This window comes from Lacibacter sp. (assembly GCF_035299325.1).
Lineage (GTDB): Bacteria > Bacteroidota > Bacteroidia > Chitinophagales > Chitinophagaceae > Lacibacter.
In genome coordinates this window covers 1-110505 of record NZ_DATGWT010000014.1, presented here as the reverse complement: position 1 = coordinate 110505, position 110505 = coordinate 1, and the positions used below count along the sequence as shown (strand labels likewise).

Here is a 110505-nt window from a genome sequence, read left to right as displayed (position 1 = left end):
TTGGTTCCTTTACCGGAGGTATACAGCCGTAGAATCTGGCGTATTGTAAACATCTCAATTGTTTTGTTAGACATGAAAAGTGGTACTTGATGAACCAAGAACCTCTTGTTTTTATGCTACAAAAACAACTAATCTTTTTATCAACTTCAGGGGGTCAGTTTGCAATGGCCGAAAGGGGTCACATTACTATGGTCAGTGGGGGTCAGTTTAAGCCGGTAGCAGGGGGCAATTTGAGTGGATTTTCCACTTTATACATAGGAAACCCCTGTTAGTGGCTGGTGTTTATTTTTTCGGTTTAATTGGTATCCAAATTTCTTCTTCTGAATTTGGGTCGTTGTTTTTGTATTTGTCGCCCAATACTTCAAAATGAGGTCTGTTGTCTAAAACGTACTCCGAATTTGGTAACCAAGTCCCAAAAATGTATTGAAAAATACTTGGGTCGTTACTTGAACCTTTATAGTCAAATACTGCATAAAGACCGCCTGCCAATGAAAATGTTTCCATTTCAGTCGGCACATTTTCAAAATCTGTCACTTCAACGGTTGCCCATTTTTCAAATTCATTGGTTGGTTTGAAGTCCGCAAAATGTGTCGGTTTATACACTTGCATTGAAATCCAATTATTAGAAACATTATTTGTTATTTCTCTGCGTTTGGGCATAAAATTTTGCCACAGTTCGCCAGTCTTGTTGTTGGCTAAACTCATAGTTAGTCGTTTGCCAACTAGTTTTTTATCGGATAAGTTTTCAATTCTTGGTGTCATATTTTTTTAATTAGAATGTTCAATTTCAATGTCATATTTGTCTAAAAGACCTGCAACGCCCGAAATTGAAAACTTTGCTTTCTTAATTCGGTTTATTTCTGGGTCAATAGAATAATTGTAAGAAGTCCGCAAGTCCGATTTTTCAAGTATTGTTTGGCCAAAAGTTGCTCGTTCCAAATTACAGTTGTCAAACATAGTACTTGTCAAGTCGGCTTCTGAAAAATCTGTTTCTTGTAATTGTGAATTTTTGAAAATCGTCTTTTTTATTTTCGTTTTGTAAAAAGAAGAATGATTGAGTTGGCAACCGTCAAACGAAAATGAAAGTCCAAATTCATTGCAGGTGTCAAACCGAAGCCCCAACATTTTACAGTCCTTGAATTTTATGTCCCGAAACGCTGTCTTGTTGAGTTTTGCCAAACTGAAATTGCAGCCGTTGAATATGCTGTCAATAAATTTAAATTCTGAAAGGTCACTGTCCCCCATTTCGAGGGTGATTTTGTTGGAAAAACTATTTAACTCTATTTTTTTGATTACTTCATCGTTTGTCTTATTCTGTGCCATTGTCGAAATGCTTATTAAAAAGGTTGTTAGTAAAAGTAGTAATTTGCTGATCTTTCTATTTATAATTTCTGTCAGTTGTGTCTCGATTAAAAATTACCGCCAACATGCCCATATTTTTATGCTGCCATAAAAAAACTATTCCCGATTAACGTATTCCATACTTACTTACCAAACTTATTGTGTAATACTATCCTTTGCAATTGCTTTCAGTTTGTAATCAGAATCAGAAATACCGGGCACTCCTTTTGGTTTTTTTATTACCGTATCTTTTTTTGAAGATGGTATTTCAAGAGTTACCATTTTAACTCTAGAGTCTGCAACTGGAGGATTTACAACAGGGGTGATTTCTCTAACTGATGTATCAAAACTATTATTTGCTTGTTGTATAGTATCAACCAGAACAAGTCTTGATTTTTGTATATCAGGCAATACAGGTTTTACCAGAACAGATTCCTTTTGTTTGATATTTACCGGCTGTTGCGGAACTATATTTATAATTTCAGACTGCCGTGGTTGAAGTTGTTTATTCTTTTGCTTTTTTACAAGAATGAGACTTATGATTACTGCTATGATAATAAGCAGAGCAATCGTCTTCTTATTAATTTTTCTTACGTTCCCTGCAACTTCATTTATTACTTCCTCTTCTTCAATTTCATTACCCTCCAAAGCATCATCTGCATCGAGCATGTTTTCTATCCTTGACCAAATAGCATCCTGCAGGTTGGGTAGTGGTAATTCTGCCAGCTTTCCTGCAATTTGTTCTTCGTATGGTAATAAATTGTTCAACTTAAATTTTTACTGATAATTTTTTTTGCATTTTTTTCCGTGCTTCACTCAAGTGCCATTTACTGGTACCTTCACTTATTTGAAGTTGTGCTGCTATTTCACGGTGATTATAGCCATCGATAACATACAAAACGAACACCGCATGCGTAGCGGGTGGTAATTGCTTTAATAACAGCATTATTTCCTTTGCACTAATATGTTCCACTGTATTATTTGTTACAGAAGGCAGTTCCGCATCTTCAATCTCTATTTCTTCAAATTGATTTCTGCCTTTTATATGTTCCAGCCCTTCACGAATAATTATTTTTTTGATCCATGCGTAAAAACTTCCCTTACTACTGTCATAGTTGCTGATACTTTTAAATATTTTTACAAATGCATGGCTCATAATATCAGCCGCATCCGCTTCATCTCTTGCATAACGCACTGCCACATTCATTGCAAACCCATACATAGTACGGTACAGCAGTTCCTGGGCTTTACGCTCCCGTTTTTTGCACCCGTCAATTAATGAAAGTATTTCTGCTGCGTTTTCCTGCATTGGTTATTTATTGTAAAGCATTACCATCAGCCCAGTTTATTCTGAATTCTTCTTGTTAATAAAGCAGATGTTACAGCAGCAACAGCCAGTTTCATATCCTCGTCCAATTCACGATAGAGCCAGAGAATTCTGCCCATCGGGTCAATAATCGCACATACATTATTTTCAACACGCATTTCGTAAGCCATGGGCAGTGCAAAAGGCAGAGAATGTTCGATTCCCTTTGGTGAAACTGTTTTGTTTATTTTCACAGTTTTGATGATGACTGTATCACTTCCTCTTGTGAGCATACCGCCTTCTTTAATATCATTCACTTCAAAAAGATTTTTGCGTTGTGTCCAGTCAAAGCTGCTATACATAACAAAATTCCATGGTTCCTGTTGATTTAATGCTTGCGGAATAATGAATGCTGAAAATGAGTACTGCATATTTTTATCCTGATAAATATCGCTCAACCATCTGCTGTTTCTTGATATCTGTGTTCCTTCCCTTACTTCACGCTCCAGGGCATATACCTGTGCGATACGGTTGCCATCCCGGATTGTAAACTGAAAACGATGTTTTTGAGATGTTGTCATCGCTGTTTTTTGAATATTAAATGCACGAAGTAATCGCTCTTCAGAAGTAACTGTCGTATTTCTATCGGAACTTCCTGTTTTAAAATTCCAACCTCTTTTAATGCGTGAGGTGGTAAATTTTCCAAATTTCACCGGTTTTCTTGTTTGACCCACACCTGCTACTTTAATTGGCAACATTTGAGCTTGTTCTCTAAATTTTTCAGGTATAGCAATTTGAAGTCTCATTGTTGAGCAGGCTGCTGAACAAATAATTACAGTAAACAGCATTAACGTTTTTGTGCAATCAATCATAACAATAAAAATTTATCAGCGGTATAAATTCCGCCTTATGGTTAAGATAGCAGCAGTTGCAGCAATAGCATCCTGCAGGTTTATATTCAAATCTTTCTGTATCCAGAACTTTCGGTTATTTACATTAACAGATACAGCAGCTACAATCTTTCCATTGTAAGTAAATGCATATACTCTATTTGCAGTAGTGAAGTTCTTTTCCTGTTGATTTGGGATATTTGCATCTTTCAGCAGCAGATTGCAGAGCTCAAAACATACTTCCTCATTTTCAGAAATAATTTTTCCTTTTTGCGCTTCTTCGTTTGTGGCATTTAGATTTGAGGCAATCACACTCCATTTGTTTGCTTTATCATGTTGAGATACGATAGATGCAATTAAAAAGTCTGTGTTTTTTTTACCAAAAAAAGAGGCGTCCTGTTTGCGAAGCAAAGTAAATTTTTCTCTTACTTTCAGCAATGCCCTGCATTCTACTTCAAGAAATGTATTATCCTGTTTACTTATACGGAAACTAAATACATCTTTATTACGATATTTTTCTTTATGTAGTAAAGGAATCCCTTCAATACGGAGAATTGAATTTAAAGGATTAATTGTTCCCGGCATCAGGAAAGAACCAACGGTTCGTTTCAGCTTGGATGTACTGTATGCTGCAAAAGATAGATTTCGTTTAAAAGGATGCCGCCTGCCGTATATATTGTTCGGCTCCAAATCTGTATTGAGAACTTTAGAGTCCATTTGGCCCGTACTATAAAGACAGGCGGTTTGAAATAAAATAATGAGTAATACATTAATTTTAATCATGTCATCCTTATTTAACTGTTGAATTAATGAATATAAGTAGCTCTGGTTTCAGTTTTAAAGCCGCCTGAAGTTTCAATGGTTAATACAACAAGTTTGTTTGCATCTAATTGCAGTATTTTATTCTCTACTCCCGCTGTTATCAAAATTGTTTCATCCGCATTAAATCTCCATGTCTGCGTTTCAATTATCTGATTGGCTGTATTGGGAGCGCAAGCTACAGGGCCTTCGTTGTATTCCACTTTGTAATCTGTTGTAAACTTATATCGGTTGTCTTTTAGGCAAGGCTCAAATAAAGGAAAAATGTCTTCCCATGGATCTTGATTTTCTCTTTCTTCAAGCTTCTCCACCACCCATTCCTTTGCAGTTAAAAGTTCCTTTTTACTTTTAGCAAGTACCTCTTCTGAATTTTCTTTTTTACAAGACGATAAGGCTGCCAATAGCAGTACAGGAAATAAGTTTTTTTTGTTCATCATTCATTTTTTTAAGTTATTAATAGTGTTCCGTATCGGAATCACTATTAATACCCCCTAAAAGGGCAAAAGGGTTGGGTAGAGAGAAAGATTTTTTTTAAATCGCTTAGATGCCGCCAGATTTTTTGAAAAAATGTACTTTTTTCAATTCTATAACACAATAGTTCAACCTAAAGAACGTGTAATCCATTTGCATTTAATAAGGGAGGAATAATATTCAAAAGAAAGCTATTTTTTAAAGGTTGCATCCAGACGTTTTGCATTATAAACGTGCGCCCTGCCACTCTAGTTTGCTGTAAACATTTTATCAGTCATGTGCACTTTAATTTGTGCCCGACTGATAATGACATTGATTTAAAGTAACAGCAGCAACAAAGAGATTGTAGGAATTGATTTCCGATTCATGATGATAAGTTTATAGTCTATACAGAAATTGGTTGCTGTTGATTCGCTTGACTGAGACAGCCGTAACAGAGAAAGCCCTGTTACAGATAACAACCTAGTTAGCATTTAGGCATTCTTGTCATTTCCGGTCAAAGTAGTTTTCAATATAAAATCGATCTGTCAGATATTTTTTCTGCCAATCCGGATTTAATTTGTCGAGCAGAATTCCTTCTGCAAATCCGATATCGTAAAAACAAATGCGCTTTTCTATTTCAAGTTTTGATTGCGTGATTGAATTTAACGCAGCATGATAAAATCTGGTTTTTAAGTCTTTAAAATTGATAAAATCCTTTAACTGTGTGATTTCACCGGTCGGAATATAGTTGTCTAATTCATGTATGAATTTATATTCTGTATATCTCGCAATGCCTTCCTGCCATATCTGAAATGAAAAATAACGATAATCAGCAGGCGTGAGTGACTTTCTGAATCTTGTTCTTTCTCTCAAATAGTTTCTGAAATCATTCTTAAAACTTCTCCTTTCAACATTTGAAACTGCTTTGTGTAATGCGGAAGTGTATTTATTAAATTGTTGGATCGTCTTTACATTGTCATAAGGGAATGCATAATTTAATTGCCACATTCCGGTTTCGTCAGCACCGGATAAATCCAGTTTATTTACTTCGTCATAATAGTTCATTGAGGTAAATTGGTATTGGTGGAAATGTTCATGCAGTAAAGTAATGATCCAATTGGTTGAGTTTTTGTTTGTTTTTTCAGGTGTCCCAACTACAATACAGTTGACTCCATTCACGGCCGGAAAGGTTGCCAGATACCAATCAGGGAAACGTTTTTGTCTGTATAGGATTTTTGTGTTCAAAATCTTATCATCTTCTGATAGCACAAAATCATTGGATGGATAAGGATGATTTATCAGAAACTCTACACTGTCCGTAACAAGTAAAACCACAAACGGAACTTCATTTATTCCTTTCCATAATTTATCACCTACTAGTTTGGAAATATGAATGGCTTCCCGGATTCGAATTTTATCCTCATATCTCATTGCAGGAACATCCTGTCCGTACGAAAAATAAAAACCAAAAATCAGCACTGATAAAAGTATCAACTTTTTCATATTGTCAGTTTTAAGCTTTTGAGCTGCATTTGTTACCCTTACTGCAAACATTTTCCCGGCTGTAACACATTTTGAATCCGTTCACTTCACCGGTCTGCTGTAAGTAAATCAACATCCCAAACATTACAGAACCATTCACCGCAGTATATGATACAAAAACAGGAACAGGATTTCTCCTCATATCCCTGTCGACAAAAGATTGATCAAACCAAATGCCTGTTCCTGCCAGGTTTTCCATTAGCTCTTTTAACAAAAACGTCCTTAAACCAAACATAAAATTAAATTAAAGAAGACTGGCGCTAGTTAACATAGGTTAAGAAATGAAATGTATCACAGAAAATGCGATAACAAATCAATCCATCGCATCACTTATTCATCCAACCTTTGATTAGTAATATTCAAATCAGCGGCTTATCCTGATAAAAACATCAACTTAATTCATCGATATCACTGTCAGAGAAATACTGTATAAAAAGGATCCCGCAGAAGCGGGATCAGAAAGAACGAAAGAAGGCTCAAACTTGCAATGGCTGTGTACAATTAATAAACAGCTTTATAAGTAATACGCATATCTACATTCTTGATACCGGAACCAACAGTAAACGGATTAATGCCACCCTGTCCATCTCCGGAATTTGCATACAACTTTCCATTTTCAACAACAACCATTGTATAGGTACCAGGTTGCAGTGTAACCTGAAAAAAACCATTTGCATCAGATTCTGTTTCTGCAATGAGTGTAGTATTCAGGCTCTCAAAAAAAACAGAAGAGTTTGAAGAACGTACTGCATCAGAAATCAGGCTGTAATTGTAAATGCGGACCTTTCGTTTTACCGGACAGGTTCTGCAATCCGTTAAAACCGAACTTCCGGCAGGCATACAATTTCCTTGTGTAAAATGAACAGTACCATATACACCCTGCGAAACAGAAATTTTTGTTTCTACCGGAGCATAGCCGGCTGACTTGCTGCATTCATCAGCAGAGGCATGTTTTTCATTATCCTGTTTTTGGCAGGAAAATAAACTAAGACTGAGTAGTGCTAATAAACAAAGATGTTTCATATATATATTTTTTGATCTGACATTCTGCTTAAAAAAAACGTTGCACAATCATACCATATAATTTATAAAAATAGTTCTGACTCAACTGAACGTCTCATTTCATCCTGCAGTCGTTTCGTTGGTATTACTTACGTTGACAGGTAAACAAATAATAACAGGAATCAACAGTAATGAAAAGAAGATAGAAAAAAAAGAACACAGACGCTTCTGGTCACATCTACAAACATGTTGAGCTTGCTGCATGTAACAACACAAATCCTGCGGTTTATAACCGCAGTCATTTCATAAAAACGGACACAGTTCAGCAAATCTGTTCTCTGCCAACAAAAAAACTGATTCAATCTTCCTTCTTAAAATCAATGATTCAATTTATTAAACCGATCATTATAACCGCCATGCTTTAACATAGTCAACCACAAATGTCTTTGGATAAACTGTATCTTTTGCATCTTTCAGTTCCACCGGAACTTCATAAATCCCTAACATGAATTGCATCGGATAATTGGGCGACTGTTCAATACGCCGGATGTGGTTATGATCAATAAAAAAATCCACATACCCCGGACGCCACGCTGCCGCATACACATGAAATTCAGCTACATCAATTTTGAATTCATCTTCAAAGAAAATATCCCTCAAATCGGGATCCTTAAACTGACGGATACCGTAACCAATTTTTGCACTTCCGGTTTGCACATTCTCTCCTTTGATTTCAACGATACATATCTCAGCTGACTGTGCAGGCATCTCTTCGAAACCAATCAACCAGAGTGCTACAACATTGGAATTGGTGATGAGTGCTTTGGCTCTTATTTCAAAGTATCCATAAAACGGAACAAACTTTTTTTCAGTTGCCTGAAATTCTCGTACATACAGGTTAGATGTAAAATGATGTTGACCATATACTGAACCCGTCTCTCCGGAAAACACACCTGTCTGGATGGAGGAACATTTCACCGCCCCATTAAATTCAGGACACCAAGGTTGCTGGTCTTCGGTAATGTGCAGACACAGGCATTCATTCTCAAATGAATAAACCGGTGCTGATTGCAAACGACTGCTCCATTGAGGCAGATAGAAAGGTATCCAGTTATCCGTATTTAACTGCAGCGTTGTAAATTCATCTATAAACACCTGTTCAGAAATATTGCGTTCGATCGGTTGCGTTTTTAAATCCATACCATATCAGTTTGAACATAAATCCAATTAATTCATCAGCGAAACAAGTTCCGGCGAAAATGAAACTGCACGGATTTCATGTTTGATGCAAAATATAACAGAAGTTCTTAAAAAAAATGAACCTATGTTAAATAACGGAATCTTTCAGCAACATACAGACGCCGAGCATCTGATCGTGCAGTATAAGATTTTTACAGGCACTATACGTTAAAAAGGAAACTGGTCATTCTCCAACAATTCGTGTTTAATTGAAAAATCCAACACGTCCATTGTAGTTATACCGTTTCACGAAACAAGTTCTTTTTATAATTTTCTATTAAAAGCTCGTCCTTTGGAATAGAATGAAGCTTCGGGACTAGTAAATACATATGAGTTGATGTAACTTTAAAATGACAAGGACTCTTCACTTATCGCCTGTAATGCTATTGAGTAGACACTAGTTTTAAAAGTTATTAGTCAATCTTAAAATAAGGCGATTAAATACTACATACCTCCTTAAGGCAGATATAAGAACCCTGGCATAGCAGTTCTATCTTTTGGGTTTCAAACGTACTACTTCCTCTTCTACTAAACAGTTATCGTGTGTAAATAACTTATTTAGAATTATAAATTCTTTTTCTCAGAGAAATAAATGTTTGAAATGGCATTTCATGAATTCTTGGATTAATCAGCCAAGACGGGATGTTCTGTGACGGCTCGGAATGGAAATAGTAGGTGATTTTTGTATTTACGCCATCCGCCTCAAGTAGAATATAACCATTTGCTTTTTTTAACGAATACTTACAACCTGTTTTAATCTCGCTTCCGGTAATGGTGATTTCCTGTTTACCATCTTGCTTTTTTGTAAACATCATTGTGTAATTTTTGCATTCATTCGAATATGGCCAGGGATAATCCGTTTCAAGAATAAATTGATGACTATTCCCATTTTGATAAATTAACTTTACGGATGAAGTAAATGCAAACCATTCGGGATAATTACCGACGTCTTTCAGAATTTTAAGAATTTCAATTTCAGTGGACTTTAATGACATAACTGCTTTAAATGCATAATAGTCGCTTGCAGACACCGGACCTGTAAATACCTTGATTCCATCTTTATCTTTTGCAAGTTTTAAATTATCCTGTGCATAATTTTTTCTAACCCCGATAAACAAACAAGCCAACAGCAACAGCACTTTCCCCATATTATACAGATACTTTATAGTTATAGACTTTAACAAAATACCAAACGAATAACCCACAAAAAAGAAAATCACCAACTACGATAAGCAGTATTTTCGAATTGGCCAATCCAGCCAGGTACAACTGTAATTCCGAAATAGCAAACGACAATTTGCCTATCCCGCCAATTACAGCAATCCCCCAATGTTTTGATGGATTGTAAGCAACCATCAAATACCCGATAAAAAACATTAAAGTAGTACCCCATGCTCCCTTATAAATCTCGTAGAAAAGAGGATCAGTTAACGGCTTATCAAATACGCCTTGAAAAGTATACGCAGTATTAAAATATCCAAAGCAGGCACCTATCAAATTCCATAAAGCAGCAAGCAGGAAAATTCCGGAGAATAAAATAAAATCTTTGTTTCGCATTACAGTTTACTTTTTTTGTAATGGAACAAAAGTAAAATTTCATTTAGCTGGATTTTTTTACATAGGTTAAGAAATAAACTTGGTCATTTCTTTTTCGCAACCTGACTTCGAATTCGGCTTAGTTGAATGGCTGAGATACCTAAATAGGAGGCGATGTGATACTGTGGAATTAGTTGTTCCAATGTTGGGAATTCGTTTTGAAAAATAGAATATCGTTGCTTCGCATTGAGAAGTACAATTTCTAATTCTTTTTTTTCTTTTTCAAGAAAATAATATTCAGCAATTTTCCTGGCTAGTCTTTCAAGATCTTGATGTTCATCGAAAAGGCGAACCAGATCAGTATAATTACATGTATATACCACACAGTCTGTCAGCGCCTGTTGCGATATCAAATTTGGCCTTCCTGTAAGCAATGATGAATAAGCCCCGATGATGCTTTGTGCTACAAAAAACTGCTTGTTGTATTCCTTTCCTTCTGAATTAATAAAAAATGCTCTTACTACACCTGTCTCCAGAAACCCTATTTTATCTGCAACTTGATTTACTTTTACAAAATATTGATCTTTTTCTAATTCCTCCTGTGTAAAAAGTTTTAACAAACTCTGCCATGTAGAGCTTTTAAGAGGTGAAATTGTATTGAAATAAGTTATTAGTTTTTCCAATTTTCTATTTTTTTCTGAATAAAATGCATCATGAAAATACTCAGCTAGAAATAATTAAGTATAACAGCTTTAGATACCAATACTTAAATCACCTAACACTGATTGTGCAAAATAAAGATACGATTCTGTACCTTAATTGAATATAGCCAATATCTTAACTAGCCCCCCTGTCCCTGCATTGTCATCAAATTATAAAAGATCGACGTGTAGTTTTTGACCAGCTTTTCTAAGCTGTACTGAATTTTATGATATGCTTTTTCATGTACCTTTTTTATTTGTTGCTGCACTTCTTCTAGGTTGCATTTGCATAAAACAGCAAACGCTTTACTATCTAATGGAATATGTATAAATGAATGTACTGTGCATCCTTGCTTCCTCACTTCAAAGCAGGGACGATAGTGATTAGATGACCAATAAAAAAATTAAACACCTTAGTTGCATGGCCCACTTTAAACCATCGAGGTGACTGGCATATTTTTATCGGTTGTGAATTAACAGGGCTTTGAAAATTATTCAAGAATTAATTGTGAAAGCTTAAACAAATACATGAAATTTTAAACCCTAAGCTCCATTTATGAAACTAAAAATATCGCATCATAAACCTGTACATGTTACCATGAAAAATTTTTCTTGTTATTTCTTCTGGAGATAAATTAAAAAGCAAGCTCTCTTTTCGATTAATTTCCGCATAAAGAGGAATCAGCCGAATCATTTGTCTATAAAAGTGAGGCATATATTGGGCAGTTGGACTAATATCTATTGGATCCATACCACTATCAAAGTCACTTCCAACACAAATATGATTCCATGCCGTCGAATCACTTCTTCCGGACTTTTCAACTATATAAAACATATTTCGTAAAAAAGACTCCATTTTATAAAAGTCTTTGACATCAGCTTCACTTAAACCTGCTCGCTTCGCATAGTTCGTATGCAGCAATTCTTGTGTATATTCCTTTTTATTTCGCTTTTTGTAGTTAATCATCGTAGTGCCCAAAGTCAAATCAAAAAAGATCAAGCCAATTAAACCATTTGATCTGTATATAACCGGTATTTCCTCGTTTGCAAGATTTACACTCCAGGGATTAAACCAGCCTGTTATATTTTTGTCATGTATAAAACCTGATTTCAAGAAGCAAGAATCTTTCCTTGCATGACGTTTGTAAAATTTAAAAGGATTTTTAACTTCAGGGTATCGATCATACCAAGGACCATTACCAGTAAGCAATGCATAGCTTAAATTTTCTCCACTTACTGCCGCATGTGACATTATAATAGGAATCGTTTCACCACCTTTCCTGTTTTGCAGATACGTATAATAATCAACTCTTGCCTGAACATCCATATGTCTAATATCAATATAAATAGGAGAACGGTGTTTTCCTGTTGAATCGAGTAACTGATCCAATACCCGACTTGCGAATGCATTCGTTTTAAAATATTCATCACTTTTAAAAGTGCATGTTTCAGGATCAATGTGACGATTACCAATAATGACGCTATCAATTAAACCAGATGCCCATTTATTATGCAGGGCTTTATGTGTTAACCCTTGCGATGACAATAACTGAGACAAGCCTCGTATGAATGGAGCCTCGTGATCAATTGCCTTTCCCTGTCCAGCAATTCGAGTCCAGCCAAAGTGAGTAAGAGATGTATAAAAAACTTTATGCTCAAAATTTTTCACAACATTGATGTTTGCAAGTATTTCCGTTTGCCAACTATCTGTATCAAAATGATTTCCTGCTGTTTTTACATTGCTACTATTTATTGGTCCATAAAAAGAATTTCCTCCTTCCAAAGTTAAAACTACAGCAGTAAGCCCCTGATTTCTGGCTTGCAATAAATCTGACTTATTTTTTACTAATTGAAAACCAGTGGTACTATTTAAATTAAATGGATTGCGAACGGACTGCATTTCTAAGAAACGGTACTGTGTCATCATTTCATTGAAACTTGTATTGGCTTCCTCATTAACTTTTTTAAGCCGTCTAAACCTAATTTTAGTACCCATATTATTCAGTACTCGTTTATACGATCTATTCACTGTATTTTTTTCGAGCGGCATTAAGGATTCGCATACAATATCATAATTAAGACCATCGAGGTGAGCATAATCAGCTTCGATGTAATTTTTGAAAGTCGATCTTTTTCCTTTAAGAATAGGTTTTACCTTATCATTGTATGCTTTCCAATTTAAAGTAGAATCATATTCCAGCTTCTGATAGAATTTCTTTAAGGACAAGTGCATATGAAGATCACTAAATACCGGCGTTGTATCCGAAATTTGTGTTGTTAATGACTGGCCAATAGATACCAAGCAGAATGAAAAAAAAAGAATAAATAGTAAGAGACGCATAACGGTGCTTTGTGTTTAGATTATTCAAAAATATGCTGTAAAAAATGTGTTGCCTGAGGTCTTAACAAATAATAATAAAGTCCATGCTCCTCCGGTTGTTGCTTATATCTGAATTCACTAAAATCAACCGTACAAAAAATACCTGGAAATTTAGGTTCCAGCATTTGGCTCACTCTTTCAGTCTCCGAAACTCCATCCACTATCAAATTACAACCCAAAGATGTAGCCCCCATCCTTGATGCAAGAAAATCAGAACGTCCAACTCGTTTAGCAACAGCATAATCATTTACATTAAACCCAACGACAATCCGGCTAATATTATTCTCAAATGGAACAGCCCATGTTCGTTGTTCAAAATCTACAAATGTACTTTCACCGGGTATTGCAGCTGCCAGCATCCCAATGCGGATATCTTTCTGCCTGGGGGCAGGAATGCTTCTGGTCAGTTCGAAGTAATCCCAACTTCCCGATAATGCATTAATGTCTTTCTTCTTGGCATACTTTGATGACCATTTTGATGTTGTATTAAATAGAGCAGCAGTTCCTACACTGGCACCGAGGCTATGCGTAATGATTCTTATTTTGGTTTCTTCAGGTAAAGGGGAAAGAATACTGCGAAGTGTTAATCCGGCATATACAGAGTTTCGCTGTGCTCGCCCCCAAATTCCAGCCAATCCCGGATTACCCTGATTTGACGTAAGCCCATCCCAAAATAATTCCAAATAAACAGTACTGCTATCTGCATAACCATGGGCCTTAATAGAATCTCTTAATTGCTGATAATCACCTGTAGGATCCGGATCATTAAATCCATGAATAAATACAATCAAAACTTTACTTCTGGAATTTTCTATATAACCGGAAAGCCTTTCCACATAACCGGAAATTAATTTCGTTTGAACTGCATAAAATGAATCTTTGGATGTATTATAATTAGCTTCTATTTCATATTCCTTGAAAAGCTTTTGGAGTTCAGCAGATTGATATTGATAATAGTATTCCAGATTCCCATTTAGAATGCTATTACGATAAGTATTCTTTTTTTTAACAGGGTCAAAGAAAGCTTTGTAAGGAATATGATATTTATTCCCAGGATATAAATTACCCCACTTATCAATATATAAACGAACAACATTTGCTTGCTCAGCGCTATGAGTCCGTTGTATTGCACCAAACCAAACCTGCTTCTGCCGTTTACATCCATAGTTAAAACAGATTGAGCAAACAGCAAGAATGCAACAGAATTTTTGAAATATTTTATTCATAAGTAATTAGAAAAGATAAAAAAGGTAACAGCCGAATACTAACTATACTTCTTAAAATTTTCCGCCTGTTCAAATATCTCTTTAAACACTTCATCCTTTGGCACAGGAGGATAACCATGTTCAGCCAATACTAAAATCAAATCCACTTTCAACTCCGCTTTAATATCATCACGCTGGGCCCAGTCGGTGTATTTGGCTTTATCATCCACAATTTTCTTTACAGCCTGCGATAAAGCAATCAGTCGATCTTCGGCATAATCAAAGTTGTACTTAACTGCAATGGCTTTTAAAATATCGTAGAAGGCTTTCTCTTCAAAATCAATTCCAAGCTCCATGAACGAGTTGCGTTCTTTCTGCAACTCTTTAAACAGGTTGGCAAACTGCTCCGCCACATCATCCAGCACATCGCTTTGTAATACCTGGAAATCTTTTCGTTCATTGTACAACTCTACCAGCTTCTTCATCTTCTTGCTGAAGTCTACACCTTTGATCCGGTTGGTGCGTTTAAACTCTTCAATGGCTTTTGCAAGCAATTGTTGCAGTAACTTGATTTTAGTATTGGGCAATTTGATCTTATCAATCTTGGCCATGTATTCATCACTAAAGATGTCTACATTATTTTTCGGATCGTTTTTATCCAACTTAAACACTTCCTCTACCCCATCGCTGATCAATGCCTCCTCAATCATTTTCCTTACCCGGTCGTTCATTTGTGCGGTATCGGGAGCTTCACCTTTGGTGAGTTTATGAATAATGGCTTTAATGGCGAAATAGAAATGAATGTGATCCCGTTCATCTTCATCAATCTCTTCGCTGGAACAACAGAGATCGTACGCCGACTTTAATTTCTTTGCCATGCTCACAAACCGCTTTTCCATCTCCTCCGTCAACTGTGCATATTCGGCCGCTCTGTTTAAACATTCCAGCTTTTGCAAAGGCGTTCCATTAAAATAAGCTGTCGCATCAAACGAATGGAAAAAAGCAGCCAGCAATGCCAGTTGATCTTTTACCAGCATCACGGCCTTTTCACTATCTTCAAAATCATCATTGTGTACTTTGCTGTATTTGGCAAGGGCAAGATTCATGTTGCTCTTAATGCCAATATAGTCTACCACCAAACCTGTTTCTTTTCCTTCGTACACACGGTTTACACGGGAAATGGTTTGTATCAATGAATGTTGCTGCAACGGTTTATCAATGTAAATACTGTCTAAGAACGGCACATCAAAACCGGTGAGCCACATATCAACCACAATCGCAATTTTAAAATTCGATTTCACTTCTTTAAACTGGCGGTCGAGTTCTTTGCGGGCGTCTTTTGTTCCCAGCAGCTTGTATAATTTTTCATCGTCATCTTTACTGCGGGTCATCACCATTTTTAGTTTCTCAATCGGCTTCAGTTTCTTTTGTTCCTCTTCCGATAATTCAGCACCTTCTTCACAAGGTTTTATCTCTGCCCATTGCGGACGTAAAGCAATGATCTCTTTATACAAATTATAAGCAATGGGTCTGCTGCTGGCAACAAACATTGCTTTGCCTTTCACAGTAGCCCCTTCTTCAATCCGCTTTTCGTAATGCTCAATAAAATCCTTTGCCAGTAATTTCAAACGTTTCGGATCACCGAGAATCACTTCCATTTGCGCTACGGCTTTTTTACTTTCTTCCACCTGGTATTCGTTGGCACCTTCTTCTGCACATTGCTGATAATACGTTTCAATCTCTTTCAGCTTCTCTTCGTCCAGCAACACTTTGGCGGCACGGCCTTCGTACACAATACGCACCGTAATTTCATCTTCTACCGATTCCTTCATGGTGTATGCATCTACTACTTCACCAAACACATCCAGCGTACCATCAACCGGCGTACCTGTAAAGCCAACATAGGTGGCATTGGGTAAACTGTCGTGCAGGTATTTGGCAAAACCAAAACGGCGCTCCACCCCTTTATCGGTAATCTTTAGTTTCTGATCCAGATTTATTTGCGAACGGTGTGCTTCATCCGAAATACAAATCACATTGTTTCGTTCGGTTAACAGCTCGGTGCTTTCGGTAAACTTGTGTATGGTGGTTAAAAACACGCCACCACTGCTGCGTCCCTGCAACCGTTCTTTTAGTTCCGCTCTTGTTTCTACACTAATCACATGCTCATCCCCTAAAAAGGTTTTGGCATTGGTAAACTGTGCACTCAACTGATCATCCAGATCAGTACGGTCGGTAATTAATACAATAGTGGGACTTGCAAAATGCGGACTCTTCATCAGCAATCTTGCCAGGTACAGCATGGTATAACTTTTACCGCAACCCGTTGCACCAAAGTAAGTACCACCTTTACCGTTTCCGTAAGGCCGCATGTTTTGCTTTACACTCAGGAATAATTTTGTAGCTGCATAGTATTGCGGATAACGGCAAAAAATCTTTTCGTCTTTCTTTGTGGTATCAGGAAAATAAATAAAGTTGCGGATCACATTCAGCAAACGTTGTTTGTTGAACAAGCCTCTCGTCATAGTAAAAAGGGAAGAAATACCATCTGCCGCCTCATCTTCTTCCTCTACTTTGCGCCAGGCATAAAAGAAATCGTAGGGCGAAAACAACGAGCCCGTTTTATTATTTACGCCATCACTGATAACGCAAAAGGCATTGTATTTAAATAATTCCGGAATATCACGGCGGTAACGCACTGTTAACTGTGTGTACGCATCTTTAATGGTGCAGTTTTCTTTCACCGCTGTTTTAAATTCAAATACTACCAGGGGCAAACCGTTGATGTATAAAATACCATCGGGTATCCGCTTTTCGTAACCCTGTATTTCTAATTGCGTAACAAAGCGGTAAATATTTTCATCAGCAGCACTATAAACCACCGCCTCATCGGCAGCCATATTGAGTTGTTGCATGCCAGCTTCCTGCACGGCCTCAATACTGCGGTAATCGAGCAATTGAATAAAGAGATCTTTTTGTGTACGGTCGTCACGTTTTAATACAAAACCATCGGCTAAGCGTTGCAGAATGGCTTTGTTACTTTCGTATAAGGCCGAAGCGGAATACACTTCCAGCTCACGAATGATGCGGTTTATTTCGGCGAGTGTAATATCAGCCAAAGCATAACGGTTCAACAGGTATTGTTTTAGGTCGTCTTTCAGCAATACCTCGCTCATTTCTTTGTGCAGAAACAAACCACTTACATGCGGTATCTGTTCGGCTTCAATGAGCTCGGTAACGGCTTGCTCTAAAGTTTCTTCGGTAAATTTCATTCAGCTTTTTTTTTCAGCTTTTTAATGTCTTCCTCCAGCTCTTTCAGGCTTGCTTCTTTTTCCTGCGCCGCTTTTGCCTGTCTGTATTTTTCAAATTCTTCTTCCGATTTTTTAAGCGCCATTTCATGACTTATTTTACCGGCATGCGTTAATAATTCCCGTCCGTTCAATTGTAAAATAGCATCCAGCCGGTTAATCCAGTCTTGCATATACATGGGCGTTTGTTGCTGTGCCATGGTTTCTGCAAAAGCAAGATATTGTTCCACTAACAAACCCAGCAGTTTCAATTCATCTTCCTGCAGGTAATTCTTGGCAATGCTTACATCTGTTTTTTTAATGCCTGTTTCCTTTTTTTTATCGAACGATTGCATACCCATTAACGGCAGCGATGCATCCACTCTTCGATACACCAACTCAGCAGCCGTTTGTTCGCTGATGGCCCAGAGCAATTTATTCTGCACGGTTTTAAAGAAGGCCGTTGTTTTCTCGTCTTTGGGGTTATAGTCGATGCTGGTGGTATAAATATCTTTGATCTTCTGGTAAAAGAACCGTTCCGATAAGCGGATATCCCGGATGCGCTCCTGCAGTTCGGTAAAATAGTTCATGGAACTACCCTGTTTGAAACGATCATCATTAAGGGCGAAACCTTTAATGATGTATTCCTTTAACCGCTGTGTGGCCCAGATACGGAACTGTGTGCCCTGTGGCGATTTTACACGGTAGCCGACTGAGATCACCACATCCAGGTTATAATGTTCGGTTTCCCGTTCTACCGCTCTTGCACCTTCTGTTTGAACTGTTCGGAATTTCCGAACAGTTGCCCCCGGCTCTAACTCACCCTCTTCAAATACATTTTTGATATGCTCACTAATGGTGGCTTTCGATTTTTGAAACAACTGGCAAAGCTGTGCCTGAGTAAGCCACACGGTTTCCTCCTCCAGGCGCACATCAATTTTAATATCGCCAGTTTTGCTTTCGTATAGCAGTAATTCGCTGTTGCTCATAATTTCAAAATTAACGACTACAAAATAACACACTCATTTCGTTATGCAGAAACAAACCACTTACATCTGGTATCTGTTCGGCTTCGATAAGCTCGGTAATGGCCGCTCTAAAGTTTCATCTGTGAATTTCATTTTCTATTGACTTGAATATACTTTTAACTCAATGTTTCCTACTGTTGCCAGATAGTGATATACATTTCCAAGGAGCAACAAAATATCGTTTGAAGCTTTGGATTTACTCAATGAGGGTTGCACTATATAAATATGGAAAGTCATCGGCTTGGTATACTTAGCCTGATTAAGTAAATTTTCAAGTTCGTCTTCGGTACCTTTTAATAATCTTGAACATGAAACACCATTAAGAGTTTTTGTTTTTCTTCTAAACAAATGATTGAAGAATTCTCGGCCATCCCTATGTTTCCACTTCAGCGATTTTTGAGCCTGCCCACAAACTTGATAGAAATTTTCGATCTCATTATTTACTTTCCCGTTTTTAGCGTATTTCAAATGATATAGATGTATGTCAATCACTTCAGCAGTATCATTAATTGCTACTATATCAGCAATTTCTCCCGGACCATCATCATCAAAAACTATCTGGAAATCAGCTTCGATTTTTTGGATAAAGTAATACTGAATCGAATCTTGCACATATGGTAGAATATCCTGCGATTCCTTAGATATATCTACTCCGACCCAATCATCAGTAATAATATTCTCTATAGGCAACTTATCAGGTGCAGATTTTAAACGCACATACAAATTTTGAAAAAGCTGTGAGCCATCTGCAAACCAAATCGTGGGAGAATATTTTTGAAAAAAATCGACTAAATCTTCTTCTTTATTGGAATAATGAATTTTACATTTCGCATCATTCTTTTGAAATATTCTAAAATAGCTCTCCCCACTTGAAGCATTCAAACCAATTTCAAGTTCAAACATGACAGATGTTTCAGGCGTATCGAGGCTAAACCGTAAGTTTTTATCTAATGATGTATCAACAATATTTAATTCAACACTTGACAGATCGTTTAAGATTCCGTCAATATTAATTTGGTAACGATTCTCTGCGAATTCATACATCTCAGGAAACCAGTCAATTAATATAGGTATCACTTCTGGCCTTTTATCAACTTTCTCAATTGCCAATGTATGCTGTAGCACCACATTTGGATCTATTGATTCGTTTTCCACTATCTCTCCAATTTGTCTGCACCACTTTGTCAATTCATCAAGATTACCACGTTGATAAGACCAGATTTTCCCTTTTACGGAACAACCTAATGAAAGCTTTTCCCCTTCCTTATAACCAACGCCAAAAATATTATTCTTGATTAGAGTACCTTGTTCTATGCCTTTAATTCCATCCTGTACTCCTTTGCCAAAATAAGACTGAAACGTCACGTCTTGCCCAAGTCCTCTTCGTGCGCCTACATTATAAAGGGAAAGTCGATTGACTTCATGAAAAATCCTGAAGACGTTCATACCTGTTATCAAGCTCGTATTATTTTTCCCAAAAATCGCATCAATTAATGATTGACCTAAAAATCCTTTTATTGAGGTATTCAAAAAAACTCTGTTTATTCCAACTTCAAGATGCCAATGTAGCACAACAATATCCCAATGGAGATTCTGAACAGTCTCAAATTTTCCCCACTCAACTTTCTCTATCTTTCCTAATACAATAACAAGGGTGTCTTTATGATTTGTATCCGTGAAGACATGTTCATAGTTTTGAATTCCAGGAAATTCCGACTCCCAATGAGTCCTATTGGGGTTCCAGGTATTAGTGGCATTACGATATATTATGGTGCTTAAGGCCGGATAAATCTCGCCAAAAGGAATTATCGAATCAGTAAGATTTGTAAATCCTTCAAGAAACTCTTTAATATTAATTTCCTTTTGTGTTGCGTTTGCACTCATCCTTGGCAGAATCAAATTCCAGTCAGCATTCTTTGCATATAATTGATCCAACTCCTCATGTATCGGAGGATATGCAATATTCGTTATAAAACTTGCTTCCCCTAATTGATCGTACGAAGTCCTTGTGAATCTACCGATGAATTGAAGTGTAATTGGTAAGCTTTGTCTCTCATCATGAACTGCTGCTATTTTTAAGTTGGGTAAGTCAAAACCCTCACCAAGCATATTTACACATACAATTATTGAATGCTCACCTCTCTTAATCTGTTCGATCTTTTTTTCTAAACCAGCAATACCTGTGTAAATAATTATAGGATTATGCTCTTGATAGACTTTATAATGTTCAAAGACTTCTCTTGCCCTAACTTTATTAGCGCATCTTGCCATTATAATATGATTAAATCCTTGAGCAATATCTTGCTTTAACTGCTCAACTGCTTTATCGGCAATCTTTTTGTCTGCCAACTTTTGATTGTACTCTCTAATTGGCAAGTAATTAATCTTCTTATAATATTTTTGCTCTTGCGCCTTTCTCAACGAGAAATTAAAAATGACTTTACCCTGTAAGCTTTTACCATCATTTCTAAATGGAGTAGCTGTAAAAAGAAACACTTTCTCCTTGTTGAATTTTGTAATCAAATCTTTCCACGTATTTGCCTCGGAGTGATGTGCTTCATCTACAAAAAAATGACTGAAAGATTTATTCAGAAGAGTCTTGAATGGCAATGGCATATCTGTTAGCAAAACCATTGTGGATACCACAACATTACAATTCTCAATAAACTCGTTAAGATCATCAATACTGTCAAACCCACTATTAACAATACCTACAAGTGGGAAAAGGCAAGATGTATCTACAATTGAATATTCTTTCAATAATCCAAGTGTGATGAATTTATTTGCTATTTGAGTTCTTAACGAATCAGAAGGCACAGAGACAAGCAATTTATTGCAACAATTGGCTACTAAAGTCGCTAACATTGTTTCCGTTTTGCCTGTACCAGTAGGCATAACTACAAGCGCTCTTTCTTCTGGATTTTGAAGGTGAGACATGATTGAATACAAAGCGCCCATTTGGGGTTTTCGTAATCCTTTCTTTCCTGTATGCTCATCTTCAGCAAGAAAAGTAAATTTCCCATTCCATGATTCAACAACTTCAGCTGGATTTCTTTTTTCAAAGAGAGGATGTTTCAACCATCTTTTGCATTTAATATTTCCTTCATCAAAATCCTTTTTTGATGGCTTTTTTGAAGTAAGAATTATGTACTGATTTTCTTGATCCGTATAATTTTTATCGTTCGTAAATAAATAATTTATGTCATCTGACTTAACTAAGAATGGATCAATAGAAATAAGCTCGGTACTTAATAAAGAAATTTCATTTGAAATGTGGCGCCAAACTTCATTGCCCTTTTTCTCATAAACAAGCTGTGTTACTTTCGGTAGGTTAATTGACATATGAGTATTTTAATTTTCCACTGTTGCAAGTTTAGATAGAAGGAGTCGCTGCATTCTTATCAAGGACCAATTCTCTTGGCAACATAAACTTCTATTGATAAAAAGAATATCAAACTTTTCAGCTAAGGCATGAGTAATTAACTCAAAGTCTTCATCTGGAAGCGTAAGAGTCAACTCTTTAATGTCTTGCAAGCTTAGTGTACTATATGCTGAACCGACAGCCTTTGCCTCAATCTGATTTCGAATATCTGAAGTTGTAAGTGCAGTATACAGTAGTTTACTGTCTAAAATTGTTGGTATGATAACAGCTGTATTTTGACCTAAACAAAACTTTTCATCTGTATGAGCATAGGAAAACTCACCAAATGTTGCACCGACTCTAGACACCACAATATCTCCCTTTTTTGATTTGTGATTTTTTGAAAATTTCTCAAAAGTTTCATTGTCAACAAGCATAGTATTTGCTAAATCTAGGAATCCTGAATTTACGTCTGTTACTCTAACCATTGGGAGGCCCTGAGAAGCATAATCTGGAGTTGTGTGTAATGAATCTACGACTTTGGCAATTTCCTGCACTTGCTTTTGCGTCCACTTCTTCGGCACTTCCTTCTCCAACTCCTTTTTAAACACCATCTCCCCTCCACTACTCTTATACGGCTGTCCATTTTCATCGGGAAATTCAAAATCAACAAACCACTGTTTGTAAACAGCCTGTGCAGTTTCTTCCAGTTTTTGTATAAGCTGGTTATTGAGGTTGATGCGGTTTACAATGGCGTTGTATTCTTTTACAATTTCTTTTTGTTTATCAGGATGCGGAACCGGTAATGTTACTTTACACATTTCATCCCATTCAAAAATTTCCCTTGCACTTCCATGCGACATAAACCTGGCATAACGGTCGAACTCAGGCCGTCGAAACCACATCATTAAATATTCGGGCAGTAAGGCTTTAGTATCAATAATTTCAAACGGAGTATATGCCTGCGATACAATTACCTCATTGTATTGATCTTGTAAAGCAATCGATATTTTATCGCCATTTCTTGAAGTAACAGGGCCATAAGCAAATTGGTTCCGCTTTACAATCTTATAAGTAGACATATCGGTACCGATTGTATTTGCAATGGAAGGCATAAATACTTTCTCAATACTTACACCAAGTAAGGTATCTACAGCAAGCTTCGTGTTCCGTTCATCAACCTGTTTAATATAGTTGCCCAACTGCTTATAATGCGATCTCATATCCCAATTCTTTAAACACCGTGAGCAAATCATTTTTCGATTGTTCTTCGGCCTTCAGCAGATCGGCAAATTCCTTTTGCAGGCTTTGCATCTTCTCATCAAAATCAATATTCTCATCCCGGTTAATAAACTCAATGTATTTGCTGGGCACCAGGGAGAAATCTTTTTTCACCACATCTTCCAGCGAAGCACTGTAACAAAATTCTGCTTCGTTTTTGTAAGTTGTTGCAACAGCTGTTTGCTGCCAGTTATGGTAGGTGTCGGTTATCTTTTTAATATCCTCTACAGAAAACTGTGTGTATTTCTTTTCAAACGGTACACCCATTTGCCGCAAATCCATAAACAGGATTTCTTTTTCACGGTCACGGTATTTTTTAATTACACCGTTGTGCTCAATGGTTCTTGCCTTCTTGTTTTTATTGAGTATCCAAAGCGTAACACTGATATCGGTGGTATAAAACAAATTACGTGGCATCACCAGTATGGCTTCCACTAAATTATTTTCAATGAGCTTGCGGCGAATTTTGTATTCATCGCCTCCGCCACTCAATGCGCCATTGGCCAAAATAAAACCGGCTACTCCGTTTTCGGAGAGTTTGCTTACCATGTGCAGTATCCATGCATAGTTGGCATTGCCGGTGGGCGGTACTTCGTAACCTTTCCAGCGTGCATCGTCGGTTAATTCATCATCGGCCCGCCATTGCTTTTGGTTAAAGGGCGGGTTGGCCATAATAAAATCGGCCTTGAGGTCTTTGTGCTGGTCTCGGATAAAGGTATTCTCCGGCACATCGCCCAGGTTGGCGGTAATACCACGGATGGCGAGGTTCATTTTCGCCAGCTTGTAGGTGGTAGCGGTGTACTCCTGCCCGTAAATAGAAATATCCCGTTTGTTGCCGTGGTGGCTTTCGATAAACTTAATGGATTGCACAAACATACCACCGGAGCCACAGGCAGGATCGTAAATTTTTCCTTTGTAGGGTTCCAGCATTTCGGCAATGAGGTGTACAATACTCTTGGGTGTATAAAACTCTCCCTTGCCCTTTCCTTCGGCCAATGCAAACTTGCTGAGGAAGTATTCGTACACACGGCCCACAATATCCTGCTGTTTATCCTGCAGGGTATTGATGTTGTTAATGGTATCGAGCAGGCTGGCGAGTTTACTTACATCGAGGTTTAAACGGCTGTAATAATTATCGGGCAAGGCACCTTTTAGTGCAGGGTTGTTTTTTTCAACGGTGTAAAGGGCTGTATCAATTTTTAATGCCAGGTCGTTTTGTTTGGCCTGTTCAATTAAATAGCTCCAGCGTGCTTCGGCCGGCAGGTAAAACACATTTTTCATGGTGTAGAATTCCACCATGTCGGTATATTTTTCTTTGCCTTCGGCAATGAGTTCCTGTTTGCGTTCTTCAAACTTATCGCTGGCAAATTTTAAAAAGATAAGACCGAGTACCACGTGTTTGTATTCGGCACTTTCTACACTGCCACGGAGTTTGTTGGCACTGTCCCACAGGGTTTCTTCGATGCTGCTTTGTTTTTTGGGTTTGGTTGCTTTGGCCATTTGTCTAAATCTGATCGAATTTTATTATTTGAAATAATGAGGTTGTTCATTTCTTCGAAACCGCCCTGTTTGTGGGTACCGAAAAGCGGTAGAAACAGTGCTTAAACTTTCAGTTTACGGGGAAAGCGGACATGTAATGGTTGAAATTGTTACCGAATTATACTGTTGGATGTTTCCATGAAAATGTGCAGGAATATTTGTTGACAAGGTTATTTGCATCAGGTTTTGGTTCAATGGTTAATCGGGTTATTGTGCAATATAAAAAGAAGTAAGGAAAAATTAAACCAATGGGAAATATCGGCTTCTGGCAATTTTCATTTTACCTATCTATTGAAAACCAGAGGATCACACAAAGCAACCGTGGCATAGATGATTTGCTGATTGAGAAAAATACTTTGAAATCGGTAATTTCCTTTCAATGAAGGTTCAATAAATGTTTTTTTACCTCATAACTGCTTTCAAATTCAGTTTCACAATTGTATATTTAAGAGACCAGAAAACTTTCGTGTGAAAAACAACCCGACTTTTGAGGATATTTCTGCATTAAATAGCATACCTGGTATTCCTAAAACTTATTCAGGGCCTGTATTAACAGGTGCAAATCAGTTTCAGTTGAGTACCGGTAATCTCGAACTGTTTATACAGGAGTTAAGAAGAGAGCAATACAGCATCCGGCTTGTAATAGGTAATGTCTTACAAAAGATACTGGCCAGCAAGTGGATACAAAAAGAAGGACTCTATGTCAATTTCATGTTGCAAAACGGTGTAAGGAAACATATTGACAATATCGGGAAACTACATACCCGTCATGGCTTTCATTCCTTATTTTATTCAACTCCTGCTAACTGCAGTGCAGTATTTGACAATACAGATGAACTGAAGTTACTGGACATCTATTATTCCCCTGAACTTCTTGAGGAACTTAAGCCTTATTTCCCCGATTTTGGCAAAGCCATTAAAAATAAGACTTCAACCTTTCATATTAATCCAACAATCTGGACAATTCCTTCTCTAAAAAAAGCAATCAACGAACTCATTGAATGCCCATATAGTGAGCAGTCAAAACAATACTTCTTTGATTTAAAAGTCAGGGAAATCCTCTTTCAATTACTCGAACTGACTTACCGGAAAACAAACAAGCAATATAATTACACCTCGTTTGAAGTTGGTAAAATTCATAAAGTAAAATCAATTCTTGAAAACTCAATCGATCAAAAGCCACCAACAATCAAATCGCTTGCGAAGCAGGTTGCGTTAAACGAGTTTAAGCTAAAAACTGGTTTTCGACAGTTATTTCATAGCAGCCTGTTTCAATTTATTACTGATCAAAAAATGCATGTCGCTCATCATCTTCTATTGAACAGCGATAAACCGATTAAAGAAATTGCAGGACTTGTTGGTTACCCCTTAACGACAAACTTTATTACTGCATTCAGAAAGAAATTCGGATATACTCCAGGCTCATTACGAAGATCTTAATCCCGCTTACAAAACTTCTGCACAAAGCTGCAAATCTATTTGACGAAAAAATCAAAAATCAAATTTTGATCTTTACAGTACAATGAAAAACAGCACCATGAAAAAGAACTCCGGCAGAATACTATACGTTGAATTCGCTATCGCCATATTTATTTTTCTTTTTGTCTATACAGGAATCAACAAACTGTTTGCGGTTGAAGAATTTCGGGCTGTGCTGTCAAAATCACCACTTTTATCATTCGCAGCGTCTTACATAGCCTGGATTTTGCCGGTTATTGAATTGTTTGTTTCTCTTCTCTTATTACTGCCGCATACAAAAGCTTATGGATTATTGCTGTCAACCTTATTAATGACATTTTTTACAGCTTACATTGGGTATATGCTTTTATTTACACCGAAACTACCCTGTTCCTGTGGTGGAATACTAAAAGAGTTGAATTGGTCACAACATCTGCTATTAAATTCTGCTTTGCTTCTTCTGAGTATATCTGCATGGTTGCTCTCGAAAAAGGATAAACGCTTTATTGCAATAAACAGGAATAGCCGAATACCTGTATAAAAAAGTAGGCAGTAATTTTTCAACAAAAACAGAATACAAATGAAAAAGTATCTCTTAGGAATCATTGCTGTTATTGCTGCAATCACCTTCAGTTCTTTTACACAAGAAGAGAAAAAGCCGGCTGATGACATCTATTATTTTTATATGGTAGATGAAAACGGCGTTATTCCGGCAGGTGCATCTGTACAATTTGGTGGCCAGGTAACTTTAAGCTACGCCAATGCAAACGATGGTTGTACGGGTTCAACCAACCATTGCTTACGTGGCTTTATTACACAACCATCATTGCCAACTGCTCAGAGTGGCGATGTTCAAACCCTTAAAAACTGATGTAAAAGCAACAGGCAGCCGCTATATAGCGGTTGCCTGTTTTGTTACTTATCGCTAACAACCAATACTGGAATAGTTCTGTTTTCTTTTGCTAGATAAAAACCAGCAGCATAAAGATCCTGTTGCAGATTCGAAATATTTAAAGGAGACAACGATTTGTACCGAATGTTGCAGGAAATAGTTTCCATCTTTCCTGTTTCAATAAAAAAAGGGAATTCTTTTTCAATCTGCACACGTAGCTCCTGTACAAATTGATCAAAGGGCATTTGATGAAATCTGATAATTGAATCTCCAGCTGTAGGATTGACTGACTGCATGTAATTTTCCGGTTGCACTCTCTTACGTAAAACAAGGCTCTCTGTTAATTTGAATTGTACTTCTGCTTTCAAATGAAAATACCTGTCAAGATCCTCCTGCATAATCCGATATGCTTTTTCGCTATTGGCAACAGGTAACATTAGTTCATAACTGTATGCATAACTTTGCAGCCATTGATCCAATGAATCCTTTTTTGCGGGATACTCATATCTAAATCGTTCGCTTACATCTAATAAAAAATTGTAGGTATAGTTAAAATTATATTTTCCATTTTCGTTATATGCCTTCCGATACAAATTAGCAATCGAATAACAATTACTTGCAATAGAAATCGCTTTCCCTTGTTTTATTTTTATGGCTTCCGTACTACCTATGTTTACTGAATCCGAACAACGTGCAATCGACGAAAAATAGTCGTGTTTATTATAATCAATCGAAGAAGCAAACCGTATAACCGTCGGATCACGAAAACCAAGTGTACGACCTGCTACAAACTCATGTATTGCTTCTTTCGTTACAGCATGTACGCCCGAATAACTTCTTACAATTCCATTTTGAACCCATACTGTGTAAGGGTATCCATCAACCGGAAACAAATCAGAAAGTTTCGTTCCGTCAGTAATCATCGGAAGTCCCGGCTTATAAAGCAATGGTCGTTTTTTAAAAAAATCCTGTGTAAAGGCTTTGCTTTCATTATTCACAAGCAATATTTCAATCCTGCTTCCGAAATATTTCTTTAACGAGTCTAGTTTGGGAAATGCTTTAAAACAGGCCACACATCTTGTATTCCAAAAATCAATGATCAACAACTTTTCTTTAAAGTCAATCAAGCGTATTGAATCATCCCGATTATTCAGAACATTCCGGAAAACCAAATCTGGTAACCGATCTCCTGGCAGAAGGTGCTGTGAATGTAACGGGGGTACAGCAATAGCAGCCCACAGCATTAGTATAACTAATCGCTTCATGTAATTTAATTAAGCTGGTTAATTTGAAGGCGTTACCAAATCAATACCCCGCATTTTGGGTTAAGAATGTATTCAACAGTATCTGATCAAACGGTATTGGATAAAGCGTATCTGTAGCTTGCCAGTTTGAAGTTTTGATACCTTGTAAAACACTGTTCGCCCTGTCTGTTCTCTTCAGATCAAGCCAACGGTGGCCCCATTCTGCAAACAGTTCCATCTGTCGCTCCTTTTCAATTGCAAGCAGCAATTCATTTTTACTTGTTGCCATTGTAACTGGCAAGCCGGCCCGTTGACGGATAACGTTAATATCAGCCTGACAGGCTGCATTGTTGCCTAAATGTACGTTTGCTTCTGCACGTATCAGATACTGTTCTGCGAGGCGGAAGACAACATAATACTCTGTTGGAGCCGGGGGTGTACTGGAAAAGTCAGCTCCTTTTTTATACTTCAATGGATAATAAACCGGCAATCCATTAATCGTTGTAGATGCCAGCCACTTGCTTTTACGTAAATCATTTAATTCAAAGGAGCGATACAATGTATCTGTCAGAATAAACGGAGGTTTCAGGAACGAAAATGCCGGAATAAACATTTGACCTTCTGAAGTATTACTTCTGTCTTGTAGTAACGACCAGATAGTTTCCGTTGAACCGGAAAGAAAACAATTACTGAGTTCAGCAGGTAGTGCATAAACTCCTGAGTTGATGATTTCAGACGCTTGCTTTTCGGCGTTTATCCAGTCTTTCTGATACAGATATACTCTGGCCAATAGTGCTGTAGCAGTAAACTTATTGGGTCTTACTCTTCCGGCACTTGGATATGATGTCAATAATAAACTTTTTGCTTTGAGCAAATCCGTTGTTAGTTGCGCATATACATCACTAATCGTTGAACGGGGCATTGATTGATTTAAGCGGTAATCAGTAGTAAGCACTAGTGGAACATCGCCAAACAGTTGAATAAGATAAAAGTAATTGAGTGACCTCACTACCAATGCTTCGCCCTGTAATTGTTTTTTTAATGCCTGTGTAATACCGGCATTTTCCAACCCTTCCAGTACGGCATTTGCATGATAGATGTTTTTGTAAGCCATTTGCCACAAGGAGCCGGAAATACTTCCATTTCGAACCTGAATATTATTGTTACGAAATTCATCATCAGCATCCGGGCTTGTAGTATTAATTAACTCATCAGCCGATAAACCGCAAAAACGGGTAATACCTCCATTTGTAATTATTGAACCCGTCAATAACATCTGCCTGTACAATCCTGAAACTGCAGCAACGGCAGACTGGTCATTCTGAAAAATCTGTTTGGTTTCCAGCTGTGTAACGGGTGGTTCAACCTCTATCAGCTTTTTGCAGGAAGATATACAAACAAGCAACAACAAGAAGATGAAACGAACAGGAAGAATATGTTTAGTGATTTGCTTTGTACACATCGGTTAAAATTTAGAATGTGAAATGAATACCTGCAACAATTGTCTTTAACGGCGGAAGTACCGATATATCCTGCGTTTCAGGATCAGAGCCCCTATACCTGGTTAACAGAAATAAATTCTGGGCATTGATATAAACACGGCTGCTTTCAATGTGCAGCTTGCGAAGTACTTCAGCAGAAAATGAATACGATAAGGCTACATTTTTCAACCGAACAAAAGAGGCATCGCTGAGAATCCCGTCAGAATTTGCTAAATAATTGGCGCCCGTTGCAGTAGCTACACCAGAAAACCGGCTTGTAAATTTTTGTACCAATGCATGATCACCTGGCTTCTGCCAACGGTCAAAAATGATTGCCGGTTGATTCAACGCAATACCCGGCGGATTTCTGTCAATGTAAGCAAGAAAGTTTCTTCCTGTTTGTTTACGGTATTCAAAAAAGAAAGAAAAACTGAATCGCTTATATTCAAAGTTATTTTGTAACCCACCATAAAATACCGGATCAGTTGAACCTAAAAACTGGTAGTCAGCCGGGAAACGGATTAATCCGTCACGGTTATAATCTTCAACTATATAATTACCTGTGAGCGGATCTATACCAAGGTATTTCGCTTTGTAAATAGTATTAAGGGGAAGTCCTTCTTTAAACTGTGTCCGATAACTGGAACTGCTCAAACCAGGAAAAGAAATCAATTTATTTTTTGGTAAGGTTATATTGAAAGAACTTGTCCATGAAAAACTTTTAGAAGTAATATTCTTACTGCTTAATACAATTTCTATACCGCTGTTTTGCACCAAGGCCGGAAGATTTCGTATCACTCCTGTAAATCCTGTTTGATCAGGTAATTGATAATTGATCAATTGATTGCTTGAACGGTTTCGGTAGCCTGCAATTGAAAATACTAAGCGCTCCTTCCATAAGCCCAATTCAAGTGCAGTTTCCAGCTTATTTGTTTTTTCCCATTCGTAATTCGGGTTAAACAAACTGCCTGGCTGCAACCCCGGAATACCCTGATAGGGAATAGTTGTTGAATTCCATAAATCGAGGTATTTATAATTACCGATCTGATCGTTTCCGGTAATACCTGCACTTGCTCGTATTTTTCCAAAACTGATGAACTGAATCTTTTCTTTGAAAAACGATTCGTTTGAGAAAATCCATGCAGCACCAATCGCTCCGAAATTAGCGAACCTGTTTTCAGTTCCAAACCGGCTTGAACCATCACGTCGTGCAGACATATTAATGATATACCTGCTTAACAAATTATAATTCAGCCTGCCGAATATTGCTGTGTATCTGTATTGTGCCGAATTATTTGTTCCTGTAAGTATACCTGCCGCTCCCATTGAGTTTAATAATAAATCGCTGGTATAGTTCTGTGCATTCACAAAAGAACTTTTCGTAGTCCGGTCTTGTAAAGTTGTTCCAAACAACAGATTAAATTTCCCTTTACCCAAACTTGTTCCATACTCCAGTAGCGGATCAATGTTCCAGCTTTGCGAAGTGCCATAACCAAATTTTGATGAGGCGAGTTGACTTGTTGAAGGATCAAGCGATGCTCTTGGTGTAGTAGCCACTTCATCTGTTATAAACTTATTAAACCCTGCATTTATCCGCAATGTGAGCTCCGGAGCGATCCTGTATACCAGTTGCAGGCTGGCAAGTGCATTATCATTTTTTGTAAGATAGGTCTTTAGTAATTCTGCTGAAGGAATGCCGGGCAACCCAAGATTGATATAATTAAACGGAATACCTTTCTGCAGCCACGCAGGTTTTCCGACAGAATCATACAACGTAAAATTTGGAGGAAGATTGATAAACTGCGTTAGATCTTTCTGAATCAGTTGATTTTTTTCCGCAGAGTAAAAGCCTGAGAAATTTGTCTCAAACTTTTTATCCGCAGATTTATGATTGATATTGAAATGTAACGAAGCACGTTGATCAGTTAACGCTTTTGAAAACACATTTGTCTCTTTATGGTATGCACCACCAATGGAGAAAAACGTTTTGCCTGAACCTCCCGAAAAGTTTACTTCTGCGTTTGTAGCTTGTGCTGTATTTCCAATCAGTAGTTTTTTAAAATCAGTATAAATAGTTGTGTCGAGTATGAGCAAATCCGGTGCATACCCATTTGCAAACGGTACTGTAACCTGTGGTGTGTAACCGTCATTTGCAAAGGCTTCCCTACGCATTTGCAAATACTCAGTCGTATTCAGCATGCGCATGGTACGTGCAACTTTGCTCCACCCAGTGTTTACATTCACACTAAGTCTTGATTTACCGGACTTTCCCTTTTTGGTGGTAATGAGTATTACACCATTAGCGCCACGGCTTCCATAAATAGCTGTTGCATCAGCATCTTTTAACACCTCAATACTTTCAATATCCAATGGATTAATTGTATTAAAAGGACTGATGCCTCCGAGATTTGTAGAGAACGGTTTATTTACTGCCGATACAATCTGATTGGAAGCAAGATTTCCCGGCTCAAAGGGTACGCCATCGATGATAAACAGAGGGTCATTCCTTGAAAGTGCAGCATCCAGAGAACTCCTTCCCCTGATCTCTATATTAAACGCTGAACCCGGCACACCACTTGTTTGTGTAACAACTAAACCCGGCACCCTGCCTGCCAGAGCAGCCAAGGGATTAGATACCGGTTGTTTGGCGATCTCCTCTCCTTTTATTTTTGATACACTGCCTGTGTTGTAGCGTTGTGTTGTTGAGCCGTAAGCAATAACTATTGTTTCATCTAATACTTCAACAGCAATAGCCAGTTTTACAACATAATACAACCCTTTTCCTACAGGTATTTCTTTTTTTACATAGCCTATACTGGAGAAAATAAGTAGATCGTTTTCTTGCACACCGCTTAACGAAAATTCGCCTTTGTCATTAGTAGAAGTTGCAATGCCCGATTTTTTTGCCGTAACTGTTGCACCAACCAATGCCTCACCTGTTTCATTTATTACTTTGCCGGAAACTGTAATTGCCGTACTCGTTGGTAATACCGGAGCAGTTACAACAGGTTTTGTTTGTACAACAATATATTTATCAACGATGGTAAATGTAAGCGGCTGCTTTTCGAAACATTTGCGAAGCACCTGCTCCAGTTGTTCATTCTTAACAGTAAGCGTAACAGGAATAGTTTGCTCTAACTGGTTACGCTGGTAAATAAACGAATAGCCTGTTTGGCGGGTAATTTCCTTAAAGACCTTTTCAATAGGTGAATGGTTAAACGAAACTGATACAGTTTGCGCAAAACTGCCTGCCGAAACCTGCATACAGGCCGCTATCGTCAGCACGCATATGAGTTTCATGGTTAGAAATTTTTTACAGCAGTATCCTGCAATAGTTAATTGCATAGTTTTGTAATGTTTGGGTTTCTGAAATTCGGTTGACAGCCTCAATTGATTACAGGGTTAACCCAAACGCCCGCCGGAGGTGCTCGTAACACTTCCGGTTTTTTGTTTGCATTAACCGTTGGTTGGTTTAATCGTCAGGGTAATACATAAATGGTTTTGTTTTCAATTTTAAAATGGACATACCCGTTTAATTCAAGCAAGTTGAGGAGCTTGGTTAAAGGTTCACTTCTTAATATTTCTGCATTCAGTAATTGCTTTGTTTTCGATTGATAAATCACTTTTGCTCCATACCATCTTTCAATTTGTGTCATCACCTTTTCAATCGAAGCATCGTGAAAAACAAACAAGCCATTCTTCCACCCTGTAATTGACTCTATATCCACAGTACTGTTTTTTGACAATCCATCGCCATTAACAACAGCCTGTGTACCCGGTTCAAGATTTTGTATGCTGCCCTTATGATAAACAGATACATGACCTTCAACCAGCGTTACTTCGTTTTGTGCTGTATTACTATAACAGGTTACATTAAACTGCGTACCCGTAACAGTAACAACTGAGCTATCGGGTAACACTACACGAAAAGGCTGTTTATTATTTTTTGCTATTTCAAAGTATGCTTCGCCGTTTATTTCCACCCTTCGTTCATTGCCCGTAAAAGCAACGGGGTATTTTACTGTTGTAGAAGCGTTGAGCCAAACTTTGCTGCCATCGGCCAGCACTATTTTATACTGACCACCTACCGGTGTGGAGAGTGCATGAAGGGCTGAAACTTGTCCGTTGTTTTTTGCTTCATACACTAACTCTCCATCAGCCGGTTTGTTGGCATGAGAAACTAAGTTGCTATCGATTAACCCATTCTTAGCAGTTGAAAGATCAATGACCGAACCATCGGCGAGCGTAAGCGTCGCATTATTACCGCCCGGTAACAGTTGCGGGGTATCAGCATTGGCTATATTGGTTTGTTCTGGTTTGTTTTTCATGAGTTGTATTAACATAAAGGCTCCACTTACAACTACTACTATTGCGGCTGCCATCGACCCTATTACTCTTCGCTGCTTTCGTTGATATTCTTTTTCTGTCTGTGCAAGATTATCATTCACTTCCTTCCAGCGTTGGTCTACCAGTACCAGGTCCATACGTGCAAGGTTTGTCTTGATGTTCTCTTCATCGGTAAGGTCTTCAAACAACTGCATGTTATGGTCGCTTTCATTTACCCAGTCATCCAGTTCAAGATGTTCCTGCTTGGTAAGCGTGTTGCGTATATAACCGGCAATAAGGTAAGCAATGCGATAGGCCAGCTGTTCCATATCGCTGTATGGGTTTTCTTTCATGCTATTAAGTTACTCCGTCTTTTTAAAAGAACGAAGCTTAACAGGAAAAGGACTACAAAAACTGTAAAAAAATATTGGGGAGATAACCTATGGTGCTATTCTGAAGCTTTTTTCCGATGTTTAAAACTATTACAACAGCTACACAGAGATCTGTTAACTTACAAACACAATTCTCCTACTTGCGATTACATGACGAAAATTTATCGAATCATTATATTTGTTTCATGTCAAAACTCATACCTCACAAAACACTTATCAGCGGCATCAAAAAACTGATTGATGAAGCAAGGAAACAGGTAGTAAGGAATGTAAATACCACTATGCTTGTTACAAATTTCGAAATCGGCAGAATGATTGTAGAGTATGAGCAAAAGGGACGCCAGCGTGCTGAATATGCAAAAGAAACATTAAAAACACTCAGCCAGTCGTTAACTGCCGAATTTGGAAAAGGCTATTCAGTAGATAATCTGGAGTACTGCAGAAAATTCTACCTTACCTATAACATTTCCGATACAGCGTCTCGGAAATCAACACAACAGAAATCCGGCACAGCGTCTCGGAATTCTGACAAAAACTCCGGTATCTCAACTTACGAAACGCTGTCTCGTAATTCAAACCTGTCGTTTGAGTTAACATGGTCACATTATGTTCAGTTATTAAAAATTCAGGATGAAAAAGAAAGAAGCTTTTACCAGATAGAAGCTATTGAAAACAACTGGTCGGTAAGGGAATTTGCAAGACAACATAGCTCCGGCCTCTATGAACGTCTGGCATTAAGCAGAAATAAGAAAGGCATAAAAGAATTGGCAAAAAAAGGGCAGGTTATTCAACAACCGGTTGATGCGTTAAAAAGTCACTATGTTCTGGAGTTTTTAAATTTAAAAGAAGATCACCGTTATTCAGAAACAGAACTTGAAACTGCCATCATTGATAAGTTGGAACATTTTATGCTGGAACTGGGTAAAGGTTTTTTATTTGAGGGAAGACAAAGACGATTTACGTTTGAAGGTGATAGCTTTTTTGTTGACCTGGTATTTTATAACCGCCTCCTAAAATGTTTTGTCATTATCGATCTTAAAATTGGCAAGCTCACCCACCAAGATATTGGCCAAATGCAAATGTATGTGAACTACTACGACAGGATGATGAAGACAACAGATGAAAACCCAACAATTGGTATTATACTCTGTAGAGAAGAAAATAAAACAGTTGTTGAATTTACCCTGCCTAAAACAAACAACCAGATTTTTACAAAAGAATACAAACACTACCTGCCAAGCAAGGCTGAATTGCAAAAGCAACTACAGTAACAAACACAAAAAGCATAAGATTAAGCAATAAGCTCTATGCAGCCCGAAGCTTTGTCAATTAAAAAACTGTAAGAAATAATAAGCCGTAAAGTAAACAGTGAATATGATTGGCCGAAGTATCTTTTTCCGTAACAAATCCAACCCTCTTTGTTTCTGGGTTTTCACCGTACTTGGATGCAGATTTAATTCTCTTGCGATTTCACCCGTCGATTTTCCATCGAGATAATACATACTGATAATTTGCTGGCTGCCCGGGCTGAGTTCTTTTAATGCAGCATGAACGATACGATAAGCCTCCGCCCGTATTAAATTTTCATAAGGGCTGTTAAACGAAATATCGGGAACGGTAGCAGCATCTTCTACCCTGCTAAAGCTTTTTTCCTTACGCAAATAATCCATACTGTCGTTATAAACTATTTTATACAGGTAAGCACGTATCGCATTATAGCTGTCAAGTTTTTCATGCATTTTCCAGGCCTTTAAGAAAGCGCTGGAGGCTATTTCTTCTGCAATAGAAAAATCCTCTACCCATTTATTAGCATATAACGAAAGGGCTGGAAGAAACTCCTGGTAGAAATAAGATAAAGCAAGTTCATCTCCCTGTTGAAACAAAGAGGCGTATTGAGGTGCAGTATAAACAGGCCCAGCCTTCAACTATTTGCAGCATAAAAGGTGAATTGGAGCCACCAATGGTTACTGCAAAAAAACGGCGCAGGTCTCCACTTACCGTCTTGAGGCCCTCGGAGAGCCCGACCACGAATAAGGGAGCCCACGCCTAAACGTGAGCTCTTGCTTATCATCCCGTGGTCTTAAAATTTCCGAGGTTTCAAGACGAGACTCCAAGCGAAAGCTTCAATTAGTTATGAAGTAATTCGCAAAAATATGTTTTGACTTTATAGGTTGACTATAAAAAATCAAATAACACATTAAAAATAAGAAAAAAAACAACATAACATCCACATGTGGATGTGTTTAGGGTTTGACAATTGGATTCCTTGCTGTTATGAAAAGTAAGGAAGAAATTATTGAGATTGAGATAGCAGAAATCGACCTGTATATCATTAATAAAGCGAGAGAACTGCGAGTTGCAAGAAAAATGTCACAATTGAAACTATCGATTGCGTTAAACCTTGCTGAGGGTGCAGTAAGTAAAATTGAGAATCCAAAGCAAAGAGCTAAATACAATATAAGGCATATAAATTTACTTGCAAAAGCACTTAAGTGTAACCCTGCCGATTTAGTTCCACCGAAACCACTTAAAAACGATGTCATTCGTGCTAAACTAAAAATAACACGAAATCCGAAAGACAGAAAGGGTGAGCCTAATTATGTAGTAATTAGTAAAGTCCCGGTAAAGAATCATGATTAGGTTGTGGTTATATAGTTTAGTCCCAGAAGAAAATAAACATTCGCATTAGCTTAATACTGCAAATGGATTCAAAGTAAAAACAAGAAGCTAAATTCAAACTTGGTATTCGTATAAACAAAATCATCGCCAAAAACAAAACCAAGAACAACCCTGACCTGGTAACAAGTTTAAGGAAGTTAGCTGCCGCATGTGATGTAGAGTATTCAATCATACAGAAAATAACTTCTGGCAAAAAAGATCCGCAACACACTACTATTGTAGCAATAATTGAAGGCTTCAAATTGTCTACTGCTGAATTCTTTTCTATTTATGATAACATCACAAATGCTGAAGTGGCGGAAATATCAACTACTGTCAAAAAAGCAAAAAAAGCCAAACCGAAATCGAAGTAGTTCAAATAGCTTCGCTCTTTTCGAAATTTCCGGTATTTTGCATTATACTCAATCTCTCAATAATACAACTACTTTCCTATGACACTTTATCAATTCAATAATCTTGATGAAATGGAACAACTGGAAGCTATTTGGGATAATGGTGTGCAGGTTGCCGAAAGGGAAGACGATGTTAACCGCTACAAACTTTACCAGATTGATGCTTTTTATGTAGAAGAAGAATGGCATAAAGAATATAAAGTACGGCGAGCTTTTAGAAGCTTTGCTTCTACAGATGCAGAAATGCTGCAGCCATATTTAGATAGGATTGATATAAGGATCTAAAATGAATTTAATTGCTGTAATTGTTGGAAATAATGAAGCATTTGACAACATCCCAATGGAAAAACTATAGAGATGTTTGAGAGACGGTTGCAGGGGAAACAGAACACTATCTGAAAGTGAAGAAGGAAGAGAAATAAAGTTTTACACTCTAACCTATTCTAAACCATTACACGTGAACAATCTCCCAAGTCTCTGTATCAATATCTGACAAATGCTCATCAAACCGATCCTTACGAACAGCAAAACCTAAAAGATGTGTTGGCCTCGAAAACCCAACATAAGCCATCTTCATCGATTGCTGAACGAATTTATGCGGATTGGCCGGAAGACTTCCGCCTTTTAGAATTGCAGCTAATCTTTCCGACTCATAATTTCCGCCACCAGCTTTTTTTTCATAAAAACTTTCCATGTAAAGCGTAGCAGTGTGCGTTTGTCCTTTTGCAGAATGAACGGTAGCTACCTCGATGGGAATACCTTCATGATTGGTCATATTGGAAACTTCTGTCACCGGGTTGACCGCACCACCATCCAATGGTGCCGCATCATTAATAAAAGCTTTGGAATGGGTGATACTCTTACCAAATAATTTCAACAATTCCGGAACATACGCCTGCAACTCGCTTAACACATTTGAATTCTCTTTCGTGAGTATTCCTTTGCACCATTTCAACAACTGTTCCTGCAGTTTTACTACCGCAGTAGGATAACGCAAAGACAGGTAACTAATAAAACTTCGCTTGGTAAAAGGTCGTTTTTCGTCGTCGGTTATATCTTCGATGCGCAGTATCCGTAAAAGCCCGTTAAGTATACTTTTTCTGATGGATTCAAATCCATTACTTGATTTGTCGTAATTCAATAAGTAACTTTCCATGCACGAATAATTGATTTTCGGTCGCTGTACCTCCTTCGAATAAGGCGGGTGATAATCATTGATTCTTGTCTTATCTGTGTCTGGTACCGTGGTCCAACACAAAGCCTTAAATGGATGCGCAGGCGTCGATGGAATTTTGCCGTTTTCCTGAAGTTTCTTAATAGTTTTAGCAAATGCAGGAATCACCTTGGTCGCATCCTCGTACACATAAAGCCGGGGTAACACATCTATAGACGTTCCGTCTTTGTCTAATGCAAGACCTGTTACAGTTATTGGTTGTAGTGCCAGCAATTGTACAAGTGCTGCGTTCTTTAGACTAAGACGATGACTACCGTTCAATTTTTGTACAACCGGGCGATCTGTCCACACTTCATCCATATCAGATTTGTCCGTAAAGATCCCTTGATTTTTGTCACCTATTCTTTGATAAATAGTACTTGCAGTTCCATTATTCCAAAACAATTCCTCCAGAATTTCGTATTGCTTCTTATCCATATCCTGCATTTCGTCTACAAACGCAAATTGGAATTTCCTGCTTAGTATATCTTTGATTTTAGGATACTTAAATAAATATTCACTGGCAAGAAAATAAGCATCATCAAAACAAAGAAACCCATCTGCCATCAACTTTTTCTTGTACGCATATAACCATTCATAAACCCTTTTCTTTTCAGCAACTGTCCAGTCAGAATAAAATTTACTTCTCCCCTTTGGCTTACTAGGCTCTATCTTTTTGCCCATGTACTTTTTGGTTAAAATATAATCCCCCCCCAATGCGAGACAACCGTAGCAAAGGAGCAAGAGGATCATTTGGATTCGACTGCAAATACCACTTAGCATTCTTCGCTTCCTGATTAAACCCTGCCAAATTTATAAAGCTAAAGTTATTGGCTCTCTCAACGTACAATTCATCATCTATCCTAATCGGCTGATTATTATATAGATTAGTATAGTAGGGAATCGCCAAAAACCGGTCAACAAAAGATTGAATTGTTCCCACGAAATTGGGTTCGCTGAATAATTTCGGGCAGTGTGCAGCAATCTTATTTTTAATTTCATCGACAGCATTGTTTGTATGCGATAATACGACAACAGCAAGGCCATTATCGAGTGGCAAGTATCTTTCAAGTATCAACAGTTTGGCCAGCAGCACAGTTGTTTTACCACTTCCTGGCACAGCTTGGAGATCACAGGTACCCAACTCTTCAATGAATTCAATTCGCTCTTTGTCAAAAACACCTTGCTTCTTAAACAAGATCTGTTCTGCATATTGAATGTCTTCATCAGTTACCTGAAACATACTTAATAGCATTTAAAAGATATTCAATACTTTTTTCTGTCTTAATATCTGTAATCACAGTGTCAGCTTCCAGGTTAGCAGCAAAACGTTGTGCAATAATAGCTTTCGAAATTTCATCTTTAGCAACCGCCAGGTCTGTTTCTCCACAAAGAATATGACGGTAAATTTTGTAGGCAATTATATCGCTATCCTCTGTCCAGTTATTAAAATGCTTATCAATATCGGTGATAACATTTTCATAATTATCCAACTTAGCCACTCCCTCATCCCTTTTCTGTTCTAACAATGCCTCGAGTACTGATTTATAAAAAAGCTTTCTCAGTTTAGCTGATTGCGCAATGCAGTATTCCAGTGTCCAGGCGGGGGATATAAAACTCTTTACCACTTGGCCATCATATTTCTTTTGCTTCCCTGCTATTGCATCTTTTATTTTTGCGTCGATCTCTGCCTGAGTGTAAGGAACCTTTATTTTACCTAAACCTGTCGGATCACCGGCATCAGGTACTTCGTGCAGTTCTCCTGCTTCGAGTGGCTTTACATCCACATCGGTCACTACAGCAACTTTTGTCTGCATTTGCCCTCCAATCTTTCGTTGAAATATTTTAGCATAGCGTAAAAAAGCAGTGTTGCCTATATTGACAACTGATATACCATGTGCAGTTAAATTGATACCAATTTTCCTGGCAAGAACTGGAACAAGCAATTCTTCACCCCAACCCTCTACCAACAGTACTCCCCTTGCAAAAAAAAGATTTGCCTTTGTTACATCAAGAAACCGTTCAAGGTATTTGTAGTCAGTTGATTCGAGAAGAGTAAACTCTTCTCCCATTGGGAAAGCCCTATCAGCTTGACAAAAAATAAGATGACTTAAATGAATCTTAGATCCGATGTTCGGGCTGTGCGTTGTAAAAATCAACTGCACATCCTTTGCTTCTTTTTGCAGTGTTTCCATCACTTGTAACTGCGACTGGGGATGTAGATGAGCTTCAATTTCTTCAACAAGTCCCAAGCGAAGCCCGTCCCAACTTTTCTTTTGCAAGTGCAATAACTCGGAAGCGATACACAATAAGTTATGGCTGCCTAATCCCAAGTTGTAACCATCTTCAAATAAAAGATTGAGAGCCTCCAGGATATTTTTCATCGAAGCGGCACTCATTTTAAAGGAAGTTTCCTTCCCTGAAAATTCACTGAGATATTTATCTATAATCTCTTTAAGTTCTTTCCCTTTTAAAAGATCACCCGTCAGTGCAGCCCCACTTGCATCCAATCCTTTAAAATAGGCAGCGACACCGCTGTTCAATTGTTTTGCAAGCTCAATGAATAAATGATCTTTTTTATCTCTGAAAGCATCATGAGACAACAAGATTTGTGACAAACGGGAATTTCTGCGTGACGATAATTCATTCACTGCATCACGCAGGGGTCTTAAATAAGTAATACGTAGACGTTCTTTGGCATCAGCAGTAAGTATTTTTCCATCACTGTCAACTCCAGCCCTGACATCAAATGGCAAAATGCGGCCATTTTTCTGCACTACATCAACGAATACCCTTAAATAATCTACGGCTGGCGTAACACTGGCATCCCATCCCAGCCATTCCGTAAAATGGCAAGCTTCCGCAACAGCTAGTTCGTCGAACCGGCATTCAATTCTAAATCTTTCAGCAACAAATCCTCCTGGTTTACTATAGAAATCTTCTGGTTCAATTTTCACCCATTCATTTCCATGAGCCTTCAAAACTAATTTAATTGCATCCACAATTGCAGTTTTACCTGAGTCATTTTCGCCAATAAGAACGTTAACGCCTTTTTTTAATGCCAGGTCCAAATGAGGATGGTCTAAATCAATTGCATTGGAACTACCAAATTTTCGAAAGTTCCAAACTTTTAAATTGGAGAGGTACATGTGGTGTTCTGGTTAATAGTAAACGTTAATCAGGATTAATCTTTTAAAATTCACAAGCTTAAATTTAATAGTTTTTCAGCTTCGGTTCTAGAAAATTTACTGCATTTGTAGTAGCTAAAATAACTCCATTTAGTTACCACCCAACTACTATAACAAACATCACTAAATCAGGTTTTGCTTGAAGGGATGTTATTCGGTCGCACAAATCAAAATCGTATATTATCGTATCAAATCGAATATACTTTTTTTGAAAACCATCTTTTTTATTCCTTTTCCAATATGTATTTTTCTAAAATTACTGATCTACGACTCACATTCAATTTCATGAACTTTAATGTAAGTTATAATTCTAAAACTCCAAACCACAATGAAATGCTTACTCGAATCAATTAATAACAGGGAATTGGCATTACTGATATGGATGTTCCCTCTCTTCTTGTGGATTGCCTTTACAAGCAATTTCCTAAAAGCCGCAGGTAAAATACTGCAATCCTTTTTCTGGAGCAAACTGACTCCCTATTTTCTTGCAGTTGTAACTTATGTAACAGGAATAGTGTATTTATTATTTAAAATACATCTTTGGGATCTGAGTCAACTAAAAAATACAGTCCTTTGGTATTTCACCGTAGGTGTCGCCTCACTATTTCATATAACCGACAAAAACAAAAGCAACTATCTGAATGCAACCATCAAAGATGTTTTGAGTTTAACAGCGATAATCCAGTTCATCATTGGCGTTTATTCATTTAGTCTCTTTGTTGAACTTATATTGATACCATTCGTAGTTATAATAACAGGAATGGTGGTTGTTGCAGAAAGTAATAAAGAGCATCATCGGCTTATTCCGGTACTCCGCAAACTGACAGCTTTAATAGGATTGATACTGATCTTCTATAGTTTATTTAAAATCATTTCAGACTTTAAAAGCTTAAGCAACGAAAGTACGCTTACAGACTTCCTGGTGCCTGCTGTATTATCCTTCCTGTTTTTACCGATGTTATACATTATCTCCATAGTTGTAACACTTGATGATGTGTTTACAGGAATTGACAAAAGAATAAAATATCCAGAGTTACAGAGATATGCAAGATGGAAGACCTTACTTTACTTTCATGTAAATAAGAATGACTTATATCGCTGGCGAAAGTTGTTGCCTTTACAGCATATTAAATCACGCAATGACATAGACAACAGTATTCAGTTAATCAAAGAAATGAAAAGGAATGAAAGTAATCCTGTTTCTGTGAATTGGAGCAAAGGATGGTCACCATACTCTGCATTACTGTTTCTGAAGGAAAATGGCGTCACTACAGGTTATTACCAACCAGCTACTACTGTACACAAATGGATGGCCTGCTCAAAATATCTGGACATAGATGACAACACGCCTGCCAGCAACATCTCTTACTACGTAGAGGGTGATGCCACTGTTGCAACTAAACTTACTTTAAGTCTCTCAGTTTACAACAATCAGCAAGATGGGTTGGCTGTAGCAAAGTTTTTAGACAATGCCGTTCTCCTTTTTAAAAAGTCATTATATACACCGATCCCTATTCAAATCGAAGACTCAATTATTAATGGAATCAGCTATCAACAAAAAATCGAAAACAGGAACATCATAGTTGAAAAGCAGTTATGGGAAAATAAAGCAGGAGGTTATACCCTGAATTTAATAATACAAATTTGCAATTGAACATTATCATCATTACATATCTTTCCATGAATAACCTCTAAAATTCTCTACGGATAAAATCCTGATTACAAAACCTTAAATCCCGATCGCAAAACAAATTCTCACGAAAAGGCATTATACTTGTTCTTCGCTCCTTTAAGTAATAAATGATTGAATTCTGTCAATCAAAATCTCAGTTACTCTTTGCGAACTGTCAACCTGTAAATTTTTTTAGTATGACAACCAGCAGAAAAAAAATTACAATGCCTCCATTTTTAAACAAACTGTACAGCACATTGCAGGATCAATTGGATGTAATTGAGCAGGAAGAAGAAAACATTCTCTATCGTGCAGAAAAAAGTATACATGCCACCAAAACTGCAATGGAACAGCTTCGCACTTATATCAGCAGCTACAAATTTGAATCAACTACTGAAGAAATCCATTTCTTTAAAGAAATCAAACCACGTTTCTACAGTAAACTTATTTACTATTTGAAAGTATTCAACATTGAGACACGAAGACCCAATGGCGGACAAAAGGCTGAAGAAAAATTCTTGCGAAAAGAGATGCAACGGCTGACACATTTTTTTGATAACAATCTTGAGTTTTATCAATACTACCGCACAGGTGCAAATTACCTTGATGAAAAATACTTCCTCCGTGGCAGCCAGGATCTTTATCTTACACTCGATCCGCAGTATTTTAATACCGATCCTTCTTTCAGCACAAGCCATGATTACAAAGTGGCAAAGCTTATTGCTAACGAACTATTACGTATCTATCTGAATAAAGCATTAGATCAAACGGATCAGCACAACGAAACTGCCAATCGCTTCACAGCAAAACCTGTACTTACATGGACAGGCTCAAAAACATCACTCATTGAACTACTCTACGCTTTGCAAAGTACAGGTGTTTTTAATAATGGTGCGGCCGATGTAAAACTGATTGCAACCTACCTGCAGGAAGTCTTTAATGTAGAGTTGGGAAATTACTACCGAACATTCCAGGAAATACGCATCCGTAAAGGAAGCCGAACACAGTTTATGGAACAGTTGACCGAACGTTTAGTTAAACGTATGGACGAAACGGATGAACAGATCCGGCATTAAAAAAATCTTTCCCAACTTGGGTATGCAGTGTGAGTAAATGCTTTTTTATGATCGCATCTTTGTTGAGCTAATCATTCTTTAAAAACATAATGCTATGTTCACCTCAATTACCTGGAACGAATATTTTTTCTTTATTGTAGCAACCCTGTTTCTGTATTATACATTTATTGCTATTCGTTATTACAAATGGGAACTGTTAGCGCTGTCAGGTATTCAACGGGAATTACCAGCTTCAAATCAATTGCAGCATGCTGACCTCAAACAGCAATTTATTACAGCTAGCAGTTACACCGATGAGCAAATAACTTCAGCAGTTACAGACAGTGATGTAATCAACGGTATGGTAAAAGCAGAAATCACTGCTCTTTTTGCCAACAGTCCCGAAACAATTTCTTCAAATAAACTAAGCGACTCATTGAATGCCATCCTCAGCAAGTATTCCTCCCGATTACTCCAGCAAAGGCAGGATTTGAGTCGCTTTATACTGGAAGAATCCGGCAACTATTTTCCCGGTCTACTCTCACAGAACGATGTTGAGCAGTTGTGGTTTGGATAGTCATGTAATGCTTCGCTGCACTGTGCAGGAGAACCAAGTGCGTAGAGACATGTAGCAGCGAAGCATTTTTTTAACCTTGAAAAAATTGCTACTATGAAGAATAATCATTTTATCAACAATCATTTCCTCAAACAGTTATTATTTACTGTTGCTACTATTCTGTTGTGCATTGCTGTTGCTTTTGCGCAGGATGGCAATGCAGGTATTAATGAAGCCAACACCAAAGTACGCAGCTATTTTGCTTCTGGCGTTAACCTGATGTATGCAGTGGGGGCTATCGTTGGCTTAATCGGCGCCATTAAAGTTTACCAAAAATGGAACAGCGGCGATCACGATACCGGCAAGGTTGCCTCTGCCTGGTTTGGCAGCTGTGTGTTCCTGGTAATCGTTGCTACTGTACTGCGCTCCTTCTTTGCTGTTTAACACTTTTGTCATGCTGCAGCATCTCTCTATACACTATCTGAATTATTTAAACAATCATCATCCCGACCTCTTATTGGAATGGCGACAGGCAGGAGCATTGCATGAAACAATTGAAAGGCAACTTGATCAGGCTAAGCCATTACTTGAAAAACTATCAACGGCTGAGTTACATGTGGATGATATACTGGAGCAATGTTTAAACGAACTCATTAGTGTATTACCAGCCTCCCGTTTTGATTATATCACGCAACTACTCAGCACTGAATTTGAACAGCAGCATGAACAGTTGCTCTCCTCCGGTCTGCTCCCCTATGAATGCATGAACCTACTCCAACATTGTAAACCTGTTTTCGACAACCTGAATTTTTCACTGGCAAATGAAGATGATTCCTTCATCCGCTATGCTATGATCGCAGCCATCAGTGATTATTTCGAACGTGGACAAGAACAAGTGAGCAATGCAGTACAACAGTCAACAACAATTAACGCATAACCTTGCAGCCATCCGGATTGCACTCAACCTGCAGCCAGGTACAAAACTTTCCGAACAGGAAAGGCAAGCCCTGGAAATGTACAACGGTTTTGGTGGCATAAAGGCTATTCTTTTTCCGGAAGGATCACTGAAGCAATGGGAAGAACTACATGCATCCAAAGAAGACCAGCGACTCTATCCGCAGATCATGGAATTGCACCAGCTCTTTAAAGATAAATTATCTGAAGAAAAGTATCATGCAGCAATTGAATCCCTGCGCAACAGTATCCTCACTGCTTTTTATACACCGGATTTTGTACCGGACACGTTGTTTCAAGCCGTAAAAAACACAGGGATACGCATTGACAGTTTTTATGAGCCCAGCAGCGGTCATGGAATTTTTATCAGAAGCGTATTGCATGCATTCCCTTCTATTAAGACGGTCACTGCCATCGAAAAAGATTTACTGACCGCTAAAATATTGGCAGCACTGCAGCAGGATGCAAACAAAACTGTGGATGTGCAGACCAAAGGATTTGAAGAAACAGCGGAAGCAGAAAACAACCGCTATGATCTGATCAGCAGTAATATTCCCTTTGGCAATTTCAAGGTGCATGATCCTTCTATTAAAGACCCTGCAACTAAAAGCAGAATTCATACTTACTTTTTTGCAAAGGGATTAACCAAACTGCGGGATGGCGGACTGCTGGCTTATCTCTCTACGGATGCATTTTTGAACAGCCCATCTAACAAAGACGCAAGAGAACATCTTTTTCTGCACGCTGATTTTATCAGTGTTTGCAGAATGCCCGATAACCTGATGAAGGAAACTGCAAATACAGAAGCACCTACCCATTTATTGATTGTACAGAAAAACAACAGCAAAAATAATCTCTCAGAAGAGGAGCAATTACTCTGTAACACAATTGAACAACAAAATCAGTTCGGAAAATACTCAACCAATCAGTATCTCAGCCTTCATCCTGAATTACTGATCGGCAATCTGCAACGTGCAGGAAAAAATCAATACGGCCAGGCGCATGAAGAACTACTACAAACAGGTGAAGTAAGTGCGATTACAGAAAAAATTGCAGCAATTCTTTCAACTGATTTCGAAAAACGGTTCCGGAAAGATCTGTATGAACAAAAAAATGAACAAAGCGCAGAGGTAAAGCCGAAACTTACGCTGCTACCTCCTCCCGAAAATAAATCAGATACGGGATCGTTTCAGCTGGGTTTATTTGATGCGCCCGGCAAAACAATTGGCAACAATGCCTCTGCCTATATTAACAATTTGGATAAAACCGTTGTGGACAGTAAGACGGCGTCCATCATCAATATCATTCGTACTGAAGAAGAGCCTTCGCATGATACCATTGTACTGCTGACAGCAAGGTCTCATTCGTTCAAACAATATGTCTACAAACTGTATTCCAATACAAAAGAATTACAGTTTCCTGCAAACTGGATGAGTGCGGCAGCAATGCAACACGAATTAAAAAATCTGCCGGATACACTTGCAGCATACGACCATGCCTATCGTAATCATGGAGAGCAGGCGTTTCATGTTTCCTTTGCAAACGAAGATGCGCTAATTCCATTAACGGATATAAATCCATGGTATAAAGAAGGAACGCTGTTAGTCCACAACGGTATGGTGGGCTACGCCAGCTTTGCTGCCTCCGATAATCAACGGGCAGTCTTTATTCCGGCAGTGAACAGTACAATAGAACTTGCCTTCTTTCAACAATACACAACGTTGCGTGACAGCTATCTCAGCCTGATGCATCATGATGCAACATCACTTACAGAAAAAGAACAACTGCGTATCGGATTAAGTGAGCAATACGACCGGCTTATACGCAGTTGGGGCTTATTGAATTCTTCTGCTAATCGTCAGCGCATTTTAAGAGATGATGCATTTGGACTGACAATACTTTCATCACTTGAGCGCAAAGAGGGTGACCGCTTTGTAAAATCAGATGTGCTGACGCTATCACTCATCGTTACGCAGGAAGTATATCGTACAGAGAATCCGAATGAAGCGCTTGCCAAATGTTTAAGCGAACAGGGGCGGGTTGATCTTGAATTTATTGCGGCTGCTACCGACAGCACAGAGGAAGAAAGCATTACAGCACTTGCGCAGAAAATTTATTTCAACCCAATAGTACAACAGTGGGAAACGGCAGATGCTTTTCTCAGTGGTAATGTGGTTGACAAACTGAAACAATTAAAGACAATTGCTGAGCAGCATCCTGATAATACTTATATCAGTGCAAGTTTAACAGCGCTGCAAAAAGTACAACCTGAGCGTATTCCATTTGCATTACTTGATTTTAATTTAGGTGAACGCTGGATAGATACAGCATTATACGAACGCTATGCTTCCTCGATGGTAGAACTGCCTGTAAGCGTACATTATTTTCCTTCTACTGATACCTTTAAAGTCAGCATTACAGGTGGCAATGCCAAAACGAACCAGGAGTATGCAGTCACCACCAGAAGTGGCAAAACAACGTATGCTTCTACGTTGATGGAACATGCACTGGAAAACACGACACCGTTTTATACCTATCCTGTTGAACTGGGAGACAGAACGATCCGTGTACCTGACAATGAAGCCATTCAACTGGCACATCAGAAAATCGAATCGATCCGTAATGGTTTTACAGGCTGGTTACAAAATCTATCAGCAGAAGAAAAACAGGCATTGGAAGAACGGTATAATCATCTCTTTAATTGTTATCAATTACGGGAGTATGATGGCGGTCATCTGCAATTCCCTTTACTCAACAAAGCAAAGCTTGGGATTGATGACCTCTACTCTTCTCAAAAGAATTCTGTTTGGCGGATCATACAAAACCGTGGTGCACTCATTGATCATGAAGTAGGACTTGGTAAAACTTTGACCATGGTGGTTGCTTCGCATGAATTAAAGCGTTTACAGATTGCCAATAAACCAATGATCCTGGCACTCAAAGCCAACGTGCGGCAGATTTCTGAAATCTATAAAAAAGCATATCCCAAGGCAAGGATACTTGCACCGGGTGAACAGGACTTCACTCCTTCCAGACGGCTCCGCCTCTTTCATGAAATCAAAAACAATCAATGGGACTGCATCATTCTTACCCATGATCAGTTTGCAAAAATTCCACAAAGCCCGGAGATCATGCGACAGATCTTTCAATCAGAACTGGACAATATTCAAAAAGACCTGGCAACCTTAAAAGACATGGGTGGAGAAATTTCCAGAAGTATGTTGAAAGGCTTGGAAATACGCAAAACCAATCTCACAGTAAAACTAAAGGCCGTTGTGCAGGCCATCGAAGAAAAAAAAGATACAGGCATCAGCTTTGCAGAGCTAGGTGTTGATCATTTGTTCGTAGATGAATCCCATAAATTCAAGAACCTTACGTTTACCTCCCGACATGACCGTGTTGCAGGATTAGGAAATAAAGAAGGCAGTCAGAAAGCACTCAATATGCTCTTTGCAGTACGTACGCTGCAGGAAAAGCAACAGCGTGATCTCTGTGTCACATTTTTATCGGGAACGCCTATCTCCAACAGCCTGACAGAAATGTACCTGCTGTTTAAATACCTGCGGCCAAATGAAATGAAGCGGCAGCATATTGAAAACTTTGATGCATGGGCAGCTGTGTTTGCACGCAAAACTGTTGACTTTGAATTTTCTGTTACAAACGAAATCATCGCCAAAGAACGCTTCCGTCATTTTATAAAAGTACCTGAACTGGCGTTATTCTATAATGAAATTACTGATTACAAAACGGCCAAACATATTCAGCTTGATAAACCGGAACTGGATGAGCAACTGGTGAATATCGCTCCTACTCCTGAGCAACGGGTCTTTATTCAACAATTAATGCAGTTTGCCAAAACCGGTGATGGCTCATTGATTGGAAGACCAAAACTGACAGACGAAGAAGACAAAGGACGTATGTTACTTGCCACCAACTATGCAAAGAAAATGGCGGTGGACATGCGACTTATCAACGAGAACCGTTACAGCGATCATCCTGATAACAAAGTCAATGTCTGTGCACGGAAGCTGGCAGCGATTTATCATGAAACGACTTCCATTAAAGCAACGCAGATTGTCTTCAGTGATATCGGCACACCCAAACCGGATGCCTTCAATGTGTACGATGCCTTAAAAGAAAAACTGGTTCGTGATCATCAGGTAGCCAGCGATCATATCAGCTTTATTCATGACTGGAGCGATAGCCGAAGACCGGAACTGTTTCGCAAAATGAACAATGGTGATATCCGTATTCTGATTGGTAGTACCGAGAAAGCTGGTACCGGATTAAACGTACAGCAACGTGTGGTGGCGATGCATCACCTGGACATACCCTGGAAGCCATCTGAACTGGAACAACGCAACGGTAGAGGTGCCAGACAAGGCAACCAAATAGCCAAAGCGTATAATGGAAACAAAGTACAGAGCTATATCTATGCGGTGGAACAGTCGCTTGATAATTACAAGTTCAACCTGCTGAAAAACAAGCAGACGTTTATCAGCCAGATGAAAAATGCTGAGTTGAATGTGCGTACGATTGACGAAGGAGCAATGGATGAAAAAAGCGGAATGAACTTCTCAGAATACATCGCTATACTTTCAGGCGATACCACGCTACTCGAAAAATCAAAACTCGAAAAGAAAATTGCAGTATTGGAAAGCCTCCGGCATGCACACCATAAAGAACAACTGCATGCTGGATTTAAACTGGATCAGTTAAAAGAAGAAAAAAAGAAAGTGCTGCATATTGCTGAACATCTGGCAAGTGATGCTGCGCATTATCATAAGGTTTTACAATTTGAAAAGGATGGCAGCAAATCCAATCCCCTGCTACTTGAAGGAAAAAGCAGCAGTGTTCCGGAAGTGACGGGTCGTCAGCTTATCCAACTCTACACTGCATGGAAACCAACTGACCCGTCAACTGATGAACAGCATATTGGCTCGCTTTATGAATTTGATCTGTATATCCGCAGACAAAAAGAGGCATTTGAAGATAACGGATTGTTTCAATACAGTTATTCCAATGTCTTTTATGCCATGCGTCATGAAACAGGTATTAAATACAACTGGAACCAGGGACATCTGAATATTGACAATCCTAAACTGGCAGCCCGTTATTTTCTCAACGCCATTGACCGGGTAGATGCGTTAGCTGAGAAGTACAACAAGCAATTAAAAGAATTAGATAACAACATCCCACAGTTCGAGCGTCTCCAATCAAAGCCCTTTGAACAGGAGCAGGAACTTGCAAACCTGAAGCTCGATGTACAACGACTTGAACGGGAGATCACCATTAAGATTCAAAAAAACATGACAGCAGCCGGTCAGGAATTACCAACGGATAAAAAGCAGGAAGAAGCAAAAATCATTAACATCAAAGAAAAACAGGAAACCAAATTACCGCTGCTGAAAAAAGAAAGTGACAAAAAGAAATCAAGAAAAATCAATCTTTAAAAATTGAATGATGATAAACAGTGTTTACAGCATTAATAAAAATATCAATAAGTCCATTGAGTTTAAGGGACTGAAGGCACAGTACATCTGGTATCTCGGCGGCGGACTGGTTTGTCTGTTAATCTTATTTGCCATTCTTTATCTCTGTGGCTTTGGCTTACTGGTTTGCCTACCGGTTACTGTTATACTCGGTTCTGTACTGTTCATGCATATTTATAAACTCAGCAGAACTTATGGAGAATATGGAATGATGAAAAAAATTGCCAAACGATCCATCCCTCCTGTGATTAAAAACAATTCATTGGTTCAACTCAAACAGCAATTACTCCATGCGCAAACTATCTGACATATTACCGGTATATGCAATCGAGCACGATGCCATCCTTTCCAAGTATGGTGATGTTACCATCGCTTATCAAATCTCATTGCCAGAACTGTTCACGTTGAGCAATGATGAATACGAGGCTTTTCATCATGCATGGATCAAGGCTATTAAGATATTACCGGTGAACAGTATTCTTTGCAAACAGGATTGGTTTACCGAAGCAGGTTTTCAGGCGGATTATAAAACCGATCAGGAAAGTTTTCTATCCCGCAGCAGCAACCGCTTTTTCGATGAACGACCTTATCTCGATCACAAGGCATTTATCCTACTGACACGAAAAGCCAGTAAACGAAAGCCTGCCTCTTCCCTGTTTTCTACTCTACTGCGGAAACACATTGTACCCGAAGAAACACTGGACACAAAATTCCTGCATGAATTCCTCAACCTCACCGGCCAGTTCCAAAAAATATTGACTGACAGTGGATTTGTACAATTAGAACGTTTACGTAATGGAGCGCTTGCTGATCTCGTATTGCAGTATGTAAACCTCGGACAAAACGATGGTGTTATCCGTGATATTGAATTTAAACCGGAATGGAAGATTGGTGAATTTCATTGCCAGCTGTTTACCATGGCAGATGCAGAATTTGTACCGGCCATGTGTGGCTCCCGCATCAACTATGATAAATACTCAACCGACAAAACAAAATTCAGTGTGGGTTTTGCTTCACCAGTTGGCCAGTTGCTCTCCTGTAATCATCTCTACAGCCAATATGTATTTATCAACGATACCCAAAAACTTTTTCAGCAACTGGAAAGTAAAAAACTGCGTTTACAATCACTTGCTGCCTATAGTCGTGAGAATACCATTGCCAAAGAAGCGACCGATGCATTCCTTAATGAAGCCATCAGTGAACAACGCTTACCGGTAAAAGCGCATTTTAATTTACTCAGCTGGACAACAGAAGCTTCGTTGATCAAACACTTGCGGAATTTATGTTCATCAGCTCTTACACAAATGGATGCCAAACCAAAACTGGAAACTGAAGGTGCGGCGCAGATCTTTTGGGCCGGTATACCGGGCAATGCAGCTGATTTCCCGATGAATGAAACCTTTGATACATTCTCACCACAGGCCTGTTGCTTTTTAAACTTGGAAACCAATTACCGCTCTTCGCTAAGTCCCATTGGCATCCGTTTAGGCGACCGATTAACAGGTAAACCAATACATGTTGATCTTTCGGATGAACCAATGAATAAAGGCATCTGTACCAACCGGAATAAATTTATTCTCGGCCCATCGGGAAGTGGCAAATCATTTTTCACCAATCATATGCTGCGCTCTTATTACGAGCAGGGTACACATATTGTGCTTGTTGATGTAGGTCATTCGTATAAAGGATTATGCGACCTGGTAAAGGGCTACTACTTCACTTACTCCGAAAAGGAGCCGATCCGCTTCAATCCGTTTTATATTACTGATGAAGATGTACTGGATACCGAGAAGAAAGAAAGTATTAAAACGCTGTTGCTGGCACTATGGAAAAAAGACACCGAAAGCTTCAAGCGGAGTGAATACGTAGCCCTTTCCAACGCATTGCAGTTGTACTTTGACCGGTTAAAAGCAGACACTACCATCTTTCCCTGCTTCAATAGTTTTTATGAGTTCTTAAAAGATGAATTTGTTGCTGTTTTAAAAAGCGATAATGTACAGGATAAAGATTTTGATGTGTCCAATTTCCTTTATGTACTTCGCCCCTATTATGCCGGTGGAGAATTTGATTACCTGTTGAATGCCACAGAAAATCTGGATTTACTGCAACAACGCTTTATTGTCTTTGAACTGGATAATATCAAAGACCACCCGATCCTTTTTCCCGTTGTAACGATTATCATCATGGAAGTATTTATTTCCAAAATGCGCAAGCTCAAAGGTATCCGTAAAATCATTTTGATTGAAGAAGCATGGAAAGCCATTGCCAAGGAAGGCATGGCCGAATACATCAAGTACCTGTTTAAAACAGTGCGGAAGTTTTATGGCGAAGCCATAGTTGTAACACAGGAAGTGGAAGACATTATTTCTTCTCCTGTCGTTAAACAGGCAATCATCAATAACAGCGATTGCAAAATATTACTTGATCAGAGTAAGTACCAGAACAAGTTCGACCAGATACAGGAATTATTGGGCCTGACAGAAAAAGAAAAGGCATTGATACTTTCGATCAACAAAGCGAATGATCCCAACAGAAAATACAAAGAGGTTTTTATCTCTCTTGGTGGCGTAGTGAGCAAGGTCTATCGAACAGAAGTTTCTCCTGAAGAATACCTCGCTTATACTACTGAAGAAAAAGAAAAAATCAAGGTGCAGGCCTATGCTCGCAAACATGGGGGTAATCTCGAACGGGCCATCCAGGAACTGTCCGATGAATTGAATCCAATCTAAACATCAATATCATGAAAAAGGCATTCACAATATCATTGATTATCCCAGTGTTGTTAAGCTGTTCCAATCTGAAAACAGACAGCACCCTTGCATTTATTCCAGGCACCTATGTACGCAGTGAGTTAAGAGAGTTTGGACGAATTGAAGATACGATCATCATCAAACTTCAAAATCCTACTGCCAATAGTTTTTTGATCGAACAACGGTGGCGATATGAGCGGGTGCTGGATGGTATTGCACAGGAACCTGAATACAAGAACATCGCCGATCAGGGAATCTATGACACAGAAAAAAAGCTATTGCAGAACCAACGAAACCTGCGTGTCTATTCCTTTGACGAAGTAAAACAAGTCTTGTATAATGGAACCATGATCTTTCAAAAAATTAAATAGACTTAACATGAAATATCCATAAAAATTATCAAGCTAATTTATAACAGCAGCGATGATCATTTTTATGGATATACTATTTGGCCAAAATGCAATAAAAAACAAACAAATGAAAAACATCTTTCTTACACTCTCACTCATTTTAGTCTGTCTTTTTGTACCTGTGCAACAAACAAAGGCTGCTGATCCAATTTTGCAGATCATTAAAGAAGCTGTGATCAAAGTAATTAAAGAAATCGACCTCCAGATACAGCGCTTACAAAACAAAACCATCTGGTTACAAAATGCACAGAAAACCGTCGAAAATAAAATGTCGGAGCTCAAATTAAATGAGATCAAAGACTGGGTGGAAAAACAGCGTAAACAATACGAAGACTATTTTGAAGAATTGTGGAAAGTAAAAACGGCGATTACCTATCTCAAAACGGTGAAAGAAATCATTGAACGGCAGTCCTCACTGGTAAAGGAGTACAAACAGGCCTGGGCCGTATTTCAAAAGGATAAACATTTTTCTAAAGAAGAGCTGCAATATATGTATGCGGTATATGAAGGGATTCTTGAACAGAGTATTAAAAATATCGACCAGTTAACCCTTGTTATTACTTCGTTTGAAACACAGATGAGTGATGGTAAACGCCTGGAGATCATCCAGACTATTGCCGGGACACTGGATGAACAATACACAGATCTGAAAAACTTCAATGAACAAAATAAACTTATCGCTATACAACGTGGAATTGAAAAAGGCGAGATCGATCATGTACGCAAGCTTTATGCTTTACCATTGAATTAGCTTTCGATTCATCTTCAAAATATACAACCATGAAACAACTCCTGATAATGCTATTTGCATTTACGCTATTATTTCAACACGTAACAGCGCAGACGAGCAAGCCACCTAAAGAAATGATTCAACAGATCGCTGCTCTGAAAATATTTCTTAAATACGCCCGGCAAGGCTATTCCATTGTCAGCGGTGGGTTACGCACTGTCAACAGCATTAAAAACGGCGATTTCAATTTGCACGATCTGCAGTTTGATCATTTGCGACAGGTATCTCCTGCTGTCACCAGATATACTGCATTATCAGGACTTGTTCTGTCACACATCAACTTGTTACTTACCTGCAACAAATTACTACGTGAGATCGGCCAACAACATATCCTCACGAAAGAAGAAAGGAATTTCAGCAGAGGCGCTATTACAATGATGATGAATGAATGCAAACAGTATGTTGATGAATTGACACTTTTGCTTACAGCCAATGAACTCGAATTGAAAGACGATGAACGGATCAACCGTATTGGTTTCTTAAAGCAGAAAACAATCCGACTGGAGGCTTCTGTTCGCTCGCTGAGTGAAGAGCTGCAACTGCTGACACAGAACCGAACCAACGAACAACGTTCTGTACAACATTCCAAACAATTAAATAACCTGAAATGAAAAGGATTATCCTGTTCATTGTTTTGTGCAGCCTGAGTTTTCAAGGCAAAGCACAGGCAGAAGAAATTCAGCAACTGTTACTGAACCTTGAAAAACTGGCACAGTTTAAAAAGATACTGCAAAACATGTATGATGGTTTTAAACTGATCAGCAACGGGTATAATGCAGTAAAAGATATTTCCGAAGGGAATTTCAAATTACATAAAGTATTTCTTGATGGACTTTCAGACGTAAGCCCTGCAGTAAAAAAATACAAACGGATCTCTGACATCATCGATTACCAACTGCGTATCGTCAACGATAGTAAAAAAGTCCTTCAGCAGTTTAAATCCGATAAACAGTTCAGTACGGTTGAGCTCAATTACATGGGAACAGTTTACGATAACCTCATCCGTCAAACACTCAAGCATGTAGAAGAACTGTTGCTTGTTGTAACAGCAGGTAAACTTCGCATGAGTGATGATGAACGCTTAGCAGCTATTGACCGCATTTTTGTTTCCGTTGAATCACAATACAGCTTTGTCCGTGAATTCAGTAACAGTACGAGGCTTCTTTCGTTGCAGCGAAGATCAGAACAGGATCAGATTGATCGCATGCGGTTACTTCATCGTTAACAACGATATCGACTACTTCATTTCTAAAAATTGTGTGTATGCATTTGTGTGTAAGGATTCTGATATTGACGCTGTCAATTACGCTTCCAATGACAAGTATGGCACAAAACTCTATGGCAGGGAGTATCCGTAGCCTGCAATCGGTACTTGAACAGTTGTACGAAGAGATGATCCCACTTTGCAGCCAACTGATTGGTGTCGGACGAGGCATCGCAGGCTTTGCGGCTACCTGGTATATTGCTTCAAGAGTATGGGGACATATTGCCAGAGCTGAACCGGTGGACTTCTATCCCCTATTCCGGCCGTTTGTACTTGGTTTTGCCATCCTAATTTTTCCTTCTGTGATTGCAATGATCAACGGGGTAATGAAACCTACTGTTACTGCATCCGCTGCGATGGTAAAAAACTCCGATCGGGCGATTGCACAATTGCTGATCATGAAGGAACAAGCCATCAAACAAACGGCCTACTGGCAGATGTATGTAGGCCCCTCCGGTCTTGGTGACCGTGAACGCTGGTATAAATATTACTATAAAGACCAATCAGAAGATTGGTTTGAATCCATCGGTAACGATGTAAAATTTGCTGCTGCAAAATTCTCTTATCAATTCCGCAACTCTGTGAAGCAATGGATGGCGGAAGTATTGCAGATCCTTTTTGAAGCAGCCGCACTTTGCATCAATACCATCCGCACCTTCTACCTGATTGTACTTGCCATACTCGGACCATTGGTATTCGGCATTGCAGTATTTGATGGCTTTCAACACACACTAACGGTGTGGATTGCCCGCTATCTGAATATTTTTCTGTGGTTACCTGTAGCGAATGTATTTGGCGGCATCATCGGTAAGATCCAGGAGAATATGCTGAAAGTGGATCTGCAACAGATTAGTAATTCCGGTGATACTTTTTTCAGTTCTACGGACACAGCTTACCTGATCTTTCTCATTATCGGTATCGTTGGTTATTTCACCGTTCCTTCTGTTGCGAATTATATCATCAATGCTGGCGGCGGCAATACACTGATGCAGAAAGTTACTTCGATGATGAGCAGTTCCACCATGGCAGTTGCAAGCGGTGGCGCTTCGATGGCAAAAGATGCGATCAGTGGCGGTTATAATAAACTAACCAGCTCAATGGCTGATGCAGGACTTTCCGGCGGTTATTTTAAAGATACTGCAGGTGGAGGTGGCAACGGGTACCAGCATGACAATTTAAGCGGCAAGACATAGGAAGCTTGGTTCGAACCGTTGAGATGTAGTGAAACAATTTGTGTGAATGAAAACGAGTGTAAGATGTTTCAGAAAATGAAAAATATTGATACAGCATTCCGTTATATACGGCTTGTATCTGTCGTGTTTATTACAGGCACCCTCCTGCTTTGTGTTTTTGTGGTTGCCAAAAGCTACCAGGCAAGTCAGCAATCACAGCAACGGGTATTTATTCTTGCCAACGGCAAAGCCATTGAAGCATTTGCTGCAGAACGCAAAGAAAATATTCCTGTGGAAGCAAAGGATCATGTAAAAATGTTTCATCATTATTTTTTCTCGCTTGATCCGGATGACAAAGTAATCCAGGAGCATATTTCCAAAGCACTTTACCTGGCCGACCGTTCAGCAAAAGAACAATATGACAACCTGAAAGAAAACGGCTATTTCGCCAGCGTTATCTCCGGCAACATCAGCCAGGAAATCGAAGCAGACAGTATTGCTGTTAATATCGATCAATACCCCTTTTATTTTCGTTACACCGGCAAGCAACGGATCATCCGGCCGGCCAGTATTGTGACAAGGCTATTGATCACGGAAGGCTACCTGCGCAGTGTTGCACGCTCTGATCATAACCCCCATGGATTTCTGATCGAGAAATGGCGAACAGTTTCTAACCAGGATTTACAATCGCAAAACCGCTAACCATGTTTCGAATAAAACGATCAAATAAATTAAAACAAATCGAGACTACTCCTACTGATCGTATGGCTTCGGTGATTGCAGGTACCATCAAACGAATGCAGGAGCAATTCGTGAAACTATTGACTGCACTGTTTCAAAAGCTCGGAACACGCATGTCAAAGATTGTATTTGTTGTTGTATTGACAGCAACTGGTTTATACAGTTTGTATCTCACCGGAATTGCGTTCCTGCAACCCACTAAAAGTATTCAATTATTCAGGCCGGCTTCCATTCAACAACCGGAAAATATTCAACAAGATTATTCAAAAACAGTCATGGCGTTGATAGCACTTGATACAATCACAACAGAAAAGCTTCGGTCATTTCTCACCTACTTCGACAGTATCAAAACAAATCAACCAACACAATACGACAGCATCCTGCAATCCCGGCCGGGTTTGATAGACAGTGTCCGGATGCTTACTCAACTATATTATTCACAACAAAAACATGAAGCGTATGAAAAGTGATGAAACAACAGCAGTACCGCAAGCGCCTGCTGAAAAAAACAAACCGATACAGCATTCCGTGGCGTTTAAGCGCAAACGAAAGATGCTGCTGATGCTGCCACTTATTTGCCTGCCCTTTATCAGCCTTGCGTTCTGGGCATTGGGTGGAGGACAGGGAATTCCCAGTGAAACAGAACCGACAACAGCCGGTCTGCTGCTGAATCTTCCGGATTCAAAACTGAAAGAAGCAGACCCGACCGACAAGCTGCGCTTTTATGAGCAGGCAGATAAGGATTCTCTTGCATTAGAAGATTGGATGCGGACCGATCCTTATTACCGCCAACGACTTGATAGTAATCACAGTTCAACCAATGAGCTGCAACTGCTGACGCAACAAACGGCATCCAAGTACAACTACGGACTGAACAGTTCGCCATATAGTAACAAAGGAACCAGTAGCGAAGATGAACTAATGCGCAAACTTGCCTTATTGCAGGAACAATTAGGAAATTCTCCTGCACTGGAAAAGAATACATCTTCTATTGCCAACAATGAAAAGGAGTCCTCATTCAATGCTGAAGTTGACCGTTTAAATCTCATCATGCAACAAATGCAAAACAGTGGCCAGGATAATCCTGAACTGAAAGCAATACAGGGAACACTGGAAAAAATTATTGACATCCAGCACCCCGAACGGGTAAAAGAAAAGCTCAAAGAGCAATCCGCAAAACAGCGCAATGTTGTATTTCCGATTACAGCGAATAAAAAAACAACAGTTACAAGTTTACTGGATAGCAATACAAATAACCAGCAATTCCAGGTAGGTTTCTTTGGCATTGATGAAACGTATAAAGCAGAAGAAGAATCAACCGCCATCGAAGCTGTTGTACATGCGACGCAAACTTTGGTGAACGGTTCGATTATCCAGATACGGATTGCGACTGATATTTTTATCAATGGCACCCTGATACCAAAAGGAACAAAACTAAACGGCAAAGTCACCCTCAACGACGAGCGACTTGAGATCAGCATCAGCAGCCTTCGTTATGGCAAACACATTTTTCCTGTAGAGTTGGAGGTCTTCGATATGGATGGGATGGCCGGCATCTACATTCCGGGAGCGATCAGCCGTGATGTGGCAAAGGAATCCGGGCAGAGCAGTCTGCAACAAATGGATATTCTGACACTTGATCCTTCCTTTCGTGCACAGGCCGCTACAGCTGGTGTAAATACCCTGAAGCAATTGCTTGGCAGAAAAGTAAAACAGGTAAAAGTAGTGGTGAAAGAAGGGCACCGGCTTTTACTCCGGGATAAAAAAAGAGAACAACAATTATCATCTAATAACAATTGAAATGAAACAGCTCATCTTCTTTTTCATTCTGTGCATTGCCTATTTTCAGGTAGCAGCACAAACGACGATTTGTATTACAACTGATAAAACCAGCAGTCTTGTTTTTCCAAGTCCCATCCTGCATGTGGATCGTGGAGCAAAAGCCATAGTGGTGCAAGGAATCAAAGATGCCCCGCATGTACTTCTTGTCAAAGCAGCAGCAAAAAACTTTTCAGAGACCAACCTGAGTGTGGTGACCGTTGACGGAACTGTATATTCCTTTGCTGTTCGCTATTTATCGCAACCTGAAGAACAGGTGTATCATGTAGCGGCAAAAAAAAGTTCACCGCTGCAAAACTACGCAACCGGTATACTGGATAATCCACGAACGATCAAAGGTATTCGTGACAACAAATGGGATATGGTTGTAGAAGTAACCGGTATCTACATACAAAGTGATGTTCTTTATTTTCAGTTACACTTAACCAATAACAGCCCGATTGATTTTGAACCGGAACTGATGCGACTGTTTATACGTGACAGAAAAAAAGCGAAACGCACAGCTGTTCAGGAACAGGAACTCGCTCCTCTGCTGGTCACAGCAAATCCCGAAGTCATCAAAGCAATGACATCACATACACTGGTAATTGCTGTTCAGAAATTTACTATCCCAGACGCTAAACAAATGCTGATTCAGTTGATGGAAAAAAACGGCGGTCGTCATCTGCAATTAAAGATCACCAATAAAAAGCTGATGCAATCGATTCTGTTACCGAAATATGCTGCTAAAGGAACCAGTATTCCATAAACTGTTTGAATTAAAACAATCGATCTCCTGCATTTGCGGATCTACAGAAGAAAATGATTTAACATGCAGAACGAACATCCACTTTCCGACGAAGTACTGTCACTGGCTGAACTTGCGCTTCGGGCAGGTAAACAATACATGGTGTACAACAACAGTATCTATTATCTGGACCAAACAGATGTGTACTTTTTTGAAACCCGTATTGAAGCCAACAGTTTTGCTGCCGATAACATCAGCGATCATGATCGTTTTCATGTACTTCCGTTCAAATCCATTGCTGATCTGCTTGCAAAGATTCCCTATGGTGAACAATTCAATCAATCATCCATCAATGATCCGGATCAAAACGGGCTATACAACAGGGATGGCAACGCATTTACTGATGCCTTAATCGAGCATTTTGAATCAACACAAATTTCAAAACATCAAAACTTAAACAACATGAATCAGGAAAATCTTCAGTACCTGAGCGATAATCTCAAGTACATGGGCTTTGGCGATGCACTCAAAGCCGATCTCGAAAAAAATCTACAGGAAGGTAAGCCAGAATTTAAGCTGGAATTCTTCAATGAAATCGGCAACAAAGGATTTGAAGCCTCACTGAATTTCCGCAAGTCTGACTCCACCGACATGTATTTCTTCAACAATTACCAGGCTACGCTTCATCGTAGTAATGGAGACGAGGTCAATCAAACCTTTTATTTAACCAAAGGCAAAGGAGTTACTGCCAAAGAGGCCTTTAATCTGCTGGATGGAAGAGCGGTACACAAAGAACTCTTAAACAAAGAAGGACAACCATACAAAGCATGGTTGCAGCTTGACTTCGAAAACAAAGACAAAAACAACAATTTCGAGGTAAAGCAATACCATGAAAATTATGGTTACAACTTAAAGGATGCAGTGGCTAAATACGCTGTTTCAGAATTGAACGACCCCGATAAGTCAAAGTCGCTTCTCCAGTCGCTGGAAAAAGGTAATGTGCAAGCCATTACAATCGAAAAGGATGGCAACAGCCAGCGTATGTTTATAGAAGCTGATCCGCAGTTTAAAAAAGTAACGCTCTACGATGGTAATATGAAAATGATGACCAAAGAAACACTTGAACAATACAAATCCTTACCGGCAGGAAAAGCAGCAGAAAAAGCTGTTGCTGATGACGATAAAAAAAAAGAGTTGAAGACGGAGCAGACGGTGAAGCCTGAGAAAGAAAAGAAAACAGAAAAAACATTACTTCCAAAAAAAAGAGAAAGTAAAGGCAAAGGATTGGGGGTCGCTTAAGCCCCCCACCTTTCTAAATATGATTAAAAAAACTAATCTATGAATATTGAAAACATTCGTGCACTGGCAGAACAATTGAGAGAAATTGGTTTTGAGCAGATGGAAGTTCTAATTCTCAGGCACACCTGCTTTAAAATTTCATTTTTCCAACTGTTACGATCTGTGGAGAAGGGCTCTGATCAACTTTGTTTTTGGTTTAATTTTGAAAAGGACAAAAACTCAGATCAATATTCGCTTTTGTATTACGATGTGAGTTTACAGAAACGGGATATTGTAGATACAGGGGTTGTAGACAGGAATGATAGTTTTTCAATTGATGATGAAATGGCTTCTATTGATTGGAAAACTTTTCTGCAGGAAGCAGAGAAAGGTACAATCCCACTCAAACAGACTTGGGAAATTGAACGTAAGGTGGAACAGATTACAGAGAAACTCGTTGCTATGTCTGCCAATGAAAATGGAAGAAGTATTACAGAAAGACTACTACTAAAATACTGGGTTGGTACTTTACCTGTTGAAATTGTGAACAGTATTGTAACTGTTAAAGTTAGACCGGATATTACCCAACGGTTTTATCCCAGTGGAGACAGTCTTATCACGATTGATGAAGCATACCGATATCTGCAGAATAGATGGATCGAAAGACAGTTTCAACAAAAGCAAAAAAACTCTAAAATTTCTGATTCTACAATTAATTCTACAGAAAAAAATAGCGGAGTCTTAAAAGTAAAAGTTTCCAAAAGGAAAATCGGTAAATAATGCAGTTGGCTGATAACATATCCAATCAACTTCAGTCTGCGGTTTGCAGTTTTTTTGACGACATTCAGGAAGATGCCAGAATCAGTACAGTTCATATCAGTCTTTTCATGGCGTTGCTGCATATCAGTTTGACCGATGGTGGGACAAACCCGGTAAAAAGCAACCGCCAACGCTTAATGAAAACTGCCAAGATCAGCGCCAGGCAAACATTTAATCAACGTATCAATGAACTTCACAAGTATGGCTACATCATTTATCATCCAGGCCCCAATCAGTTTCGTCCAAGTCTTATCTATTTAAAATATCTGGAAGACGCATCTAATTTACCGTTTGGCAATACCCGCCTACCTCTACAGTAAAAATATTAATTAATGCCGGTAGATATTGTTACACAAGAAGATCTTGAACGCTTTCGTTTCAGACTGATTAACGACTTTAAACAGTTGCTTCAGAGTGTTGTTCCGTTGCACAATGAATTGGATAAGGGCTATAAGACTGCAGATGCAAGGAGAATACTGGGCTGCTGTGCGAACAAGCTCACTTCATTACGTATTTCCAGAAAGCTTCGCACAAAAAAGATCGGTGGTACTATCTATTATAACAAGGATGATATCAGACGACTGCTTGAAGAAGGATTTTAAAAAAAGCCGCTTAATTAGCGGCTTTTCATTTAAGCATTTTGGAAGTTAATGGGATTGTTTTGGAGTTGTAATCTTTTGCGATTCAATTTTTCTTCAAGTCCACTCATATCATCTTTGATTTTTTCTTCATCCACATCAGCATAAATCTGTGTTGTGGTAATTTTTGAATGTCCCATCATCATCTGCACAGTTTCCAGTGGTATGCCGTTTTTCAATGCTACTGTTTTTGCGAATGTATGCCGTGCCACGTGAAATGTTAGCGGTGTATTTATGCCGCATACTTCCTGAATTATTTTTAATGACCGGTTCACCTGCTGGTTGGTGATTTTGGAAAAAATCGTTCTTCTGCTCTCTTGTTTGGCCTGTAGTCGATAGTGTTGTAATATTTTGGCTGCAGACTCCAGTAAGAGTACCGAACATAATTCGTCAGATTTAGTTCTGTATCGGTTGCACCAAACAGTACCGTTTTCTTCCCATTCAAAATCAGTTTCTGCAAGCTCCATGCTGTCTATGAATGCCAATCCGGTATAACAGCTATTCAAAAATAATTGTTGCACATAATGAAGATCAGGATCAAGAAAAACCCTCGATTCAAGCAACACCAATTCACGCATGTCGAGTTTTTTTCGCTTGCTTTTTTTCAGCGGGCATTTATAACTACTGCAAGGATCTTCTTTTAACCATTTCAGGTCATTGGTTGCCCAGGTAATGATACGTTTGAAGCGTTGAATATGTTTGCCTAATCCATTTCCTTTACAAGGGTCATGTACTTTTGCCGGATTCATCCTTATATAGTATTCGAGATCAGTGACAAATTTAGTGTCGACCTGAGAAAGATAGATGTCCTTTGACGGAAAGCTTTCTTCAATAAAACGTTCTATATAATCAAGGGTGGTTTTATAGTTTTTATAGCCCCCTGGTTTTAATTTAGGTTGCCAGATCTTTCTGTAATAAGCTAACAGTTCTTTTAAACGGTGACCTTTCTTTATAGACGATGCGCCTAAATAGGCTTCTTTTATTGATTGAGCTGTAACCAATTCTTCCCTGTCTGTAAGCTTTCGGTATTTATCCTTTATTGAAATGCGGATACTATCCAGGTGTTCATTAATTGATTTTGCTTCAATGCTATTTCCTTTTACAATACTTTTTTGGACATTCCACTGATTGATATTGATTTGCTCTTTGCAGGAAAATTCTGCTTCTTCTCCGTCTACAGTGATACGTACATAAATATCTGCCCGCTGTTTATCTGCCTTGCATTTTCGCAAAAGAAAGCAGATGCCGAATGTTTGTCTTCCCATAACTCTGTCGTTTTAAAATTTGAAATGATTTGAAAATTCACTCTTCACAAAACATCAGTCCGCAGTTTCGAATCCATTTCGAATCCTCTTATTTATCTCCTGTAAAATTGAGACGACAGTTTGGATCACAATGAATTGAGTGGCGTAAGGTGAGTACAATTCATATGCCCGAACATGCTCACCGAATTACACCTGTTTTTTTTGAGCTTTTTTGAGTTGATTTAAGAGGGATAAAATAAAAAATCCCTGTAAATCAGAAGATTTTACAGGGATTGATTCAATTTGAATCATCGATTGTCGGGACGACTAGATTCGAACTAGCGACCCCTTGCACCCCATGCAAGTGCGCTACCGGGCTGCGCTACGTCCCGAACAAAAAACAGAAATCCACCCCTGGATTTCAACGGGCAGCAAATGTAAGATTTATATCTATTTGGCACAAAATCAATCAAAAAAAACGATCTTAGCGCCGCAATAATCTGAACTTCTTTACATGACCATTCTCATCAGGCAGGCGCACATTATCGATCCACAGTCTCCTTTCCATCAAACTGTACAAGATGTATTTATTGATAACGGACAAATTAAACTGATTGGCTTGCTGCCAAAGCAACAGGCTGACAAGGTGATCGAGGAAAAAAATCTTCATCTTTCGCCAGGCTGGGTTGATCTGTTTGCGCACTTCTGCGATCCGGGTTTTGAATTCAAAGAAACATTGGAAACAGGTATTGAAGCTGCAGCTGCGGGTGGTTACACCGATGTAATGGTGTTGCCAAATACCAACCCCGTTGTAAGCGGTAAATCGCAGGTGGAATATATTGTGCAGAAAGCAAAACAATCGCCTGTAAATATTCATCCGCTGGGTGCTGTTACCAAACAAACCGAAGGTAAAGAACTGGCAGAGATGTATGATATGCGTGCTGCCGGTGCTGCTGCATTTACTGATGGATTGCATCCAGTACAATCAGCCGGCTTATTATTGAAAGCCTTGCAATATGTGAAAGCATTCAATGGCACCATCATTCAGATACCCGATGATAAAACGATCGGCACCTATGGTTTAATGAATGAAGGCATCATCAGCACACGTCTTGGCTTGCCGGGAAAACCTGTACTTGCTGAAGAAATTCAGGTGGCGAGAGATATTAAACTCACCCGCTATGCAGAATCGAAACTGCATTTCACAGGTGTTACTTCGCCAAAGAGTATTGAATATATTAACCGCTCAAAAGAAAGTGGTGCAGCCATCAGCTGTTCTGTAACACCTGCTCATCTTTATTTTACAGATGAAGACATGCAGAGTTACGACACCAACCTCAAACTATATCCCCCACTCCGCACAGCTGTTGAGCGTGATGCTTTACGGCAAGCGGTGCTGAATGGTTCGGTCGATTGTATTGCCACGCATCATGAACCACACGAATACGATAGTAAGATATGTGAGTTTGAATATGCCAAACCCGGTATGATCGGTCTTGAAAGTTGTTATGGTGTAATGGGTGCCATCTTTGGAAATACGTTAAGTGCCGAACGTTGGGTGGAACTTGTGAGTATCAATCCACGCAAGGTTTTGGATATTGAAATGCCTTCAATAAAAGAAGGTGCCATGGCCAATGTAACATTATTTAACCCCGAGGCGACATATGTGTTTGAAACCGGTGCCATCCGCTCCAAATCAAAGAACTCTGCCTTTATTGGGAAAGAGCTGAGAGGAAAAGTGATTGGCATCATCAATAACAATCAACTTAAACTAAACTAAATTTTTGTTTATGGAAAAGAAAGTAACCTCTCACTTTGTTAAAGGTCTCATCATTGGTATTGCTGTTGTTCTCATTGGCATACTGTTCCAGGTGTTCGATATTTATGAGCGTTGGGTGCAGTGGGTTACAATAGTTTGTTATTTGGCAGCTATAGTTTGGGCCTGTTATTCTTTTTCGGTTGATATGGATGGCGAAGTAACATTTGGTTCTGTATTTGGTCATGGATTTAAAACCGCAGCAATTGTTACTCTCATAGCAATAGCTGGGTTCATTCTATCTACATTTTTAATGCCCGAAGTAAAAGAAAAGGCTATGGAGATGGCACGTAAAGGAATGGAAGAGAATCCGCAGATGAATGAAGAAACAATTGACAAAGCAATTGAATTTACCAGTAAATATTTTTTCCTTTTTGGTGTTGTGGGTTCTTTATTCAGCTATGCTTTCATTGGTGGTATTGCATCGCTGATTGGAGCAGGTATTGCAAAAAAGAATCCTAACTCGAATATGCCGAAATCTATTTAATATCGCCTATGAGCCTGAGTATTGTTATTCCATTAAAAGATGAAGCTGAATCGTTGCCCGAACTCTGTGCATGGATCGAACGGGTGGTAAACGAACAGAAATTATCGTACGAAATTATTTTGGTGGATGATGGCAGCACCGATGGTTCATGGGATGTGATCAAACAATTGCGTGCGGCTAACAGTAATATCAAGGGCATTTCTTTTCAACGTAACTATGGTAAGTCAGCTGCGTTGAATGAGGGTTTTAAAGCAACACAAGGCGAAGTCGTGATTACCATGGATGCAGATCTTCAGGACAGTCCGGATGAAATTCCGGAGCTGTATAGGATGATCACTGCTGATGGATTTGATATTGTGAGTGGTTGGAAAAAGAAACGTTACGATAATACATTAACAAAAAATATTCCATCGAAACTTTTTAATGCAGCCACCCGCAAGATGAGTGGCATTTACCTGCACGATTTTAACTGCGGGTTAAAAGCTTACAATGGGAAGGTGGTGAAAAGTATTGAAGTGTATGGTGAAATGCATCGCTATATTCCGGTGCTGGCTAAATGGGCAGGCTTCCGCAAAATTGGTGAGAAAGTAGTTGAACATCGAAAACGCAAATATGGTGTTACCAAGTTTGGCTGGGACAGGTTTGTAAATGGTTTTCTTGATCTTGCCACCATTTCTTTTGTTGGCAAGTTTGGTAAACGTCCCATGCATTTCTTTGGGCTTTGGGGCACCTTGTTTTTTATGATTGGTTTTATCATCAGCGGCTACTTGGTTATTTCAAAGCTGGTTGATTTTAATTTTTCGATCACCAATCGTCCAACCTTTTTTATAGCACTTGTTTCTATGGTCATTGGTTCGCAATTATTTCTTGCAGGTTTTATTGGTGAATTGATTGCACGCAATGCACCTGAGAGGAATGTTTATTTGATTGGGGATAAAGCAGGGTTATAGAGTCATTGATGACACGGATTGAGGCGGATAAGAACAGATTTTTCTGCTCATTTATTATCTTGTCAGGACTTAAACCTGTTGCTATGCTGATACATGAAGAACTTACCAGTAAAATCATCCGCTGTTTCTATACTGTTTACAATAAATTAGGATATGGCTTTCTGGAAAAAGTGTATGAAAATACACTGATGTTTGAATTGCAGAATAATGGATTGAACTCTGTCCAACAAGCTCCCATTAAAGTGTTTTATAATGACAGGCAGGTCGGCAGTTATTTTGCTGACATACTGGTTGAAAACATTTGTGTACTCGAATTAAAGGCTGGCGAAGGTGGAATTATTCTTGAACACGAATTACAACTAACCAATTATTTAAAAGCAACTGAATATGAGATTGGGTTACTTTTGTTTTTTGGAGAAAAGCCTTCATTTAAGCGAAAGGTTTTTACCAACGAGCATAAACAAATCCGTTAACATCAGCTTATATCAGTGTCATCCGTGAATCTATCTAAAATAATCATCCTCGGCCCAGCCCATCCCCTGCGTGGTGGAATCGCCATTTTTAATGAGCGGTTGGCGAGGCAGTTTCAAAACGAAGGACATGATGTAACGATCTATTCATTCAGCTTACAGTACCCCGATTTTCTATTTCCCGGCACCACTCAATATTCATCTGAACCTGCACCAGCAGATCTCAACATCAACATAAAAGTCAACTCCATTAATCCAATCAACTGGTTAGCGGTTGGCAATGAAATAAAGAATCTGAAACCTGATCTCGTTGTTGTTCGTTATTGGTTACCGTTGATGGGGCCGGCATTAGGAACTATTCTGCGCCGCATCAAATCAAATAAGCATACAAAAATTGTTTGCATTGCCGATAACGTGGTGCCGCATGAAAAGCGTTTCGGCGATCATGCATTCACGAAGTATTTTATAAAACCGGTTGATGCATTCATCACCATGAGTGATAAAGTACTCAGCGATCTGCGTACGTTCACCCAAACAAAACCAGCAATATTGCAACCACATCCGTTGTATGATGTGTTTGGCAACGCAGTTTCAAAACAGGAAGCACGCACTCATCTTGGTATAAGTCAGGATTCATTTGTATTTCTTTTCTTCGGCTTTATACGCAAATACAAAGGACTTGATATGTTACTGGAGGCTTTCAAGAAATCCAAAATCCAAAATCCAAATTCCAAATTACTGATAGCTGGTGAGTTTTACGAAGACCGTAAACACTACGATGATCTCATCGAACAACTTCAACTAAAAGATGATCTGATTCTCAAAACAGAATTCATTGCCGATAGTGAAGTAAAATATTATCTCTGTGCGGCTGATGCTGTGGTGCAGCCTTACCGCAATGCCACGCAAAGCGGAGTTACTCCCCTTGCTTATCATTTTGAAATCCCCATGATTGTTACCAATGTTGGCGGATTACCTGCTTTTGTGCCGCATGGTAAAGTCGGTTTGGTTTGTGAACCTACCGTTGATTCAATTGCAGCAGCCATGCAGGAATATATGCAGACAGGCGCTGAAAAATTTCTCCCCCATCTTCGTGAAGAAAAAAAGAAATATGGCTGGGATAAAATGACGGCTACAGTTTTGCAATTGGCCGCATCGGTATAGCTTTTCGATAACCCACGCAGAGTTGCTGAGTTCGCAGAGATTTGTATTGGCTGGCGGCTAATAGCTAAGAACTTGCAGCTTTTCTTTTTCATTTACATTTGCAGCATGAGCGAACAGATCAAACAGGTTATTCTTGATTCCATTGCTGTAAAACAGCAACTCCTCAATGATGAAACAGTCATTGCAAAATTGGATGCCATCAGCGATCTGATAGTTGATGCATTTCGAAAAGGCAAGAAAGTTCTTTTCTGTGGTAATGGTGGCAGCGCTGCTGATGCACAACATCTGGCAGCAGAATTCAGCGGTCGTTTTTATCTCGATCGTGAAGCATTACCTGCCGAAGCGTTGCATGTTAACACTTCTTATCTCACAGCCATTGCCAATGATTATAGTTTTGAAGTGGCCTATGCACGTTTGGTGAAAGGTATTGGTCATGCAGGCGATGTACTGGTTGGTTTATCTACTTCAGGTAATTCACCCAACATCATTGAAGCATTTAAAGCTGCAAAAGAAAAAGGAATGATCACAATAGGTTTTACCGGTGAAACAGGTGGCAAACTAAAACCATTGAGCGATCATTTGTTTAATGTGCCATCGAAGATAACACCTCGCATACAGGAAAGCCATATCATGCTGGGGCATATCATTTGTCAATTAGTTGAAGAGCGTTATTTCACTGCAAAAAGCTGATCATGATCCATACAACACTCCCAACAAATCATCCTGCAAACACAGCTTACTTTATGCCATTGCCACATAAGGAATTACCATTGGTTGATAAAGACTGGACTTTGTTTCTCGATCGTGATGGTGTTATTAACCAGGATGTGGTTGGCGATTATATCAAAAACTGGAATGAGTTTCATTTCATGCCCGGAGTGCTGGAAGCCATCAAGCAATTGGCTGATCTGTTTCCACGAATCTTTGTGGTGACGAACCAGGCGGGTGTTGGCAAGAAATTAATGTCGCTGGATGATCTGCAGGAAATTCATACGAACATGTTGCGGGAAATCACGGCGAATGATGGTCGTGTCGATAAAATTTATTTCTGTCCTGAAACAGATAATAAACACATCAACCGCAAACCTAATCCGGGCATGGCGTACCAGGCCAAAGAAGATTTTCCGGCTGTTGATTTCAGTAAGTCGATCATGGTGGGGAATATGCCCAACGATATGTGGTTTGGACGAAAGATCGGTGCCTTTACTGTTTACCTTCCAACACGGCCCGAAGAGAATCCTGACCCGTCAACAGTGGATGCACAGTATAAAGATTTGTTAGCATTTGCCACAGCGCTCGTGAGTAAGGCTTAAAACACAATAACTTTGCCCGGAATCAGTTAATAGTCTGCATGCAAAAACTCTTTACCCTTTTCTGCGTTTCGTTTGTGTTGGTTGCTTCAGCACAGCAACTCACTCCTGCTGAATTAAAGCAATTCAAACTCCGTGAAGATTCTCTCAAACGTTTTGGTTACGAGATCGTACGTGGGACAGATGCAGCGGTTCGTTTTCGCAGCGACAGTAATTTCACCCGCATACTCGTGCGGGCACTCATCCAGGATAAATCATACCAGTTTCCGTTTGATTCGTTAAAAACAATTTCAAAAGTTTACAGTCCGGATAGTTCCTTCCGCATTTTCACCTGGCAGGTCGTAAGAGATGATGATTATTGCAGACAGAAAGGATTTATTCAACTCCGCAATCCAAAGGGAAGAGAAAAGTTTATTCCACTTCGTGATGCCGATCAGTTTATCGCAAATGATGTTGACACAGTTGCCAACAATATGTGGTGGATTGGTGCTGTGTATTACCGTATTCTTGAAAAAGAGCATAATGGTCGAAAATTCTATACACTTTTTGGTTACGATGAAAATGATGCACGCACCACAAAGAAGTGGCTGGATGTAATGTGGTTTGATGATAATGGTACGCCTATGTTCGGAATACCTGCTGCATTCTCTTATGCAAAAGATTCTGTACCTAAACCTGCATTGAACCGTTTCTTATTAGAATATAAAAAAGATGGACGTGCAAGAGTGCAGTACGATGAAGAAATGGATATGATCATCTTCGATCACCTGATATCTGAAACAAATGAACCCGGCAAAAAATACACGTTAATTCCTGATGGTGATTATGAAGGTTTTAAATGGACGAATGGCCAATGGCTGCACATTGATAAAGTATTCGACTTTAAATTGAAGGATGGAGAAGCGCCGATACCGGAAGCAATTGATTTTAATAACCGGTTAAAAATGGGTGAAGGAATGGATGTGGCGCCAGCTACTACAAAACCGGCTCCGAAAAAACCGGCTACAACAAAGCCTGCAGCAAAACCTCCTGTTAAGAAAAAAACAGGCGGCTAATTCTTTCTTTTCTTTTTGGGAGTTTTAGGTCGGTCGTTGATCTGTTGAAGCAATGAATCATTCAAAGGTGCGTTCAATTGTTCATCTTTCTTTTTGATCCAGATGGTGATTGATTTGCGAACTGAAACATCTTTTTTCAGCGATACTTCCACAACAACAGAATCGTCAGTAAATTCCCAATCGATCCAAACGCTGTTGCCCTGCAGTTTGCCGTTGCTTACTTTAAAATTTAATTGCTCGCTGGTTAATGGCATATAACTGCCGTTGCTGAGTTTCGCATCAACATTAATATAATTCCAGGAACCTTTCTTTAAACTATCGGTGTAAAGATTAAAGAACAGGCTATCGATCTTTTGCGCACGCACAAGACCAACTGAGAATATAAACAGTATGAGGAAGTAAACTTGTTTCAACTTGTTGATTTAACTGCAAAGATTGTAATTCTTTACCAGAGGTTGGCTGCATATTAAATTTAACATTCTCAATGGCCTTTTGTAATTTGTAAGTATAAAGAGAAACAGCATGCAAATAATTGTATTTGGCGCCACAGGTCAGGTCGGTACTCAACTCGTTAAGCAGGCTTTATGGCGTGGTCATTCGGTAAAAGCTTACGGCCGGAATGTGTATGAAATGGATATTGAGAACGACAAGCTGGAGAAAATAAAAGCTGGTTTATTTGATGCAGCAGACATATTGCACGCTATTAAAGGTTGTGATGCAGTTTTGAGTGCAATTGGCGGAGCCTTTGACGGATCTGACAAAGCACGTTCGCTTGGTATGAAGACGATTGTTACCCAAATGCAGAAAGCAGCTGTCAAACGAATTGTGGCATTGGGCGGTTTAGGTATTTTAAACTTTGATGAGCACTCGCTCATTATCGATCAGAAAGATTATCCCGAGGAATACCTTCCGGTTGGAAATGAACATCGCAAAGCATATGAATCTTTAAAAGACTCCCCTCTTGACTGGACTTTTGTTTGCAGTCCTGATATCATCAACGATGGCCCCACCGGTAATTATATCACCGCCAAAGACTATCCTCCGCAGCCAAATTTAAACAGTATTAATGCTGGTGACCTTGCACAGTTTATGTTGAATGAACTAGAGCGGAATGAATTTGTGAAAAGCAGGGTTGGTATTTCCGCCATTTGATAGAAACATGGATTGAACTGATCAAGCGGATATACACTGATTGAATCTATCCGTGCAAATCCTTCAAATCAGTGTCATCAGCGACTCTATCATCCCCGCTTCAACTCCCATAAAAAAATGCTGGTGGCAATTGCCGCATTCAGCGATTCTGCTTCGCCAAAACGTGGGATCATGAGTTTATCGCTCAGTAAAGGAATCACGTCTTCACGAATTCCGTTCGATTCATTTCCTATAACCAGGATACCTGCTTTTGGAAATTCAAAGGAAGAAAGTTCTTTGCCTCCAAGCACTGCGCCAACAACAGGCAAGTCCTGATCAGCAAGAAAAACAGCCAGTTCTTTTTCAACGGCAGTTACCCGCATGATGCTGCCCATTGTTGCCTGCACTACTTTTGGATTATAGATGTCTGCACAATCTGGAGAACAAATAATGGTGCGGATGCCAAACCAATCTGCCAGTCGAATAATGGTGCCCATGTTGCCGGGGTCACGGATGCCATCCAATGCCAACGTCCACTCAGTTGACGAGAGTTCAACTGCTGCTTCAGCAAAATAATGTACAAGCGCAAGTGCCTGGTTAGGTGTTTGTAATTGGGAAATACGGGCCAGTTCATCTTCCGAAACGACTTGATGCAGTTGAATTTGCCTGGCTGCGGAATTTTGTTCAAAGAAAGTTTCGGTGGCGTATAACCGCACAATCTGTGAGGGATAATGCGCTAAAAGCTCGGCTACCATCTTGTTTCCTTCCATTAAAAAGAGCCGTTCTTCATCCCTTCTTTTTTTATGGCCTAAACTTTGGATATATTTGATTTCATTTTTACTGAGCATCGATCATCTTTTTATGAGCTTCACCCGGTTAACCATTACCATATTTACCTGTTTGGCAGTACTGTCGGTGCTTAGTTCCTGCAATTCAAAATTATTTCTCAAAGTAAAGAAATTTCCAAAAGACAAGCCTTTTGTTTATTCTAACCAGATAAATGTAGTTAATAACAAGCTTAGCAAAGATTCACTCACTTTACTTAAAGGAGGTTTGGAAACTCAACTCGATGACAGTATGCGTGTGATCGTACGACAACGCTGGCTTATATTCAAACGCATTGAAAATCCTCCTGTGTTTGACACAACCTATGCTAATCAAAGCGCCCGCAACATGCAGATCTATCTGCAAACGCTGGGCTATTATAATGGAAAAGTGACGATTGATACTGTTTATATCGACTCCGTGCACAAAGAAGATCCGGAGCGATTACAAATACGGGCTTCCACCAAATTCAGAGTAAATACAGGTCCTGTTTTTCGCATTGATTCTATTGCAATTATTCCCAACGACTCAAACCGGGCACAGATTGCGCCAATTGCAGAGCTCACGCAACAAAACAGTTCGCAAACATTACTACGCAAAGGGATGCCTTTTAGTGAAGAGTTGATATCGAGAGAAATGAACAGGCTTATTGAACTTTATCGCAACAACGGTTATTACAACATGAACCGTGACGCGATCTATGCAGATGTTGATACAACTTTCCTTGCATTGCTTGATCCAAGCCTTGCACTTGATCCTATTCGCCAGTTTGAAGTGTTCCAGGAGGCGCAGGAACGCAGAAAGAACCCATTGATCAACGTTTATATACGCACCAAACCAAGACTGAAAGATTCCATCTTCCGGCAATTCTACAACCGCAACATTGTTGTTTATCCTGAATTTAAAGGAGGCGATAATGTTGATTCAGTTCAATACATTGATAGTGTAAGAAATAATATCACTGTTCGTTTCCAGGAAGGGAAATATAAACCTGCATTTATTCGTCGTAATCTTCGTTTACGAACCGATAGTTTATTCAGTTCATTAAAATTGAATCAAACAGCAGATGAATTAAATAAGTTGAATGTGTGGCAGGTGATCAGGATACAACCAAAACTTGTTCCCGAGGATTCAAATGCTATCGACTATGATGTGTTCATGATCCCTTATAAGCGTTTTACATTTAGTGCAAACGTTGAAAGTGTGTTTAACCAGGTTCAGTCCGGACTAACAACTGCGGGTAATCTTATTGGTTTTGGTGTTACAGTTGGTTTGCAGGACAGGAATATTGCCAAGCAAGGTATTCAAATGAATAACACGTTGCGTGGTGGTATTGAATTAGGTCTGCCTCCTATCAATTCAGGTTTGCAGGCAACAGAGTTGTCATTCAGCAATTCAATCAGTACACCACGTATTCCATCATGGTTGTTTACACGTAAAAGCAGAAGATGGTTGAACCGTAAAACATTCCTCACCTCTTCTATTTCGTTTATTGACAGGAATATTAATCAGAATGGTTTGTTTGCGCTCACCACAGCAAGTTCAACTTTCGGTTGGCAGTTTCAAACTCCAAGGAATGAAATTTGGCGTATCAGTCCTGTGAATGTTGAGTATGTAAAACTTTATGATCTGTCTCAATCGTTCAAAGATCAGTTAGCAAATAACGTATTCCTTCGCAACTCTTTCAATCAAGGGTTCGTATTAGGTTTAGGCGCTGCAAGCATTAACTATACCAAACGTTTTCAGAATAAGAAAAGACAAAATCATCTTTCAGCATTGCGCCTCAATTTCGAAGAATCAGGTGCATTGGCAGGCCGTTTAAAAAATGCTATTAATTTGTTTGATGAAGAATTGTTTGAGTATGTAAAAGGCGATGCTGAATTTAAATACCAGATCATAAGTCCCGCAACAAAACAGGAACGCTGGGTGTTTCGTGCGGCAGCGGGTGCCGGCTTTTTGTATGACAACGATACATCGAGCATGCCTTTCTTTAAGCAGTATGCAGGTGGTGGTCCCAACAGTATGCGTGCATGGCCACTACGTAGTATTGGTCCCGGTGCAAGCATTGCTGATGTAAGAACAGGAAGAAACCAGTTCTTCAGCAGATCAGGCGATATGATCCTTGAGGCAAATGTTGAATACCGTTATAATATTTTAAGCATCTGGCCCAACACATTAATTCTTCGTGGTGCGTTGTTTACTGACATTGGTAACGTGTGGAACTTCCGCAACCAAAGTAATATCGGTAACGATACAGTGGTATTTAAATTAAAAAATCTTTACCGTGATTTAAGTGTGAGTGTGGGCACAGGTTTCCGTTTGGATTTTGTGGGTTTATTCCTGATACGTGTTGATATTGGGTATCGCTTAAAGAATCCTGCTTATCCATTTGCGGCAACAAATGCGGGATGGAGTATTCCAAGTTTTAATGATGTTGGAAATCTGTTTGGCCGTTCTGCTGAAGCCCGCACCTGGCGCTATGAAAATATTAATATCTCACTTGGTATTGGCTATCCGTTCCAGTGGTAGCGTTCTATTCAGTTGGAGGCATTGCAGCTTTTACTTCTTTTATCCATTCCAATGTTTCGGGTAATGTTCTTGCTTCTTCTGTTGTGAATTCGCCAATCCGTGTACGTCGTAAACTGCTGAGGTGAGCGCCGCAACCTAATGCCTTCCCATAATCATGTGCAAGACTGCGGATATATGTTCCGGTTGAACATACGACACGGAAATGCAAAACCGGCAGTTCAATTTTTGTGATCTCAAATTCTTTAATGTGCAATGGTCTTGGTTCCAGCACTACATCCACTCCTTTTCTTGCTAATAAATACACAGGCTTGCCATCACGCTTAATAGCCGAATGCGTAGGCGGCACCTGCATAATATCGCCAATGAATTGTTTTGTTGTTTCGTGAATGAGTTCAGGAGTTACAAATGAATAATCATTGAATTGCTCAGGTTCACTTTCGAGATCATAGGTTGGAGTAACAGCACCAATGGTAAATGTGCCGGTATATTCTTTTTCACGTGCCTGGTATTCGTTGATGCGTTTGGTAAACTTGCCGGTGCAAAGAATGAGTAATCCTGTTGCTAACGGATCAAGCGTACCTGCATGACCAACTTTTTTTATTTTGATTGCATTACGCACTTTTGCCACCACATCGTGTGATGTCCATTCCAATGGCTTATCTACCAATATTACCTGTCCTTCTGTAAAAATGGTTTGTACTTCCTGTTTCATGTAGTGGGCAAAGGTAATGGACTTAGTTGAAGTGATGATATTGCTGTTTCAGCTACTATTATTGTGTTTTAAAACTGTCAAATCATATTTTTACAAATCAACCAAAATCATACTTGCTTTATGGCTTTTACAATTGCAATATCAAACAGCAGAACACCACTGAGAAAAAATTACTGGTTATGGCTTTTTGTTTCTGTTTTTACCGCTGTGTGGGTTAATACCTATCTCGGAACAACAGACATGAGTAACTGGTTATTGGAAAATACATTGACTTTTCTTTTCCTTATTTTTTTTGTGCTGACATTTAAGCGTTTTCAATTCAGCGATCTCACTTACCTGTTGATCTGTATTTATATGTGCCTGCATGTGTATGGATCTAAATACACGTATGCCGAAAATCCGCTCGGCTATTATTTGCAGGATGTGTTTGATGCGAAGCGCAATAACTATGATCGTATCGTTCACTTCAGCTTTGGTTTTTTGCTTGCTTATCCTATGCGTGAAATGTTTTTGAAATGGTTGAAATATCCAAAGCTTGTTTCCTGGATATTGCCGATTGAGATCACATTATCTATCAGTGCTTTTTATGAATTGATCGAATGGGCGGTTGCTGATATTTTCTTTAAAGCACAAGGCGATGCATATTTAGGAACACAAGGTGATATATGGGATGCACAGAAAGATATTTTTCTTGCTTTTTCAGGAGCCATTCTTGCCACAACAATTGTATCCGCTGTGAAACGGATCTTTAATATTTATGAAAAGGAGTAAGCGGTTGTGCGTCTGACGGTCTGCGACCGTGCCGACGAGTTTGCGTATTACGCACATCTTACTTTACTATATCGCTTGTCTTGTCTTTATTTCAATGTATTTGTTGATGGTGTTCACCGTTACATGTTCAGGTGCGGAGAGAATGCTGAGAATACCTGCATTCTGCAATTCTTTTACGATGAGTTGTTTTTCGTGCATGTATTTACCGGCAATGGTTTTTACATACAGGTCTTCAATATCTTCCACGTCCTGGCCTGCCACTTGTTTCAACTCTGTATTCTCAAAGAAAACGATCAGCAGCAAATGATATTTGGCAATGCGTTTCAGGTATTGCATTTGCCTTTGCATACCTGCCAGTGATTCAAAATTGGTGAAGAGAATAATTAAGCTGCGTTGCTTTATTGTTGCACGCACACGAGTATATAATAATTCAAAATCCGATTCGAGGAAGGCTGTCTGTTGGTTATAAAGCAGCTGCAATACTTTTTCCAATTGTACAGGTTTACGATCTGCAGCTAATACCGATCCCATTTTGTTGCTGAAGGTCATCAGTCCAAATTTATCCTGCCGGTGTAATGCTACATTACACATTACCAAGCTTGCATTCACAGCATGATCCAGCAATGTGAGATCATTGAATGGCATTTTCATCAACCTTCCTTTATCAATCACACAATACACCTGTTGACTTTTTTCATCGGTGTATGAATTCACCATCAGTGAACCTTTACGTGCCGTTGCTTTCCAGTTGAGGGTACGTACATCATCTCCCTGCACATACTCTTTTACCTGTTCAAATTCCATACTATGGCCGATCTTTCGCAAACGCCGGTTACCACTTTCTTTTGTTTGTGCCGCTTCTGCATGCAACTGGTATTGCCGCATACGTATGAATGATGGATACACAGGCACCATCACATCTTCTGCACCAATAAATCTCCGTTCAACAAAACCAAGTAAGGAGCTTACGAACAGCTGCACTTTTCCAAAATGATATTCTCCCCTTTCAGTTGGTCTGAGATGATAGATCAGTTCACGACTTTCACCAGCTTTTAATTTCAGCTTCATGGAGAAATCCCGTTGCTGAAACTGCATGGGTAATTCATCGATCACTTCTGCCTTTACAGGAAATGGATAAAGATTCTGCAACTGAATATGAACAGGATTACTATCGCCATTACTCAAACGTTCAGGCAAATCACGTTCAATAATTGGTTTGCGATTGATGGCAAACAGAAAAAATAGATCGGCTGCAAATGCGATCGACAGCAAAAGACAAAACAATTTTGCCGGCGTTTCCAGTTCAGGAAAAAAATAGGCAAGCAGGAACAACGCAATATTCACTGCCAGCAATTGAAAGAATCGTGTACTGAAATACAGCGACTTCAACACAAAGTGTGCAAGCAGATAAATAATTGCGCCTGAAAGTAAAAACAGCCAGAACATCTTAGCGTGGTACCTCCAATGATTTAATGATACGGTCAACTAATTCATCAGCCGTAATACCTTCCATTTCCTTTTCAGGTGTAAGGATAATACGATGACGGAGTACATGTGGTGTTACTTCAATGATATCTTCCGGTGTAATGAAATCACGCCCACGCATAGCCGCAAATGCTTTCGATGCTTTAACAATGGCTAAAGAGGCACGTGGTGATGCACCAAGAAATAACGAAGGATTGTTGCGTGTTTCATGCACAATGCGTGCAATAAACTCCAGCAGTTTTTGTTCCACTACAATACTGCGGATGGTTTCCCTGTATTGAGCAATGTCTGATGCTGATAATATTTTTGTGATCTCGTTCAACAGGAAACGGTTATCGGCCTGGTGCTGGTTTTGCAAAATGATCACTTCCTCTTCAAGCGAGGGATAACCCACTTCAATTTTAAACAGGAAACGATCGAGCTGTGCTTCAGGTAAACGATAAGTACCTTCCTGGTCAACCGGGTTTTGTGTAGCCAGTACCATAAACGGCACACTCATTTGGTAAGTGGTTCCATCAACTGTTACCTGTCGTTCTTCCATTACTTCAAACAAAGCCGATTGTGTTTTTGCAGGAGCACGGTTAATTTCATCGATCAACACAATATTGCTGAACAAAGGGCCAGCTTTGAATTGAAAGCTTGCTTCTTTCGGATTAAAAACAGAAGTACCTAATACATCACTCGGCATCAGATCGGGTGTAAACTGGATGCGTGAAAAATCAGCATCGATCAGTTTTGCCATCAGCTTTGCCGATAATGTTTTTGCTACACCGGGCACACCTTCGATGAGGATATGTCCATCTGCAAGTATACCGGCGATCATCAACTCCAGCATTTGCTCCTGCCCTACAATTACTTTTCCCACTGCTTCACGAATAGTAGTGATAGCATTGTTGAGTTGCGAAAGATCGGTGCGTTGTTCGAAAAATTGATTTTCCATGAATCCGTTTATTTGTTTTTATAACTGTTCAAACTGTTTTAAGTACGAGATACGAAGTTAGAAGTACGCCATCGTACCCCCGTACTTCGTATTTTATTTTTACTGTTTTAAGAATTGTTGCATTCGGTTATTGTATTCCAGCAATTGAGCATCCGTAACCTCGTGTGATTCCTGTAATTGCTGAATGAAATGAAAAAACTGTTTTACTTCTGTTTCGTCTACCCCACTCTTGCGTGAAAGCGATGAAAAGAATTCTGCATTAAGGTGCGCTGTGTTGAGATAATACTTGGTTCGTATGTGTTCAAGAAAGTACGTTGTCATCTTATGTGCAATATTCTGATTGTCTTTTTTCTGCAGGTAAAGACGGCCAATGGTTTCTACAAACGAAATACTTGCATTGCTGTTAACAGGTTTTATGGGTATTGCACGTTGCCTTCGTTTGCTTGCAAAGGCAATATACAGGAGCAACAGTAACAACGACATCAGCAAGGCCCATTTCAAAATGAGATTCTCAAGAAATACATCGAACAATGAAAAATTCTTATTGGGCGAGCGACCAATACGATAATAATCATCCCAATAAACTGTTTTCCGATCTGCAGGTAAATAGCTGAAGACTTCCTCTGCATATTTTTTATTCTGCCCGCTTAACAGGTAATAGTTACTGAATGCTTCCGGATTCAGATGAAAGAAAAAACGACCGTTACCATGCACAACAGAAATATAGTTTGGACTTCCTTCATCGTTTGTGCCAAGTACAAGCGCATTGCTTTCATCGGGGCGTATAAAATGCGCTTCAAACGGCAGGTAAAAGAAACCATAAGAAGGATTTTTTGATGAATCCTGTTGAAGAACTGTAACAGAGGTGTAACGCATGGGGCCTGCTGTGTCAACCTGTTGTTGAAAAATACTCTTCATTGTAATATACTGCACCTTAAGCCCCAACGTATCCAGTAATTGTTTATCAACATATTCCGCAGCTATAAATACCTGGTTGCCTTTGTTTACATACTCAAGAATTGTTTCACGTTCTACGTCGCCTAAAAAGATATTTCTGCTGAGAACAACATACAAACTTTGTTTATCACCCACCGGGTATTCAACATTTTCATGAAATGCCTTATCAAGTATTTCAACTGTTGAGAACCGGTATTTATTCCGCATCATACTATATGCAGTATAAGCTCCAAACGGATTCTTACTTTTCTTTGAATAGCTGTGCCGCATATCGGGCAGCTTTAGTTTGTCTTTTCCTCCGCATGCAACAAGCAAGCTGAAGAAACAGGCACACAAACAATATCGTAAGAGTTTATTCAACTTAGTTTAATGGTTTGATAGAACTGTTCGAATTCCTTCTTTATTGGTTCAAATACATGTTGCTCAATTAAAAAATCACCATACCAGGCATATTCATAATGTAAAGTGATACGTGCAAATGTATTTTTCAATTGCGGCTTTGCCAGTTCACGAACGTATTGGTAATTTGTTTTATCGGGAGAAAGCTGCAGCCACCCTCTGTCTGAAAGCTTATTGAGCGATTGCAGGTACAGAAAACGAATACCCAAACGATAGTTGCCGTCTATTATCGCCTGTTGCAATTGTTGATCGAGATAAACATCATCCGTAAACTTTTCTTCTTCAACCTGCAATTTTTTATTTCGAAGTGGTGATGCAAACAAACCACGATCTGAAAGAAAAACCCGATAAAGGACAAATAACAATGCGCCAATCAGAAGCGTCCATAACAATACTTCTATGAAAGGGAAAACATTAATCACCCGTTTGCCGCTTTGTTTCTTTTGCTCTTGCAGTAACAGTTCCTGGCGTTTCTTTAATAAACTATCAAGGTTCTTCATGTACTCAAACTCTTTCTGCGATCTGAATGAGCGTACACTGTCAGCAGAATAAATCCATGTTGAACGATGCAATGTTGTATCGAACACTTCAGTTTCTTCTTCCTCTTCGTATTCATCATCATAAACAGCTGTTGTATCATCAACCGGTTCTTCAATCACTTGAACACTGCTGTCCACTGTTACCTGTGCATACAGCGTTGCCGGGTTACTGAAAAAAGTAACCAGCACTACGAGCAACAGGAAATAAGGAAAGCGGTTTTTCATGCAAGGATTTTTTCTGCAAAGGCAGGATCAGTTTTTATTCTTTTTTCTAAACGCATGGGATAGATCACAAAGTACCAGAGAATAAACAAAAAGGATACAGCCAATATACTGATGCTGATGGGAACCGGTAATGATGTGTTCGTGGTTTTATCAAATGCATTTGAGCTGAGTCGGGTAATGTAACTTTCAAGAAAAGCAGCAAGTATGGTAATGGGAATGAGACTTACACAAATTTTCATTGCATCTTTCACACCACGTTTAAACGATACCCATCTTGTAAATGTGCCGGGAAATAAAATACTTCTTGCCAATACAAATCCTGCGCATGCTTCAATGATCATTCCGGCTATTTCAAGTGTGCCATGTATCCAGATCACCAATACACTTTGCCAGCCCAATCCTTTTGCAAAGAACATGTATTGAAAGCTGCCGATCATAATACTGTTTGTAAAGAAAACATACAAGGTGCCGATACCAAACAAGATACCTCCTGCCACCATCAGGAAGCCAACTTTGATGTTGTTGTATGCTATGAGCACCCACATCGCAAACCTGCTTTCGCTGCTGTACACACCAAACGGATCGCCTTTCTCAATGTTCTCTTCTGTCATGGCAACATAATCTTCTCCCAACACCCCTTTTACAAACTGATCATCTTTGATGGAAGAGAGAACACCCATTGCAAACAGCAGCACAAAAAACAGGAATGTATATAAAAACATCCGGTGATGTTTACGGAACATCAATGGCAATTCATATTGCCAGAATGTGATTAGACGTGAAAACCGTTGTTTCCTGTTTTGATAAATGGTTTGATAAATACTTACAGCGAGGCTGTTGATCCAACGGGTAACTTTACTATGAGGGTAAAATGTTTTAGCATAACTCAGGTCATCAAGCAGGGTTATGAAACGGTCTGCCATCTGATCAGGGTCTTCGGTTTGCAGATATTGGTATTCATTCCACTTCTGCGCATTCTTCTTGATAAAAAGTGCTTCTCTCATAGTGAGTCAGAAAATTGAAAATAACAAGTAATTTTTAATTACAGCCATCTGTGGAAGAAATTATTCCTTTATTTTACAACAAGAAATAACCGCATGTCAAACGTACAGATCAGCACGCCCTTTAATATTTCACTTGAATTTGAAATTGCTCCTTTCTTCAAGCGGTTACTGGCTTATTTTCTTGATCTGATGATCATGGTGGCTTATGCTATGTTTATGCGATTTGTGTTGTATGATGGTGTGCGGCTGGAAGGAAGTTTTGCAACCGGTGTTGATATTCTGGCCATATCTGTTCCGCTCCTGCTCTATCATCCCGTTTTCGAAATTCTTTTTCATGGACAGAGCCTTGGAAAAATGGCGATGGGTATTCGTGTAATGAGTTTGGATGGTGGCGATCCTGCCATCAGTCAATACCTGTTGCGCTGGTTCTTTCGTGTATGGGAATGGCCTCTTGTGTTTTCATTCGTCTATCCCGGTTTCTGGATCCTTTTGCAATTGATCTTTGTTGGAATGTTTGGTGTTATTGTCATCATCATTATTGCTGTTACTGCCAAGAACCAACGCCTGGGTGATATTGCAGCGAATACTGCCATCGTCAGTACCCGCATTCAAAGTTCGATTCATGACACGGTATTTATGGAAATTACTCAGAAAGATTATGTGGTAAAATTTCCGCAGGTATTGAAGTTAAGCGATCGTGATATCAATACGATCAAAACGGTGTTGAATGATACATACAAGCGGAACAATTTTGAAACAGCACATCGTATTGCAGGCCGTATTAAAACTGTGCTGCAGATAGAAACAGATATGGAAGTCGATATGTTTTTGCAACAACTTATCGCCGATTATAATTACCTCGCAACGAAAGAATAAAAAAAGCCGCTTCATTTGAAGCGGCTTTTTTTAGGAAATCAGTTTACTGATCATGATCCCAGTGAGCCAAGTGTACCAACAAGGAATGCAAGCACATAAATTGAAATAAAAACGATGGTCATGATACCCATAAACTTAAAACAGGATTTAAGATTCTGAAAAGATTCAATGAGCAGCTGCTGATTATTTTCCAGCAGAGCCTCCTTCATTTTTGTTGAGAAACGAAACATATACAGGCATGGGAAAAAATATAATACAGCAACTATAAGGTAAAGAACAGTTATCATGATCGACATGCCTCCAGCCAGCGCAGAAGTAGAACCCTCTCCAAAACCAGGCAGGGAAGCAAGCAATGCTCCTGCAAAAATTGCAGCAATTACAATAAGGCCAACCAGAATAAAACCTATGATAGAAAGGAACTTGCCCCATTTTGCAGTTTCGGAAAGGAACCTTGTTGATTGTTCTTCTACTTCAAGTTTGAACATGGTTGTTTCATTTTGATCCATACAGTTAGTTTTTTGATGAAGGCTAAATATAATACACAAAAATTATTATGCAAATATTTGTAATGAGAACTTGTGTGGCGATATGAGGAGTTACTTAAAGTTAAAGCGACTTGTTATTTTAAATGAACATTATTAGTTGGCTTTCTCGAAACACAATGCGAAAGGAATATGTTCAAATCAAAAAAAAAGCATGACCATTACAGCCATGCTTCCCGTTTTATAGTTGTGTGAAATCTTAATACGCCAATGCAAACAATACTCTTTCCTTTGATGGTTTGCCGGTGAGTATACACTTCCCTTCTTCCTGTTCGTTATTCAACGGAATACAACGGATAGTTGCTTTTGTTTTTGTTTTGATCTCCTCTTCGGTTTCTGCTGTGCCATCCCAATGTGCTGAAACAAATCCGCCTTTCTTTTCAAGTGTCGAAACAAACTCATCCCAGGTGTCAACTTTGGTGATATGGCTGTCACGAAATGCTTTTGCTTTGTTGAACATGTTCTGCTGTATCTCTTCAAGCAACGCATGCAGGTATTTGGCCAAACCATCCATGCTCACCGTTGATTTTGTTTTCTCATCCCTGCGGGCAACTTCAGCAGTATTGTTTTCAAGATCACGGCCGCCAATAGCAACACGCACCGGCACACCTTTCAGTTCATGCTCGGCAAATTTCCAGCCCGGTCTTGCATTGTCGCTGTTATCATATTTTACACGTACACCCAGTGCTTTTAATTCTGCAGTCAATACATTCACTTTTTCAGTAATTGCATTCAGTTGCTCTTCACCCTTATGAATAGGTACGATCACCACTTGCAAGGGTGCAATTTTTGGAGGAAGGATCAATCCCTGGTCATCGCTATGCGCCATCACCAATCCACCGATCAATCTGGTACTTACGCCCCAGCTGGTAGCCCATACATATTCCAGTTCGTTTTGCTTGTTGCTGAACTTTACATCAAAAGCCTTCGCAAAATTCTGACCAAGGAAATGCGAAGTGCCAGCCTGCAAAGCCTTACCATCCTGCATCAATGCTTCAATGCAATACGTGTCTTCAGCTCCGGCAAAACGTTCATTAGGCGTTTTCACACCCTTAATCACAGGCACTGCCATCCATTCTTCTGCAAATTCGGCATAGACGTCAAGCATCTTCTTTGTTTCAACAACTGCTTCTTCTGCCGTTGCATGAGCGGTATGCCCTTCCTGCCATAGAAACTCAGCAGTACGCAAAAACAAACGGGTACGCATTTCCCAACGAACCACATTGGCCCACTGGTTAATGAGCAAAGGCAGATCCCGGTAAGACTGGATCCAGTCTTTGTATGTATTCCAGATGATTGTTTCAGATGTTGGGCGAACGATCAGTTCTTCTTCCAGCTTTGCATCAGGGTCAACCACAATGCCACCGCCATTTGGATCATTCTTTAAACGATAGTGTGTTACCACCGCACATTCCTTGGCAAAGCCTTCCACGTGGGCAGCTTCTTTGCTCAAAAAACTCTTTGGGATGAACAACGGGAAGTACGCATTTACATGCCCGGTTTCTTTAAACATCTTGTCTAACTGGTCACGCATATTTTCCCAAAGTGCAAAGCCATATGGTTTGATCACCATACAACCACGAACGGCCGAATAATCGGCCAAACCGCCTTTCAGAATTAGATCGTTATACCATTGCGAATAGTCTTTCTCCCGGGTAGTAATTGCCTCAGCCATTGTTCTGTTCCTTTAAATATGTTTAGAGTTACTTTAACAGCCATTCTGCAACGAACATGTGCCTGTGGCTTGTCATTTGTTAAAATATAGTACGAGCTATACACGAAGTTGCAAAAGTAGTAACTTCACATTACAAACCTCAAATTCAAAACATCATGGTAACCAGAATTTTACTTATCGGTTTGATAGCTGCAGGCATGACCTCCTGCGCCACCTATCGCACAGGACAAACTCCTGATGACGTTTATTATTCACCCGGCCGTGTAAATGAAACCTATGTGCAGGTTGACCGTGATGATGATGACAGAGTTTCTTACAACGATCGTAATTTAGAAGACCGTCGTTTACGCCAACAGATCCGTGACCCACGTTTCCGTTTTGACGATGATATTTACTGGAACACGCCACGTTATAACAGCTGGGGATGGAATACATGGAACAATCCTTATAACACATGGGGTTGGAACACCTGGAGTAATCCTTACAACTCATGGGCATGGAATACCCACGGTTTTGGCGGTTATTACAACAGCTGGAACTCTCCGTTTATCTGCATACCCGGCAGCAATAACCTGATCGTTATTTCAGGCCCTGCCGCACCGAAGTACAGCACCGGTATCCGCTACTCGGCTCCTATTCAGCGTTTCCCGAATGCCGGCACTAATTTCAACTACGGAAAAACTTCAACGTCGAACAGTGGTAGTCGTTACTACGGTAATAATACCAACAGTACAAGACGTACAGGTTTCTTTGGTGGAAGCAACAACAACTCCTACAGCGGTGGCAGGGAATCAAGCAGCCGCTTGTTTGGCAACAGCAACAATTCAAGCTCTTCCGGCGGAAGCAGCAGAACGTTCAGCAGTGGCTCAAACAGCAGCAGCAACAGTTCGTCTTCAGGTTCCTCTTCTTCAAGTAAAAGTGGAAGCTCATCAGGCGGCCGTCGTAATTAATTCATGACCTTATTTCTCAGGAAATACATTGTAATATGAAAAGAATTTTCATAACAGGAATAGCTGTGTGTTTTATCCAATTCAGTTTTGCTCAGGATGTATTTGATGCCCTACGCTATTCTTATCAAACATCAGCAGGATCAGCCCGTTTGCAATCAATTGGCAGTACAAATATTTCGCTTGGTGGCGATATCAGTTCAGCGTTTATCAACCCGGCAGGATTGGGACAATTTAAAACAAATGAAATTGTATTTACACCAGGCTTTAATTTCAACACACTTAAAACAGATTATAACGACCTGACCACCAAAGGCACCAAAAGTAAATTCACAGGTGGAACAAGTGGTGTTATTTTCAGTTTTGGTAATCGCTTCCGCAGCAGCAATTTAAAAAATACAACCTTCTCTCTCGCTGTTAATCAATCAGCCAATTTCAATTCGAAATTTACATATGGCGGAAAGAACCTGAACAGTTCTTATTCTGAAAAATGGCTGGAAGAAATTGTAAGAAGTGGTTATACTTCGTTTGATGATATCCGCAGCCGTTTTCCCTTGGGTGCAAGCCAGGCATACGAATCTTACCTGATTGATGTGAACGGCAATTCCATTTTTACAAACGCCGATATCAGTAAAAATCTTGACCAGTCGTTTGCATATGAAACAAAGGGCGGCATGACTGAAGTTGCTGCCGCAATGGCATGGAACCTGAATGAAAAGTTTTTATATGGTATCACAATAGGGATTCCAATTATACAATACGATCGCAAAACAACTGTCATTGAAAAAGACGGTACCGGCAATACGGATAATGATTTTGAAAGTTTCACATTTACAGAAAACCTTGGAACAAGAGGTGGCGGCGTTAACGCAAAAGCAGGTATCATTATCAAACCGGTTGAATATTTCCGTATCGGTTTAACCTTTCACTCTCCTTCCATTATTACTCTGACTGATTATGCAAGTGCAGAGATTACAAGTAATATTGAAGGCTATTCAAGAAAAGTGAATAATGATCCAACAAAACCTTCAACTTATACTTACAACACTGGTGATGTAAACATCCTCACAGGAATTGAGGGTGATGAAAACAGGTACAGCTACCGCATAATCACACCATGGAAAGCCGGATTGGGTCTTTCCTACGTTTTTCGTGAGATCAGTGATGTAACAAAGCAAAAAGCGTTTATCACAGGTGATGTTGAGTTGGTTGATTACAAAATGATGACTTATAAAAGTAATTCAGGAACAGATAATAGTGATGCTTCCTATTTCAACTCGGTGAACGAGGTAATAGATGATATGTATAAAATGGCTATTAATGCAAGAATTGGTGGTGAACTGAAGTTTGAAACAATAATGGTGCGTGCAGGTTTCAACTTTATGGGTAGCCCTTATAACAAAGAATTTTTTGCAGATGCATTTGGTGAAGAATTAAAAGCCTGGCGTATGACACCAAGCTTGGGTGTTGGTTACCGTGACAAAGGTTTCTTTGTTGATCTGGCCTACCTGCACAGCTTTGGCCGTGGTTTCCATGTACCATACACATTAACCGATGCTTCTTATCCTTACGCAAGGAATAATATTTCAAACGGACAGATCATTGCAACAGTAGGTTTTAAGTTTTAAGCACGATATATTCTGACTCTCAGGAACGGGCATCATTCATTGATTGCCCGTTTTTTATTTGTTGAGAAACGTGTTCAATGATCTCCGGCAATTGAGATGGATGAAACCATTTCATCGCTTCATCTCTTTTAAACCAGGTAAGCTGCCGTTTGGCATAATGACGTGAGTTTTGTTTGATCTTATCTACTGCTTTTTCCAATGTACAGTTCCCGTTAAAATGATCAAAGAGTTCCCTGTAACCAACTGTTTGCAAAGCATTGAGATGGCGAAGTGGATAGACTTCTTTTGCTTCTTGCAGCAAGCCTTCCTGCATCATCACATCAACACGGTGGTTAATGCGGTTATACAATTTTTCTCTCGGCAGATCAAGTCCGATCTTAATGATATTGAACTTTCGTTGTTGCTTCTCTCCTTTTCTGAATGCAAGAATGGATTCACCCGTTGATCTTACAACCTCTAATGCACGAAGCATCCGCTGTGGGTTTTGCATTTCGCCCTTTGCTGCAAACAACGGATCATATTGTTGAAGTTGTTGTTGCAGCCATTCTATTCCGTATTGCAGATAGTTTTGTTGCAGTTCATTTCGCAGTGTTTCATCTACAGCCGGTATTTCATCCATGCCTTCGCAAAAAGCTTTGATGTATAAACCTGTGCCGCCAACCATTACAGCCAGATCATGCTGCTGAAATATTTCAGTAACTGCACCTAATGCATATTTTTCATACGAAGCTGCTGTAACCGTATCGTGAATGGTATGCGAGTTGATGAAGTAATGCTTAACTTCTTTCAATTCTTCAGCAGAGGGTTTTGCAACCCCAATGCTGATCTCTTTAAAACATTGCCTTGAATCGGCTGAGATAATTTCTGTGTGGAAATATTTGGCCAGTTGAATGGCAACTGCTGTTTTGCCAACGGCTGTTGGCCCTGCAATAAGAATAACAGTTTTATTCATGTTGTTGATGAGTTTGTAAAGAACTCAACAGTAATAGTGACTTGGCAATATGCAATAAACAAAAAGCGATGGAAAACCAAATCTGCAATCGCCATCCTAAATCATACATCCTGCATCAAACATTAGAATGCAGTGTCCTCTTCTTCAGTGCCGGTTTCTTCTTCTTCATCGGAGCCTTCGCTTTCTTCGCCTTCCTCACCAAAACCATCACCAACAGCTGCCAGATCATACTTCTCTTCCACTTCAGCTAATTTATCACCAACAAGGCCTTTTGTGCCGTATTGACTTGGAGCAATACCTTCAGTACGAACTGTGCATGGATAAGTGAGTTTAGGATTCTCTTCTTTGCTTACATTGATCAGCTCAACAAGGAAAGTCCAGTTCTTATTAAAATCGTAGATGTAAATAAACTTTTGATTTGGTTCATGTATCTCGCCGCCGATTTTTGTTTCCTCCATCAACAACGGATCAACCTTATATACCTTATCATATTTCTCCAACGTTATTTCACGACCCTTCTGCCACAGATCGTTGCTGCGGTGAAAAGTAGCTTTATGTTTATTGTCGAATTCATAGGCTTTCAGGATAACATCATTCAAGTCCTTAAAGTTCTGTGTATGCCTGATAGCAACATCACGGTAAACCGCATCATCTTCTTCCCAATAAACCCTGAAACGTAAAATGGCCATAGTGCAATTTGAAAATTTGAAAATGCACCAATTTGAAAATCCGTTAAGATGATTCAAACGAGTACTTAACAAAAGTAAAATTATTCAGTCACAGGAACAAGATTAACTTCTTTTGCTTTTTGCAGCATAAAAGCATAGGCTGCTTCGTAATTATTCTCTATATCACCATCTAAAATAGCGTCTTTTATAGCTGTTTTAAGATCACCAACCACACGTGACGGAGGAACATTAAAGGTTTTCATGATGATCTCGCCAGTAATGGGTGGTTGCCAGTTGCGGATATGATCTTTTTCCTCTACTTCTTTGCAACGTTGGCGCACCATTTCAAAGTTCTGCATATAACGTTGCACTTTCTGCTGGTTCTTTGAAGTGATATCAGCATTGCACAAGGTCATTAATGCATCAAAATCTTCACCGGCATCAAACAATAAACGTCGGATAGCGCTGTCCGTTATGTTTTCTTTGGTTAAGCTGATGGGACGCAGATGCAGCTCCACCATCTTCCTTACAAATTTCATTTTCTCATTTGCGGGAAGTTTGAGTTGTGCAAAGATCTTTGGTACCATTCGTCCGCCCACAACTTCGTGTCCGTGAAATGTCCAGCCATGTCCTGGTTCAAAACGTTTGGTGGCAGGTTTTGCAATATCGTGAAGAATAGCAGCCCAACGTAACCACAGATCATTTGTATTTTCCGAAATATTATCAAGTACTTGTAAGGTGTGATAGAAATTATCTTTGTGCCCCTTTCCATCAATATATTCTGCTCCTGCCAAATCCACCATTTGCGGAAAGAATAATTTCAGCAATCCACTTTTATACAACAGATCAAAACCAACAGAAGGTTTTTTGCTCAACACAATTTTGTTGAGTTCATCTGCAATACGCTCTTTGGAAATGATATGAATACGATGAGCATTTTCAATGATGCCCAGCCATGTTTCAGGCAAAATTGTAAAATCAAGTTGTGATGCAAATCGAATAGCACGCATCATACGCAACGGATCGTCACTGAAGGTAGTGCCCGGTTCTAATGGTGTGCGGATGATCTTTAGTTTCAGATCTTCAATACCATTGAACGGATCGACCAATGCACCAAAATCATCTTTATTTAAACTGATGGCAAGTGCATTGATGGTAAAGTCCCTGCGTTTCTGATCATCTTCCAATGTGCCTGGTTCTACTTCCGGTTTGCGTGAATGAACTGCATAACTTTCTTTTCGTGCACCAACGAATTCAATTTCGAAATCGCCGTGTTTAATATTAGCCGTACCAAATGTTTTGAAAACAGAAACCTGCGGTTGTGGTTTGAATTGTTTTGCTACTTCCTGCGCCAGCTCAATACCATCACCTACACAAACAAAATCAAGATCCTTACAGGTGCGTTGCAACAATTTATCACGCACAAAACCACCAACGAGGTAGCAAGGCACATTCAAACGTTGTGCACAATCACCTATGATCTTCAGCAATTCCAATTCTTTTGTGGTACAGTCAATCATCATACGGCGGCAAAAATACGGAAACGATTTTTGATGTTTGATTTAGGATGTATGATGTAGGAAAACCCACCCCTGTTTATTTGAACGATGTGTAACTCTCTGCGCCCCCTCCAGGGAGGGGATAAACATTTTGAAAGTTTAAGAGCTTGGCGGGTAGTATCACTTATCGAGTGAATCTTTTAAATCAATAAAATCTAACCAAATCATGGTTCAGACAACTTGCTCATACACTTCCATAACCTTAGCAGCAGTATTGTAATTGCTGAAACGTTGTGCATGTTGCCAGCCTTTTTCTACCTGTTGCTGCACAAATGATTCATCAGTAAGAATGCGTTTCATTTGCTCTGCAATTTCTTCAGGCTTTGTAGGATCAACATAAAACGCACCTTCCCCACCCGCTTCGGGTAAACAGGAAACGTTCGATGTAATAACAGGAATGCGGCTCCACAATGCTTCCAATACCGGAATGCCGAATCCTTCAAAAACAGATGGATAGATCATGGCAATTGCCAGCTGATAAATATCAGGAAAATCTTGTGCTGATTGAAACGTGGACGAAGATCTTGCAACCGGACTATCAGAAAGAAATATAATGCGGTCTTCTAATTTATGCTGACGAACATAGTCTTTTACTTTTTGTTTGTATTCACCGCCATTACCTATTACTACCAATGGAATGTTTATTTCATTACGCAACGAGTTTATTGCAACACAAATGTTCAAGAGATTCTTTCGCTCAATAATGGAACCTACGTACAAAAAATAGCGATCGGGTAAATTATATTTTGCTTTGATACTTTGTTTTGTTTCTTCCGTTACCCGTTCGCCAAAAGCAGGATTACAACTCTGGTAACAAACTTCAATTTTTTCTGCAGGTGTTTTATACAGATCAATAATATCCTGTTTAGTTTGATTGCTGATGGCAATGATCTTATTGGCATGCTCGCAGGCATAACGGAATTTTTTGCTGTATATCTTACGATCAATGAATTTGAATTGCTCAGGATAACGTTCAAAAATAAGATCGTGAATGGTGACGATGGATTTGATGCTTGTCTTTTGAATGTTCACCGGTATTTCATGGCTCAACCCATGATAGAGATCGATATTTAATTGCTTCAGATCTTTCTTTACCCAGTTGCCCCGCCAGGCTGCTGATAATTTCCTCGACAAAAACGATCCGGGCAACACTTCATGTACATTCTGTTCATTGAACTGAAACGAAGTTGATGCCTTCGGATTAAACAGGAAGTATTCATGTTGCGGAAAATAACCGGCCAATGAATGAATCAACGTGCGGCTGTAATGCCCCAGTCCTGTTTGGTTGTGAAAAGCCCTTTTTGCATCGAAACCAATGTTCATGGGGGCAAAGATAAGTCGTAAGTGGTGAGTGGCGAATAAGCAATGGTCAATTGGCAATAAGCAAAATAATTATGAACAACTGTATGTATTGATGCCATGAAACCTGAACGATGAAAGGATTGCGACGCAACCGGCTGTGCCATGAAAAACTGCAGCTGGTATTCTATTAAGAATTATTTTCGCAGCAAAATTGAATTACGATGAAAGATTTGATCCTCGAAGCATGGAGCAACCGTGAGCTGTTGAAAGATGATAAATACAGTGATGCGGTGCGTGCTGTTATTGAAGAAGTAGATAAAGGCCGTTTACGCACGGCTGAACCAATTGCCGATGGTTGGCAGGTAAACGAATGGGTGAAACAGGCGATTCTGATGTATTTTGGTATTCAGCAAATGCAGACATGGGATGTGGCGCCGTTTGAGTTTTACGATAAAATGTTATTGAAGAAAAATTATAAAGAGCTTGGTGTGCGTGCCGTGCCACATGCTGTTGCACGTTATGGCGCTTACCTCGCAAAAAATGTGGTATTGATGCCAAGTTATGTAAACATTGGTGCGTATGTTGATGAAGGCACGATGGTTGATACATGGGCAACCGTTGGCAGCTGTGCACAAATTGGCAAAGGGGTTCACCTGAGTGGTGGTGTTGGTATTGGTGGTGTGCTGGAACCATTGCAGGCGAGCCCGGTAATTATTGAAGATGGTTGTTTTATCGGCAGCCGTTGTATTGTGGTGGAGGGTGTGCGTGTGGAGAAAGAAGCAGTGCTTGGCGCAAATGTGGTGTTAACTCAATCAACAAAGATCATTGATGTGAGCGGTGCTGAACCTGTTGAAATGAAAGGGCGTGTTCCTGCACGTAGTGTGGTGATACCGGGTTCTTATACCAAGAAATTCCCTGCAGGTGAATTTGGTGTTGGTTGTGCATTAATCATTGGACAACGTAAATCAAGTACCGATCTTAAAACAAGTTTGAATGATGCTCTCCGGGATTTTAATGTGAGTGTTTAATTGTTTTTAAATTCTTATGTACTATAAGTCCTGTTGGTAATTCGACGGGACTTTTTTATTCATTTATGCCAAAGAAATATTCGATATCGTTTATTGGTTTTGCACTTACGTTTATTGGTTCGGTATTATTTTCTACCAAGGCCATTATTGTAAAGAAGGCATTTGCAGATATTGAAATTGATGCACTGTCGTTGCTTGCCTTGCGGATGTTGTTTGCATTGCCGTTTTATCTTGCGGTGTTGTTCTTGACACGACAAAACAATTCATCGCTCAGTGTACAGAAGTGGATACAGTTAATCGTTGTTGGTTTGCTGGGTTATTATGTAAGCAGTTATCTTGATTTTGAAGGGTTGCGTTATATCTCTGCGGGACTTGAACGGCTGATCCTTTTTCTGTACCCCAGTTTTGTGGTATTGATCAACGCATTTGTGTTTCGTCAGCATATACAAAGGAATCAAAAACTGGCGTTGCTATTAACCTATAGCGGTATTGGATTAGCTTATGCCGGTGAATTTAATTTGTATCACCTGGAGCCGGGTTTCTTTTGGGGCGGATTATTAGTATTTATCTGCTCTGTTACCTACGCCATTTATATTGTTGGCAGTGGACGTTTAATTCCACTTACAGGTGCAACGAAATTTACATCTTATGCGATGCTGTCTGCAACAGCAGGTATTTTTATTCATTTTCTTTTTAAACATGAAGCCTCTTCGATCATAAGTATCGCAGGTGAGCATTGGATTTATGGTTTGTTGCTGGGTATTATTGCTACCGTGCTGCCCTCCTATTTAATTGCCGGAGGAACAAAACGCATTGGCAGTAATAATGTGGCGATCATTTCGAGTATTGGCCCTGTTTCAACCATCTTACAAGCGTGGTGGTTTCTTGGCGAAACCATTCATTGGTCGCAGTTGGTGGGTACTGTTTTGGTGATAGCCGGTATCCTTATACTTGGGCTTAAAAAGCAGTCGCCGGAATAACAGACATCAGAAAAGCTTCTGTTTTATTTCTCTATTTCCTCTATATTTGCAGCCCTGAATCCCGATAATATCGGCGATCAATTGCCCAGGTGGCGAAATTGGTAGACGCACTGTGTTCAGGTCGCAGCGTTCGCAAGGATGTGCTGGTTCGAATCCAGTCCTGGGCACAAGAGTAGATTTTTGGCGATTCTTTGACGAATCGCCATTTTTATTTTCGCCTGAAACCCTTGCCTGTTCTGCAATTGCGTTGAATATCGTGTTTACTCTTTCGGTTCGAACTTCATGTTTTTGCTTACTATACACAGCTCCATCAGGGAAAATCAAATGTTGAAGTATTTGCTTGTCTTCGAAAGACGCTGAAACCCACAACTGGCTTAGGTTTTCAGCAATTGCCAAAGCTTTTTCAACTCCTGTTTTTAAGTTCGAACTATCAAGTACTGAATTTGATAATTGAGCTGAAATTTTGTCGATTTCAGTCTTGAATTTTTTGGCGTATTTCTCATAGAGTTCGCTCGTTAAACTTCCGGTTACATATCGTTCTTCTATGCTTTCCAGCTGCTGTTCTTTTTCTGTCAGCTGTTTTCGAAGCAGCTTATTTTCTTCAACTGCTGAGCTTGACAATTCTTTAAACCTTTGAAGCAACTGCTCTTTAATTTTTGATTTGAACTTGCGGTTATACTCGAAATGAGAAAGATTAGTGACAAATAACTCATTTAATTTATCCGCCCTGATGTTCATCGGAATTTCAGCCTCTTTTACTTTATAATACCAATGTCCTTTGGTTTTATAACCCGTCAACGGCTGATTACTTAGTTCATCCTTAATGAATGTTTTTAAAGGCAGCTCATCATGACGGTTTTTCTTAGGTATATTTTTACCGGGTGCTTTATCAAGCATTTCATTTGCTTTTGCAAACGTATGCAGGTCAATCAATGCGGGATGTTTGCCCTTAATTAACTGGCCCTCTAAAAGATTTCCTGTAACGTAACCCGCATAAAAAGGATTGGCAATAACCAATTGAAAATTCGATTTGGTCATTTTAACTCCTTTTGCTTTTAACCGTTCAATAATTTCTTTGTTTGTTAAACGTCCATCAGCTTTTAACTGAAAAGCTTTTTTTATTTCTTTGCCAACATCGGTAATTACATATTCATGAAAGCAGGCCCGTTGTTTCTTTTTTAAGTTTTCATATCCAAGCGGTGTGCTATATGGCCAATAACCTTTTAACATAACTTCCCTTGTATTGATTTTTGTGCGATCGCTCTTTAATCTGTTATCAAAGTTATTCAGCAAATGAAAAAAGTTTTCCGATAATCGGCCTATAGCTGTTGAAGTATCTATATCCTGTGTTACTGAACGGATAACGACACCCTTTGTACGCAGTTCTTCGCTTAAATGTGCAGCTGCTGAGCCGGTTCGGGAAAAGCGATCGAGGTTAAACACGACGATGAAGGATACCGCTTTATTTTTATTCACGAATTCGAGCATGCGCTGAAATTCCTTTCTTCCATCCGACTTTGCACTTTCGAATGTTCCTCCGAAATAGTCAATAACAGCTAATTGATTTTTCAAACAAAAATCCTCGCATAGCTTCTTTTGAACTTCCAGGCTTCCGTTGTTCTGAGCCTGTTCCGAAGAACTTACACGAGTATAGATGACAGCGCCACCTCCCCGTTTACTGGATATAGAACCGTATCGCTTGGCTGTTTTTTGAGCTAACAGTTTCTCAAGGTCTTTGCCCGATGTTATCTTTTTCATGTTCAAGTTTGAAATAAACGTTCACAAGAATTTTCACGAACAGATCAATCTGTTCATTCTCTTTCAGATTTCCTTCTGAATTTCCTTTCTTATTTGCTTCTTTTTGTTTTTCTACATTGGTTTTAATTTTTGAGTTCATTGTTCACCTGCATGCAGACCTAGTCGTTTTGAACGAAGTAGCTCTTACGGTGAAACCATTAAGCCGAGTTAATCGGAGTTGATATTTTTATTTGTTCTAACAAAACTCAGGGTCTTTTTATCCCTTGTACTCAATCGTATTTCTTCATAGTTACCGAGACCAAGAATTTGGCGTATTGCTTTCGCCTGTTCCCCGGTTACCTGACCTTTTTTTGAAGTATCGATTCTTAATTCTCCATCTTGCTGTTTCTTAATCACTAATTCAGAGATAGCCTTATTATTTAGAGCCTTTAACACTGTTTGTTCATTTTCATTTAACAAACGAGGCATAATAAAATTGGTTAGTTCTTCGTCTTTAACAAATTCCCTCAGAAAATACGTGATAGAAAGATGAATATGTGGTTCGTTTACGTCAACATATTCATTGTTATGGTTTCCATATCCTCCGGCATCAAATTCCATTATCCTTCCGTTTGTAAAAACCAACAGACCGGTATCTGCCCGATCATCAATACACTGTATTATCAAATTTGAAAGATAATTTATTTGAAGCTTGAGTGCATACAGTAACTTTTCATCCTCTATTCCACTTTGCAGAAAGTTCAGGGTGTTTAATTCGAACATTGAAATCGTTCCGGCCAGCTCCTTTTTTTTCAGTTGGTCGATGTTGTAGAGAAAGTTACTCTTGACCAGATCGTGATAGTAGGCGTCCTTAAAAAAATAGTCGCAAAGCTTTTGCATGTCAGCTACGGTATAATTAAACTGACGAAGCTTTTCTATAATACGAAGCCATATCAGTAGCACAAAATTGATTTTTAACTGCCATTTTCCCTTAGGAAAAAAAGGAAGTAACCCATGCTTGCGCAAATAAGGCAAAGTAATCAGCATTGGACGGCCGGTGTAATCCATAATATCGGCAAAATCGATAGTCGAATCAAATAGCTGGTTTCTGAAATCTGTCAGGAGAAGCTTATTTGCTTTGTTCATTGATTAAAGTTAGACAATTAGTCTAATTTTAAAAATTTATTATCTTTATAAAAATATTCTATGAACCAAAAATGTGCCTTTTGTGGCAATTTGTTTAAAAAAAGAAACGGCACTTCTCGTTACTGTCCTGGCAACTCCTGTTATAAGGAGGCAAAAAAGCAACGTCAGAAAGTAGTTGACGATTTGCTGAAATCATTTCGTAAGGGCATATATCAGAACCTTAAACTATTCGTTTCGCTTTTGCCAAAACCCGGGTCAGTCAGTCGACCTCTTTCCGAAATGCTAATAAAAGGTTTTGATGAAAATGCATTTTATGGAGTTGTAATAGATAAACAAAAGCGAACCTGGCAATATGTTGGAAATTACCTTTTTAATATTTCGATAGAAAACAACCTCAAACAAGTAAACATTTACAAACAATAAATGATGCAACTATACAACTTTGGGCCGATTGCCCAGGCACAATTCGAAGCTGACGCAAAACAAAGTACGAATGATTCAAGCCCGCTTTTGCCATTGGCATTAATGCTTATTGCAGGTGCTATGATCAGCTATGCATGTATGTTACGAGCTCTGGAAAATCAACGACAGGAATACAGACGGCTTTTGTCTACAGCAAATCAAAATCATTGAAATTATTTTTCCAATTGCTGAGTATTACGTGCTTCTGTTTTATATCGTTCCGGCTGTTTAAGCATTTGATCCAAATGCTGTTCAACAGTTAATTTATCCATGAATATACTGTTGGAATGACCATAGATCTTTCTGCAAGAATTAAGCATAATAAGCTCGTGGCAAACAAACTCGAGATTTCCTTAGGATTCATAGGCATAAAATAAGATGTTTTTACGACTTGGAAAGCACGTTCAGGCAGTTATTTATACAGATTACGCCGGCAGACAGCATCTATTCATTTGATGAAGATGAATTAAGATGCTTGATTTCTATTTTCTCTCTTATTTCTTTCAAAATTGTAAGCCCTTCTTTCTTTTCGAAAAGTGGCGACGTAGATTTATATGGAACTCTTGCCGATGGAACAAAACTCATCGCTGGTTTCAAATGTGCATCCTGATCATCAAAAAATATATGCGCTTTAAATGCCTTTAGAACTTTGTCTTTAGAAATGCCACCAAGAAAAAAAGCTTCATCTACATATACATTCCAGTCTCTTAAGGTCTTTATTACCCGCATGTGCGACGGGCTATTTCTTGCAGTTACAATCGCAATTCGCAAAGGAGATAATTCAACGCCAGTATTCATTTTCTCCTGAATAATCGCCAACATCTTTAAAAGTTTGGCATGTGGGCCTTCCTCTAAAGGTTTATTCTCGTTAGCCTGCTCGTTTGCATGAAAAGCTTCAAGTCCCTGACTTTTATAAATCTGTTCCGAAGCATCTGAGAATAACACAGCATCTGCATCAAAAGCAATGCGAACAGTAGAAGTTTCAGGCGAATAGCCAACTGGCGGAGGATAAATTAAAGCTGCAGAACAGGTGCCCGAATCAATGATCTTCTGCACTTCCGCTTCTTCTTTTGAAAGAAATAGATCTACATCAAAAGCCTCCATGTAATCATGTAGCGACTCGCCACCAGTGAAAGCTGAACGTGTTATATCCAGCTCATAATGCTTAATTGAATTTAACACCCGTACTCCTGTTTCCGGGCTGTTTTTCGACATAACGATTACTTCAACCAGCCGATCTTTTGATAAGGTGTTAAGATTTAATAAAGCTGTTACAACATGAAAACCTGTTCCTGGCTTTAAAATAACAGCTTCTCTCTCCCTCTGCTGTTTACGGTACTCAACAACACCTTGCGTTTGAAAAAGCTATTCTCTTCTTCCAAATCGAACAACGCTCTTGACGAAATTCCTACCACTAAGGTTTCGGAAAATGAAACAGGCATACAATGTATTTTACAGGTTAATATATTTGATACGCATTATTAGAAATTGCAAATCAAAAATCTTCTTCCCCTTTCTCTGCGGCCTCTTCTTCCTCTTTACAATTATCACAAATCCTGTCCCACTCCATTTTAAAGCCATAACATTTAGGGCAGGTTTCCTTTTTTTGTTGGCACTCGTCACATTCATCTTCGTATGAATACTTTTCTTCGCCACAAACCGGGCAAGTTACTGCTCTCACATCCCGTTCAATATCATCTTGCATACGAAACCCATCGCTTGAACCACAACCACCACCTTTCGTTGTAAGTGTTACGGTATACTCGTAACCTTTATCACTGGTAAAACTGCACTCCCCTTCACTGATGTCTTCTGCGGTAAAATGGCTTTCATCTAACCAACCACCATTCGGCCAATTGATTTGTGTTAATTCACCATTCTCGACTTCCACATCTAAACTATACGTATTGCGGGTTCCGGTATTGGGATTGTAATATTCCACATCGGCACACCAGGTGCCATCGCTGTATTCATCTTCCGGTTCGGATGTTGTTTCAGATTCATCTGAGCTGCTGTATGAAGAATTCGTACAACTTGCAAGCGTAAGCAGGAAAACAAATACGATCCATCTCATATTAAAAGTGATTGAGAGCTTATGTTGATCTGCGTTTTTCACCGAAATCCGTTTCACACAATTAACTATACTTCTTAAAATTCTCCGCCTGTTCAAATATCTCCTTAAAAACTTCATCCTTTGGTACAGGAGGATAGCCATGCTCAGCCAACACTAAAATCAAATCCACTTTCAACTCCGCTTTAATATCGTCACGTTGGGCCCAGTCGGTGTATTTGGCTTTGTCGTCTACAATTTTCTTTACCGCTTGCGATAATGCAATCAACCGGTCTTCGGCATAATCAAACTTGTACTTAACGGCAATGGCTTTTAAAATATCATAGAAGGCTTTCTCTTCAAAATCAATTCCAAGATCAATGAATGAGTTTCGTTCTTTCTGCAACTCTTTAAACAGGTTGGCAAACTGCTCCGCCACATCATCCAGCACATCGCTTTGCAACACCTGGAAATCTTTGCGCTCATTGTACAGTTCCACCAGCTTTTTCATCTTCTTGCTGAAATCAACACCTTTAATGCGGTTGGTGCGTTTAAACTCTTCAATGGCTTTTGCAAGCAATTGCTGTAGTAACTTAATTTTTGTATTGGGTAATTTGATCTTGTCAATCTTCGCCATGTATTCATCACTAAAGATGTCGACATTGTTCTTCGGATCATTCTTATCCAGCTTAAACACTTCCTCCACGCCATCGCTGATCAGCGCTTCTTCAATCATCTTCCGCACACGGTCATTCATTTGTGCCGTATCGGGAGCTTCACCTTTGGTGAGTTTATGAATGATGGCTTTAATGGCGAGATAGAAATGGATATGATCCCGTTCATCTTCATCAATCTCTTCGCTGGAACAACAGAGATCGTAAGCCGATTTTAATTTCTTCGCCATACTTACAAAGCGCTTTTCCATCTCTTCCGTTAACTGCACATACTCGGCTGCTCTGTTTAAACATTCCAGTTTTTGCAAAGGCGTTCCCTCGAAATATGGTTTGGCATCAAATGAATGAAAGAAAGCAGCCAGCAACGCCAGTTGATCTTTTACGAGCACCACAGCTTTTTCACTGTCTTCAAAATCATCGGTATGTACTTTGCTGTATTTTGCAAGTGCAAGATTCATGTTGCTCTTGATGCCGATATAGTCCACCACCAATCCCGTTTCTTTTCCTTCGTACACACGGTTTACACGGGAAATCGTTTGAATCAACGAATGTTGCTGCAACGGTTTATAAATGTAAATACTGTCCAGAAAAGGCACATCAAAACCGGTGAGCCACATATCTACAACTATGGCAATTTTGAAATTCGACTTTTCTTCTTTAAACTGTCTGTCAAGTTCCTTTCTCGCTTCCTTCGTACCCAGCATATTGTACAAAGTTGCCTCATCGTCCTTGTTGCGGGTCATTACCATTTTAATACGCTCAATGGGCTTGAGCTTTTTCTGTTCCTCTTCGGAAAGTTCAACTCCATCTTCACAAATTTTCAGTTCGCCCCATTCAGGTCGTAGTGAAATAATTTCTTTGTACAAGCTATACGCAATTGGCCGGGTAGCAGCAACAAACATAGCCTTTGCTTTTACCGTGGCGCCTTCTTCAATCCTTTTTTCATAATGCTCAACAAAATCTTTCGCCAGCTTCTGTATAATTTTCGGATCACCCAAAATCACTTCCATTTGCGTGACCGCCTTCTTACTTTCTTCAATCTGATATTCGTTAGCTCCTTCTTCTGCACATTTTTTGTAATAGCCTTCAATCTCTTTCAGCTTCTCTTCGTTCAACACTACTTTGGCAGCTCGACCTTCATACACAATTCGAACAGTTATTTCATCTTCCACCGATTCTTTCATCGTATACGCATCCACCACTTCACCAAACACCTCCAGCGTTGCGTCAATAGGTGTACCGGTAAAACCAACATAGGTAGCATTGGGCAAACTGTCGTGCAGGTATTTGGCGAAACCAAATTTGCGTTCGACGCCCTTATCGGTAATCTTTAGTTTTTGATCAAGATTCACTTGCGAACGGTGTGCTTCATCCGAAATACAAATTACATTGGTACGTTCTGTAAGCAACTCTGTACTTTCGGTAAACTTATGAATGGTGGTAAGAAATACGCCACCGCTGTTACGACCCTGCAAACGCTCTTTTAACTCGGCTCTTGTTTCTACACTGATCACATGCTCATCGCCCAAAAATGTTTTGGCATTGGTAAACTGTCCACTTAACTGATCATCGAGATCGGTACGGTCGGTAATTAATACAATGGTGGGACTGGCAAAGTAAGGACTCTTCATCAACAGCCTCGACAAATAAAGCATCGTGTAACTTTTACCACAACCTGTAGCACCGAAATACGTACCGCCTTTCCCATTTCCATGCGGACGCATGTTTTGCTTTACACTATGAAATAATTTATTGGCTGCATAGTATTGCGGATAACGACAAAGTATTTTCACATCGTTCTTCGACGTGTCGGGGAAATAAATAAAGTTGCAGATCACATTGAGCAAACGCTGTTTGTTGAACAAACCTCTCGTCATAGTGAAGAGCGATGAAATACCATCCACTGCTTCATCTTCATCCTCCACTTTGCGCCAGGCATAATAAAAATCGTAAGGCGAAAACAACGAACCTGTTTTGTTATTCACGCCATCGCTGATTACACAAAACGCATTGTACTTAAACAGTTCGGGAATATCCCGGCGGTAACGCACGGTTAACTGTGTAAACGCATCTTTAATGGTACAGTTTTCTTTCACCGCTGTTTTAAATTCAAAGACCACCACCGGCAAACCGTTGATGTATAAAATACCATCGGGTATCCGCTTTTCATAACCCTGTATTTCCAGTTGTGTAACGAAGCGGTAAATATTAGCATCATCATTACCATACATCACAGGCTCTTCTGCCGCCATGTTTAATTGAGGTAAAGAAGCTTCCTGGACAGCTTCGATGGAACGATAATCAATTAATTGAATAAAGAGATCTTTCTGGTTACGGTCTTCCCGTTTTTCGACAAACCCATCGGCAATGAGTTGTAAAATGGCTTTATTGCTTTCGTATAAAGCAGAAGCAGGAAATACCTCCAGCCTGCGGATGATGCTGTTGATTTCCTGCAACGTAATATGTTCTGCAGCGTATCGGTTTAACAGGTATTGTTTCAAATCATCTTTCAGCAATACCGCAGTCATTTCTTTGTGCAGCAACAAACCACTTACATGCGGTATCTGTTCGGCTTCTATGAGTTCGGTAACAGCCTGCTCTAAGGTTTCTTCGGTAAATTTCATCTTTGGATGTTTGACTTTTTTTGAACTATTCGGAATTTCCGAACAGTTGCCTCCGGCTCTAATTCACCCTCTTCAAATACATTTTTTATATGCTCACTGATAGTTGCTTTCGATTTTTGAAACAACTGACAAAGCTGCGCCTGTGTAAGCCACACCGTTTCCTCCTCCAGGCGCACATCAATTTTAATATCGCCTATTTTACTTTCGTAAATCAGTAATTCGCTGTTGCTCATAATATCATGATTAATGGCTACAAAATACCGCATTCATTTCTTTGTTCTGAAACAAACCACTTACATGTGGTATCTGTTCGGCTTCAATAAGCTCGGTAACGGCTTGCTCTAAGTTTCTCTAAGTCAATTTCATAAGAATACTTAAAAAGATGCTACTTTCTATAGACCAACAATTCCATTTAGCTTAATTGCTTAATTAAATTATTCAAATTCTTCTTATCAGATTCATCCATAGATTCAAAATAATTTTCTTTGAACGATTCCAAATGCATCTTTAGTAAATTCTTGTCAGAAGGCTTTGAATTTCTAATCTTAGATGCAATTGAAATTACCATTGAAATATCTTTATTCAAATCAATTTTTTGATTTAATATTTTAGTTAAAAAATTTATTTGAACTTGTGTTCCGCCTGTAGCAACAACTTCCAGAAATGAATAATTGTTACTAAATTCTAAATAACTTTTACTGTCAAATGAATTTAATGCCAACTTAAGTATAGATGATGGCAGACTGTTTATAAAATTCGTCGGCTTGCTTATTACACAGTTAAGGACAATTTCTTTATAAAAATCAATCTTTATTAGATCCTCAATTAGCTGATAAACTTCGTTTGACTTCTTTTCGTTCGCAAAAATCAATATTGAATCAAGCTTTTCTGTTGCTCTTTCTGTCGTAACTAAGAACTCATTTCCTTCCTTTATCTCAAAAACATGCTTTAATAAAACACGAGTAAGAAGATCGTCATACTTATCATCATCAAGGATAAACTCGTGAACTGAGCTTAAGATAATACCTTTTTCTGTTAACTCTTTCAAAATAGCGTTAACCTCGCTTCTTTTTTCTGTTAACTTGTTTATCGAATCAACAATATAAAGTTTGCCGTTTGTAACACGATAAATATTCTTAAGTAATTCGAGACACTTATTGAGATTTTCGTCTTGATTCAAACTTTCAAGAATTAAATCAACTTGAGTATCATGGTTTCTGCTATTAGGATAGTTAGCATGAGCGACTTTCCTAACCTTCAATTTTTCATATAATATTTCTAAATCTGAGAAATTATTTTCCAAGACTCCATCCTGCAAACTATTTAGAAAAGAGTTGACATAGTCAATAATTTCAAAAATCTGATCTCGAGTTTTATTAAATGAATCACCCGCTATTTGACTTATTTTCTCTAATAATTTATTAACCGAAGAATGAGACAAATTTTCCTTTTTCGCAAAAACATCAATCAATATTTTATAATTACTGGCAGAAGTTGACCAATTTTCAATTTCATTAATTCTACTTTCAACAAAATCATTATTAATTAAATACAAATACTGATTCTTAGAAAATAGCATTTCTGTATTTATAACTTTGTAATTAGTCGAAAAAGTACTCGCCATTTTAATTGAAGTCTCCTTATCCTGAAAATTTCTGACAGCTGAATTAAAAAGCTTTGGCCAAAAATCTTGCCCATTATTACTGTTAATAACTTTATCAATAATTCCTCTCTTTAACCTATGAAGCGATTGAGCTTCAAGCATTATAGCATACTTACATAAGCAATCAAAATTGCTGGTTCGCTCTATTATATACTCAGATTTCACTTCGAAAATATCAGTAAGCCGACTATTAATAGCACGATCAATATCAATTTGACTACTCAAATTTGCGACCATATCAAAGTAGCTCACTAAATCATTGCTAAGACTATTTTGAAGACAAAATCTCGACTTGTGAATTATGTAATCAAAAACTCGATTCGAATCATTCTTAATTGCAAGAAGAACATTTGTTAAATCAAACGACTCAATTGAATCACGAAGATCGGCGGGCAAATCGGTAAAAATACTATTGGAATTAGTTAGAATATGAGTTAACTGTGAAACTGAAACGTTTGACTTAATACTTCTTGTAATTCTATTATATCTTTCAATTCTTTCCCTTTTAGGATCATTCGTACTTAGCTCAATGTCTTCTAGGAATATTTTAGGTGAATTGACTACTTCTTTATAATATGATGAAAACTCCTCTCTTAATATTATAATTGCACAGATCAAGGTCTCATTTTTAGATGCAAAGTCTTCCGGATAGTTAGACAGCTCAGAGATCAGATTATTAAATAGCTGTATAACTCTTCGAGGATTTGTAGAATACTCTTTGGCTGCTAAGTTTAATGTATCCATCTTAAAACCCAATTTGTATTTCTCATTAACATTTTTTGCAAATGAAAACATATCGGTTTCCAAATATGGTTTTATACGAATGATAACATTAAAGAACTTTCGCAGAAACTCTTCTTTTTCCTTTACTGAAATATCCTCGTCGTTGTGATTATTCAACCGAAACAAATGCTTCCTTAATGCCTCATCATCAACGGGTATAACGAATACAATACTGTAATTGTCTGATGCAAGAAATGTTTTTATATCGGTTAACAATTGATATGCTACATCATTATTACATCTATCAATATTATCAATAACAATAACCAACTTTTCTAAGTTTCTAACAGCTTTATCTCCAGCAATAGTAAACACTACTTTTTCATGCCACTTATACTTCTTTAACGAAGTTGATACCATTTCTTTAAAACAGCTCTCAAATTGTTCTGGAGCAAAAAACAAAGGTTTGGTAATGGATATTTTTAATTGGTGAAATGCACCAGATAAGATTGTAATAAAAAGTCCAATGAGAGTTAGCATTGAATATATGGGCATCTTCAAATCAAATTCAAAGGGGAAAACCCATATTAAAGCTATAGCTAATAAAACCCCACCAAGAATCCACAACAGTCTTGTTGTACTTAATTGATACTTATTGCCAATATCGGTCGACTCATTTTCATAGAATTTTTTCATCAGTTCTGTTTCATCTAGCCCAAGTTCCTTTCGAACTCTTCTTAGAAACATTCTTCGAAAAGAATCATTAGCATATTGCCAGGCATCGTAATTAATAAACTTTACTTTTTTTTGATCAAATTCCTTTGAAGCCGTTTCAATAATTGATGATTTGCCTGACCCCCATGAGCCAAACAAACCTATTGTGAAAACCTTATTATCTTCAGTATTTTCAATCACTCTTTTGAGATTATCAGAATAAGTTTTAGTCTGCAGAAAATCAGACTCCTTCAGGTTCACTTCTTTGTCGATTATAAATTTTCTTTTCATAGATTTTAATTTTCAATGGTCGCAAGTTTTGAAAGAAATAGCTTATTTAATTTTTGAAGAGAATTTATTTCATCCTTCATGCTAAAAATCAGGTTATAAACATTGATTAATGGTACAATTATTTTTTGCTGGTTTTCATATGATGGAAATGAAATTTTAAATGAAAGCAAATCGCCGATTTGAATATTTGGCTGCGTTGAAGTTCCGAATGCAATAGTATTTATGTGTTCTGTAAAATATTCTGTTTTGAAAAAAGCTTGAAGAATAATTGGATGGACCCTTGATCTTTTAGCTCTAATTCTAATCAACCCATTATTAAAAACTGCATTCAAGTCTTTTGCTATGAACATATTGCCGCCAACTGTTGCCCCAGTTCTTGCAACGATAATATCATCTTTTTTTAGTTGAAATCTATTGAAATTACTTTTTTCAACTTTTGTAAAGCCCCAATTTTCATAATTTGATTCTTTTGAAATGTCCTGAATTCTTAAACACTTTACGCCTGTATCCTCTATAACAATTGGCGCTCTTGTAATTGCATCCAATCCTGTATTTGCACTTTCAACATAATCTGAAAGTGTTTCGAGGTCATTGGAGGGAACTGACAGCACATGCTCTTTATAAACAGCCTGCGCTGTTTCTTCCAGTTTTTGGATAAGCTGGTTATTGAGGGTGATGCGGTTTATAATGGCGTTGTATTCTTTTACAATTTCTTTTTGTTTATCAGGATGCGGAACAGGTAATGTTACTTTACACATTTCATCCCATTCAAAAATTTCCCTTGCACTTCCATGCGACATAAACCTGGCATAGCGGTCGAACTCAGGCCGTCGAAACCACATCATTAAATATTCGGGCAGTAAGGCTTTGGTATCAGAAATTTCAAACGGAGTATATGCCTGTGATACAATTACCTCATCGTATTGATCCTGTAATGCAATCGATATTTTGTCGCCATTTCTTGAAGTAACAGGACCATATGCAAATTGGTTTCGCTTTACAATCTTATAAGTAGACATATCGGTACCGATTGTATTTGCAATGGAAGGCATAAATACTTTCTCAATGCTTACACCAAGTAAGGTATCTACAGCAAGCTTCGTGTTCCGTTCATCAACCTGTTTAATATAGTTGCCCAGCTGCTTATAATGCGATCTCATATCCCAATTCTTTAAACACAGTGAGCAAATCTTTTTTCGATTGTTCTTCGGCCTTCAGCAGTTCAGCAAATTCTTTTTGCAGGCTTTGCATCTTCTCATCAAAGTCAATATTCTCATCCCTGTTTACAAACTCAATGTATTTGCTGGGCACAAGAGAGAAGTCCTTTTTTACCACATCCTCAAACGAAGCACTGTAACAAAACTCAGGTTCGTTTTGGTAAGTTGTTGCAACTCCTGTTTGTTGCCAGTTATGATAAGTCTCGGTTATCTTTTTAATATCCTCTTCTGAAAACTGTGTGTATTTTTTTTCAAACGGTACACCCATTTGCCGCAAATCCATAAACAGGATTTCCTTTTCACGGTCACGGTATTTTTTAATTACACCGTTGTGCTCAATGGTTCTTGCCTTCTTGTTTTTATTGAGGATCCAAAGCGTTACACTGATATCGGTGGTATAAAATAAATTACGTGGCATTACAAGGATTGCTTCCACTAAATTATTTTCAATGAGCTTGCGGCGTATTTTGTATTCATCGCCACCGCCACTTAATGCACCGTTTGCAAGGATAAAACCGGCTACTCCGTTTTCACTCAGCTTACTCGCCATGTGTAAGATCCATGCATAGTTGGCATTGCCCGTGGGTGGCACCGTGTATCCTTTCCAGCGTGCATCGGTTGTAAGTTCATCATCGGCCCGCCATTGCTTTTGGTTAAAGGGCGGGTTGGCCATAATAAAATCGGCCTTGAGGTCTTTGTGCT

General features: G+C 39.0%; 95 protein-coding genes, 2 tRNA genes and 2 pseudogenes. 45 read left to right on the top strand and 54 right to left on the bottom strand.

Going from position 1 to position 110505, the window contains the following annotated elements:
* Positions 1 to 282 precede the first annotated feature (282 nt).
* From VK159_RS09435 to VK159_RS09340, 20 genes are all read right to left on the bottom strand, one after another.
* Complete coding sequence (locus tag VK159_RS09435; RefSeq protein WP_324229885.1) at positions 283 to 762, bottom strand: GyrI-like domain-containing protein; 480 nt, start codon at positions 760 to 762, stop codon at positions 283 to 285.
* Between the two features lie 6 nt (positions 763 to 768).
* Positions 769 to 1323 (bottom strand): pentapeptide repeat-containing protein, encoded by a 555-nt coding sequence (locus VK159_RS09430; RefSeq protein ID WP_324229884.1) that lies wholly within the window; start codon positions 1321 to 1323, stop codon positions 769 to 771.
* Between the two features lie 174 nt (positions 1324 to 1497).
* On the bottom strand, positions 1498 to 2109 hold the full coding sequence (locus VK159_RS09425) for a hypothetical protein (RefSeq protein WP_324229883.1): 612 nt from the start codon (positions 2107 to 2109) through the stop codon (positions 1498 to 1500).
* Position 2110: 1 nt separating this feature from the next.
* The gene (locus VK159_RS09420; RefSeq protein ID WP_324229882.1) at positions 2111 to 2650 is read right to left on the bottom strand and encodes a sigma-70 family RNA polymerase sigma factor; all 540 of its coding nucleotides are present in this window, start codon (positions 2648 to 2650) and stop codon (positions 2111 to 2113) included.
* A 26-nt stretch (positions 2651 to 2676) separates the two neighbouring features.
* The gene (locus tag VK159_RS09415; protein WP_324229881.1) at positions 2677 to 3453 is read right to left on the bottom strand and encodes a hypothetical protein; all 777 of its coding nucleotides are present in this window, start codon (positions 3451 to 3453) and stop codon (positions 2677 to 2679) included.
* Between the two features lie 81 nt (positions 3454 to 3534).
* Positions 3535 to 4320: a hypothetical protein gene (locus VK159_RS09410; RefSeq protein ID WP_324229880.1), complete on the bottom strand. Its 786-nt coding sequence runs from the start codon at positions 4318 to 4320 to the stop codon at positions 3535 to 3537.
* Positions 4321 to 4343: 23 nt separating this feature from the next.
* Positions 4344 to 4790, bottom strand: a complete 447-nt coding sequence (locus VK159_RS09405) for a hypothetical protein (protein WP_324229879.1) — start codon at positions 4788 to 4790, stop codon at positions 4344 to 4346.
* Between the two features lie 523 nt (positions 4791 to 5313).
* Positions 5314 to 6312 (bottom strand): hypothetical protein, encoded by a 999-nt coding sequence (locus VK159_RS09400; protein WP_324229878.1) that lies wholly within the window; start codon positions 6310 to 6312, stop codon positions 5314 to 5316.
* 540 nt (positions 6313 to 6852) lie between these two features.
* Positions 6853 to 7374 (bottom strand): hypothetical protein, encoded by a 522-nt coding sequence (locus tag VK159_RS09395; RefSeq protein WP_324229877.1) that lies wholly within the window; start codon positions 7372 to 7374, stop codon positions 6853 to 6855.
* Positions 7375 to 7758: 384 nt separating this feature from the next.
* On the bottom strand, positions 7759 to 8553 hold the full coding sequence (locus VK159_RS09390) for a glycoside hydrolase family 16 protein (protein WP_324229876.1): 795 nt from the start codon (positions 8551 to 8553) through the stop codon (positions 7759 to 7761).
* 593 nt (positions 8554 to 9146) lie between these two features.
* A complete protein-coding gene (locus VK159_RS09385) occupies positions 9147 to 9740 on the bottom strand; it encodes a hypothetical protein (RefSeq protein ID WP_324229875.1) in 594 nt (197 codons plus the stop codon).
* Position 9741: 1 nt separating this feature from the next.
* Positions 9742 to 10149 (bottom strand): hypothetical protein, encoded by a 408-nt coding sequence (locus VK159_RS09380; RefSeq protein ID WP_324229874.1) that lies wholly within the window; start codon positions 10147 to 10149, stop codon positions 9742 to 9744.
* An 83-nt stretch (positions 10150 to 10232) separates the two neighbouring features.
* On the bottom strand, positions 10233 to 10811 hold the full coding sequence (locus VK159_RS09375; protein WP_324229873.1) for a Crp/Fnr family transcriptional regulator: 579 nt from the start codon (positions 10809 to 10811) through the stop codon (positions 10233 to 10235).
* Positions 10812 to 11391: 580 nt separating this feature from the next.
* Positions 11392 to 13170, bottom strand: a complete 1779-nt coding sequence (locus VK159_RS09370) for a hypothetical protein (RefSeq protein ID WP_324229872.1) — start codon at positions 13168 to 13170, stop codon at positions 11392 to 11394.
* A 20-nt stretch (positions 13171 to 13190) separates the two neighbouring features.
* Positions 13191 to 14435, bottom strand: a complete 1245-nt coding sequence (locus VK159_RS09365) for a hypothetical protein (protein WP_324229871.1) — start codon at positions 14433 to 14435, stop codon at positions 13191 to 13193.
* Between the two features lie 38 nt (positions 14436 to 14473).
* Positions 14474 to 17686, bottom strand: coding sequence for an HsdR family type I site-specific deoxyribonuclease (locus tag VK159_RS09360; RefSeq protein ID WP_324229870.1), 3213 nt, complete (start codon positions 17684 to 17686; stop codon positions 14474 to 14476).
* The gene (locus VK159_RS09355; protein WP_324229869.1) at positions 17683 to 18690 is read right to left on the bottom strand and encodes a virulence RhuM family protein; all 1008 of its coding nucleotides are present in this window, start codon (positions 18688 to 18690) and stop codon (positions 17683 to 17685) included. The genes VK159_RS09360 and VK159_RS09355 overlap by 4 nt, the downstream gene beginning before the upstream one ends.
* Before the next feature lie 135 nt (positions 18691 to 18825).
* Positions 18826 to 22071, bottom strand: a complete 3246-nt coding sequence (locus VK159_RS09350) for a DEAD/DEAH box helicase (protein WP_324229868.1) — start codon at positions 22069 to 22071, stop codon at positions 18826 to 18828.
* A 9-nt stretch (positions 22072 to 22080) separates the two neighbouring features.
* Complete coding sequence (locus VK159_RS09345; protein WP_324229867.1) at positions 22081 to 23313, bottom strand: restriction endonuclease subunit S; 1233 nt, start codon at positions 23311 to 23313, stop codon at positions 22081 to 22083.
* A complete protein-coding gene (locus tag VK159_RS09340; protein WP_324229866.1) occupies positions 23297 to 24871 on the bottom strand; it encodes a class I SAM-dependent DNA methyltransferase in 1575 nt (524 codons plus the stop codon). The genes VK159_RS09345 and VK159_RS09340 overlap by 17 nt, the downstream gene beginning before the upstream one ends.
* Positions 24872 to 25378: 507 nt before the next feature.
* Here VK159_RS09340 and VK159_RS09335 point away from each other — a divergent pair.
* From VK159_RS09335 to VK159_RS09325, 3 genes are all read left to right on the top strand, one after another.
* The gene (locus VK159_RS09335; RefSeq protein ID WP_324229865.1) at positions 25379 to 26350 is read left to right on the top strand and encodes an AraC family transcriptional regulator; all 972 of its coding nucleotides are present in this window, start codon (positions 25379 to 25381) and stop codon (positions 26348 to 26350) included.
* A gap of 97 nt (positions 26351 to 26447) precedes the next feature.
* On the top strand, positions 26448 to 26909 hold the full coding sequence (locus VK159_RS09330; RefSeq protein WP_324229864.1) for a MauE/DoxX family redox-associated membrane protein: 462 nt from the start codon (positions 26448 to 26450) through the stop codon (positions 26907 to 26909).
* Between the two features lie 39 nt (positions 26910 to 26948).
* Positions 26949 to 27239 carry a hypothetical protein gene (locus tag VK159_RS09325; RefSeq protein ID WP_324229863.1) on the top strand — a complete coding sequence of 97 codons (291 nt, stop codon included), beginning with the start codon at positions 26949 to 26951 and terminating at the stop codon, positions 27237 to 27239.
* Between the two features lie 44 nt (positions 27240 to 27283).
* On the opposite strand, the gene VK159_RS09320 is transcribed toward VK159_RS09325, so the two are convergent.
* The 4 genes from VK159_RS09320 to VK159_RS09305 all read right to left on the bottom strand — a co-directional run bounded on the left by VK159_RS09320 (position 27284) and on the right by VK159_RS09305 (position 34664).
* Positions 27284 to 28525, bottom strand: a complete 1242-nt coding sequence (locus VK159_RS09320) for a TlpA disulfide reductase family protein (RefSeq protein ID WP_324229862.1) — start codon at positions 28523 to 28525, stop codon at positions 27284 to 27286.
* A 40-nt stretch (positions 28526 to 28565) separates the two neighbouring features.
* Positions 28566 to 29966 carry a RagB/SusD family nutrient uptake outer membrane protein gene (locus VK159_RS09315; protein WP_324229861.1) on the bottom strand — a complete coding sequence of 467 codons (1401 nt, stop codon included), beginning with the start codon at positions 29964 to 29966 and terminating at the stop codon, positions 28566 to 28568.
* Between the two features lie 10 nt (positions 29967 to 29976).
* Positions 29977 to 33285: a SusC/RagA family TonB-linked outer membrane protein gene (locus VK159_RS09310; RefSeq protein ID WP_324229860.1), complete on the bottom strand. Its 3309-nt coding sequence runs from the start codon at positions 33283 to 33285 to the stop codon at positions 29977 to 29979.
* A 179-nt stretch (positions 33286 to 33464) separates the two neighbouring features.
* Positions 33465 to 34664, bottom strand: coding sequence for a FecR domain-containing protein (locus VK159_RS09305; protein ID WP_324229859.1), 1200 nt, complete (start codon positions 34662 to 34664; stop codon positions 33465 to 33467).
* A 224-nt stretch (positions 34665 to 34888) separates the two neighbouring features.
* Between VK159_RS09305 and VK159_RS09300 the strand changes: the two genes are divergently transcribed.
* A complete protein-coding gene (locus VK159_RS09300) occupies positions 34889 to 35974 on the top strand; it encodes a PDDEXK nuclease domain-containing protein (RefSeq protein ID WP_324229858.1) in 1086 nt (361 codons plus the stop codon).
* 54 nt (positions 35975 to 36028) lie between these two features.
* Here VK159_RS09300 and VK159_RS09295 read toward each other — a convergent pair whose 3' ends face one another.
* Positions 36029 to 36586 carry an RNA polymerase sigma factor gene (locus VK159_RS09295; protein ID WP_324229857.1) on the bottom strand — a complete coding sequence of 186 codons (558 nt, stop codon included), beginning with the start codon at positions 36584 to 36586 and terminating at the stop codon, positions 36029 to 36031.
* A gap of 391 nt (positions 36587 to 36977) precedes the next feature.
* On the opposite strand from VK159_RS09295, the gene VK159_RS09290 reads away from it, so the two are divergent.
* A complete protein-coding gene (locus tag VK159_RS09290; RefSeq protein ID WP_324229856.1) occupies positions 36978 to 37343 on the top strand; it encodes a helix-turn-helix transcriptional regulator in 366 nt (121 codons plus the stop codon).
* A gap of 470 nt (positions 37344 to 37813) precedes the next feature.
* Complete coding sequence (locus VK159_RS09285; RefSeq protein WP_324229855.1) at positions 37814 to 38059, top strand: hypothetical protein; 246 nt, start codon at positions 37814 to 37816, stop codon at positions 38057 to 38059.
* Between the two features lie 166 nt (positions 38060 to 38225).
* Here VK159_RS09285 and VK159_RS09280 read toward each other — a convergent pair whose 3' ends face one another.
* Genes VK159_RS09280 through VK159_RS09270 form a run of 3 tightly spaced genes read right to left on the bottom strand, consistent with a single transcriptional unit; the run spans position 38226 to position 42136 of the window.
* Positions 38226 to 39671, bottom strand: a complete 1446-nt coding sequence (locus VK159_RS09280) for a UvrD-helicase domain-containing protein (RefSeq protein ID WP_324229854.1) — start codon at positions 39669 to 39671, stop codon at positions 38226 to 38228.
* On the bottom strand, positions 39649 to 40230 hold the full coding sequence (locus VK159_RS09275) for a UvrD-helicase domain-containing protein (RefSeq protein WP_324229853.1): 582 nt from the start codon (positions 40228 to 40230) through the stop codon (positions 39649 to 39651). The genes VK159_RS09280 and VK159_RS09275 overlap by 23 nt, the downstream gene beginning before the upstream one ends.
* Positions 40214 to 42136, bottom strand: coding sequence for an AAA family ATPase (locus tag VK159_RS09270; protein ID WP_324229852.1), 1923 nt, complete (start codon positions 42134 to 42136; stop codon positions 40214 to 40216). Before VK159_RS09270 ends, VK159_RS09275 begins: the two co-directional genes overlap by 17 nt.
* Positions 42137 to 42539: 403 nt before the next feature.
* On the opposite strand from VK159_RS09270, the gene VK159_RS09265 reads away from it, so the two are divergent.
* The 21 genes from VK159_RS09265 to VK159_RS09165 all read left to right on the top strand — a co-directional run bounded on the left by VK159_RS09265 (position 42540) and on the right by VK159_RS09165 (position 64296).
* The gene (locus VK159_RS09265; RefSeq protein WP_324229851.1) at positions 42540 to 43829 is read left to right on the top strand and encodes a hypothetical protein; all 1290 of its coding nucleotides are present in this window, start codon (positions 42540 to 42542) and stop codon (positions 43827 to 43829) included.
* Between the two features lie 242 nt (positions 43830 to 44071).
* Complete coding sequence (locus tag VK159_RS09260) at positions 44072 to 44923, top strand: RteC domain-containing protein (protein ID WP_324229850.1); 852 nt, start codon at positions 44072 to 44074, stop codon at positions 44921 to 44923.
* A 94-nt stretch (positions 44924 to 45017) separates the two neighbouring features.
* On the top strand, positions 45018 to 45479 hold the full coding sequence (locus VK159_RS09255) for a hypothetical protein (RefSeq protein WP_324229849.1): 462 nt from the start codon (positions 45018 to 45020) through the stop codon (positions 45477 to 45479).
* A gap of 93 nt (positions 45480 to 45572) precedes the next feature.
* Entirely contained in the window at positions 45573 to 45902 is a 330-nt protein-coding gene (locus VK159_RS09250; RefSeq protein WP_324229848.1) for a DUF4134 domain-containing protein, read from the top strand.
* A gap of 10 nt (positions 45903 to 45912) precedes the next feature.
* A complete protein-coding gene (locus tag VK159_RS09245; protein ID WP_324229847.1) occupies positions 45913 to 46395 on the top strand; it encodes a DUF1896 family protein in 483 nt (160 codons plus the stop codon).
* Positions 46361 to 51865 carry a helicase-related protein gene (locus VK159_RS09240; RefSeq protein WP_324229846.1) on the top strand — a complete coding sequence of 1835 codons (5505 nt, stop codon included), beginning with the start codon at positions 46361 to 46363 and terminating at the stop codon, positions 51863 to 51865. Before VK159_RS09245 ends, VK159_RS09240 begins: the two co-directional genes overlap by 35 nt.
* Positions 51866 to 51875: 10 nt before the next feature.
* Complete coding sequence (locus VK159_RS09235) at positions 51876 to 52211, top strand: DUF4133 domain-containing protein (RefSeq protein ID WP_324229845.1); 336 nt, start codon at positions 51876 to 51878, stop codon at positions 52209 to 52211.
* A complete protein-coding gene (locus tag VK159_RS09230) occupies positions 52195 to 54633 on the top strand; it encodes a TraG family conjugative transposon ATPase (RefSeq protein WP_324229844.1) in 2439 nt (812 codons plus the stop codon). Before VK159_RS09235 ends, VK159_RS09230 begins: the two co-directional genes overlap by 17 nt.
* A gap of 11 nt (positions 54634 to 54644) precedes the next feature.
* Positions 54645 to 55025, top strand: a complete 381-nt coding sequence (locus tag VK159_RS09225) for a hypothetical protein (protein WP_324229843.1) — start codon at positions 54645 to 54647, stop codon at positions 55023 to 55025.
* A gap of 106 nt (positions 55026 to 55131) precedes the next feature.
* On the top strand, positions 55132 to 55815 hold the full coding sequence (locus VK159_RS09220; RefSeq protein WP_324229842.1) for a conjugal transfer protein TraI: 684 nt from the start codon (positions 55132 to 55134) through the stop codon (positions 55813 to 55815).
* A 29-nt stretch (positions 55816 to 55844) separates the two neighbouring features.
* On the top strand, positions 55845 to 56465 hold the full coding sequence (locus VK159_RS09215) for a hypothetical protein (protein ID WP_324229841.1): 621 nt from the start codon (positions 55845 to 55847) through the stop codon (positions 56463 to 56465).
* Positions 56462 to 57079 carry a TerB family tellurite resistance protein gene (locus tag VK159_RS09210; RefSeq protein ID WP_324229840.1) on the top strand — a complete coding sequence of 206 codons (618 nt, stop codon included), beginning with the start codon at positions 56462 to 56464 and terminating at the stop codon, positions 57077 to 57079. Before VK159_RS09215 ends, VK159_RS09210 begins: the two co-directional genes overlap by 4 nt.
* A 98-nt stretch (positions 57080 to 57177) precedes the next feature.
* The gene (traJ, locus tag VK159_RS09205; protein WP_324229839.1) at positions 57178 to 58311 is read left to right on the top strand and encodes a conjugative transposon protein TraJ; all 1134 of its coding nucleotides are present in this window, start codon (positions 57178 to 57180) and stop codon (positions 58309 to 58311) included.
* Between the two features lie 63 nt (positions 58312 to 58374).
* Positions 58375 to 58992: a conjugative transposon protein TraK gene (gene traK / locus VK159_RS09200; protein ID WP_324229838.1), complete on the top strand. Its 618-nt coding sequence runs from the start codon at positions 58375 to 58377 to the stop codon at positions 58990 to 58992.
* A 2-nt stretch (positions 58993 to 58994) separates the two neighbouring features.
* Positions 58995 to 59501, top strand: coding sequence for a hypothetical protein (locus VK159_RS09195; RefSeq protein ID WP_324229837.1), 507 nt, complete (start codon positions 58995 to 58997; stop codon positions 59499 to 59501).
* Positions 59482 to 60831 (top strand): conjugative transposon protein TraM, encoded by a 1350-nt coding sequence (traM, locus tag VK159_RS09190; protein ID WP_324229836.1) that lies wholly within the window; start codon positions 59482 to 59484, stop codon positions 60829 to 60831. Before VK159_RS09195 ends, traM begins: the two co-directional genes overlap by 20 nt.
* Position 60832: 1 nt before the next feature.
* Positions 60833 to 61618 carry a conjugative transposon protein TraN gene (gene traN, locus VK159_RS09185; RefSeq protein ID WP_324229835.1) on the top strand — a complete coding sequence of 262 codons (786 nt, stop codon included), beginning with the start codon at positions 60833 to 60835 and terminating at the stop codon, positions 61616 to 61618.
* Positions 61619 to 61681: 63 nt separating this feature from the next.
* Positions 61682 to 62896, top strand: a complete 1215-nt coding sequence (locus VK159_RS09180; RefSeq protein ID WP_324229834.1) for a hypothetical protein — start codon at positions 61682 to 61684, stop codon at positions 62894 to 62896.
* Between the two features lie 39 nt (positions 62897 to 62935).
* Positions 62936 to 63655, top strand: a complete 720-nt coding sequence (locus VK159_RS09175; RefSeq protein WP_324229833.1) for a hypothetical protein — start codon at positions 62936 to 62938, stop codon at positions 63653 to 63655.
* A gap of 5 nt (positions 63656 to 63660) precedes the next feature.
* Entirely contained in the window at positions 63661 to 64014 is a 354-nt protein-coding gene (locus tag VK159_RS09170) for a hypothetical protein (protein ID WP_324229832.1), read from the top strand.
* 12 nt (positions 64015 to 64026) lie between these two features.
* Positions 64027 to 64296, top strand: coding sequence for a helix-turn-helix domain-containing protein (locus VK159_RS09165; RefSeq protein WP_324229831.1), 270 nt, complete (start codon positions 64027 to 64029; stop codon positions 64294 to 64296).
* 29 nt (positions 64297 to 64325) lie between these two features.
* Here the strand turns inward: VK159_RS09165 and VK159_RS09160 are convergent, their stop codons facing one another.
* Both VK159_RS09160 and VK159_RS09155 read right to left on the bottom strand, forming a co-directional pair.
* The gene (locus VK159_RS09160; protein ID WP_324229830.1) at positions 64326 to 65597 is read right to left on the bottom strand and encodes a site-specific integrase; all 1272 of its coding nucleotides are present in this window, start codon (positions 65595 to 65597) and stop codon (positions 64326 to 64328) included.
* 297 nt (positions 65598 to 65894) lie between these two features.
* Positions 65895 to 65968, bottom strand: a tRNA-Pro gene (locus VK159_RS09155).
* A gap of 122 nt (positions 65969 to 66090) precedes the next feature.
* On the opposite strand from VK159_RS09155, the gene VK159_RS09150 reads away from it, so the two are divergent.
* From VK159_RS09150 to VK159_RS09115, 8 genes are all read left to right on the top strand, one after another.
* Entirely contained in the window at positions 66091 to 67356 is a 1266-nt protein-coding gene (locus VK159_RS09150) for a dihydroorotase (RefSeq protein ID WP_324229829.1), read from the top strand.
* A gap of 10 nt (positions 67357 to 67366) precedes the next feature.
* Positions 67367 to 67879: a DUF4199 domain-containing protein gene (locus VK159_RS09145; protein ID WP_324229828.1), complete on the top strand. Its 513-nt coding sequence runs from the start codon at positions 67367 to 67369 to the stop codon at positions 67877 to 67879.
* Between the two features lie 8 nt (positions 67880 to 67887).
* Complete coding sequence (locus tag VK159_RS09140) at positions 67888 to 68829, top strand: glycosyltransferase family 2 protein (protein ID WP_324229827.1); 942 nt, start codon at positions 67888 to 67890, stop codon at positions 68827 to 68829.
* A gap of 83 nt (positions 68830 to 68912) precedes the next feature.
* Positions 68913 to 69302, top strand: a complete 390-nt coding sequence (locus VK159_RS09135; protein ID WP_324229826.1) for a GxxExxY protein — start codon at positions 68913 to 68915, stop codon at positions 69300 to 69302.
* Between the two features lie 24 nt (positions 69303 to 69326).
* Positions 69327 to 70463, top strand: coding sequence for a glycosyltransferase family 4 protein (locus VK159_RS09130; protein WP_324229825.1), 1137 nt, complete (start codon positions 69327 to 69329; stop codon positions 70461 to 70463).
* 105 nt (positions 70464 to 70568) lie between these two features.
* Entirely contained in the window at positions 70569 to 71153 is a 585-nt protein-coding gene (locus VK159_RS09125) for a D-sedoheptulose 7-phosphate isomerase (RefSeq protein ID WP_324229824.1), read from the top strand.
* Between the two features lie 2 nt (positions 71154 to 71155).
* Entirely contained in the window at positions 71156 to 71776 is a 621-nt protein-coding gene (locus VK159_RS09120) for an HAD-IIIA family hydrolase (RefSeq protein WP_324229823.1), read from the top strand.
* 38 nt (positions 71777 to 71814) lie between these two features.
* Positions 71815 to 72828: a hypothetical protein gene (locus tag VK159_RS09115; RefSeq protein WP_324229822.1), complete on the top strand. Its 1014-nt coding sequence runs from the start codon at positions 71815 to 71817 to the stop codon at positions 72826 to 72828.
* Here VK159_RS09115 and VK159_RS09110 read toward each other — a convergent pair.
* Positions 72825 to 73241 carry a hypothetical protein gene (locus VK159_RS09110; RefSeq protein WP_324229821.1) on the bottom strand — a complete coding sequence of 139 codons (417 nt, stop codon included), beginning with the start codon at positions 73239 to 73241 and terminating at the stop codon, positions 72825 to 72827. The two genes, VK159_RS09115 and VK159_RS09110, sit on opposite strands and share 4 nt — an antisense overlap.
* A 109-nt stretch (positions 73242 to 73350) precedes the next feature.
* Here VK159_RS09110 and VK159_RS09105 point away from each other — a divergent pair, with 109 nt between their 5' ends.
* Complete coding sequence (locus tag VK159_RS09105; RefSeq protein WP_324229820.1) at positions 73351 to 73980, top strand: SDR family oxidoreductase; 630 nt, start codon at positions 73351 to 73353, stop codon at positions 73978 to 73980.
* 89 nt (positions 73981 to 74069) lie between these two features.
* Here VK159_RS09105 and VK159_RS09100 read toward each other — a convergent pair whose 3' ends face one another.
* Complete coding sequence (locus VK159_RS09100) at positions 74070 to 74807, bottom strand: RNA methyltransferase (protein WP_324229819.1); 738 nt, start codon at positions 74805 to 74807, stop codon at positions 74070 to 74072.
* Here VK159_RS09100 and VK159_RS09095 point away from each other — a divergent pair.
* On the top strand, positions 74785 to 77313 hold the full coding sequence (locus tag VK159_RS09095) for a BamA/TamA family outer membrane protein (protein ID WP_324229818.1): 2529 nt from the start codon (positions 74785 to 74787) through the stop codon (positions 77311 to 77313). The two genes, VK159_RS09100 and VK159_RS09095, sit on opposite strands and share 23 nt — an antisense overlap.
* Before the next feature lie 4 nt (positions 77314 to 77317).
* On the opposite strand, the gene truB is transcribed toward VK159_RS09095, so the two are convergent.
* Positions 77318 to 78025, bottom strand: a complete 708-nt coding sequence (gene truB, locus VK159_RS09090) for a tRNA pseudouridine(55) synthase TruB (RefSeq protein ID WP_324229817.1) — start codon at positions 78023 to 78025, stop codon at positions 77318 to 77320.
* 120 nt (positions 78026 to 78145) lie between these two features.
* On the opposite strand from truB, the gene VK159_RS09085 reads away from it, so the two are divergent.
* Entirely contained in the window at positions 78146 to 78796 is a 651-nt protein-coding gene (locus VK159_RS09085; protein WP_324229816.1) for a DUF2238 domain-containing protein, read from the top strand.
* Positions 78797 to 78862: 66 nt separating this feature from the next.
* Here the strand turns inward: VK159_RS09085 and VK159_RS09080 are convergent, their stop codons facing one another.
* From VK159_RS09080 to VK159_RS09060, 5 genes are all read right to left on the bottom strand, one after another.
* On the bottom strand, positions 78863 to 80242 hold the full coding sequence (locus VK159_RS09080) for a DUF58 domain-containing protein (RefSeq protein ID WP_324229815.1): 1380 nt from the start codon (positions 80240 to 80242) through the stop codon (positions 78863 to 78865).
* A 1-nt stretch (position 80243) separates the two neighbouring features.
* On the bottom strand, positions 80244 to 81221 hold the full coding sequence (locus VK159_RS09075) for a MoxR family ATPase (RefSeq protein WP_324229814.1): 978 nt from the start codon (positions 81219 to 81221) through the stop codon (positions 80244 to 80246).
* Positions 81222 to 81320: 99 nt separating this feature from the next.
* The gene (locus tag VK159_RS09070; protein WP_324229813.1) at positions 81321 to 82538 is read right to left on the bottom strand and encodes a DUF4350 domain-containing protein; all 1218 of its coding nucleotides are present in this window, start codon (positions 82536 to 82538) and stop codon (positions 81321 to 81323) included.
* Positions 82535 to 83341, bottom strand: a complete 807-nt coding sequence (locus VK159_RS09065; protein WP_324229812.1) for a DUF4129 domain-containing protein — start codon at positions 83339 to 83341, stop codon at positions 82535 to 82537. The genes VK159_RS09070 and VK159_RS09065 overlap by 4 nt, the downstream gene beginning before the upstream one ends.
* Complete coding sequence (locus tag VK159_RS09060; RefSeq protein WP_324229811.1) at positions 83338 to 84345, bottom strand: stage II sporulation protein M; 1008 nt, start codon at positions 84343 to 84345, stop codon at positions 83338 to 83340. Before VK159_RS09060 ends, VK159_RS09065 begins: the two co-directional genes overlap by 4 nt.
* 93 nt (positions 84346 to 84438) lie before the next feature.
* Here VK159_RS09060 and VK159_RS09055 point away from each other — a divergent pair, with 93 nt between their 5' ends.
* Positions 84439 to 85221, top strand: a complete 783-nt coding sequence (locus VK159_RS09055) for an RDD family protein (RefSeq protein WP_324229810.1) — start codon at positions 84439 to 84441, stop codon at positions 85219 to 85221.
* A 50-nt stretch (positions 85222 to 85271) separates the two neighbouring features.
* Here VK159_RS09055 and VK159_RS09050 read toward each other — a convergent pair whose 3' ends face one another.
* Positions 85272 to 85727: a DUF5362 family protein gene (locus tag VK159_RS09050; protein ID WP_324229809.1), complete on the bottom strand. Its 456-nt coding sequence runs from the start codon at positions 85725 to 85727 to the stop codon at positions 85272 to 85274.
* Between the two features lie 235 nt (positions 85728 to 85962).
* On the bottom strand, positions 85963 to 87438 hold the full coding sequence (gene proS, locus VK159_RS09045) for a proline--tRNA ligase (protein WP_324229808.1): 1476 nt from the start codon (positions 87436 to 87438) through the stop codon (positions 85963 to 85965).
* Between the two features lie 155 nt (positions 87439 to 87593).
* Between proS and VK159_RS09040 the strand changes: the two genes are divergently transcribed.
* Complete coding sequence (locus VK159_RS09040) at positions 87594 to 88388, top strand: hypothetical protein (RefSeq protein WP_324229807.1); 795 nt, start codon at positions 87594 to 87596, stop codon at positions 88386 to 88388.
* A gap of 35 nt (positions 88389 to 88423) precedes the next feature.
* Complete coding sequence (locus tag VK159_RS09035; RefSeq protein ID WP_324229806.1) at positions 88424 to 90013, top strand: hypothetical protein; 1590 nt, start codon at positions 88424 to 88426, stop codon at positions 90011 to 90013.
* Positions 90014 to 90032: 19 nt separating this feature from the next.
* Here VK159_RS09035 and miaA read toward each other — a convergent pair whose 3' ends face one another.
* The 4 genes from miaA to VK159_RS09015 form a co-directional block, all read right to left on the bottom strand.
* The gene (gene miaA, locus VK159_RS09030; RefSeq protein ID WP_324229805.1) at positions 90033 to 90965 is read right to left on the bottom strand and encodes a tRNA (adenosine(37)-N6)-dimethylallyltransferase MiaA; all 933 of its coding nucleotides are present in this window, start codon (positions 90963 to 90965) and stop codon (positions 90033 to 90035) included.
* A gap of 122 nt (positions 90966 to 91087) precedes the next feature.
* Positions 91088 to 91654 carry an IS1096 element passenger TnpR family protein gene (locus tag VK159_RS09025; protein ID WP_324229804.1) on the bottom strand — a complete coding sequence of 189 codons (567 nt, stop codon included), beginning with the start codon at positions 91652 to 91654 and terminating at the stop codon, positions 91088 to 91090.
* Between the two features lie 80 nt (positions 91655 to 91734).
* Positions 91735 to 93156 carry a CCA tRNA nucleotidyltransferase gene (locus VK159_RS09020; RefSeq protein ID WP_324229803.1) on the bottom strand — a complete coding sequence of 474 codons (1422 nt, stop codon included), beginning with the start codon at positions 93154 to 93156 and terminating at the stop codon, positions 91735 to 91737.
* A gap of 207 nt (positions 93157 to 93363) precedes the next feature.
* On the bottom strand, positions 93364 to 94515 hold the full coding sequence (locus VK159_RS09015; RefSeq protein ID WP_324229802.1) for a glycosyltransferase family 1 protein: 1152 nt from the start codon (positions 94513 to 94515) through the stop codon (positions 93364 to 93366).
* Positions 94516 to 94715: 200 nt separating this feature from the next.
* On the opposite strand from VK159_RS09015, the gene VK159_RS09010 reads away from it, so the two are divergent.
* The 3 genes from VK159_RS09010 to VK159_RS09000 all read left to right on the top strand — a co-directional run bounded on the left by VK159_RS09010 (position 94716) and on the right by VK159_RS09000 (position 96669).
* The gene (locus VK159_RS09010; RefSeq protein WP_324229801.1) at positions 94716 to 95522 is read left to right on the top strand and encodes a 2,3,4,5-tetrahydropyridine-2,6-dicarboxylate N-succinyltransferase; all 807 of its coding nucleotides are present in this window, start codon (positions 94716 to 94718) and stop codon (positions 95520 to 95522) included.
* A 65-nt stretch (positions 95523 to 95587) separates the two neighbouring features.
* A complete protein-coding gene (locus tag VK159_RS09005) occupies positions 95588 to 96502 on the top strand; it encodes a DMT family transporter (RefSeq protein WP_324229800.1) in 915 nt (304 codons plus the stop codon).
* Positions 96503 to 96585: 83 nt separating this feature from the next.
* A tRNA-Leu gene (locus VK159_RS09000) sits at positions 96586 to 96669 on the top strand.
* A 730-nt stretch (positions 96670 to 97399) separates the two neighbouring features.
* Here the strand turns inward: VK159_RS09000 and VK159_RS23670 are convergent.
* From VK159_RS23670 to VK159_RS08990, 3 genes and pseudogenes are all read right to left on the bottom strand, one after another.
* Positions 97400 to 98260: pseudogene (locus tag VK159_RS23670) on the bottom strand (recombinase family protein); the annotation flags it as partial.
* A complete protein-coding gene (locus VK159_RS08995; protein WP_324229799.1) occupies positions 98229 to 98399 on the bottom strand; it encodes a hypothetical protein in 171 nt (56 codons plus the stop codon). The pseudogene VK159_RS23670 and the gene VK159_RS08995, both read right to left, overlap by 32 nt.
* Before the next feature lie 68 nt (positions 98400 to 98467).
* On the bottom strand, positions 98468 to 99385 hold the full coding sequence (locus VK159_RS08990) for a hypothetical protein (protein ID WP_324229798.1): 918 nt from the start codon (positions 99383 to 99385) through the stop codon (positions 98468 to 98470).
* A gap of 60 nt (positions 99386 to 99445) precedes the next feature.
* Between VK159_RS08990 and VK159_RS08985 the strand changes: the two genes are divergently transcribed.
* Positions 99446 to 99808 carry a hypothetical protein gene (locus VK159_RS08985; RefSeq protein ID WP_324229797.1) on the top strand — a complete coding sequence of 121 codons (363 nt, stop codon included), beginning with the start codon at positions 99446 to 99448 and terminating at the stop codon, positions 99806 to 99808.
* 483 nt (positions 99809 to 100291) lie between these two features.
* Here the strand turns inward: VK159_RS08985 and VK159_RS08980 are convergent.
* From VK159_RS08980 to VK159_RS08950, 7 genes and pseudogenes are all read right to left on the bottom strand, one after another.
* Positions 100292 to 101289, bottom strand: a pseudogene (locus VK159_RS08980) (5'-nucleotidase).
* 53 nt (positions 101290 to 101342) lie between these two features.
* Positions 101343 to 101921, bottom strand: coding sequence for a hypothetical protein (locus VK159_RS08975; RefSeq protein WP_324229796.1), 579 nt, complete (start codon positions 101919 to 101921; stop codon positions 101343 to 101345).
* Between the two features lie 61 nt (positions 101922 to 101982).
* Complete coding sequence (locus tag VK159_RS08970) at positions 101983 to 105195, bottom strand: HsdR family type I site-specific deoxyribonuclease (protein ID WP_324229795.1); 3213 nt, start codon at positions 105193 to 105195, stop codon at positions 101983 to 101985.
* Entirely contained in the window at positions 105192 to 105461 is a 270-nt protein-coding gene (locus VK159_RS08965; RefSeq protein ID WP_324229794.1) for a hypothetical protein, read from the bottom strand. The genes VK159_RS08970 and VK159_RS08965 overlap by 4 nt, the downstream gene beginning before the upstream one ends.
* 146 nt (positions 105462 to 105607) lie before the next feature.
* On the bottom strand, positions 105608 to 108586 hold the full coding sequence (locus tag VK159_RS08960) for a KAP family P-loop NTPase fold protein (protein WP_324229793.1): 2979 nt from the start codon (positions 108584 to 108586) through the stop codon (positions 105608 to 105610).
* Between the two features lie 5 nt (positions 108587 to 108591).
* Complete coding sequence (locus VK159_RS08955; RefSeq protein WP_324229792.1) at positions 108592 to 109746, bottom strand: restriction endonuclease subunit S; 1155 nt, start codon at positions 109744 to 109746, stop codon at positions 108592 to 108594.
* Positions 109730 to 110505, bottom strand: a 776-nt coding sequence (locus VK159_RS08950) for an N-6 DNA methylase (RefSeq protein ID WP_324229791.1), incomplete at its 5' end; no start/stop codon positions are given. The genes VK159_RS08955 and VK159_RS08950, both read right to left, overlap by 17 nt.

Bases quoted from the DNA above. Each gene is read 5' to 3' on its own strand.
- VK159_RS09435 (WP_324229885.1), bottom strand. From the start codon at position 762: ATGACACCAAGAATTGAAAACTTATCCGATAAAAAACTAGTTGGCAAA.
- VK159_RS09430 (WP_324229884.1), bottom strand. From the start codon at position 1,323: ATGGCACAGAATAAGACAAACGATGAAGTAATCAAAAAAATAGAGTTA.
- VK159_RS09420 (WP_324229882.1), bottom strand. From the start codon at position 2,650: ATGCAGGAAAACGCAGCAGAAATACTTTCATTAATTGACGGGTGCAAA.
- VK159_RS09415 (WP_324229881.1), bottom strand. From the start codon at position 3,453: ATGAGACTTCAAATTGCTATACCTGAAAAATTTAGAGAACAAGCTCAA.
- VK159_RS09410 (WP_324229880.1), bottom strand. From the start codon at position 4,320: ATGATTAAAATTAATGTATTACTCATTATTTTATTTCAAACCGCCTGT.
- VK159_RS09405 (WP_324229879.1), bottom strand. From the start codon at position 4,790: ATGAACAAAAAAAACTTATTTCCTGTACTGCTATTGGCAGCCTTATCG.
- VK159_RS09400 (WP_324229878.1), bottom strand. From the start codon at position 6,312: ATGAAAAAGTTGATACTTTTATCAGTGCTGATTTTTGGTTTTTATTTT.
- VK159_RS09395 (WP_324229877.1), bottom strand. From the start codon at position 7,374: ATGAAACATCTTTGTTTATTAGCACTACTCAGTCTTAGTTTATTTTCC.
- VK159_RS09390 (WP_324229876.1), bottom strand. From the start codon at position 8,553: ATGGATTTAAAAACGCAACCGATCGAACGCAATATTTCTGAACAGGTG.
- VK159_RS09385 (WP_324229875.1), bottom strand. From the start codon at position 9,740: ATGGGGAAAGTGCTGTTGCTGTTGGCTTGTTTGTTTATCGGGGTTAGA.
- VK159_RS09380 (WP_324229874.1), bottom strand. From the start codon at position 10,149: ATGCGAAACAAAGATTTTATTTTATTCTCCGGAATTTTCCTGCTTGCT.
- VK159_RS09370 (WP_324229872.1), bottom strand. From the start codon at position 13,170: ATGCGTCTCTTACTATTTATTCTTTTTTTTTCATTCTGCTTGGTATCT.
- VK159_RS09365 (WP_324229871.1), bottom strand. From the start codon at position 14,435: ATGAATAAAATATTTCAAAAATTCTGTTGCATTCTTGCTGTTTGCTCA.
- VK159_RS09360 (WP_324229870.1), bottom strand. From the start codon at position 17,686: ATGAAATTTACCGAAGAAACTTTAGAGCAAGCCGTTACCGAGCTCATT.
- VK159_RS09355 (WP_324229869.1), bottom strand. From the start codon at position 18,690: ATGAGCAACAGCGAATTACTGCTATACGAAAGCAAAACTGGCGATATT.
- VK159_RS09350 (WP_324229868.1), bottom strand. From the start codon at position 22,071: ATGTCAATTAACCTACCGAAAGTAACACAGCTTGTTTATGAGAAAAAG.
- VK159_RS09345 (WP_324229867.1), bottom strand. From the start codon at position 23,313: ATGAGATCGCATTATAAGCAGTTGGGCAACTATATTAAACAGGTTGAT.
- VK159_RS09340 (WP_324229866.1), bottom strand. From the start codon at position 24,871: ATGGCCAAAGCAACCAAACCCAAAAAACAAAGCAGCATCGAAGAAACC.
- VK159_RS09330 (WP_324229864.1), top strand. From the start codon at position 26,448: ATGAAAAAGAACTCCGGCAGAATACTATACGTTGAATTCGCTATCGCC.
- VK159_RS09325 (WP_324229863.1), top strand. From the start codon at position 26,949: ATGAAAAAGTATCTCTTAGGAATCATTGCTGTTATTGCTGCAATCACC.
- VK159_RS09320 (WP_324229862.1), bottom strand. From the start codon at position 28,525: ATGAAGCGATTAGTTATACTAATGCTGTGGGCTGCTATTGCTGTACCC.
- VK159_RS09315 (WP_324229861.1), bottom strand. From the start codon at position 29,966: ATGTGTACAAAGCAAATCACTAAACATATTCTTCCTGTTCGTTTCATC.
- VK159_RS09310 (WP_324229860.1), bottom strand. From the start codon at position 33,285: ATGAAACTCATATGCGTGCTGACGATAGCGGCCTGTATGCAGGTTTCG.
- VK159_RS09305 (WP_324229859.1), bottom strand. From the start codon at position 34,664: ATGAAAGAAAACCCATACAGCGATATGGAACAGCTGGCCTATCGCATT.
- VK159_RS09300 (WP_324229858.1), top strand. From the start codon at position 34,889: ATGTCAAAACTCATACCTCACAAAACACTTATCAGCGGCATCAAAAAA.
- VK159_RS09290 (WP_324229856.1), top strand. From the start codon at position 36,978: ATGAAAAGTAAGGAAGAAATTATTGAGATTGAGATAGCAGAAATCGAC.
- VK159_RS09285 (WP_324229855.1), top strand. From the start codon at position 37,814: ATGACACTTTATCAATTCAATAATCTTGATGAAATGGAACAACTGGAA.
- VK159_RS09280 (WP_324229854.1), bottom strand. From the start codon at position 39,671: ATGGGCAAAAAGATAGAGCCTAGTAAGCCAAAGGGGAGAAGTAAATTT.
- VK159_RS09275 (WP_324229853.1), bottom strand. From the start codon at position 40,230: ATGTTTCAGGTAACTGATGAAGACATTCAATATGCAGAACAGATCTTG.
- VK159_RS09270 (WP_324229852.1), bottom strand. From the start codon at position 42,136: ATGTACCTCTCCAATTTAAAAGTTTGGAACTTTCGAAAATTTGGTAGT.
- VK159_RS09260 (WP_324229850.1), top strand. From the start codon at position 44,072: ATGCCTCCATTTTTAAACAAACTGTACAGCACATTGCAGGATCAATTG.
- VK159_RS09255 (WP_324229849.1), top strand. From the start codon at position 45,018: ATGTTCACCTCAATTACCTGGAACGAATATTTTTTCTTTATTGTAGCA.
- VK159_RS09250 (WP_324229848.1), top strand. From the start codon at position 45,573: ATGAAGAATAATCATTTTATCAACAATCATTTCCTCAAACAGTTATTA.
- VK159_RS09245 (WP_324229847.1), top strand. From the start codon at position 45,913: ATGCTGCAGCATCTCTCTATACACTATCTGAATTATTTAAACAATCAT.
- VK159_RS09240 (WP_324229846.1), top strand. From the start codon at position 46,361: ATGCAGTACAACAGTCAACAACAATTAACGCATAACCTTGCAGCCATC.
- VK159_RS09235 (WP_324229845.1), top strand. From the start codon at position 51,876: ATGATAAACAGTGTTTACAGCATTAATAAAAATATCAATAAGTCCATT.
- VK159_RS09230 (WP_324229844.1), top strand. From the start codon at position 52,195: ATGCGCAAACTATCTGACATATTACCGGTATATGCAATCGAGCACGAT.
- VK159_RS09225 (WP_324229843.1), top strand. From the start codon at position 54,645: ATGAAAAAGGCATTCACAATATCATTGATTATCCCAGTGTTGTTAAGC.
- VK159_RS09220 (WP_324229842.1), top strand. From the start codon at position 55,132: ATGAAAAACATCTTTCTTACACTCTCACTCATTTTAGTCTGTCTTTTT.
- VK159_RS09215 (WP_324229841.1), top strand. From the start codon at position 55,845: ATGAAACAACTCCTGATAATGCTATTTGCATTTACGCTATTATTTCAA.
- VK159_RS09210 (WP_324229840.1), top strand. From the start codon at position 56,462: ATGAAAAGGATTATCCTGTTCATTGTTTTGTGCAGCCTGAGTTTTCAA.
- traJ (WP_324229839.1), top strand. From the start codon at position 57,178: ATGGCACAAAACTCTATGGCAGGGAGTATCCGTAGCCTGCAATCGGTA.
- traK (WP_324229838.1), top strand. From the start codon at position 58,375: ATGTTTCAGAAAATGAAAAATATTGATACAGCATTCCGTTATATACGG.
- VK159_RS09195 (WP_324229837.1), top strand. From the start codon at position 58,995: ATGTTTCGAATAAAACGATCAAATAAATTAAAACAAATCGAGACTACT.
- traM (WP_324229836.1), top strand. From the start codon at position 59,482: ATGAAGCGTATGAAAAGTGATGAAACAACAGCAGTACCGCAAGCGCCT.
- traN (WP_324229835.1), top strand. From the start codon at position 60,833: ATGAAACAGCTCATCTTCTTTTTCATTCTGTGCATTGCCTATTTTCAG.
- VK159_RS09180 (WP_324229834.1), top strand. From the start codon at position 61,682: ATGCAGAACGAACATCCACTTTCCGACGAAGTACTGTCACTGGCTGAA.
- VK159_RS09175 (WP_324229833.1), top strand. From the start codon at position 62,936: ATGAATATTGAAAACATTCGTGCACTGGCAGAACAATTGAGAGAAATT.
- VK159_RS09165 (WP_324229831.1), top strand. From the start codon at position 64,027: ATGCCGGTAGATATTGTTACACAAGAAGATCTTGAACGCTTTCGTTTC.
- VK159_RS09160 (WP_324229830.1), bottom strand. From the start codon at position 65,597: ATGGGAAGACAAACATTCGGCATCTGCTTTCTTTTGCGAAAATGCAAG.
- VK159_RS09150 (WP_324229829.1), top strand. From the start codon at position 66,091: ATGACCATTCTCATCAGGCAGGCGCACATTATCGATCCACAGTCTCCT.
- VK159_RS09145 (WP_324229828.1), top strand. From the start codon at position 67,367: ATGGAAAAGAAAGTAACCTCTCACTTTGTTAAAGGTCTCATCATTGGT.
- VK159_RS09140 (WP_324229827.1), top strand. From the start codon at position 67,888: ATGAGCCTGAGTATTGTTATTCCATTAAAAGATGAAGCTGAATCGTTG.
- VK159_RS09135 (WP_324229826.1), top strand. From the start codon at position 68,913: ATGCTGATACATGAAGAACTTACCAGTAAAATCATCCGCTGTTTCTAT.
- VK159_RS09125 (WP_324229824.1), top strand. From the start codon at position 70,569: ATGAGCGAACAGATCAAACAGGTTATTCTTGATTCCATTGCTGTAAAA.
- VK159_RS09120 (WP_324229823.1), top strand. From the start codon at position 71,156: ATGATCCATACAACACTCCCAACAAATCATCCTGCAAACACAGCTTAC.
- VK159_RS09115 (WP_324229822.1), top strand. From the start codon at position 71,815: ATGCAAAAACTCTTTACCCTTTTCTGCGTTTCGTTTGTGTTGGTTGCT.
- VK159_RS09105 (WP_324229820.1), top strand. From the start codon at position 73,351: ATGCAAATAATTGTATTTGGCGCCACAGGTCAGGTCGGTACTCAACTC.
- VK159_RS09100 (WP_324229819.1), bottom strand. From the start codon at position 74,807: ATGCTCAGTAAAAATGAAATCAAATATATCCAAAGTTTAGGCCATAAA.
- truB (WP_324229817.1), bottom strand. From the start codon at position 78,025: ATGAAACAGGAAGTACAAACCATTTTTACAGAAGGACAGGTAATATTG.
- VK159_RS09085 (WP_324229816.1), top strand. From the start codon at position 78,146: ATGGCTTTTACAATTGCAATATCAAACAGCAGAACACCACTGAGAAAA.
- VK159_RS09080 (WP_324229815.1), bottom strand. From the start codon at position 80,242: ATGTTCTGGCTGTTTTTACTTTCAGGCGCAATTATTTATCTGCTTGCA.
- VK159_RS09075 (WP_324229814.1), bottom strand. From the start codon at position 81,221: ATGGAAAATCAATTTTTCGAACAACGCACCGATCTTTCGCAACTCAAC.
- VK159_RS09065 (WP_324229812.1), bottom strand. From the start codon at position 83,341: ATGAAAAACCGCTTTCCTTATTTCCTGTTGCTCGTAGTGCTGGTTACT.
- VK159_RS09060 (WP_324229811.1), bottom strand. From the start codon at position 84,345: ATGAGAGAAGCACTTTTTATCAAGAAGAATGCGCAGAAGTGGAATGAA.
- VK159_RS09055 (WP_324229810.1), top strand. From the start codon at position 84,439: ATGTCAAACGTACAGATCAGCACGCCCTTTAATATTTCACTTGAATTT.
- VK159_RS09050 (WP_324229809.1), bottom strand. From the start codon at position 85,727: ATGGATCAAAATGAAACAACCATGTTCAAACTTGAAGTAGAAGAACAA.
- proS (WP_324229808.1), bottom strand. From the start codon at position 87,438: ATGGCTGAGGCAATTACTACCCGGGAGAAAGACTATTCGCAATGGTAT.
- VK159_RS09040 (WP_324229807.1), top strand. From the start codon at position 87,594: ATGGTAACCAGAATTTTACTTATCGGTTTGATAGCTGCAGGCATGACC.
- VK159_RS09035 (WP_324229806.1), top strand. From the start codon at position 88,424: ATGAAAAGAATTTTCATAACAGGAATAGCTGTGTGTTTTATCCAATTC.
- miaA (WP_324229805.1), bottom strand. From the start codon at position 90,965: ATGAATAAAACTGTTATTCTTATTGCAGGGCCAACAGCCGTTGGCAAA.
- VK159_RS09025 (WP_324229804.1), bottom strand. From the start codon at position 91,654: ATGGCCATTTTACGTTTCAGGGTTTATTGGGAAGAAGATGATGCGGTT.
- VK159_RS09020 (WP_324229803.1), bottom strand. From the start codon at position 93,156: ATGATGATTGACTGTACCACAAAAGAATTGGAATTGCTGAAGATCATA.
- VK159_RS09015 (WP_324229802.1), bottom strand. From the start codon at position 94,515: ATGAACATTGGTTTCGATGCAAAAAGGGCTTTTCACAACCAAACAGGA.
- VK159_RS09010 (WP_324229801.1), top strand. From the start codon at position 94,716: ATGAAAGATTTGATCCTCGAAGCATGGAGCAACCGTGAGCTGTTGAAA.
- VK159_RS09005 (WP_324229800.1), top strand. From the start codon at position 95,588: ATGCCAAAGAAATATTCGATATCGTTTATTGGTTTTGCACTTACGTTT.
- VK159_RS08995 (WP_324229799.1), bottom strand. From the start codon at position 98,399: ATGAACTCAAAAATTAAAACCAATGTAGAAAAACAAAAAGAAGCAAAT.
- VK159_RS08990 (WP_324229798.1), bottom strand. From the start codon at position 99,385: ATGAACAAAGCAAATAAGCTTCTCCTGACAGATTTCAGAAACCAGCTA.
- VK159_RS08985 (WP_324229797.1), top strand. From the start codon at position 99,446: ATGAACCAAAAATGTGCCTTTTGTGGCAATTTGTTTAAAAAAAGAAAC.
- VK159_RS08975 (WP_324229796.1), bottom strand. From the start codon at position 101,921: ATGAGATGGATCGTATTTGTTTTCCTGCTTACGCTTGCAAGTTGTACG.
- VK159_RS08970 (WP_324229795.1), bottom strand. From the start codon at position 105,195: ATGAAATTTACCGAAGAAACCTTAGAGCAGGCTGTTACCGAACTCATA.
- VK159_RS08965 (WP_324229794.1), bottom strand. From the start codon at position 105,461: ATGCGGTATTTTGTAGCCATTAATCATGATATTATGAGCAACAGCGAA.
- VK159_RS08960 (WP_324229793.1), bottom strand. From the start codon at position 108,586: ATGAAAAGAAAATTTATAATCGACAAAGAAGTGAACCTGAAGGAGTCT.
- VK159_RS08955 (WP_324229792.1), bottom strand. From the start codon at position 109,746: ATGAGATCGCATTATAAGCAGCTGGGCAACTATATTAAACAGGTTGAT.